The 115,343-nt window shown below is 59.2% G+C and carries 100 protein-coding genes and 1 tRNA gene (1 of these 101 running past the window's edge); 56 read left to right on the forward strand and 45 right to left on the reverse strand.

Annotation, left to right across the window (positions count from 1 at the left end; all coding sequences use genetic code 11):
* Positions 1-157 precede the first annotated feature (157 nt).
* Entirely contained in the window at positions 158-1,357 is a 1,200-nt protein-coding gene (gene tyrS, locus CKW38_RS10420) for a tyrosine--tRNA ligase (RefSeq protein ID WP_007918909.1), read from the reverse strand.
* 212 nt (positions 1,358-1,569) lie between these two features.
* On the opposite strand from tyrS, the gene CKW38_RS10425 reads away from it, so the two are divergent.
* Together CKW38_RS10425 and CKW38_RS10430 are read left to right on the forward strand one after the other, a co-directional pair.
* Positions 1,570-2,988 carry a peptidoglycan DD-metalloendopeptidase family protein gene (locus CKW38_RS10425; protein ID WP_095112694.1) on the forward strand — a complete coding sequence of 473 codons (1,419 nt, stop codon included), beginning with the start codon at positions 1,570-1,572 and terminating at the stop codon, positions 2,986-2,988.
* A gap of 3 nt (positions 2,989-2,991) precedes the next feature.
* The gene (locus tag CKW38_RS10430; protein ID WP_095112695.1) at positions 2,992-4,083 is read left to right on the forward strand and encodes an anhydro-N-acetylmuramic acid kinase; all 1,092 of its coding nucleotides are present in this window, start codon (positions 2,992-2,994) and stop codon (positions 4,081-4,083) included.
* A gap of 73 nt (positions 4,084-4,156) precedes the next feature.
* Here CKW38_RS10430 and erpA read toward each other — a convergent pair whose 3' ends face one another.
* The gene (gene erpA, locus CKW38_RS10435; protein WP_007918905.1) at positions 4,157-4,507 is read right to left on the reverse strand and encodes an iron-sulfur cluster insertion protein ErpA; all 351 of its coding nucleotides are present in this window, start codon (positions 4,505-4,507) and stop codon (positions 4,157-4,159) included.
* 168 nt (positions 4,508-4,675) lie between these two features.
* Complete coding sequence (gene argC, locus CKW38_RS10440) at positions 4,676-5,710, reverse strand: N-acetyl-gamma-glutamyl-phosphate reductase (RefSeq protein WP_007918900.1); 1,035 nt, start codon at positions 5,708-5,710, stop codon at positions 4,676-4,678.
* Between the two features lie 133 nt (positions 5,711-5,843).
* Between argC and hemJ the strand changes: the two genes are divergently transcribed.
* The 6 genes from hemJ to coq7 all read left to right on the forward strand — a co-directional run bounded on the left by hemJ (position 5,844) and on the right by coq7 (position 10,421).
* Positions 5,844-6,272 carry a protoporphyrinogen oxidase HemJ gene (gene hemJ / locus CKW38_RS10445; protein WP_007918898.1) on the forward strand — a complete coding sequence of 143 codons (429 nt, stop codon included), beginning with the start codon at positions 5,844-5,846 and terminating at the stop codon, positions 6,270-6,272.
* Between the two features lie 33 nt (positions 6,273-6,305).
* Positions 6,306-7,274: a nitronate monooxygenase family protein gene (locus CKW38_RS10450; RefSeq protein WP_095112696.1), complete on the forward strand. Its 969-nt coding sequence runs from the start codon at positions 6,306-6,308 to the stop codon at positions 7,272-7,274.
* 78 nt (positions 7,275-7,352) lie between these two features.
* Positions 7,353-8,303, forward strand: a complete 951-nt coding sequence (locus CKW38_RS10455; protein ID WP_007918894.1) for a DUF805 domain-containing protein — start codon at positions 7,353-7,355, stop codon at positions 8,301-8,303.
* Positions 8,304-8,364: 61 nt separating this feature from the next.
* Positions 8,365-9,153, forward strand: a complete 789-nt coding sequence (locus CKW38_RS10460) for an SDR family oxidoreductase (RefSeq protein WP_095112697.1) — start codon at positions 8,365-8,367, stop codon at positions 9,151-9,153.
* A gap of 81 nt (positions 9,154-9,234) precedes the next feature.
* Positions 9,235-9,573, forward strand: coding sequence for a histidine triad nucleotide-binding protein (locus tag CKW38_RS10465; RefSeq protein WP_003228789.1), 339 nt, complete (start codon positions 9,235-9,237; stop codon positions 9,571-9,573).
* A 200-nt stretch (positions 9,574-9,773) separates the two neighbouring features.
* Positions 9,774-10,421 (forward strand): 2-polyprenyl-3-methyl-6-methoxy-1,4-benzoquinone monooxygenase, encoded by a 648-nt coding sequence (gene coq7, locus CKW38_RS10470; protein ID WP_008077993.1) that lies wholly within the window; start codon positions 9,774-9,776, stop codon positions 10,419-10,421.
* 110 nt (positions 10,422-10,531) lie between these two features.
* Here coq7 and speD read toward each other — a convergent pair whose 3' ends face one another.
* On the reverse strand, positions 10,532-11,326 hold the full coding sequence (gene speD, locus CKW38_RS10475; RefSeq protein WP_007918883.1) for an adenosylmethionine decarboxylase: 795 nt from the start codon (positions 11,324-11,326) through the stop codon (positions 10,532-10,534).
* 237 nt (positions 11,327-11,563) lie between these two features.
* On the reverse strand, positions 11,564-11,986 hold the full coding sequence (locus CKW38_RS10480) for an OsmC family protein (protein WP_003228794.1): 423 nt from the start codon (positions 11,984-11,986) through the stop codon (positions 11,564-11,566).
* Positions 11,987-12,222: 236 nt separating this feature from the next.
* On the opposite strand from CKW38_RS10480, the gene crp reads away from it, so the two are divergent.
* Positions 12,223-12,867: a cAMP-activated global transcriptional regulator CRP gene (crp, locus tag CKW38_RS10485; RefSeq protein ID WP_095112698.1), complete on the forward strand. Its 645-nt coding sequence runs from the start codon at positions 12,223-12,225 to the stop codon at positions 12,865-12,867.
* 9 nt (positions 12,868-12,876) lie between these two features.
* On the opposite strand, the gene CKW38_RS10490 is transcribed toward crp, so the two are convergent.
* The 4 genes from CKW38_RS10490 to CKW38_RS10505 form a co-directional block, all read right to left on the reverse strand.
* The gene (locus CKW38_RS10490) at positions 12,877-13,578 is read right to left on the reverse strand and encodes a lipoate--protein ligase family protein (protein ID WP_095112699.1); all 702 of its coding nucleotides are present in this window, start codon (positions 13,576-13,578) and stop codon (positions 12,877-12,879) included.
* A 135-nt stretch (positions 13,579-13,713) separates the two neighbouring features.
* Positions 13,714-14,550, reverse strand: coding sequence for an indole-3-glycerol phosphate synthase TrpC (trpC, locus tag CKW38_RS10495; protein ID WP_095112700.1), 837 nt, complete (start codon positions 14,548-14,550; stop codon positions 13,714-13,716).
* A complete protein-coding gene (gene trpD, locus CKW38_RS10500; protein WP_007918805.1) occupies positions 14,547-15,596 on the reverse strand; it encodes an anthranilate phosphoribosyltransferase in 1,050 nt (349 codons plus the stop codon). Before trpD ends, trpC begins: the two co-directional genes overlap by 4 nt.
* 9 nt (positions 15,597-15,605) lie before the next feature.
* Entirely contained in the window at positions 15,606-16,199 is a 594-nt protein-coding gene (locus CKW38_RS10505; protein WP_007918806.1) for an aminodeoxychorismate/anthranilate synthase component II, read from the reverse strand.
* Between the two features lie 408 nt (positions 16,200-16,607).
* Between CKW38_RS10505 and estP the strand changes: the two genes are divergently transcribed.
* Entirely contained in the window at positions 16,608-18,515 is a 1,908-nt protein-coding gene (estP, locus tag CKW38_RS10510; protein WP_095112701.1) for an esterase EstP, read from the forward strand.
* Positions 18,516-18,687: 172 nt separating this feature from the next.
* On the opposite strand, the gene trpE is transcribed toward estP, so the two are convergent.
* The 10 genes from trpE to CKW38_RS10560 all read right to left on the reverse strand — a co-directional run bounded on the left by trpE (position 18,688) and on the right by CKW38_RS10560 (position 31,252).
* Entirely contained in the window at positions 18,688-20,169 is a 1,482-nt protein-coding gene (trpE, locus tag CKW38_RS10515) for an anthranilate synthase component I (RefSeq protein WP_095112702.1), read from the reverse strand.
* A gap of 71 nt (positions 20,170-20,240) precedes the next feature.
* On the reverse strand, positions 20,241-21,059 hold the full coding sequence (locus CKW38_RS10520; RefSeq protein ID WP_095112703.1) for a phosphoglycolate phosphatase: 819 nt from the start codon (positions 21,057-21,059) through the stop codon (positions 20,241-20,243).
* The gene (gene rpe / locus CKW38_RS10525; protein WP_007918813.1) at positions 21,056-21,730 is read right to left on the reverse strand and encodes a ribulose-phosphate 3-epimerase; all 675 of its coding nucleotides are present in this window, start codon (positions 21,728-21,730) and stop codon (positions 21,056-21,058) included. Before rpe ends, CKW38_RS10520 begins: the two co-directional genes overlap by 4 nt.
* Before the next feature lie 114 nt (positions 21,731-21,844).
* A complete protein-coding gene (locus tag CKW38_RS10530) occupies positions 21,845-22,993 on the reverse strand; it encodes an iron-containing alcohol dehydrogenase (protein ID WP_095112704.1) in 1,149 nt (382 codons plus the stop codon).
* Between the two features lie 294 nt (positions 22,994-23,287).
* Positions 23,288-24,112 carry an ABC transporter permease gene (locus CKW38_RS10535; protein ID WP_007910157.1) on the reverse strand — a complete coding sequence of 275 codons (825 nt, stop codon included), beginning with the start codon at positions 24,110-24,112 and terminating at the stop codon, positions 23,288-23,290.
* 12 nt (positions 24,113-24,124) lie between these two features.
* Positions 24,125-25,372 carry an ABC transporter permease gene (locus CKW38_RS10540; RefSeq protein WP_095112705.1) on the reverse strand — a complete coding sequence of 416 codons (1,248 nt, stop codon included), beginning with the start codon at positions 25,370-25,372 and terminating at the stop codon, positions 24,125-24,127.
* Between the two features lie 200 nt (positions 25,373-25,572).
* On the reverse strand, positions 25,573-26,616 hold the full coding sequence (locus tag CKW38_RS10545; RefSeq protein WP_038363355.1) for an ABC transporter substrate-binding protein: 1,044 nt from the start codon (positions 26,614-26,616) through the stop codon (positions 25,573-25,575).
* Positions 26,617-26,664: 48 nt separating this feature from the next.
* Positions 26,665-27,789: an ABC transporter ATP-binding protein gene (locus CKW38_RS10550; protein ID WP_007910151.1), complete on the reverse strand. Its 1,125-nt coding sequence runs from the start codon at positions 27,787-27,789 to the stop codon at positions 26,665-26,667.
* A 352-nt stretch (positions 27,790-28,141) separates the two neighbouring features.
* Positions 28,142-28,771, reverse strand: coding sequence for a response regulator transcription factor (locus CKW38_RS10555; protein ID WP_007910149.1), 630 nt, complete (start codon positions 28,769-28,771; stop codon positions 28,142-28,144).
* Positions 28,772-28,855: 84 nt separating this feature from the next.
* Entirely contained in the window at positions 28,856-31,252 is a 2,397-nt protein-coding gene (locus CKW38_RS10560) for a PAS domain S-box protein (RefSeq protein WP_095112706.1), read from the reverse strand.
* A gap of 73 nt (positions 31,253-31,325) precedes the next feature.
* On the opposite strand from CKW38_RS10560, the gene CKW38_RS10565 reads away from it, so the two are divergent.
* Positions 31,326-32,315 (forward strand): alpha/beta hydrolase family protein, encoded by a 990-nt coding sequence (locus CKW38_RS10565; protein ID WP_095112707.1) that lies wholly within the window; start codon positions 31,326-31,328, stop codon positions 32,313-32,315.
* A gap of 122 nt (positions 32,316-32,437) precedes the next feature.
* Here the strand turns inward: CKW38_RS10565 and CKW38_RS10570 are convergent, their stop codons facing one another.
* The 3 genes from CKW38_RS10570 to CKW38_RS10580 are packed head-to-tail and all read right to left on the reverse strand — an operon-like array spanning position 32,438 to position 34,894.
* A complete protein-coding gene (locus CKW38_RS10570) occupies positions 32,438-33,205 on the reverse strand; it encodes a TerB family tellurite resistance protein (protein WP_007910140.1) in 768 nt (255 codons plus the stop codon).
* Position 33,206: 1 nt separating this feature from the next.
* On the reverse strand, positions 33,207-33,878 hold the full coding sequence (gene murU / locus CKW38_RS10575; RefSeq protein ID WP_007910138.1) for an N-acetylmuramate alpha-1-phosphate uridylyltransferase MurU: 672 nt from the start codon (positions 33,876-33,878) through the stop codon (positions 33,207-33,209).
* Entirely contained in the window at positions 33,875-34,894 is a 1,020-nt protein-coding gene (locus CKW38_RS10580; RefSeq protein ID WP_095112708.1) for an aminoglycoside phosphotransferase family protein, read from the reverse strand. The genes murU and CKW38_RS10580 overlap by 4 nt, the downstream gene beginning before the upstream one ends.
* Positions 34,895-35,024: 130 nt before the next feature.
* Here CKW38_RS10580 and CKW38_RS10585 point away from each other — a divergent pair, with 130 nt between their 5' ends.
* The 11 genes from CKW38_RS10585 (at position 35,025) to CKW38_RS10635 (ending at position 49,139) form a co-directional block, all read left to right on the forward strand.
* A complete protein-coding gene (locus CKW38_RS10585; RefSeq protein WP_095112709.1) occupies positions 35,025-37,844 on the forward strand; it encodes an LPS-assembly protein LptD in 2,820 nt (939 codons plus the stop codon).
* A complete protein-coding gene (gene surA / locus CKW38_RS10590; protein WP_045121567.1) occupies positions 37,825-39,141 on the forward strand; it encodes a peptidylprolyl isomerase SurA in 1,317 nt (438 codons plus the stop codon). Before CKW38_RS10585 ends, surA begins: the two co-directional genes overlap by 20 nt.
* Positions 39,138-40,127 (forward strand): 4-hydroxythreonine-4-phosphate dehydrogenase PdxA, encoded by a 990-nt coding sequence (pdxA, locus tag CKW38_RS10595; protein ID WP_007910129.1) that lies wholly within the window; start codon positions 39,138-39,140, stop codon positions 40,125-40,127. The genes surA and pdxA overlap by 4 nt, the downstream gene beginning before the upstream one ends.
* Complete coding sequence (gene rsmA / locus CKW38_RS10600; RefSeq protein ID WP_095112710.1) at positions 40,124-40,942, forward strand: 16S rRNA (adenine(1518)-N(6)/adenine(1519)-N(6))-dimethyltransferase RsmA; 819 nt, start codon at positions 40,124-40,126, stop codon at positions 40,940-40,942. The genes pdxA and rsmA overlap by 4 nt, the downstream gene beginning before the upstream one ends.
* A 113-nt stretch (positions 40,943-41,055) precedes the next feature.
* Positions 41,056-41,436 (forward strand): Co2+/Mg2+ efflux protein ApaG, encoded by a 381-nt coding sequence (apaG, locus tag CKW38_RS10605; RefSeq protein ID WP_007910127.1) that lies wholly within the window; start codon positions 41,056-41,058, stop codon positions 41,434-41,436.
* Positions 41,436-42,317: a symmetrical bis(5'-nucleosyl)-tetraphosphatase gene (locus CKW38_RS10610; RefSeq protein ID WP_007910125.1), complete on the forward strand. Its 882-nt coding sequence runs from the start codon at positions 41,436-41,438 to the stop codon at positions 42,315-42,317. The genes apaG and CKW38_RS10610 overlap by 1 nt, the downstream gene beginning before the upstream one ends.
* A gap of 33 nt (positions 42,318-42,350) precedes the next feature.
* On the forward strand, positions 42,351-42,680 hold the full coding sequence (gene glpE / locus CKW38_RS10615) for a thiosulfate sulfurtransferase GlpE (RefSeq protein ID WP_016983139.1): 330 nt from the start codon (positions 42,351-42,353) through the stop codon (positions 42,678-42,680).
* Positions 42,681-42,977: 297 nt separating this feature from the next.
* Positions 42,978-44,900, forward strand: coding sequence for a PrkA family serine protein kinase (locus CKW38_RS10620; protein WP_007910115.1), 1,923 nt, complete (start codon positions 42,978-42,980; stop codon positions 44,898-44,900).
* A 121-nt stretch (positions 44,901-45,021) separates the two neighbouring features.
* Positions 45,022-46,293 (forward strand): YeaH/YhbH family protein, encoded by a 1,272-nt coding sequence (locus CKW38_RS10625; RefSeq protein WP_007910114.1) that lies wholly within the window; start codon positions 45,022-45,024, stop codon positions 46,291-46,293.
* Positions 46,290-47,852: a SpoVR family protein gene (locus CKW38_RS10630; protein WP_007910113.1), complete on the forward strand. Its 1,563-nt coding sequence runs from the start codon at positions 46,290-46,292 to the stop codon at positions 47,850-47,852. The genes CKW38_RS10625 and CKW38_RS10630 overlap by 4 nt, the downstream gene beginning before the upstream one ends.
* A 63-nt stretch (positions 47,853-47,915) precedes the next feature.
* Positions 47,916-49,139: a multifunctional CCA addition/repair protein gene (locus CKW38_RS10635; protein WP_095112711.1), complete on the forward strand. Its 1,224-nt coding sequence runs from the start codon at positions 47,916-47,918 to the stop codon at positions 49,137-49,139.
* A gap of 89 nt (positions 49,140-49,228) precedes the next feature.
* Here CKW38_RS10635 and folK read toward each other — a convergent pair whose 3' ends face one another.
* Positions 49,229-49,744, reverse strand: coding sequence for a 2-amino-4-hydroxy-6-hydroxymethyldihydropteridine diphosphokinase (gene folK, locus CKW38_RS10640; RefSeq protein WP_007910111.1), 516 nt, complete (start codon positions 49,742-49,744; stop codon positions 49,229-49,231).
* Complete coding sequence (gene folB / locus CKW38_RS10645) at positions 49,735-50,091, reverse strand: dihydroneopterin aldolase (protein ID WP_007910104.1); 357 nt, start codon at positions 50,089-50,091, stop codon at positions 49,735-49,737. The genes folK and folB overlap by 10 nt, the downstream gene beginning before the upstream one ends.
* A 74-nt stretch (positions 50,092-50,165) precedes the next feature.
* Here folB and plsY point away from each other — a divergent pair, with 74 nt between their 5' ends.
* Positions 50,166-50,735: a glycerol-3-phosphate 1-O-acyltransferase PlsY gene (plsY, locus tag CKW38_RS10650; protein ID WP_007910103.1), complete on the forward strand. Its 570-nt coding sequence runs from the start codon at positions 50,166-50,168 to the stop codon at positions 50,733-50,735.
* Between the two features lie 23 nt (positions 50,736-50,758).
* Here plsY and tsaD read toward each other — a convergent pair whose 3' ends face one another.
* Positions 50,759-51,784, reverse strand: coding sequence for a tRNA (adenosine(37)-N6)-threonylcarbamoyltransferase complex transferase subunit TsaD (gene tsaD / locus CKW38_RS10655; RefSeq protein ID WP_007910097.1), 1,026 nt, complete (start codon positions 51,782-51,784; stop codon positions 50,759-50,761).
* A gap of 199 nt (positions 51,785-51,983) precedes the next feature.
* Between tsaD and rpsU the strand changes: the two genes are divergently transcribed.
* The 17 genes from rpsU to CKW38_RS10740 all read left to right on the forward strand — a co-directional run bounded on the left by rpsU (position 51,984) and on the right by CKW38_RS10740 (position 74,143).
* Positions 51,984-52,199, forward strand: coding sequence for a 30S ribosomal protein S21 (rpsU, locus tag CKW38_RS10660; protein ID WP_002551877.1), 216 nt, complete (start codon positions 51,984-51,986; stop codon positions 52,197-52,199).
* Between the two features lie 485 nt (positions 52,200-52,684).
* Positions 52,685-54,649, forward strand: a complete 1,965-nt coding sequence (dnaG, locus tag CKW38_RS10665) for a DNA primase (protein WP_095112712.1) — start codon at positions 52,685-52,687, stop codon at positions 54,647-54,649.
* 67 nt (positions 54,650-54,716) lie between these two features.
* Positions 54,717-56,561: an RNA polymerase sigma factor RpoD gene (gene rpoD / locus CKW38_RS10670; protein ID WP_095112713.1), complete on the forward strand. Its 1,845-nt coding sequence runs from the start codon at positions 54,717-54,719 to the stop codon at positions 56,559-56,561.
* Positions 56,562-56,687: 126 nt separating this feature from the next.
* Positions 56,688-60,434 carry a bifunctional diguanylate cyclase/phosphodiesterase gene (locus CKW38_RS10675; protein WP_095112714.1) on the forward strand — a complete coding sequence of 1,249 codons (3,747 nt, stop codon included), beginning with the start codon at positions 56,688-56,690 and terminating at the stop codon, positions 60,432-60,434.
* A gap of 15 nt (positions 60,435-60,449) precedes the next feature.
* Positions 60,450-60,526 (forward strand) — tRNA-Ile (locus CKW38_RS10680).
* Positions 60,515-61,807: an acyltransferase gene (locus CKW38_RS10685; RefSeq protein ID WP_256588362.1), complete on the forward strand. Its 1,293-nt coding sequence runs from the start codon at positions 60,515-60,517 to the stop codon at positions 61,805-61,807. Before CKW38_RS10680 ends, CKW38_RS10685 begins: the two co-directional genes overlap by 12 nt.
* 176 nt (positions 61,808-61,983) lie before the next feature.
* Positions 61,984-63,078 carry a pyridoxal phosphate-dependent aminotransferase gene (locus tag CKW38_RS10690; RefSeq protein WP_007910087.1) on the forward strand — a complete coding sequence of 365 codons (1,095 nt, stop codon included), beginning with the start codon at positions 61,984-61,986 and terminating at the stop codon, positions 63,076-63,078.
* Between the two features lie 145 nt (positions 63,079-63,223).
* Positions 63,224-63,685 (forward strand): Lrp/AsnC family transcriptional regulator, encoded by a 462-nt coding sequence (locus CKW38_RS10695; RefSeq protein ID WP_007910086.1) that lies wholly within the window; start codon positions 63,224-63,226, stop codon positions 63,683-63,685.
* A 223-nt stretch (positions 63,686-63,908) separates the two neighbouring features.
* Positions 63,909-65,591, forward strand: a complete 1,683-nt coding sequence (locus CKW38_RS10700) for an NAD(P)/FAD-dependent oxidoreductase (RefSeq protein ID WP_007910083.1) — start codon at positions 63,909-63,911, stop codon at positions 65,589-65,591.
* A gap of 12 nt (positions 65,592-65,603) precedes the next feature.
* Positions 65,604-66,398 (forward strand): carbon-nitrogen hydrolase family protein, encoded by a 795-nt coding sequence (locus tag CKW38_RS10705; protein WP_007910081.1) that lies wholly within the window; start codon positions 65,604-65,606, stop codon positions 66,396-66,398.
* A 38-nt stretch (positions 66,399-66,436) separates the two neighbouring features.
* A complete protein-coding gene (gene pqqF / locus CKW38_RS10710) occupies positions 66,437-68,851 on the forward strand; it encodes a pyrroloquinoline quinone biosynthesis protein PqqF (RefSeq protein ID WP_095112715.1) in 2,415 nt (804 codons plus the stop codon).
* Between the two features lie 156 nt (positions 68,852-69,007).
* On the forward strand, positions 69,008-69,082 hold the full coding sequence (gene pqqA, locus CKW38_RS10715) for a pyrroloquinoline quinone precursor peptide PqqA (protein ID WP_003422658.1): 75 nt from the start codon (positions 69,008-69,010) through the stop codon (positions 69,080-69,082).
* A gap of 81 nt (positions 69,083-69,163) precedes the next feature.
* Positions 69,164-70,075, forward strand: a complete 912-nt coding sequence (pqqB, locus tag CKW38_RS10720; protein WP_095112716.1) for a pyrroloquinoline quinone biosynthesis protein PqqB — start codon at positions 69,164-69,166, stop codon at positions 70,073-70,075.
* A 134-nt stretch (positions 70,076-70,209) separates the two neighbouring features.
* The gene (gene pqqC, locus CKW38_RS10725) at positions 70,210-70,962 is read left to right on the forward strand and encodes a pyrroloquinoline-quinone synthase PqqC (RefSeq protein ID WP_007949605.1); all 753 of its coding nucleotides are present in this window, start codon (positions 70,210-70,212) and stop codon (positions 70,960-70,962) included.
* Positions 70,959-71,234 (forward strand): pyrroloquinoline quinone biosynthesis peptide chaperone PqqD, encoded by a 276-nt coding sequence (gene pqqD, locus CKW38_RS10730; RefSeq protein ID WP_007910068.1) that lies wholly within the window; start codon positions 70,959-70,961, stop codon positions 71,232-71,234. Before pqqC ends, pqqD begins: the two co-directional genes overlap by 4 nt.
* The gene (gene pqqE, locus CKW38_RS10735) at positions 71,206-72,366 is read left to right on the forward strand and encodes a pyrroloquinoline quinone biosynthesis protein PqqE (protein ID WP_077574783.1); all 1,161 of its coding nucleotides are present in this window, start codon (positions 71,206-71,208) and stop codon (positions 72,364-72,366) included. Before pqqD ends, pqqE begins: the two co-directional genes overlap by 29 nt.
* Positions 72,332-74,143 (forward strand): S9 family peptidase, encoded by a 1,812-nt coding sequence (locus tag CKW38_RS10740; RefSeq protein WP_095112717.1) that lies wholly within the window; start codon positions 72,332-72,334, stop codon positions 74,141-74,143. Before pqqE ends, CKW38_RS10740 begins: the two co-directional genes overlap by 35 nt.
* A 111-nt stretch (positions 74,144-74,254) precedes the next feature.
* On the opposite strand, the gene CKW38_RS10745 is transcribed toward CKW38_RS10740, so the two are convergent.
* From CKW38_RS10745 to CKW38_RS10760, 4 genes are all read right to left on the reverse strand, one after another.
* The gene (locus CKW38_RS10745) at positions 74,255-74,413 is read right to left on the reverse strand and encodes a YqaE/Pmp3 family membrane protein (RefSeq protein WP_003228885.1); all 159 of its coding nucleotides are present in this window, start codon (positions 74,411-74,413) and stop codon (positions 74,255-74,257) included.
* A 109-nt stretch (positions 74,414-74,522) separates the two neighbouring features.
* Complete coding sequence (locus CKW38_RS10750) at positions 74,523-74,843, reverse strand: DNA-binding transcriptional regulator (RefSeq protein WP_007910062.1); 321 nt, start codon at positions 74,841-74,843, stop codon at positions 74,523-74,525.
* Positions 74,836-75,192 (reverse strand): type II toxin-antitoxin system RelE/ParE family toxin, encoded by a 357-nt coding sequence (locus tag CKW38_RS10755; protein WP_095112718.1) that lies wholly within the window; start codon positions 75,190-75,192, stop codon positions 74,836-74,838. Before CKW38_RS10755 ends, CKW38_RS10750 begins: the two co-directional genes overlap by 8 nt.
* Positions 75,193-75,445: 253 nt before the next feature.
* Positions 75,446-76,729 carry an aspartate aminotransferase family protein gene (locus CKW38_RS10760; RefSeq protein ID WP_095112719.1) on the reverse strand — a complete coding sequence of 428 codons (1,284 nt, stop codon included), beginning with the start codon at positions 76,727-76,729 and terminating at the stop codon, positions 75,446-75,448.
* 169 nt (positions 76,730-76,898) lie between these two features.
* Here CKW38_RS10760 and CKW38_RS10765 point away from each other — a divergent pair, with 169 nt between their 5' ends.
* The gene (locus CKW38_RS10765; RefSeq protein WP_007910057.1) at positions 76,899-77,813 is read left to right on the forward strand and encodes a LysR family transcriptional regulator; all 915 of its coding nucleotides are present in this window, start codon (positions 76,899-76,901) and stop codon (positions 77,811-77,813) included.
* Positions 77,814-78,040: 227 nt separating this feature from the next.
* Here CKW38_RS10765 and CKW38_RS10770 read toward each other — a convergent pair whose 3' ends face one another.
* The 10 genes from CKW38_RS10770 to bioB all read right to left on the reverse strand — a co-directional run bounded on the left by CKW38_RS10770 (position 78,041) and on the right by bioB (position 90,437).
* Positions 78,041-79,819, reverse strand: coding sequence for an acyl-CoA dehydrogenase C-terminal domain-containing protein (locus CKW38_RS10770; protein ID WP_095112720.1), 1,779 nt, complete (start codon positions 79,817-79,819; stop codon positions 78,041-78,043).
* Between the two features lie 196 nt (positions 79,820-80,015).
* Complete coding sequence (locus CKW38_RS10775; RefSeq protein ID WP_095112721.1) at positions 80,016-81,812, reverse strand: acyl-CoA dehydrogenase C-terminal domain-containing protein; 1,797 nt, start codon at positions 81,810-81,812, stop codon at positions 80,016-80,018.
* A 90-nt stretch (positions 81,813-81,902) separates the two neighbouring features.
* Entirely contained in the window at positions 81,903-83,192 is a 1,290-nt protein-coding gene (locus CKW38_RS10780; RefSeq protein WP_007910051.1) for a GGDEF domain-containing protein, read from the reverse strand.
* Positions 83,193-83,384: 192 nt separating this feature from the next.
* Positions 83,385-85,190, reverse strand: a complete 1,806-nt coding sequence (locus CKW38_RS10785) for a phenylacyl-CoA dehydrogenase (protein WP_095112722.1) — start codon at positions 85,188-85,190, stop codon at positions 83,385-83,387.
* Between the two features lie 275 nt (positions 85,191-85,465).
* Positions 85,466-85,762, reverse strand: a complete 297-nt coding sequence (locus CKW38_RS10790; protein ID WP_007910046.1) for a hypothetical protein — start codon at positions 85,760-85,762, stop codon at positions 85,466-85,468.
* 107 nt (positions 85,763-85,869) lie between these two features.
* Positions 85,870-86,550: a dethiobiotin synthase gene (bioD, locus tag CKW38_RS10795; RefSeq protein WP_007910044.1), complete on the reverse strand. Its 681-nt coding sequence runs from the start codon at positions 86,548-86,550 to the stop codon at positions 85,870-85,872.
* Positions 86,547-87,356: a malonyl-ACP O-methyltransferase BioC gene (gene bioC, locus CKW38_RS10800; protein ID WP_095112723.1), complete on the reverse strand. Its 810-nt coding sequence runs from the start codon at positions 87,354-87,356 to the stop codon at positions 86,547-86,549. The genes bioD and bioC overlap by 4 nt, the downstream gene beginning before the upstream one ends.
* The gene (locus tag CKW38_RS10805; protein ID WP_095112724.1) at positions 87,349-88,080 is read right to left on the reverse strand and encodes an alpha/beta fold hydrolase; all 732 of its coding nucleotides are present in this window, start codon (positions 88,078-88,080) and stop codon (positions 87,349-87,351) included. The genes bioC and CKW38_RS10805 overlap by 8 nt, the downstream gene beginning before the upstream one ends.
* Positions 88,073-89,251: an 8-amino-7-oxononanoate synthase gene (bioF, locus tag CKW38_RS10810; RefSeq protein ID WP_095112725.1), complete on the reverse strand. Its 1,179-nt coding sequence runs from the start codon at positions 89,249-89,251 to the stop codon at positions 88,073-88,075. Before bioF ends, CKW38_RS10805 begins: the two co-directional genes overlap by 8 nt.
* A 130-nt stretch (positions 89,252-89,381) precedes the next feature.
* Positions 89,382-90,437, reverse strand: coding sequence for a biotin synthase BioB (gene bioB, locus CKW38_RS10815; RefSeq protein WP_095112726.1), 1,056 nt, complete (start codon positions 90,435-90,437; stop codon positions 89,382-89,384).
* Positions 90,438-90,528: 91 nt separating this feature from the next.
* Between bioB and CKW38_RS10820 the strand changes: the two genes are divergently transcribed.
* The 5 genes from CKW38_RS10820 (at position 90,529) to rarD (ending at position 96,382) form a co-directional block, all read left to right on the forward strand.
* On the forward strand, positions 90,529-91,263 hold the full coding sequence (locus CKW38_RS10820; protein WP_095112727.1) for a ComF family protein: 735 nt from the start codon (positions 90,529-90,531) through the stop codon (positions 91,261-91,263).
* A gap of 189 nt (positions 91,264-91,452) precedes the next feature.
* Positions 91,453-92,217, forward strand: a complete 765-nt coding sequence (locus CKW38_RS10825; protein WP_095112728.1) for a TOBE domain-containing protein — start codon at positions 91,453-91,455, stop codon at positions 92,215-92,217.
* Between the two features lie 70 nt (positions 92,218-92,287).
* Complete coding sequence (locus tag CKW38_RS10830) at positions 92,288-94,189, forward strand: PhoX family phosphatase (protein ID WP_007910026.1); 1,902 nt, start codon at positions 92,288-92,290, stop codon at positions 94,187-94,189.
* Between the two features lie 170 nt (positions 94,190-94,359).
* A complete protein-coding gene (locus CKW38_RS10835; protein ID WP_007910023.1) occupies positions 94,360-95,334 on the forward strand; it encodes a serine/threonine protein kinase in 975 nt (324 codons plus the stop codon).
* A gap of 160 nt (positions 95,335-95,494) precedes the next feature.
* On the forward strand, positions 95,495-96,382 hold the full coding sequence (gene rarD, locus CKW38_RS10840; RefSeq protein ID WP_007910020.1) for an EamA family transporter RarD: 888 nt from the start codon (positions 95,495-95,497) through the stop codon (positions 96,380-96,382).
* A 223-nt stretch (positions 96,383-96,605) separates the two neighbouring features.
* Here rarD and CKW38_RS10845 read toward each other — a convergent pair whose 3' ends face one another.
* Positions 96,606-97,124: a glycine cleavage system protein R gene (locus tag CKW38_RS10845; protein ID WP_007910018.1), complete on the reverse strand. Its 519-nt coding sequence runs from the start codon at positions 97,122-97,124 to the stop codon at positions 96,606-96,608.
* 505 nt (positions 97,125-97,629) lie between these two features.
* Between CKW38_RS10845 and CKW38_RS10850 the strand changes: the two genes are divergently transcribed.
* Positions 97,630-99,807: a malate synthase G gene (locus tag CKW38_RS10850; RefSeq protein WP_095112729.1), complete on the forward strand. Its 2,178-nt coding sequence runs from the start codon at positions 97,630-97,632 to the stop codon at positions 99,805-99,807.
* Positions 99,808-100,087: 280 nt separating this feature from the next.
* On the opposite strand, the gene CKW38_RS10855 is transcribed toward CKW38_RS10850, so the two are convergent.
* A complete protein-coding gene (locus CKW38_RS10855; RefSeq protein WP_095112730.1) occupies positions 100,088-100,534 on the reverse strand; it encodes a response regulator in 447 nt (148 codons plus the stop codon).
* 257 nt (positions 100,535-100,791) lie between these two features.
* Between CKW38_RS10855 and CKW38_RS10860 the strand changes: the two genes are divergently transcribed.
* From CKW38_RS10860 to CKW38_RS10895, 8 genes are all read left to right on the forward strand, one after another.
* Positions 100,792-102,726 (forward strand): putative nucleotidyltransferase substrate binding domain-containing protein, encoded by a 1,935-nt coding sequence (locus CKW38_RS10860; RefSeq protein WP_305887118.1) that lies wholly within the window; start codon positions 100,792-100,794, stop codon positions 102,724-102,726.
* Positions 102,723-103,430 carry a PolC-type DNA polymerase III gene (locus CKW38_RS10865; RefSeq protein ID WP_095112732.1) on the forward strand — a complete coding sequence of 236 codons (708 nt, stop codon included), beginning with the start codon at positions 102,723-102,725 and terminating at the stop codon, positions 103,428-103,430. The genes CKW38_RS10860 and CKW38_RS10865 overlap by 4 nt, the downstream gene beginning before the upstream one ends.
* A 337-nt stretch (positions 103,431-103,767) precedes the next feature.
* Complete coding sequence (locus tag CKW38_RS10870; protein WP_256588363.1) at positions 103,768-104,244, forward strand: RNA polymerase sigma factor; 477 nt, start codon at positions 103,768-103,770, stop codon at positions 104,242-104,244.
* Positions 104,241-105,215, forward strand: a complete 975-nt coding sequence (locus CKW38_RS10875; protein ID WP_007910012.1) for a FecR domain-containing protein — start codon at positions 104,241-104,243, stop codon at positions 105,213-105,215. The genes CKW38_RS10870 and CKW38_RS10875 overlap by 4 nt, the downstream gene beginning before the upstream one ends.
* Before the next feature lie 231 nt (positions 105,216-105,446).
* The gene (locus CKW38_RS10880) at positions 105,447-107,873 is read left to right on the forward strand and encodes a TonB-dependent siderophore receptor (RefSeq protein ID WP_095112734.1); all 2,427 of its coding nucleotides are present in this window, start codon (positions 105,447-105,449) and stop codon (positions 107,871-107,873) included.
* Positions 107,874-107,947: 74 nt separating this feature from the next.
* Positions 107,948-109,078, forward strand: a complete 1,131-nt coding sequence (locus tag CKW38_RS10885; RefSeq protein WP_095112859.1) for a PepSY domain-containing protein — start codon at positions 107,948-107,950, stop codon at positions 109,076-109,078.
* Complete coding sequence (locus tag CKW38_RS10890) at positions 109,075-109,254, forward strand: hypothetical protein (RefSeq protein ID WP_007910007.1); 180 nt, start codon at positions 109,075-109,077, stop codon at positions 109,252-109,254. Before CKW38_RS10885 ends, CKW38_RS10890 begins: the two co-directional genes overlap by 4 nt.
* A 209-nt stretch (positions 109,255-109,463) precedes the next feature.
* Entirely contained in the window at positions 109,464-110,093 is a 630-nt protein-coding gene (locus CKW38_RS10895; protein ID WP_095112735.1) for a glutathione S-transferase, read from the forward strand.
* Between the two features lie 208 nt (positions 110,094-110,301).
* On the opposite strand, the gene creD is transcribed toward CKW38_RS10895, so the two are convergent.
* From creD to CKW38_RS10920, 4 genes are all read right to left on the reverse strand, one after another.
* Complete coding sequence (gene creD, locus CKW38_RS10905) at positions 110,302-111,672, reverse strand: cell envelope integrity protein CreD (RefSeq protein WP_095112737.1); 1,371 nt, start codon at positions 111,670-111,672, stop codon at positions 110,302-110,304.
* Between the two features lie 169 nt (positions 111,673-111,841).
* A complete protein-coding gene (gene creC / locus CKW38_RS10910) occupies positions 111,842-113,260 on the reverse strand; it encodes a two-component system sensor histidine kinase CreC (protein WP_095112738.1) in 1,419 nt (472 codons plus the stop codon).
* Positions 113,260-113,940, reverse strand: coding sequence for a two-component system response regulator CreB (gene creB / locus CKW38_RS10915; RefSeq protein ID WP_042704954.1), 681 nt, complete (start codon positions 113,938-113,940; stop codon positions 113,260-113,262). Before creB ends, creC begins: the two co-directional genes overlap by 1 nt.
* Before the next feature lie 68 nt (positions 113,941-114,008).
* Positions 114,009-114,512 (reverse strand): ATP-dependent zinc protease, encoded by a 504-nt coding sequence (locus CKW38_RS10920; RefSeq protein WP_008078089.1) that lies wholly within the window; start codon positions 114,510-114,512, stop codon positions 114,009-114,011.
* A 307-nt stretch (positions 114,513-114,819) separates the two neighbouring features.
* Between CKW38_RS10920 and CKW38_RS10925 the strand changes: the two genes are divergently transcribed.
* Positions 114,820-115,343, forward strand: the 5' portion of a protein-coding gene (locus CKW38_RS10925; protein ID WP_095112739.1) for an acyltransferase. It continues 364 nt past the right edge of the window; 524 of the gene's 888 nt are visible here — the first part of the coding sequence; the start codon lies at positions 114,820-114,822; its stop codon lies off the right edge, out of view.

The following is a 115,343-nucleotide window of genomic DNA, read 5'->3' on the forward strand; positions in this document are numbered from 1 at the left end:
TCTTTTTCAACTTCCTTTCGGCTTCGATGAACTGAAGCAACTCACTGCCGAAACCTACATAACTCATTGAATCTCAAGGAGTTTTCCGTTTCGACTGCGCCGGAAGTGGGGCGAATTATAGACATCTAAAATTCGCCGTCAACACTTATTTTCAGAATCACTCAGATTTCAGAGTGATGCGTGCAAATGCCTTCTTGCCTGCCTGGCAAACGTGGGTCGCGCCCAGTACATATATAAAGGAGCGATCAACCACTTCACCATCAATGCGCACCCCACCAGACGCCAGCAGATCGCGCGCCGCCGCCGAGTTCTTCACCAGGCCTGCCTTATTAAGGACAGCCGCGATCGGCATATCTTCAGTAGAAGCCAGTTCGACCTCCGGCAGATCATCCGGCAACTCACCATCCTTCATACGGTTACCCGCCGCACGATGAGCGTTGGCCGCTGCCTCTTCACCATGGAAGCGCGCAACGATCTCTTCAGCCAGCTTGATTTTGACGTCGCGCGGATTGGCGCCCGCTTCTACATCGGCACGTAACGCATTGATCTCATCCATCGAGCGGAAGCTGAGCAGCTCGAAGTAACGCCACATCAACGCATCCGGAATCGAAACCAGCTTGCTGTACATGACGCCCGGCGCTTCCTGAATGCCGACGTAGTTGCCCAATGACTTGGACATCTTCTTCACGCCATCCAGCCCCTCAAGCAGCGGCATGGTCAGAATGCATTGAGCCTCTTGACCATAACCGCGCTGCAGCTCGCGCCCCATCAGCAAGTTGAACTTCTGATCAGTGCCACCCAACTCCACATCCGCGCGCAGGGCCACCGAGTCGTAACCCTGAACCAGCGGATAGAGAAACTCGTGAATCGCGATTGGCTGGTTAGTCGTGTAGCGCTTGTCGAAGTCATCACGCTCAAGCATGCGCGCGACGGTGTACTGTGAAGTCAGACGAATGAAGTCCGCCGGCCCCATCTGATCCATCCAGGTGGAGTTGAATGCAACTTCAGTTTTCGCCGGATCAAGAATCTTGAACACCTGAGTCTTGTAGGTCTCGGCGTTTTCCAGAACCTGCTCACGAGTCAGCGGAGGACGAGTGGCGCTCTTGCCGCTCGGATCACCGATCATCCCGGTGAAGTCACCTATAAGGAAGATTACCTGATGCCCCAGCTCCTGGAACTGGCGCAGCTTATTAATAAGCACGGTATGACCCAGGTGCAGATCCGGAGCGGTCGGGTCAAAACCAGCCTTGATCCGCAGCGGCTGGCCGCGCTTGAGCTTCTCGATCAGCTCGGACTCGACCAACAGTTCTTCCGCACCACGTTTAATCAGCGCTAGCTGCTCTTCAACCGACTTCATAACAGACCCGCAAGGCTCAGATTCAAAGGGAACCAACCATACAAGATCGCGCACCAATTACAAGTTTTGCCCGGCGCACGGACACCAATCCACAGACGTGCTGTCTGTAGACTTGCTTCAGAGATGATTTGGTTATATTTTATACAGTTATTTCATCTTCATCATGTCATTCATCTTTTCCAATTCATCATTTTTCAAAGTCAAAATTACCTATGACCACAGAACCGTCTAAAGCGCCTCCGCTTTACCCGAAGACCCACCTGCTCGCCGCAAGTGGAATCGCCGCCCTTCTCAGCCTGGCTCTCCTGGTATTTCCTTCCAGTGATGTAGAAGCCAAAAAGACGACCCTGAGCCTTGAACTGGAAAGTCCTGCTGAACAACTGACACAAGATCAAGACGCAGCTGATGCGACTCAAGCCACAAATGAGCCAGTAACTTCGCCGTTTGCTCAAATCGAAAACAGTAACGAAAACACCCCGCAAACCGCCGAAGCAGCACCTGCGCCAGCCGCCGAAAAGCCAAAGTCACCTGGCCACCGTGAAGTCATCGTTGCCAAGGGCGATACGCTGTCGACCCTGTTCGAAAAGGTCGGCCTGCCTGCCGCCTCCGTTCACGAAGTCCTGGCCAGCGACAAGCAAGCCAAACAATTCAGCCAGCTTAAACACGGCCAAAAACTCGAATTCGAATTGAACCCTGAAGGACAGCTGACCAGCTTGCACAGCAAGGTCAGCGACGTCGAAACCATTACCCTGACCAAGAATGACAAGGGTTATGCCTTCAACCGGGTTACCGCAAAACCAACCGTTCGTACCGCTTACGTGCACGGCGTCATCAATAGCTCACTCTCGCAATCAGCGGCCCGTGCCGGCCTCTCGCACAGCCTGACCATGGATATGGCCAGTGTCTTCGGCTACGACGTCGACTTCGCTCAGGACATCCGTCAGGGTGACGAATTCGACGTGATCTACGAGCAGAAAGTGGTCAACGGCAAAGCCGTCGGCACTGGCCCCATCCTGTCCGCACGCTTCACCAACCGCGGCAAGACTTACACCGCCGTGCGTTACACCAACAAGCAAGGCAACAGCAGCTACTACACCGCTGATGGCAACAGCATGCGCAAGGCGTTCATCCGTACGCCGGTGGACTTCGCCCGCATCAGCTCGAAGTTCTCCATGGGCCGCAAGCACCCGATCCTCAACAAGATCCGCGCCCACAAAGGTGTCGACTACGCAGCGCCACGCGGCACGCCGATCAAGGCTGCCGGCGACGGTAAAGTACTGCTGGCCGGCCGCCGTGGCGGTTACGGCAACACCGTGATCATTCAGCACGGCAACACTTACCGTACCCTCTACGGCCACATGCAAGGCTTCGCCAAAGGCGTGAAAACCGGCGGTACCGTCAAGCAAGGCCAAGTGATCGGTTACATCGGCACTACCGGCCTGTCCACCGGCCCGCACTTGCATTACGAATTCCAGGTCAATGGCGTTCACGTCGATCCACTGGGCCAGAAACTGCCAATGGCCGATCCGATCGCCAAAGCCGAACGCGCTCGCTTCCTCGCACAGAGCCAACCGCTCATGGCACGCATGGATCAAGAGAAGGCCACCATGCTGGCTTCGAGCAAGCGTTAAGTCATGGCCCTGTATATCGGCGTAATGTCCGGAACCAGCCTCGACGGTCTGGACATTGCCCTGATCGAACAGTCCTCGGCGATCAACTTGATCGCCACGCACTACATTCCCATGCCTGAATCCCTGCGCGCCGAGCTGCTCGGCTTGTGCGCCAGCGGCCCTGACGAAATCGCCCGCTCGGCGATTGCCCAACAGAACTGGGTGACGCTCGCTGCGCAGGGCATTCACACCCTCCTCGCTCAGCAACAACTCAAACCCCAAGACATTCGAGCGATTGGCAGCCACGGCCAGACCATTCGCCACGAACCGGCGCGCGGCTTCACCGTGCAGATCGGCAACCCGGCCCTGCTGACCGAACTGACCGATATCACTGTCGTCAGCGACTTCCGCAGCCGCGATGTCGCAGCTGGCGGCCAAGGTGCTCCGTTGGTTCCTGCATTCCATGAAGCTTTGTTCAAAGAGCGTACCGGCAATCAGGCCGTCTTGAATGTCGGCGGTTTCAGCAATTTGAGTCTGATAGAGCCGACCAAGCCTGTAGCCGGTTTCGACTGCGGCCCTGGGAATGTGCTGATGGACGCCTGGATTCAGCAGCAGCGTGGTGAAAACTATGATCGTAATGGCGAATGGGCAAAAACCGGTACGGTAGAACCGATGTTGCTGGAAGCACTGCTCAGCGATCCGTTCTTTATTACCAAGGGCCCAAAAAGTACCGGCCGCGAAGTATTCAACCTGCCATGGCTGGAGCAACATCTGTCACGGCTCCCAGCCTTCGCTGCGGAAAACGTGCAGGCCACGTTGCTTGAGCTGACTGCGCTGACCATCGTCGAGTCGCTGCACAGCGCTCAATCCGACACCCAAGAGTTGTTGGTCTGCGGCGGCGGCGCACACAACAGCACACTGATGAAACGCTTGGCCGAACTGCTACCCAACACGACGGTAGCCAGCACCCAGACTCACGGCGTTGATCCGGACTGGGTAGAAGCGATGGCTTTCGCATGGCTGGCCCATTGCTGCCTCGAAGGGATCGCCGCCAACCGCCCAAGCGTCACCGGCGCACGCGGTCTGCGGATACTCGGCGCCATCTATCCAGCCTGATCAACTCGCACACAGCAAAACGCCGCAGAACCGTAAGGCTCTGCGGCGTTTTGTTGTCTGTAACGAAGAGCGATCAGATCGAGAACGAAGACCCGCAACCACAGGTTGTGGTGGCATTCGGGTTCTTGATCACGAAGCGCGAACCTTCCAGACCTTCCTGGTAATCCACTTCAGCACCGGCCAGGTACTGGAAGCTCATCGGATCAACCACCAGACTCACGCCTTCGCGCTCAACGATCGTGTCGTCATCGGCCACGTCTTCATCGAAGGTGAAACCATATTGAAACCCTGAACAACCGCCGCCCGTAACGAATACGCGCAGCTTCAAGCGATCATTCCCCTCTTCATCGACCAGGCTCTTCACCTTGTGCGCAGCACCTTGAGTGAATTGCAAAGCCGTGGGGGTGAAGGATTCGACGCTCATGCTGACTATCTCCCGGCGTTACGCCGCCATAATGCGTGATGACGCGCATTATCCGCTTGTCCTAGAAAATCGGTCAACTATTGTTACGGTATATCAATAAAGCCGACGAGCTGTTCACAATGCAAAAAGGCCCGCTTGACGGGCCTTTTCGCTGTGCGGCTTAAAGTGTTACGGCAGCATACCGGCGTGGGACAGGCCGAAACGCTCGTCCAGCCCGAACAGAATGTTCATGTTCTGCACCGCCTGACCCGACGCGCCTTTGACCAGGTTGTCGATCACCGACAGTACGACCACAAGATCGCCATCCTGCGGACGGTGAACGGCGATACGGCAAACGTTGGCACCACGCACACTACGGGTTTCCGGATGGCTGCCGGCAGGCATTACATCGACGAACGGTTCGTTGGCATAACGCTTTTCGAACAGCGCCTGCAGATCCACCGAGCGATCAACCACGGTCGCGTAGAGCGTCGAGTGAATGCCACGGATCATCGGGGTCAGGTGCGGAACGAAGGTCAGGCCAACGTCCTTACTCGCTGCGCGACGCAGACCTTGGCGAATTTCCGGCAAGTGACGGTGACCCTTTACCGCATAGGCCTTCATGCTTTCCGACGTCTCGGAGTACAACGAGCCTACAGCCGCACCACGACCGGCACCACTGACACCGGATTTGCAGTCGGCGATCAGACGCGAAGTATCGGCCAGTCCAGCTTCAAGCAGCGGTAGGAAACCCAGCTGCGTCGCGGTTGGATAGCAACCTGGCACAGCGATCAGGCGAGCTTTCTTGATCTGCTCGCGATTGACTTCCGGCAGGCCATAAACCGCCTCGTCCAGCAATTCAGGCGCGCCGTGCGGCTGGCCGTACCATTTGGCCCACTCTTCAGCGTCTTGCAGACGGAAGTCTGCCGACAGGTCGATGACCTTGGTGCCCGCCGCCAGCAATTCACCGGCCAATGCGTGAGCCACACCGTGCGGCGTGGCGAAGAACACCACGTCGCAAGCGCCGAGGGTCTTGATGTCCGGCACGCTGAAGGCCAGGCCGTCGTAGTGACCGCGCAGGTTCGGGTACATGTCAGCCACGGCCAGCCCGGCCTCGGATCGGGAAGTGATCACAACCACTTCTGCTTGCGGATGCTGCGCCAACAGACGCAGCAGTTCGACACCGGTGTACCCCGTGCCGCCGACAATACCGACCTTGACCATAACCTGCCCTCAAAGAACCCACTGGAAAGCCGTCGATAATAGGGGCCGCGCACGCCTGCGACAACCGTCAAGGTGACGTGCGGACGCTCAAGCCTCTACTATCCGGCTTACCGTGAATTAGGAATAACTAAAAATGCTCTATCTGTGGGTAAAAGCGTTTCACATTGTCAGCGTCGTTTGCTGGTTTGCCGGGCTGTTCTACTTGCCGCGTCTGTTCGTGTATCACGCGCAAAGCGAAGACACGATCAGCAAAGAGCGCTTCAGTGTCATGGAGCGCAAGCTGTATCGCGGCATCATGGGCCCGGCGATGATCGCCACGCTGATCTTCGGCGGCTGGCTGATCTATCTGAACCCGAGCCTCTTCAGCATGGGCGGCTGGATTCACGCCAAGCTGACCCTTGTCGTCTTGCTGATCGGCTACCACCACATGTGCGGCGCGCAGGTAAAACGTTTTGCCCGTGGCGAGAACACCCGCAGCCATGTCTTTTATCGCTGGTTCAATGAAGTACCGGTTCTGATATTGCTGGCTATCGTAATTCTGGTCGTGGTCAAGCCGTTCTAACTTCAACAACTACAGATCTTTGGGGTATCCATAATGTCGCTGCCCGCTTTGCTCGAACAACGTCTGCGTCTGCCCGTGGTGGCCGCGCCGATGTTTCTGATTTCCAACCCGGAACTGGTACTCGCCTGCTGCCGTAATGGCGTCGTTGGCAGCTTCCCGGCGCTGAACCAGCGTGAAAGTAGCGGGTTCAAGGCCTGGCTGGAACAGATCGAAGCGGGACTGGCGACACTGGAGAGTCCGGCCCCCTATGCAGTGAACCTTATCGTGCACAACAGCAACCCGCGCTTGCAGGCGGACCTGAATATCTGCGTCGAACATAAAGTGCCGATCGTCATCACCAGCCTCGGCGCGGTAAAGGAATTGGTCGATGCGGTACACAGCTACGGCGGTCTGGTCTTCCATGACGTCACCACTCGCCGGCATGCAGAGAAAGCGGCCGAGGCCGGTGTCGACGGCTTGATCGCCGTTGCTGCGGGCGCCGGGGGCCATGCCGGGACCTGGAGCCCATTCGCGCTGATCGCGGAGATCCGCCAGTTCTTCGATAAAACCCTGTTGCTTGCAGGATGTCTTAACCACGGTCATGAGATTCTCGCCGCGCAACTGCTCGGCGCGGATTTGGCCTACTTCGGTACGCGATTTATCGGCACCACCGAAAGTCATGCGCCTGACGCCTACAAGGAGATGCTGCTGACAGCCAAGGCTGCAGACATCATCCATACTCCAGCGGTGTCGGGGGTACCGGCGAGTTTTATGCGCCAGAGTCTGGAGGCGGCCGGCTTCGATATGGCGGCTCTGCAAGGCAAAGGCGAAGTGAATTTTGGTGACAAGCTCAAGCCGATCAGTGATGAAGCCAAAGCCTGGAAAACCGTGTGGTCTGCCGGTCAAGGCGTAGGGCAGATCGATGATCTGCCGAGCGTGGATGATTTGATCGCACGACTGGATGCCGAGTATCGCCAGGCACAGGAACGCGCGGCACAATTGCCGAAACGCTGGCCACGCTAAGAAAAACCAGGCCGGCCCCAATGGACTGGCCTTACACTGCTGACCTTTCAATTCATTCGCGACAAGGATGCCTCGGCCATGAGCGAACCCCGTTACAAGATCGTGTTCGACGGTGCTCTACAGCCCGGTGTCGATATCACCACTGCCAAACTCAATCTGGCGGATCTGTTCAAAAGCGATGTGACCGCGATTGAGCGCCTTTTTAACGGCAGCGTCGTCGCACTCAAGCGCGAACTCTCCCACAGTGATGCTCAAACGTACCTGCAGGCACTGAACAAAACCGGGATTGCTGCGCGAATCGAAACGGAAACAGCCATTGAGCTGAATCTGGCCGATGTCCATGAGCAGGCTCAGGTTGTTGCCGAACCTGACTCGCCTTACGCGGCACCTCGCGCCAACGTCGGTGAAAATCTGCCGGAGTTCGCCACGCTCAAGCCGTTCAGCGTCGAAGGGCGGATCGGACGCCTGCGTTTTCTGGCCTGGACAATGGTGCTGAGTCTGGTGACATTGCCCATTGTCGGCGTGTTCGCCCTGTTGGCTCTGGGGCTGGTCAGCGGTGATTCCACTACCGGCCTGATCATCGGCGGGATCTTCGCGTTTTTCCTGTTTATCGCTTTCCTGATTGTCAGCATTCTGTTCAGCGTTCAGCGTCTGCACGATATCGGCTGGTCGGGCTGGCTCTGGCTATTGAACCTTGTACCCTTTGTGGGCAGCTTCTTCCCGCTGGTGATCATGGTCGTACCGGGCAACACCGGCGCCAATCGCTATGGCCCTCCCCCTCCGGCAAACAGTACCGCAGTAAAAGTGCTGTGCTCCCTGTGGATCGTGTTCTTCGCGCTGATTTTTGCAGGTGGAATGCTGGGCGGGATCTCGGCGATCCAGCAGGAATACGAAAGCAATCTGGAAAGCAGCTACGAAAGTGGCTCGGTGACCACCGATGAAGTCGAAGTAGAAGTCGAATCACCCGTGGATTCCGCCGACGAAGCAGCCGAAGCGGCGCAGGCCCCTGTAGACTCTGCGAAAGAATGAACAGCGCTCCCCGCCGTGACACCCGCGTCGCTGGCGCGGAGCTGTTGCGATGGAGAATTGCATGACCCGTTACGCACTGATCACCGGCGCTTCCAGCGGCATTGGCTTGGCCATGGCCGAAGCGCTGGCCCGGCGCGGCCGCAGCCTGATTCTGGTGGCCCGACAGCGTGATCAGCTGGAAAGCATTGCGTTCGAATTGACCCAGCGTTTTGGCGTCGAGGTGCTGTTCCGCGCCTGCGATCTGGGCGAGCCGCTGCGCTTGTCCGGTTTCTTGCTGGAGCTGGAAGAAGGCGACCGGCAGATCGACTTGCTGGTGAACTGTGCAGGCATTGGCACCTGCGGCCCGTTTCTCGCGCAGGACTGGATGACCGAGCAGGACCTGATCGAAGTGAACATCCTCGCCCTCACCCGCCTGTGCCACGCGATCGGCAACAGCATGGCGCTGCAGGGTGGCGGGCAGATTCTCAACGTTGCTTCGGTGGCCGCGTTCAATCCCGGCCCGTGGATGAGCACTTATTACGCCAGCAAAGCCTATGTTCTGCACTTCTCCGAAGCCTTGCGAGTAGAACTCAAGCAAAGTGCTGTGAAGGTTTCGGTGCTTTGCCCCGGCCCGACGCGCACGGCATTTTTCCGCACGGCGCAACTCAACAGCGACAAAATCAAAGACAGCAAATTGCTGATGAGCCCGGAGGAAGTTGCGCTGTACACCGTGCGCGCCCTCGACAAGAACCGGGCGATCATCATCCCGGGGCGCCGCAACCGCTGGTTCGCCTTTTTGCCGCGACTCGGTTCGCGCTGGCTCAATCGCACCATTGTCGGCATGGTCAACAAGGCTTACTGCCCGCGCTGAAATGCCCTACAGGTAAAACACTGGGCGGGATAAGCCGCCCTGCGTACACTCAGACCAGCCCAAACAACGGAGAAAACAGCAGTGGATACTCTGTTCACCAAGATCATCAACCGGGAGATCCCGGCCAAGATCATTTACGAAGACGACCAGGTTCTGGCGTTTCACGACATCGCCCCTCAGGCACCGGTGCATTTCCTGGTGATCCCGAAGAAACCGGTGCGCACCCTCAATGACCTGACCGAAGACGACAAGGCACTGGCCGGGCATATTCTGTTCACTGCACAGCGTCTGGCGCTGGAGCTGGGTTGCGAAGAAGGTTTCCGCGTGGTGATGAACTGCAACGAGAAGGGTGGCCAGACGGTCTACCACATTCATATGCACGTCCTCGGTCAGCGTCAGATGAACTGGCCACCGGGCTAATATCCAGCAAACCTGTGTAGGAGCTGCCGAAGGCTGCGATCTTTTGATCTTCGAGTATCAAAAACAAGATCAAAAGATCGCAGCCTTCGGCGGCTCCTACATAAAGCAAAAAGCACATCCAGTGTGACTGATGACCCAGCGCAAACCTTCCCCGGCCGATTCGGTTAAACTGGCCGTCGAGATTCTTCCCGGAGGTCAGCATGACTACCCAACGTCACTACTCGCCAATTGACCGTCTTCTGCTGCAAGCCGATGCTGCGATGCGAACCCTGCTGCCCTTCAGCGGCCAGCCGTACCGTCCGTCGCCCGCGATTCTGCAGCCGGATACGCAGATGAGCGATGAAGACACCCGCCACGTCGCCGGCCTGATGCGTATTAATCACACCGGTGAAGTCTGCGCCCAGGCGCTGTATCAGGGGCAGGCGCTGACCGCCAAGCTGCCACAGGTGCGCGAGGCCATGGAGCACGCCGCCGAAGAAGAAATTGATCATCTGGTCTGGTGCGAACAGCGTATTCATCAGTTGGGCAGCCATACCAGTGTGCTCAATCCGTTGTTTTACGGGATGTCGTTCGGGATTGGTGCGGTGGCCGGGTTGATCAGCGACAAGGTCAGCCTCGGTTTTGTTGCGGCGACCGAACATCAGGTGTGCAAGCACTTGAATGAACACCTGGAGCAATTGCCGGCAGAGGACGAGAAGTCCCGGGCGATTCTGGAACAGATGCGCATTGATGAAGAACATCATGCCGAAAGTGCTTTGGAGGCTGGAGGTTTCCGTTTTCCGGCGCCGGTGAAATTCGGGATGAGTATTCTGGCCAAGGTGATGACCAAGAGTACTTATCGGATCTGAGAACGGTATTGCTGCAGAGGGCCCCTTCGCGAGCAGGCTCGCTCCCACAGGGGTTCGTGCCAGGAATGAAAAAGGCGACCGAAAGGTCGCCTTTTTTGTGCCCGGGAATCTTAGGTCGGCATGTTGCGCGCGTAGAAGATTTCGAGCATTTCGTGTTTCACCCGGTCGGTCACCTGAGCGCGTTGCTCCGCAGACAGGTTGCTGGTGGCGTCGCCAAACAGGTAGTTATCCAGTTCGAAGTTCTTCAGCAGCATTTTGGTGTGGAACAGGTTTTCCTGGTACACGTTCACGTCGGTCATCTGGTACGCGTCGCGAGTGTCTTCGGACAAGTAGTTCTGGATCGAATTGATCTCGTGGTCGATGAAGTGCTTGTTGCCTTCAACGTCACGGGTGAAGCCGCGCACACGGTAATCCACAGTCACGATGTCCGAATCGAACTGGTGAATGAGGAAATTGAGCGCTTTCAGCGGTGAAATGACACCACAAGTCGACACATCGATGTCCACACGGAAAGTTGCAATACCGTCGTCCGGATGGATTTCCGGGTAGGTGTGCACCGTGATATGACTCTTGTCGAGGTGGGCCAGGATAATTTCGGGCAACGGGCCCGGCGATTCTTCGATCTGGCTTTCAGTCGGGGTTACCGGCTCTTCAGAAATCAGAATCGTGACGCTGGCGCCCTGAGGTTCATAGTCCTGACTGGCAATATTCAGGATGTTGGCACCAATGATCTCGACAACTTCTGTGAGAATCTGCGTCAGGCGTTTCGCGTTGTACTCTTGATTGATGTACTCAACGTAAGCCTGCTGGTCTTGCGGGGTTTCCGCGTAGCAGATGTCATAGATGTTGAAGCTCAAGGTCTTTGTCAGGTTATTGAACCCGTGGAGCTTGAGTTTGCTTTTCACCGTTAAAAACTCTCTATGTATGCGGCCCGGCCGCGTGATCAAGCATGCCCGTCAAGTGCGAACAACGCACCTGCGTAGGACGGTTAACACCTCTTCGCGATGGCGATTTTGGTTATCTGTTCAGGCGGCTGATCCGTCGGCTGACCGATCACTGCCCTGAAAAAAGTGGCGCATTATGCAGACGTCAGCGAGGGATCGCCAGAGTCTGCACTGCTTTTATGATAGTTGAATGTCGGTTCAACCGAGTTCGACGATTTCGTAATCGTGAGTGATTGCCACGCCAGCGGCGCCGAGCATGATCGAGGCCGAGCAATACTTCTCGGCGGACAGCTCGATCGCGCGTTTGACCTGGGCTTCTTTCAGACCACGACCCTTGACCACGAAATGCATGTGGATCTTGGTGAACACCTTCGGATCTTCGGTCGCGCGCTCTGCTTCGAGAAAGGCTTCGCAGCTTTCAACAGCCTGGCGGGACTTCTTCAGAATGCTGACCACGTCGAAGTTACTGCAACCGCCCACGCCCAGCAGGAGCATTTCCATCGGGCGAACACCCAGATTACGACCACCGGCGTCCGGCGGACCGTCCATCACCACGACATGACCGCTACCGGATTCGCCGAGGAACATGGCTTCGCCAGCCCATTGGATGCGTGCCTTCATCGCCCAGACTCCACTGTAAAAAAAGGGTCGCCAGCTTAGCACAGGGCTTTGCCCGGACAGCGAGCCACGTTCCTAGGACAGATGCTTCTGCCCTGTAGGTAATTTCTCGAATTTGCGACGAAGTGTCTGTTAAGCTGGCGCCAATTCGCTGGCGCCCATGCCGGCTGTGTAGCGACCGCCTTCAGCGCCTCATAAAAAAATCAAACATCACCGTGCAGTCTTTTCGGGATACAACCATGGTTGCTATTACCCCCACACCCAAAATCAAGAACCTCGACAAGCTGTTGATGCATTGTCAGCGCCGTCGCCATGCGGCCAAAAGCAATATCATCTGTGCGGGCGATCGCTCGGACACGCTGTACTTCATCATCAAGGGCTCGGTGACAATCCTGATCGAGGATGACGACGGCCGCGAGATGATCATCGCTTACCTTAATGCCGGGGATTTCTTTGGCGAATTGGGCCTGTTCGAGCAGGCGGGACAGGAACAGGAACGCAGCGCCTGGGTGCGGGCCAAGGTTGAATGCGAAACTGCAGAAATCAGCTACGCCAAGTTCCGCGAATTGTCGCAGCAAGACCCGGACATTCTTTACGCGCTTAGCGGACAAATCGCACAACGCCTGCGCAACACCACGCGCAAGGTTGGCGACTTGGCGTTCTTCGACGTGACCGGTCGTGTAGCCCGCTGCCTATTGGAGTTGTGCAAGCAGCCGGACGCGATGACGCACCCGGACGGCATGCAGATCAAGGTGACCCGTCAGGAAATCGGCCGGATTGTCGGTTGTTCGCGGGAGATGGTCGGTCGCGTGCTCAAGGATCTTGAGGAACGCAACCTGGTCGATGTGAAAGGCAAGACCATGGTGGTCTACGGTACGCGGTAAGCCCGAATATCAGGCGCTGTAGATCTGCGCCAGCATCAGACGAAACAACTCATCGAGACGCGCCAAGGCCTGTGGCGCGTTGAATTTCTCATGCAGGGCAATGTGGCTTCCAGCCCGCACCCGTTGCTCCAGGCCGCATGCTTCGTTGAAGCGATTGACCGCCGCAACCATCGACTCGCGCTCGTTATCCATCAGCATCGCACCGTGTACCAGACCGACCGGACGCTGTCCGCCCTGGCTTTGGCGCCAGCGCTGGGCCGTGCCGACCATTTTGCGGCCATCGAGGTTGACGTTGAAGCGACCGTCGCAGAATGCGCCATCGATTTCGCCCAATGATGATGCGCCACCCAACTCGTCGAGCAACTGGCAGATCGGATCGCAGAGACGGTGGTAGCCGGTTTCGATGCGGTTCAGATCGCCTTCGCTGCGCGGTGGCGCATAGACGAGTGCGATATTGATTGTGGCGGCCGATTGCGGGACGGGCTCGCCGCCAGTTTCGCGCAAGAGCACCGGCCAGCCAGCGGCGGCAGAGACGTCGCAGGCACGGTCGAAACCGGGAAGACGATTGAGGCGGCGCGGCATGACCAGGGCGCGATCGCTGGGTTGCCAGAACAGCAGGCCGAACTCTGAGTCGCCGGCGCAGACCGAGGCCAGCAAATCCTGTTCGGCTTGCAGGCCGGCTTCGATGGTCAGGGGGGTTGGCAGCGACATGGAAGGCTCCGGCAGATCTGGAATCTTTGGGGATTTCTAGTACCTCATCGCGAGCAGGCTCACTCCTACAATTGGAACGCGTTCCCCTGTAGGAGTGAGCCTGCTCGCGATGGCGTCGACTCGGTCTGGAGCGAATCAGTCGAGGGTCGAACCGCTGATGGAAGTGCCACGCTCCGGGAAGAACAGTCGCTGCAGTTCAGTGCCCGGATTTTCCGCGCGCATGAACGCTTCACCGACGAGGAACGAATAGACGTCGCTGATTTCCATCAATTCGACATCGGCGCGATTGAGAATACCGCTCTCGGTAATGACCAGACGATCGCGCGGAATGCGCGGCAGCAGGTCGAGGGTGGTTTCCAGGCTGACGTCGAAGGTGTGCAGATTGCGGTTGTTGACCCCGACCAGTGGTGTGTCGAGGGTTTTCAACGCGCGCTCCAGCTCATCGCCATCGTGTACTTCGACCAGCACATCGAGACCGACGCTTTTGGCGACGGCGGCCAGCTCGGCCATTTTCACGTCATCCAGTGCGGAGACGATCAACAGCACACAGTCGGCGCCCAGCGCACGGGCTTCAACGATCTGGTAAGGATCAATCATGAAGTCCTTGCGGATCACCGGCAGGCTGCACGCGGCACGAGCCTGTTGCAGGTACGCATCGGCGCCCTGGAAGTAATCGATATCGGTCAGTACGGAAAGACAGGTCGCCCCACCCTTCTCGTAGCTTTTGGCGATGTCGGCCGGAACGAAGTTCTCGCGAATCACGCCTTTGCTCGGCGAGGCCTTTTTGATTTCGGCAATCACCGCAGGCTGCTTCTTCTTCGCCTGCGCCAGCAATGCCTGGGCGAAACCACGGGGTGCATCGGCCGCCTTGGCCAGACTTTCCAGCTCGCTCAGGCTGACGCGAGCGCTACGCTCGGCGACTTCCTGGACTTTACGCGCCAGAATGTTTTCCAGAACCGTCGGTACACTCATCCCTCATTCTCCACTCTGAATACCGCGGTAAAGGCACCCAGCTCCTCAAGTTTTTCCCGAGCGAGACCGGTGTGCAAGGCGTCGTGCGCAAGCTCGACGCCCTGTTTCAAACTACTCGCCACGTCGGCGGCGTACAGCGCGGCACCGGCGTTGAGCACAATCATTTCGGCGGCTTTCTGACCGTTTTCGGTCTTGCGCTTGCCGAGAGCATCGCGGATCAGTGCCAGCGAAGCCTCCGGGCCTTCGACCGACAGACCGTGCAGGCTCTGGCTCTTCATGCCGAGATCTTCTGGCTCGACCCAATACTCGGTGATTTCGTTGTTCTTCAGTTCCGCCACAAAGGTTGGTGCGGCGAGACTGAACTCGTCCAGGCCGTCCTTCGAATGCACCACCAGCACATGCTTGCTGCCCAAGCGTTGCAAGACTTCGGCCAATGGCCGGCACAGTGCCTGGGTGAACACGCCCACCACCTGATGTTTCACCCCGGCCGGATTCGTAAGCGGGCCGAGCATGTTGAACAGCGTACGCAGGCCGAGATCGCGGCGCGGGCCGGCGGCGTACTTCATGGCTTTGTGATGGGTCTGGGCGAACATGAAACCGATACCGACGTTGTCGATGCAACGCGCTACCTGAACCGGCGTCAGGTTCAGATAGATGCCGGCAGCTTCCAGCAAGTCGGCGCTGCCACTCTTGCCCGAGACTGCGCGGTTGCCGTGCTTGGCGACAGTGCAACCGGCAGCGGCAACAACAAACGAAGAAGCCGTCGACACGTTGAAGATATTGGCACCGTCACCGCCGGTACCGACCACATCGACCACGCCGTCGAGGGTCTTCAGTTCAACCTGATCGGCCAGCTCACGCATCACCGACACCGCGCCAACGATCTCGTCGATGCTCTCGCTCTTCATGCGCATGGCCATCATGAACGCGCCTATCTGCGCGTCAGTGCATTGGCCGGTCATGATTTCGCGCATCACATCGCGCATCTCATCGGTGCTGAGGTCGAGGTGATCGACGATACGGCTCAGGGCTGTCTTGATATTCATGGGAAGTCCTTAGCGCGTGCCGCCGGTTTGTTTGAGGAAGTTGGCAAACAGTTCATGACCCTGCTCGGTCAGGATCGACTCGGGGTGGAACTGTACGCCCTCAATGTTCAGGGTCTTGTGACGCAGGCCCATGATTTCGTCGACCGAACCGTCATCGTGCTGGGTCCATGCGGTCAGTTCCAGGCAATCGGGCAACGTGTCGTGCTTGACGATCAGCGAGTGGTAACGGGTGACCGTCAGCGGATGGTTCAGGCCAGCGAAAACGCCCTTGTCCTCGTGGAATACCGGACTAGTCTTACCGTGCATTACCTGACGCGCGCGCACTACATCGCCGCCAAAAGCCTGGCCGATGGACTGGTGACCCAGGCAGACGCCGAGGATTGGCAGTTTGCCGGCAAAGTGCTTGATGGCTTCGATGGAGATACCGGCCTCGGTCGGCGTGCACGGGCCTGGGGACACCACGATGCGCTCAGGCTTGAGTGCTTCGATTTCGGCGACGGTCAATTCGTCGTTGCGCACGACTTTGACGTCGGCACCCAATTCGCCAAGGTATTGCACAACGTTGTAAGTAAAGGAGTCGTAGTTGTCGATCATCAGCAACATGGCGTTTCGAACCTCTTGAATTCTGATTTGAAAACAGCCTTCAGATCACTTGCCCGCAGGGCGCTGCACGATGTCGGACGCAGATAGACGCGTCGGCACAGCGGCATTTCAAACAGGCAAGGAAGGCAAAGCGATACAGATCCGGCGGGGCCGGCAGAAAAGATTCAGGCGCGCCAACGCCAGCGGGCGTGTGCCTTGATGACTTGATCCAGAAGTTTGCTGGTGATCAACACGGGGAAGGTCTCGTTCATACGTTCCGGCACAGTAACTTAGCTGGGCGGGGCGTGCAATATGGCCGGGGCTTTGGGGAATAAATCCAGGGGAGGATTCGCGACCGATGGCAAAACGCCGGGAGTTTTTGGTACTGTCGTTTCGTTCACCTACAACAATAAATAAACGGACTTGCTCATGATCAAACAGACGTTGTTTGTACCGCTGGCCGGCTGCCTGCTCGCACTGGCCTGCGCCCAGGCCAACGCAGCGCCCAATCCTTATTCCAGTTTCATTGTGTTTGGCGACAGCCTCAATGATGCCGGCACCTTCACCGACACTGGCGGACCGGCCGGCTCCACCGAGCGTTACACCAACCGGACCGGGCCGGTGTATCAGGATGGCAGCGGGGAACTGTATTCATTGAACTCCACGCAGTTGCTCGGCGGACGCCTTGGCTTTTCGCCAGACCAGACAGCCTCTTCCAGCTCCGCCGTGCGCGCCGAAAACGGCCAGCCGGACGGCAACAACTGGGCGGTTGGCGGTTATCGCACCGACCAGATCCTCGACTCGATCACGACGCAATCCGCCACCGGTGAACGCACCCGTGCCGGTTACCTGCCCTCAAACGGCTTCCGCGCCGACCCGAATGCGCTGTATTACATTTCCGGCGGCGGTAACGACTTCCTGCAAGGACGAATTCTCAGCCTGCCGCAAGCCAACGCCGCCGCCGATCGGCTGGCCGACAGCGTGCAAACCCTGCAAACCGCCGGTGCCAAATACGTGATGGTCTGGCTGTTGCCTGATGTTGGCCTGACGCCAGCGATCAACGGTACGCCACTGCAAACCTTCAGCAGTCAACTCGCCACCCAGTTCAACAGTCAGTTGGTCACACGCCTGCAAGGCATCAACGCCGAAATCATTCCGCTGAACATTCCGGTACTGCTCTCGGAAGTGTTCGCCGATCCTGGGCGCTTTGGCCTCGCGACCGATCAGAACCTGACCGCGACCTGCTTCAGCGGCAATAGCTGCACCGAGAACGCCCGTTACGGGATCAACAGCGCGACACCCGATCCGAGCAAGCTGATCTACAACGACGGCGTGCATCCAACCGAGGCCGGACAAAAACTGATCTCCGATTACGCCTACTCCCTGCTCGCCGCGCCGTGGGAACTGACGCTGCTACCAGAAATGGCCCACGCCACAGTGCGCGCGCATCAGGATGAACTGCGCAACCAATGGCAGGCGGATTGGGAGAATTGGCAAGCGGTCGGTCAATGGCGCGCCATTGTCTCGGCGGGCGGCCAGCATCTGGATGTCGACAGCCAAAGCAGCGGCGCCAGCGCTGATGGCAGCGGATACAACCTCAACGTCGGTGGCAGCTATCGCTTGAGTGAAGCCTGGCGCGTCGGTGTGGCGGGCGGTTTCTACCGGCAGAATCTGGAGGCCGGTCATAACGATTCGGACTACAAACTCAACAGCTACATGGCCACGGCATTTGCCCAGTACCAGCAAAACCGCTGGTGGGCTGACGCGGCGTTGACCGGTGGCAAACTCGACTACGACAACCTCAAGCGCAAGTTTGATCTGGGCGCCAGCGAAGGTGCGGAGAAAGGCGACACTGACGGCAGCCTCTGGGCCTTCAGCGCGCGTGTCGGTTACGACATTGCCCAGCCGGGCAGCGAGTGGCACCTGTCGCCATTCGTCAGCGCCGATTACGCCAGCGTTGATGTCGATGGCTACTCCGAGAAGAGCAATCGCGCCACGGCGCTGACCTTCGATGATCAGGCCCGCGACTCGAAACGCCTGGGGCTGGGCTTGCAGGGCAAGTACAACATTACTCCGCAAACCCAGGTGTTCGGCGAATACGCCCACGAGCGTGAATACGAAGATGACGTACAAAAGGTCAACATCGCGCTCAATACCTTGCCGGCCAACGACTTCACACTTGAGGGCTATACGCCGCAAAGTCATTTGAACCGCTTGAGTCTGGGTGTGAGCCACAAACTCACGGCGGATCTGGCGCTGCGTGGCGGTTATTCGTTGCGCAAGGATGATGATTTTACCCAGCAGGGCGTTAACGTCGGGGTAGTGCTGGACTTTTAAACCCCTGGCACAAAAAAAGCGGCGCCCTCGCAGGCGCCGCTTTTTTATTGCCAGACACAAAGCAAATGTAGGAGTGAGCCTGCTCGCGATTGCGGATTAACATTCAACAGATTTGTTGACTGACCCACCGCTATCGCGAGCAGGCTCACTCCTACAAGGGTTTTGTGTGGACTCAGGCTTCCGGGGTTTGCTCGGCCAGGGCGACGGCGCGGAACATCGCACGGCGTTTGTTCAGGGTTTCTTCCCATTCCAGCGCCGGCACCGAGTCGGCAACGATGCCGCCACCGGCCTGCACGTGCAGCTCGCCGTTCTTGATCACTGCCGTGCGAATCGCGATTGCAGTGTCCATGTTGCCGTTCCAGGCGAAATAACCGACCGCGCCACCGTACACGCCACGCTTGACCGGCTCCAGTTCGTCGATGATTTCCATCGCGCGAATCTTCGGCGCACCCGACAAGGTGCCCGCCGGCAGAATCGCCCGCAGTGCGTCCATCGCCGTCAACCCGGCCTTCAACTGGCCGGTAACGTTGGAGACGATGTGCATCACATTGGAATAACGTTCGATGACCATTTTCTCGGTGAGCTTCACCGAGCCGATTTCCGAAACACGACCGGTATCGTTACGGCCCAGATCGATCAGCATCAAGTGCTCGGCGATCTCTTTGTCGTCCGACAGCAGATCTTCTTCCAGCGCCACATCGGCTTCTTCGGTGGCGCCACGTGGGCGAGTACCGGCAATCGGGCGCACGGTGATCAGATTGTCTTCAACCCGCACCAGCACTTCCGGCGAACTGCCAACGACGTGGAAGTCGCCGAAATTGAAGAAGTACATGTAAGGCGTCGGGTTGAAGCAACGCAGGGCGCGGTACAGATCGATGGGTGCAGCCTTGAAGTCGATCGACATGCGTTGCGACGGCACGACCTGCATGCAGTCACCGGCCAGGATGTATTCCTTGATGGTGTCGACGGCTTTTTCGTAATCGTCCTGAGTGAAACTGGAACGGAATACCGGATCAGCCGCCTGCTGCTTGCTGAAATCCAGGCCACGGCGCGGGGTGATCGGCTGACGCAGTTTTTCCAGCAATGCCTGCAATTGCGCCTGACCTTGTTCGAAGGCATCCGCCTGCGCAGGGTCGGCCAGGACGATCGCGTGCATCTTGCCGGCGAGGTTATCGAACACCACGACCGCGTCGGAGACCATCAGCAGAATGTCCGGCACACCCAGCGGATCCGGGTTCGGGCATTTGCCCAAGCGCTTCTCGACATAACGTACGCAGTCATAACCGAAGTAACCGACCAGACCACCGTTGAAACGCGGCAGACCGGCGATGGTCGGCACGTTGTAGCGCGCTTTGAAGGTTTCAACGAAGGCCAGCGGGTCTTCAACATCGTGGCTTTCGGTTTCAACGCCATCAACGGTGATGCTGACGTGATGGTCGTGAACCCGCAGCACGGTGCGGCACGGCAGGCCGATGATCGAGTAACGGCCCCACTTCTCGCCGCCCTGCACCGATTCAAGCAGGTAGGAGTTGGGCTGGTCGGCCAGTTTCAGGTAGATCGACAGCGGCGTGTCGAAGTCGGCCAGGGTTTCGCAGGCCAACGGAATGCGGTTGTAGCCGTCAGCGGCCAAGCGCAGGAATTCTTCGCGGATCATAAGGTGCCTCGTGGTGTGAGGGGCAAATCAGTCAGGTATGCAAACGCGCCGGCAGGCCGGCCAGGAACAAGTCAGGCGCGCCAACGCCAGCGGGCCAGGGCCTTGATGACTTTCATCCAGAGTTTGCGAGTGACCACCACGATGGCGTTTCCAGAATGGGATTGAGCAGCGTCGGGCAACGTTATCTCAGCGGCCGAACCGAGGCAACCGGGAATTAGCTTGCGCAGATCGTCGATCACCAGCGCCGGCGATTCTTCGGCAATCGGTCGGCCATGGTTGTAGCCGTAACTCAACGCCACGCATTTGACCCCCGCCGCTTTCGCTGCCAGTACATCGCTGCGCGAGTCACCGACGAACAACGATTGCGAGGCCGGGATGTTGGCCATTTTCATTACAAAAAACAGCGCGGCTGGATCCGGTTTCTTCTGCGGCAAGGTATCGCCGCCAATGATCCACTTGAAGTAGCGGCCGATTTTCATCTGATCCAGCAACGGCGCGACGAAGCGCTCCGGCTTGTTGGTGATCAGCGCCATGGCCACGCCCTGCTTGTGCAGCCATTTGAGGGTGTCGCGCACGCCGGGATAGACCACGGTCAGCTCATGGCTGGCGCCGTAGGCTTGCATGAACACTTCCAGTGCATGCTCGGCCTCAACGTCATCCACCGCCGAATGATCGATGCCACCGGCCAAGGCGCGGCGCACCAGGACCGGCGCGCCGTTGCCCACCCACTCGCGCACCGATTCGATGCCCGCAGGTTGGCGGCCAAGTGAGAGCAGCATGGTGTCCACCGCCGCTGCCAGGTCTGGAACCGAGTCGATCAGTGTGCCATCCAGATCGAACATCACCAGCCGTGGCAGTTTCCCCGGGAACAGCTGCTCAAACCCGCTCATGGGCGCGCCAGCGCCAGTTCGGAGCGCATCTTGTCGATGACTTCCTGATAGTTCGGCGCATTGAAGATCGCCGAGCCGGCAACAAAGGTGTCAGCGCCCGCAGCGGCGATTTCGCGGATGTTGTTGACGTTGACGCCGCCGTCGATTTCCAGACGGATATCACGGCCCGAGGCATCGATGATCGCCCGCGCTTCGCGCAGTTTGTCGAGGGTGCCAGGAATGAACTTCTGCCCGCCGAAGCCTGGGTTGACGCTCATCAGCAAGACCATATCGACCTTGTCGATCACGTACTTGAGCACGTCCAGCGGCGTCGCCGGGTTGAACACCAGACCGGATTTGCAGCCGCCTTCACGGATCAGTTGCAGCGAACGATCAACGTGCAGCGTGGCTTCCGGGTGGAAGGTGATGTAGGTGGCGCCGGCTTCGATGAAGTCGCCAACGATACGATCCACCGGGCTGACCATCAGGTGCGCATCGATCGGCGCGGTGACGCCGTACTTGCGCAATGCCGCGCAGACCATCGGACCGATGGTCAGGTTTGGCACGTAGTGGTTGTCCATGACGTCGAAGTGGACGAAGTCGGCGCCAGCGGCAAGAACGTTGTCTACTTCCTCGCCGAGGCGGGCGAAGTCGGCGGAGAGAATCGACGGAGCAATTACGAAGGGCTGCATGACGCACCTTTTCTGAGCTAAATCACGATGGCGCGCATTGTATACCTCAAGTTTCCAAGCGCGCACCGTGACCGCGATGATTGGGTTGTGCCATGACGGAGGACGGGCGCTGACTCAATACGCCGCGCGGTAGATCTTCTCGATGTCCACAGCGCTGAGTTTGCGCGGATTGTTGCGCATCAGCCGCTCAATGCCCGCCGCTTCCACGGCCATCGCCGGGATTGCCTCTTCCGGGACACCGAAACTGCGCAGCCCGGCCGGAATTTCCACGGCTGCGCACAGATCGCTCATTGCCTGCACGGCTTTATCCGCTGCTTCGGCGGCACTCAGATGAGCAGTCTTCACCCCCATGGCTTCGGCAATATCCTGCATGCGTTCGACGCAGGCCATCTTGTTCCAGGTCATGACATACGGCAGCAGCAAGGCATTGCTGACGCCATGGGCAATGTTGAAACGCCCGCCCAGCGGATACGCCAGCGCATGCACCGCGCCGACCCCGGCATTGCCGAACGCCATGCCGGCCATCAGGCTGGCGGTGGCCATGTCTTCGCGGGCTTGCAGGTTGGTGCCGTTGGCGTAGGCCTTGGGCAACGCGTTGGCGATCAGCTTGATGGCGCCGATGGCCAGCGAGTCGGTGATCGGCGAGGCATTCACCGACAGATAGGATTCGATGGCGTGCACCAGCGCGTCGACACCACTGGCGGCGGTGACGCTGCGCGGGCAGGTCAGGGTCATCTGCGGGCTGACCAGCGCCACGTCCGGTAATAGAAAGTCGCTGACGATGCCTTTCTTCAACTGCGCGACTTTGTCCGAGAGGATCGCGACGTTGGTAACTTCGGAACCGGTGCCGGCGGTGGTCGGGATGGCGATCAGCGGCGGGCCTTTGCGCGGCACCTGGTCGACGCCGAACAGGTCCTCCAGCGCGCCGTGGTAACCGGCGTAGGCGGCGACGCTTTTGGCGATGTCGATGGCACTGCCACCACCGAGACCGATCAAGCCGTCATGCCCGCCCTCACGGTAAACGCGCATGCAGTCTTCGACTATGGCAATTTCCGGGTCTGGCAAAACGCGGTCGAAAATCTCGTAGTCGCGCCCACCGAGTTGCACCAGCGCCAGCTCTACCGTGCCGGATTTGACCAAGGCTGCGTCGGTGACGATCAGCGGGTTGTCGATGTCGAGGCGTGTGAGTTCGGCGGCCAGTTGCTCGATGGCAGCGGCGCCGGTGATCAGTTTGTGAGCGATTTTGAACTGGGACAGACTCATCGTGCGCAGCCTCTTATAGATGTGGGAGCTGGGCACAAGATTAGCTGGGGAATTGGGGTTGTCTGCTATTCATCTGGTGAATGACCCCTCGCAGGCGAGAGCAAGAGCAAGAGCCCCTCACCCTAGCCCTCTCCCCGAGGGAGAGGGGACTGACCGCGTTGTACTCTCGAAGTACACCGACCTGAAATACCGAGTCGAGCTCAGGCCTCGAAAGCCATGAAGATCTGCTCCCTTTCCCCCTCGCCCCCCTGGGGGAGAGGGCTGGGGTGAGGGGGTAAGCTTTTGATCTGGCCCTTAAACCTGAGCAGTCCGCAGTTTTTCGCTACGACCACGCAGCCATTCCAGGGTCAGCAACAAGATGACCGAGAAAGCAATCAGCAACGTAGCAGCAGCCGCAATCGTCGGGCTGAGGTTCTCGCGAATCCCGCTGAACATTTGCCGAGGCAACGTCGCCTGCTCAGGTCCCGCAAGAAACAGCGTCACCACCACCTCATCAAACGACGTCGCAAAGGCAAACAGCGCCCCGGAAATCACCCCCGGCGCAATCAGCGGCAAGGTCACCCGACGGAACGCGGTCAAGGGCGATGCACCGAGACTCGCCGCCGCCCGCACCAGATTGTGATTAAACCCCTGCAACGTCGCCGACACCGTGATGATCACAAACGGCACACCCAACACCGCGTGCACCACGATCAGCGAGAAGAAGCTGTTACCCAAACCCAGCGGCGCAAAAAACAGATAACTCGCCACACCAATGATCACCACCGGCACCACCATCGGCGAAATCACCAGCGCCATCACCAGCGCTTTACCGGGGAAGTCACCGCGAGTAAGACCGATCGCCGCCAGCGTACCGAAGACCATCGCCAGTACCGTCGCCGCCGGGGCAACAATGATGCTGTTCTTCAGTGCGCGCATCCATTCCGCCGAGGCGAAGAAGTCGTGATACCACTGCAGCGAGAAACCCTGCAGCGGATAGACCAGAAAACTCCCCGAGTTGAACGACAGCGGAATGATCACCAGCACCGGCAGAATCAGGAACAACAGAATCAAGCCGCAGAGAATCCGCAGGCTGTAGAACCACACCCGTTCGATGGGCGACATGTAAGGACTCAGCATTTCGAATTCCCCTTAGCTCAGGCGCAGGCGACTGGCGCCGACCAGCCAGCTGTAAATCAGATAAAGCACTACAGTCGCCAGCAGCAACAGCCCGCCCAGCGCGGTGGCCATGCCCCAGTTGATGCTGGTGTTGGTGTAGAAGGCGACGAAGTAGCTGACCATTTGATCGTTCGGGCTGCCGAGCAGCGCCGGGGTGATGTAGTAGCCGATGGCGAGGATGAACACCAACAGGCAACCGGCGCCAACACCGGCGTAGGTCTGCGGGAAGTACACCCGCCAGAAACTGGCGAACGGGTGGCAGCCGAGGGAAATGGCGGCACGCATGTAGGTAGGCGAGATGCCTTTCATCACGCTGTAGATCGGCAGAATCATGAACGGCAGCAGGATGTGCACCATCGAGATGTACACACCGGTGCGGTTGAACACCAGTTCCAGCGGTTTATCGATGATGCCCATGGCCATCAGGCCGCTGTTGATCAACCCGCCGGATTGCAGGAGCACGATCCACGCGGCGACGCGCACCAGGATCGAGGTCCAGAACGGCAGCAGCACCAGAATCATCAGCAGGTTGCTTTGCCGCGATGGCAGGTTCGCCAACAGGTAGGCCAGTGGATACGCGAGCACCAGACAGATCACGGTGATGACCAGACCCATCCAGAACGTGCGGGCGAAGATGTCGAGGTAGATCGCCTGATCCGGCGTGGCCGGGGCGATTTCGCCGAGGTCGTCGATGCGGTGATCGACTGCCGCCAGCAGGTAATACGGGGTGATGTTGCTGGTGTTGCGTTTGACCGCTTGCCAGTAGGCCGGGTCGCCCCAACGTTCGTCGAGTGCTTCCAGCGCTTCTTTATAAGAGGCCGGTTCGCTGGCGAACGGCAGCGCCCGGGCGGTTTTGGTCAACAGGCTGCGATAGCCGGCCAACTCCATGTTCAAGCGCTTGGACAGATCGCCCAGCGTCTGGTTTTTGCGCGCTTCGGCGAGGTCTTCGCCGGCGGCTTTGTAGACCGGTTCAGCGGGCAGGCCGCGGCCGTCCCAACTGGCGATGGCCGCCACGGTGCGCGGCATGCCGCCGACCACTTCGGGGTTGCCGACGCTTTTGTAGAGCAGCGCCACGATCGGCACCAGAAACACCAGCAACAGAAACAGAAACAGCGGCGCAATCAGCGCTTGAGCCTTCCAGCGGTTGACCCGCTCGGCGCGCTTGAGCTTCTGCTTCAAGGTGGGGCTGTTGCCCTCGTTCAGGGGAACGGCGATGGCCATGACGTACTCCGCAAATCTTTGATCGTTACAGAGGTGGTGAATACCACCTCGAACTTTTGCTACTGATCGTTCCCACGCTCTGCGTGGGAATGAATCCAGTGACGCTCTGCGTCACACGGGGACGCGGAGCGTCCCGGGCGGCGTTCCCACGCAGAGCGTGGGAACGATCATCCGGAAAGCCGTCGGCCCGTATGCTCGGGTTACTTCGCAGCCCAGGAGTTGAAGCGCTGCTCCAGTTGCTCGCCGTTGTCAGCCCAGAAGCTGACGTCGATCTGCACCTGGTTGGCGATGTTTTCCGGGGTGGTCGGCATGTCTTTGAGGACGTCCTTGGCCAGCAGCGGTACGGCTTGGGTGTTAGCCGGGCCATAGGCGATGTTTTCCGAGTAGGTCTTCTGCTGCTGCGGCTGTACCGAGAAGGCGATGAACTTCTTCGCCGCTTCCGCGCGTTTGGCGTCCAGACCTTTCGGGATGGCCCAGGCGTCGAAGTCGTAGATGCCGCCGTTCCACACCACTTTCAGGTTGGATTCCTTCTGCACCGCCGCGATGCGACCGTTGTAAGCCGAGCTCATCACCACGTCACCGGAAGCGAGGTATTGCGGCGGTTGTGCGCCGGCTTCCCACCACTGAATGCTTGGCTTCAGCTCATCAAGCTTCTTGAACGCGCGATCCTGGCCGCCCTTGCTCGCCAACTCTTTGTAGACGTCTTTCGGCGCCACACCATCGGCCATCAGCGCGAATTCGAGGGTGTACTTGGCGCCTTTGCGCAGGCCACGCTTGCCCGGGAATTTCTTGGTGTCCCAGAAATCCGCCCAACTGGTCGGCGCGGTTTTCAGTTTGTCGGCGTTGTAAGCCAGTACGGTCGACCAAACGAAGAAGCCCACGCCGCACGGCTGAATCGCGCCTTTGACGTAATCTTCAGTCTTGCCGAACAGCGCCGGGTCGAGTTGTTCGAACATGTCTTCGTCGCAGCCACGGGACAGCTCTGGCGATTCAACTTCGACCAAGTCCCACGACACGCTCTTGGTGTCGACCATGGCTTTGACCTTGGCCATTTCGCCGTTGTACTCGCCAGCGACGATCTTGCCGTTGCCCGCCGCTTCCCACGGTGCATAGAAGGCTTTGACTTGCGCGGCCTTGTTCGCCCCGCCAAACGACACCACGGTCAAATCCGGGCCGGCGGCCATCGCGCTGGCCGCACCCATCAGGCCCAGGGTCAGGGCGGTGAACTTCAGGGATCTCAACATTTATTGTTCTCTCCACGTGCAGGGTTGGTGTTGGTATTGCCGGGGCGATCAGTTCGCCTCTAGAAGAGGATCGAGTGCGCGTACGTGCTCGACCTGCCAGCCAAGCGGAACCACGTCACCGACCGCGAGCGCTGGATCGAGCTCGGCAATCGGCTGTTTCACGAAGAAGTCGGTCTTGCCGCAGACTTCCAGGCGCACCCGGACGTGGTCGCCCAGATAGATGAATTCCGCCACCCTCCCTGAGAAGCGGTTAACGCATTGATCACTGGAACCGTTGAGACTGATGCGCTCCGGACGGATCGACAAAGTCACCGGTTCACCGGTCTGGCCGACGTTGACCGCCAGCGCCTCGACCTTTTCGCCACGGCCCAACTCGACCACGCAACGCTCGCCGTTCTGGCTCAACAGGCGACCGTTAAGGCGGTTGTTTTCACCGATGAAGTTGGCAACAAAGGTATTTTTCGGTTCTTCGTAAAGTGTGCGCGGCGGGGCGATCTGCTGGATTTCGCCCTGATGGAATACCGCAACGCGATCGGACATGGTCAGCGCTTCGCCCTGATCGTGGGTCACGTAGACCACGGTTACGCCGAGGCGCTGGTGCAGGTGTTTGATTTCCATCTGCATGTGTTCACGCAGTTGCTTGTCGAGGGCGCCGAGGGGTTCGTCCATCAGCACCAGTTGCGGTTCGAACACCAGCGCGCGGGCCAGCGCCACACGCTGCTGCTGACCACCGGACAACTGCGCCGGGTAGCGCGAGGCAAACGCATCGAGCTGGACCATGCTGAGGACTTTCTTGACCTTGTCGTTGACGTCGCTTTTATTCAGGCCACGCACGCTCAGCGGGAACGCGAGGTTTTCGGCGACGGTCATGTGCGGGAACAGCGCGTAGTTCTGGAACACCATGCCGATGTCACGCTTGTGTGGCGGCACGTTGTTGATCGAACGCCCGGCCAGCAGGATCTCGCCAGCGGTCGGCGTTTCGAAACCGGCGAGCATCATCAGGCTGGTGGTCTTGCCGGAACCGGACGGCCCGAGCAGGGTCAGAAATTCGCCTTTGCGAATGTCCAGGTTGAGGTCTTTGACGATCAGGTTCTCGCCGTCGTAGCTCTTCTGCACTCCACGAAAGCTGACCAGCACATCACTGGCCCCTGCGTTTGTATCGACCTGGCTCATACCCACACCTTTGTTGTTGATGACTGCTTGTGGGTTAAGCCTAGTGGCTGCTGACAGCCACGCAAATCGGGGCGCAGGAGAGAATCGCCTCAGCCGGATGGAAGGTTGGGGGTAGGGATTGCCCTACAAGGATGGCGCTAATGGATAAGGCAGTGGCGAGGGTTGAGCTGCAAGCTGCAAGAACAAGCAAAAGCGCCTGTCGCTCATGGATATGTCCATAATCCCGAAGGCTGCGCAGCCCCCCTGTAGGAGTGAGCCTGCTCGCGATGGCGTCTGCTCAGTCAACACTGCAGTGACAGATCTACCGCTATCGCGAGCAGGCTCACTCCTACAATTTTGATCACGGTGACTGTTAGAGGAGTTTGTGTTCCATCGCGTATTTGACCAGTTCGGCCAGCGAGGTGATGTTGAGCTTCTGCATCAGCCGCGCCTTGTGGGTGCTGATGGTTTTGCTGCTCAGCGCCAGTTGCTGGGCGATGTCGTTGACGTTGGCGCCCTGGGCCAGGCGTTCGAACACCGAGAACTCGCGTTCGGACAGCAACGAATGCAGGGGCCGTGCATCGGTCAGGCCGACTTCAAACACCATGCGATCCGCCAGATCCGGATCAATGTATCGCCCACCCGCCGCGACTTTACGAATGGCGGTGAGCAACAGCGCCGGGTCACTGTCCTTGGTCGCATACCCGGCGGCGCCGACCTTCAGCGCCCGCGCAGCCATCTGCGCTTCGTCGTGCATAGATAGCACCAGGATCGCCGGTGGATTGTTCAGCGCGCGGATTCGCGGGATCGCCTCCAGGCCATTGACACCGGGCATGGAGATGTCCAGCAGCACCACTTCGCATGGCACGCTGCGCAGGGCCTCAAGCAATTGCTCGCCATTGCTCGCCTCGCCCACTACTTGCAGATCCTTGGCCAGGCCGATCAATTGCTTGATGCCTTCACGGACGATGGTGTGGTCTTCGGCTACCAGTACACGGATCACGTTTTTCTCCAGATTTCAGGTACACAGCAATCCCTGTGGGAGGGAGCCTGCTCGCGAAAGCGTCAGCCCAAACACCACATATCTTCAAACCTCACTCACCGGCACCCAAACATTCAGACTGGTGCCCTCCCCCGGCTCACTCTCCAGCACCAACCGCCCGCCCATGATCAGCACCCGCTCACGCATGCCGACCAGGCCAAACGAAGTCGGTCGACCGCTGGCGGGAACAAATCCTACGCCATCATCACTGACCGTCAGACATAACTCATCGCCTTCCAGCGCCAACGTCAGTTCCACAGTATGCGCCTGAGCATGGCGCATCACATTGGTCAGCGCCTCCTGCAAGATCCGGAACAAGCCAATTGCCTTGGCATCACTGAGTACCGGCAGATTATCCGGTACCTGCACCAGACACGGGATCTGCGTGCGCGCCTCGAAGCGCCGCGCCTGCCACTCGATCGCCGAGGCAATCCCGGCATCGAGAATCGGCGGTCGCAGCGCCGTGGCCACGTCGCGCACCAACTGGAACAACTGAGCGATCAGGCGTTTCATGCTGTTCAACCGCTCGTTCAACCCCGGATCGAGTTGCGCGTAGGCTAACTCGCACATCGATGTTTCCAGCTTCAGCACGGTCAACATCTGCCCCAGTTCATCGTGAACCTCGCGGGCAATGCGCGCCTTCTCTTCTTCACGCACGCTCTCAAGGTGCGCCGACAGTTCGCGCAGTTGCTCACGGGAGGCCGCCAACTCCAGCTCGATACGCTTGCTCTCGGTGATGTCCCAGACGATGCCGTCCCAGACATAGGCGCCATCCTCCAGTTGCCGGGTGATCGCCTTGATCTCGGCCCAGCGCTGCTGGCCTTGACGCGTGAGGATCCGGCCCTGCCACGACCAGTCACTGTCGGTGTCCAGCGCCTGATCCTGAGTGCGGTGATAACTCGCCTTATCGTCGGGATGCACCAGGCTGCGCAGACCCATGTCGCGATGGGCTATGGTGGCCGGGGCGTAACCGACCAGGCTTTCGCTGCCCTCGCTGATGTAGGCAAAGTCGATCTGCCCGGTCACCGGCGCGCGCTCCAGACGAAACACCAATCCCGGCACGTTGGCGGCGATGCCTTGCAGACGCGCCTCGCTTTCCTGCAACGCGGCGAGGGCGCGACGGCGCTCGGTGACGTCGGTGAGGTACACCACCAGGTATTCACTGTCGCGAAAGCGCAGGAAACTCAGCGAGACATCCGCCGGCAAAATACTGCCGTCAGCCCGCACGCAACTGGTTTCGAAACTCAGCGGACCTTCTTCACTGGCCCGCGCGCGCTTCCACAGATTGAGCCAGCGGTCCATGTGCAGACCCGGTTCGAAGTCGATCAATGGCCGTTCGATCAGTCCGCCCGAGGGATAACCGAGCATAATTTCCGCCGCGCGATTGGCGTAGCGCACATGGCTGTCCCAGTTGACCCAAAGGATGCCGACGGTGCTTTGGTCGATGGAGAACTGCGTCAACCGCAGCGCTTCTTCGTTGGCCGCGCGCAAGGCGATGTCTTCCCGGGCGGCCAGCAATCGCTGTTCGAGGCTGTGCTGTTGGCGACGCTGCCAGAACACGATCGCGACACAACTGAGCAGCATCACTGCAAACAACAAGCTGAGGTTTTGCCAGAACCCCGGCGACTCCGAGAGTCGCGGATATTTCGGTTGCAGCCACTGGTTGTGTAACTGCTCCAGATCCTTGGCCGGGATGGCACGCAGCGCACTTTGAATGATGCCGGCCAACTCTGGCCAATCGCGGCGCGAGCCGACGCGCAGCAGTTGTGGCAGGCCGATATCGCCGACCACCACCAGCCCGGCGAACTCAGGCTCTACCGACAAGCGCCCGAGTTGCGCCTCATCGACCACGGCGTAGGCGGCCTGCTGACTCAACAGCAACTGCAAGGCCTGACGCTCCAGTGGTACACCTTGCAGATTCAGATGGGGGTAGTTGCCGCGCAGGTAATCAGCCGTGCTGCTGGGCATGCGCACGGCGACGCGGATCTGGCTGTCGAGCTTCTCCAGATCGACCACACCACTGGCCTTCTGGTCGCTGACCACCAGTTGCGGCACGCGCATGTACGGATCAGAGAACTGCCACAGACGCAGGGCACTCGGGGTCTGGCTCAGGCCCGGAGCGATATCGATCTCGCCCTCGCGCATGGCGGCGTCCAATTGCGCGAGATCCTGAAAATTGCGCCAGCTCAGTTCGACATTGAGCACCTTGGCCAGCAACTTCATCAGCTCGACGTTGGCCCCCGACAGCCGTTGCAAGCGCCGGTCGTATTGCGCATACGGGGCTTGCAACACCAGGCCGACGCGCAATTCATTGTGTTGCGCCAGCCATTGCTGCTGGCTCGCCGACAACTGTGCGAGATGAGAAGGCGGCGCAGGCGCCGCCCAGCCCATCAAGGGAAACCACAAACAGCCGATAACCCACAGGCAGCAAAATCGCTTCATTGAAGTCTCATACACTGACAAATTCTGACCAACCCATTAGGCTGCCGGGATACTTTCTGGCCTGGAATAACCGATGCCCTCTGTCTACCGCCTGGCAATGCCAGCATTGTGCCTGTCGCTGCTCCTGCCTTGTGCGTTTTCCGTCGAAGCCGCCGATCCGGCACCCGCCGCCACAGCGGAAAAACCGGCCGAAGAAAAACCGGCCGAACGCCAGCCACTGCTTGAGCGTAGTCAGGAAGAGGCCGCCGCACTGGAACGTAAAGTCCCGGCGCAAGAACAGCAACAGTTGCAGGCCGGTACCGACACCTTCCTCGCCCTGTGGAAACCGGCCAACACTGCCGAACCGAAAGGCGCAGTGATCATCGTCCCCGGCACCGGCGAAACCGCTGACTGGCCGCAGGCAATCGGCCCGTTGCGGCGCAAACTGCCGGATGCAAAATGGAGCAGCCTGAGTATTACGCTGCCCGACTTGCAAAGCGACGCCTTTGCACCGCGCGTGGTCGAGGCACCCGCTGTGCCGAAAGCCCCGGAGTCCGGCAGCAAGGACTCCACCACCGCGCAGCCGATCGAGCAAGCCGCTGGCGGTGAAGCAGAAGTGGCGGATCAGGTGGTCGCCGAAACCACTGAAGAGCAATCCAAAGCTGACGCCGAACGCATCTTCGCGCGCATCGACGCCGCGATTGCTTACGCCGAGCAGCAGAGCGCACGCAGCATTGTCGTGCTTGGGCACGGCACTGGCGCCTATTGGGCCGCGCGATACCTGAGCGAGAAACAAACGGCGCAGGTAGAAAAGTTCGTCATGGTCGATGCGCAGATGCCAGCCAAGGCCAAACCGCCACTGGCCGAAGTGACGCCGACGCTGAAGCTGCCGACCGCCGATATTTTCTATATGGACAAGCCGCTGGATCGCAACGCCGCGCTGGAGCGCATGCAGGCGAGCAAGCGCTTGAAGACCTCGGCGTTCAGCCAGGTCGCGCTCAAGGCTTTGCCGGATAACAAGGCTGAACAGGAACAGTTGTTCCGCCGGGTGCGTGGCTGGCTGAACCCGCAGAACACGGACTGACAGAAAGACCGAGTCGCCCCCTTCGCGAGCAGGCTCGCTCCCACATGGATCTGCGTACACAGTCCATGGTGGGAGCGAGCCTGCTCGCGAAGAGGCCAGCGCAGTCGCTACACACCTAACGGTTAGCGAAAATCCCGCCGCTCACGAATCAACGTGTAGGCGTTGTGCAGCTCACGGGTTTTTTCGGTGGCTTCACGCACCTGCACTGGCGTCGCACCCGACCCGGCAATCTTGTCCGGATGATGACGACTGAGCAGGCGCCGATAGGCGCGCTTGATCTGCGCCGGTTCACTGGACGCCGACACGCCCAATAAACGCATCGCCTCCTGATAACTCACAGCAGCGCTGACGATCGGTCGTTTGCCCGGCTCGTAATCATTGGCCAGTGCCTGCACCTGATGCGTCGTCCAGCCCAGCCACTTGCCCCATTGCGCCAGCAGTTCACGCTCACTGACACCCGCGCGACCATCGGCCCAGACCATCCGCCAACAGGCGCGCAACACACCTTCGGCGGCATGCGGCTGCGCACTCAGGCGCCGTAGATAACCGCGCAGATTGTCGCTGCCGGACTTGCCGCGATTGAACGCGGCAATCGCCCGACGCGTAGCCGGCTCGCTCATTTCCAGCGCACGCATTTCGTTACGCGCCTGCTGGATATGCCCGTCAGTGACCCGACCGTCACTTTTGGCCAGACGCCCGAGCAGCACAAACAACAATTCGTCATTGCGCAACATCGGCCGACCGCCGAGTTTTTCGCGCAAATGCCCCCAGCTCTGCAAGTGCAGGCGCCGATCCAGCGCCTGTCCCAACAATGCCCCAAGCATGGCCCCCGGAATGCTGGCAATCGCAAAACCCGCTCCGGCTCCAATCAGAGTCCCTGGCCACAACATGTCAGCGACTCGCTTCTATCAATGCTTCAGCTTCGGCCAGACGCTCGTGCGTGCCGACGTCCACCCAGTGACCTTTCAGACGTTCGCCCGTGACTTCGCCAGCCGCCATGGCGTTACGCAACAGCGGCGCCAGTTTGAAGGCACCGTCGGTACAGCCGTCGAACAGTTGCGGATGCAATACGGCGATGCCGCTGTAAGTCAGGGTCGCAGCGTCCGGCTGACCGTCGTGCACTTCGCCGTCGACCAGTGTGAAATCACCGCGCGGGTGGTGCGCCGGATTGTCCGCCAGTACCAGATGCGCGAGCCCGTTGATCGGCTGGTGCAGGACGCTGAAGTCGTAATCGGTCCAGATATCACCGTTCACCACCAGAAACGCATCATCGCCGAGCAACGGCAGCGCACGGAAAATCCCGCCGCCGGTTTCCAGTGGCTCACCTTCCGGCGAATACTGAATGCTCACGCCAAATTGCGAGCCGTCGCCCAGATAATCTTCGATCTGCTGACCGAGCCAGGCGTGATTGATCACGATCTCGTTGAACCCTGCGGCAGCGAGAGCCCGCAGGTGATATTCGATCAGTGGGACACCGCCGGCACGCACCAGTGGTTTCGGCGTAGTCAGGGTCAGCGGGCGCATGCGCTCGCCTTTGCCTGCCGCCAGAATCATTGCCTTCATGCTGTTGCTCCACCCCGCAGGCTGGTGAACAGCGCTTGCAGTTCTGCCAATTCAGGACGACGCGCAATCACCGCCTCTATATAAGAGAAGAAGCGCGGTACGTCGGCCAGATAACGCGGCTTGCCATCACGATGACAAATGCGCGCGAAGATGCCGATGACCTTCAGGTGGCGCTGTACGCCCATCAGGTCACTGGCGCGCAGGAAGTCTTCGAAGTCCGGCTGCACCGGGATATTCAGTGCCGAGGCTTGCTGCCAGTAGCTTTCCAGCCAGCCGCGCACACGCTCTTCAGGCCAGCTGAGAAAGGCATCCTTGAACAGACAGGTCACGTCGTAGGTCACCGGGCCGTAGACCGCATCCTGGAAATCCAGCACACCGGGGTTCGGCTCGCTGAGCATCAGGTTGCGCGGCATGTAGTCGCGGTGCACCAGCACTTTGGGCTGCGCGAGTGCGCTGTCGATCAGCAGATCGCTGACCTGCTGCCACTGCTGTTGCTGGGTCGCGTCGAATTCGACACCGAGTTCACGCTTTACGTACCAGTCGGGGAACAGTTCCAGCTCTCGGCGCAGCAAGGCAACGTCGTAGCTCGGCAACGGTGCGACCATCGGCAATTGCTGAAAAGCCAGCAGCGCTTGCAGGGCATCACTGAATAATGCGTCGGCATTTTCGCCATCGATCACGTCGAGATAGGTCTTGTTACCCAGGTCATTGAGCAAAAGAAATCCACGCTCAAGGTCCTCGGCATAAATTTTCGGCACATTTATTCCGGATTTCGCCAGCAAAAAAGCGATATCCACGAACGGTTTGCAGTTTTCCTGGGGCGGCGGCGCGTCCATCACGACGAAGCTGCGACCCTCGCCTTCCCAGCGGAAGTAGCGGCGGAAACTCGCGTCGCTGCTGGCCGCGGTCAACGTGGCCGGGGGCACGGTGCCCCAGCCCTGATCTGCAAACAGGATTGCCAACTGCTCATCGAGCCAAACTTTCAGGTGTTGCAAGCGTACATCTTGGTCAGGCATTGCAAGGGTCTCCGACGGCGCTAGCCGTCAAGCGGGTCATGCTTTATTATCCAGCATCTTTTTCAGACCATCGAGAGGCGTGCGGCCCACACCGCGGGCAGATGGCACGCAGGAAGCCCGGACTAATAAGATGGCATTGAAATCCCCCGCGTTTCGTAAAAAATTTCCGTTGTTGGTAACCGGCAGTCTGCTGGCTATGCAACCTCTGGCCAGTCAATTCGTTGTTGCCGCCGAGCAGTATGACTGCTCCGTCTCGGCTTCGGGTGGTTGGGCCTGTGCGCCCAAATCAACCGCTGCTGCGTTGCCGCCGCGCCCAGTGCATGACGGCAGTGCCGTCAGTGCCGCTGGCGAAGCGCCAACCGAGAACGGTTCGACCAGCGACACTGGCCCTAAAACCGTACTGGTTACCGAAGCCAAGGGCCGCGGTCTGAAATCCCGTAGCGAAGACTTCAGTCACCTCGACTGGGTTCCGCGCGAGAAGCTCACCGCCGCCCAATTGGCCGAGACCGGGCCTTACTGCTCTGGTGCCTATATCGAACCGATTCGTCCTGGCATGAATGACAAGACGAATAAAAGCGATGCACCGACCTTTATCGGCGCAAAAGCCTCGCGCTATAACACCGATGATCAAGTCGGTACGCTGGCCGGCGATGTCGTCCTGCGTCAGGGCAGCATGCAGGTCGAATCCGACGAGGCCAGCCTGTATCAGGCCGAGAGCCGCGCCGAACTCAATGGCGATGTACGCATCCGCGACAACGGTGCGCTGATCGTCGGCGACCACGCCGACGTGCAGCTCGACACCGGTGAAGCGAAAGTCGACAACGCCGAATACGTGATGCACAAATCGCGTATCCGCGGTAATGCGCTGTACGCCAAACGTGCCGAGAACGCGATCATTCGCTTGAAGGACGGCACGTACACCACGTGCGAACCGAACAGCAATGCCTGGCAGCTCAAGGGCAACAACATCACCTTGAACCCGGCCACCGGTTTCGGTACCGCGACCAACGTGACGTTGCGCGTTAAAGACATTCCGATTCTGTACACGCCGTACATCTATTTCCCGATCGACGACCGTCGTCAGTCGGGCTTCCTGCCGCCGACCATCGGCAGCGGCACCGATACCGGCTTCATGCTGGTTACACCGTACTACTTCAACCTGGCGCCGAACTACGACGCCACGTTGTACCCGCGCTACATGAGCAAGCGCGGCATGCTGGTGGAAGGCGAATTCCGTTACCTGACCAAGTCGAGTGAAGGTCAGTTCGGTGCCGCGTATCTGAACGATGACGATACCGAGCGCAGCAAGCAGACCGACTACGAAAAAACCCGCTACATGTACAACTGGCAGCACAAGGGCGGTCTCGACTCCCGTGTGTTCACTGAAGTCGACTACACCAAGATCAGCGATCCGTATTACTTCCAGGATCTGCAGACCGATCAGATTGGCGTGAAGTCCAGCGACTTCGTGAACCAGCAAGGTTCGATCAGCTATCGGGGTGACAGCTACACCGCTCGCTTGAATGCCCAGCAGTACCAATTGGCGACCGTTGCGAGCATCACACCGTATGGCCGTCTGCCGCAGATTACCTTCAATGGTCAGCTGCCATATCATCCGCAAGGCCTGGACTTCGATTACGAGACCGAGCTTGTTCGGTTTGATCGTGATCTGAAAACCGGCAACTTCCTCGACGAAAACGGCGGTCCGATCAATGCGGACGGAACCATCGGTACCCCGCGCCTTGATACCAACGTCGCAGGCCTGGCTCGCGCCAACGGCGATCGTTTGAACCTGAAACCGGGTGTCAGCCTGCCGATGAACTGGACCTATGGCTTCCTGAAGCCATCGCTCAAGTATCAGTACACCCAGTACGATCTGGATCTCGACGGACAAGGTAAAGACGACCTGGTGACTAACCGCAACGGCGCTTCGGCGCTGGGTGAGAAGTACAGCAGCTCGCAAAACCGTGGCGTCCCGATCGCCAGTATCGACAGCGGCCTGTACTTCGACCGCAACACGTCGTTCTTCGGCAAGAACTATCGCCAGACCCTGGAACCGCGCCTGTTCTATCTCTATGTACCCGAGAAAGACCAGAACGATATCCCGGTGTTCGACACCAGCGAATACACCTTCAACTATGCGTCGCTGTTCCGTGATAACCGCTTCGCAGGCTCCGACCGTGTCGGCGACGAGAACAAACTGTCGCTGGGCGTGACCAGCCGCTGGATCGAAGACGACGGGTTCGAGCGTCAACGCATCAGTGTCGGCCAGGCCCTGTACTTCAAGGATCGTGAAGTTCAACTGCCAGGTATCGACGCGAAAACCCGCGACGACGCGCACTCCAATGTGTCTCCGTATGCGCTTGAATACGAATACCGCTGGAACCGCGACTGGCGCACCACTGCCGACTACAACTGGGATCCGGACAGCCGCAGCCCGCGTTCCGGCAGTGCGATGTTCCACTATCAGCCTGAAGACAACCCGAACAAGGTTATCAATGCCGGCTATCGCTATCGCAACGACCAGATCCGCTACGACCAGACAACGGGCAAGTGGCAGATGGGTGGCGACTACGGCACACCTGGCACAGCTGGCTATGTGAAGGACTACTACAAGATCCAGCAGCATGACTTCTCGGTCATCTGGCCGATCGTTCCGCAGTGGAACGCGATCAGCCGCTGGCAGTACGACTACAACCGCAACCGTACCCTGGAAGCCTTCGGTGGTTTCGAGTACGACAACTGCTGCTGGAAGTTGCGCCTGATCAACCGTTACTGGGTTTCCTATGACGAGTTCAGCCAGGATGCTCCGCAAAACGAAAAAGGCGACCATGGCGTCTTCCTCCAAATTGTTCTGAAGGGACTCGGCGGCCTCACCGGCGCCAAGGTAGAGAGCTTCCTCGACAAAGGCATTCAAGGTTATCGTGAACGTGAAGACCAAGCTTTCTGATTGTCTGCGCCCGCTGATGCTGGGCGCGCTGTTCCTGGGTACTGCGGCTAACGCCGCAGTTCAATCCATCGACAAAGTGGTAGCGATCGTCGACAACGACGTGGTCATGCAGAGCCAACTGGACCAACGTGTCCACGAAGTTCAACAGACCATCGCCAAGCGTGGCGGTGGCCTGCCGCCTCCTGGCGTACTGGATCAACAGGTGCTCGAGCGCCTGATCGTCGAAAACCTGCAACTGCAGATCGGCGAACGCTCTGGCATCCGCATCACTGACGAAGAGCTGAACCAGGCGGTCGGCACCATTGCTCAGCGCAACAACATGACTGTTGAGCAGTTCCGCTCCGCCCTGGCTCGCGACGGTCTGAACTATGACGACGCCCGTGAGCAGATCAAGCGCGAGATGGTCATCAGCCGTGTGCGTCAGCGTCGCGTGGCAGAACGCATTCAGGTTTCCGAACAGGAAGTGAAAAACTTCCTCGCCTCCGACCTGGGCAAAATGCAACTGTCCGAAGAACTGCACCTGGCCAACATCCTGATCCCGACGCCGGAAAGCGCCAACTCTGAAGCCATTCAAAGTGCAGCCCGTCAGGCCATGGAGGTTTACCAGCAGCTCAAGCAAGGCGCTGACTTCGGCCAGATGGCCGTTGCCAAATCCGGCAGCGACAACGCGCTGGAAGGCGGCGACATGGGCTGGCGTAAAGCCGCGCAACTGCCACCGCCGTTCGACCGCGAGTTGAGCAGCATGGCCGTCGGCGACATCACTCAACCTGCCCGCACACCGGGTGGCTTCATCATCCTCAAGCTGCTGGCAAAACGCGGTGGCGAAGCGCAGATGCGCGATGAAGTGCATGTACGTCACATTCTGGTCAAGCCGAGCCCGATTCGCGATGAAGCGAAGACCAAGGCGCTGGTTCAATCCTTGTACGAGCGCATTCTGGCCGGCGAAGATTTCGCCACTCTGGCCAAAAGTTACTCCGAAGACCCAGGCTCGGCGCTTAACGGCGGCGACCTGAACTGGATCGACCCGAACGCACTGGTTCCGGAATTCCGCGAAGTGATGGCCAAGACCCCACAAGGTCAGCTGTCCAAGCCGTTCCAGACCCAATATGGCTGGCACGTTCTCGAAGTCCTTGGCCGTCGCGCCACCGACAGCACCGAACAGGCCCGTGAGCAGCAAGCCATGACCGTACTGCGTAACCGCAAATACGACGAAGAGCTGCAAACCTGGCTGCGTCAGATCCGTGACGAAGCGTACGTAGAGATCAAACTCCCTGGTGCAGACCAGGCAGCGCAGTGAAACCCCAGCGTTTCGCGCTGACACCCGGCGAACCAGCCGGCATCGGTCCCGACCTGTGCCTGCTGCTCGCCTCGCAAGCCCAGCCACATCCCCTGATTGCCATCACCAGCCGCGACTTGCTCCTTGAGCGGGCCGCGCAGCTGGGGCTGGCTGTCACTTTGCTGGATGTTGCGCCTGATCACTGGCCGGACGCTCCGGCGCCCGCCAACAGCCTGTATGTCTGGGATACGCCGCTCAGCGCCCCCGTGGTTGCCGGGCAACTGGACAAGGCCAACGCTGCGTTCGTCCTCGAAACCCTGACCCGCGCCGGCAACGGTTGCCTCAACGGCGACTTCGCCGGGATGATCACCGCCCCAGTGCACAAGGGCGTGATCAACGAGTCAGGCATCGCCTTTTCCGGGCACACGGAATTCCTCGCCGACCTGACTCATACCGCACAAGTGGTGATGATGCTCGCCACGCGTGGTTTGCGCGTGGCACTGGTCACCACTCACCTGCCCCTGCGCGAGATTGCCGACGCGATCACACCAGAACGGCTGGAGCGCGTGACGCGGATTCTGTACAGCGACCTGCAACACAAATTCGGCATCGCCCAGCCACGCATCCTGGTCTGCGGGCTCAACCCGCACGCCGGTGAAGGCGGCCACCTGGGCCATGAAGAAATCGACATCATTGAACCGACATTAGAGCGCCTGCGCGGCGAGGGCATGGACCTTCGTGGCCCGCTGCCTGCCGACACTCTGTTTACCCCCAAATATCTGGAGCACTGCGACGCAGTGCTGGCGATGTACCATGACCAGGGCCTGCCTGTGCTCAAGTACAAAGGCTTCGGCGCTGCCGTCAACGTGACCCTGGGTCTGCCGATCATCCGCACGTCGGTCGACCACGGCACCGCCCTGGATCTGGCCGGCAGCGGCAAGATCGACACCGGCAGCCTGCAAGTCGCCCTGGAAACCGCCTACCAGATGGCCGAGACCCGTTTATGACCGAGCAATACCAACACAAGGCGCGCAAACGCTTTGGCCAGAACTTTCTGCACGATGCCGGCGTTATTGACCGCATCCTGCGCTCCATCAGCGCCAAGTCTGAAGATCGCCTGCTGGAAATCGGCCCGGGCCAGGGCGCATTGACCGCCGGCCTGCTCAGTTCCGGCGCGCAACTCGACGTGGTGGAACTGGACAAGGACCTGATCCCGATCCTCAACCAGCAGTTTGCCGGCAAGAGCAATTTCAACCTGCATCAGGGCGATGCGCTGAAGTTCGACTTCAACACGCTCAAAGCGGCGCCGAACAGCCTGCGAGTGGTCGGCAACCTGCCGTACAACATTTCCACGCCGCTGATTTTTCACCTGCTGAACAACGCCGGCATCATTCGCGACATGCACTTCATGCTGCAGAAAGAAGTGGTCGAGCGTCTGGCCGCGGGCCCGGGTGGCGGTGACTGGGGTCGCCTGTCGATCATGGTTCAGTACCACTGCCGTGTAGAGCACCTGTTCAACGTTGGCCCGGGCGCGTTCAACCCACCGCCGAAAGTCGACTCGGCGATCGTCCGTCTGGTGCCTCACGCCGTACTGCCGCACCCGGCCAAGGATCACAAGCTGCTGGAGCGCGTGGTGCGCGAAGCGTTCAACCAACGCCGCAAAACCTTGCGCAACACCCTCAAGCAATTGCTCAGCAACGCTGAAATCGAAGCCGCCGGCGTCGATGGCAGCCTGCGTCCGGAGCAACTGGATCTGGCCGCGTTCGTACGCCTCGCCGACCAGCTCGCCATTCAGGTTCCGGCCTCCCCCGCCGCTGACTGATAAACGATGAACGCTATCGGGCAGGACGCCACTCTGGTTTACTGCCCGATACTTGCCTAGACTGACTCCCCATCAGCTACGCCCCGCGTTCCGCTTCGTTTAAGGCCTCTTGCATGTCCGATTCCCGTTACCAGGTCGATGTCAGCGTCGTTACCCGCTATCTGGCAGACCAATCGCAACCCGAGCACGACCGCTTCGCCTTCGCCTACACCATCACCGTGCAGAACAATGGCGAGCAACCCGCACGCCTGATGTCGCGGCATTGGGTAATCACCGACGGTGACGGCCATGTCGAAGAAGTGCGCGGTGCAGGCGTGGTCGGTCAGCAACCGTTGATTGATGCCGGCCAGAGCCACACTTACAGCAGCGGCACAGTGATGACCACCAAGGTCGGCACCATGCAGGGCACCTACGAAATGGTTGCCGACGATGGCAAACATTTCGACGCCATCATCAAACCTTTCCGTCTGGCGGTGCCCGGAGCCTTGCACTGATGACGACGTATGCCGTCGGCGACCTGCAAGGCTGCCTCGAACCGCTCAAGTGCCTGCTCAAGCAAGTGGCATTCGACCCGACACTCGATCGTCTGTGGCTGGTCGGCGATCTGGTCAACCGTGGCCCACAATCGCTGGAAACCCTGCGCTTTCTATATGGCATGCGCGAGTCGCTGGTCTGCGTTCTGGGCAATCACGACCTGCACCTGCTGGCTGCGGCTAGAAACATCGAGCGCCTGAAGAAGTCCGATACCCTGCGCGAGATTCTCGAAGCGCCGGACAGCGCCGAACTGCTGGAGTGGGTGCGGCAACAAAAGCTCATGCACTACGACGAGCAGCGCGATGTCGCCATGGTCCACGCTGGCATTCCACCCCAGTGGTCGCTGCGCCGGGCCTTGAAGTGCGCAGACGAAGTCGAGACCGCCCTGCGTGACGACAACATGTTGCCTGCCTACCTCGACGGCATGTACGGCAACGAGCCGGCGAAGTGGGACAACGACCTCAAGGGCGTAGCCCGTCTGCGCGTCATCACCAACTATTTCACGCGGATGCGCTTCTGCACCGCCGAAGGCAAGCTCGACCTCAAGAGCAAGGAAGGCCTGGACACCGCCCCGCCCGGCTACAAACCGTGGTTCCAGCACCGGGACCGCAAGACCAAAGGCTTGCGCATCATCTTCGGCCACTGGGCGGCACTCGAGGGCAATATCCATGAACCGGGTATTTCGGCGCTGGATACCGGTTGTGTCTGGGGCGGCAGCCTGACCCTGATGAACGTCGACAGCGGTGAACGCCTGTCGTGCAAATGCGATGAACATGGCGGCCTCGCCCCGACCGTCGCACCACTTATCTCCGAAACTTCGCCAGTCAGCGTCCCGCGTTAGACTGCGCTTTCAGCCGAGCAACAGGAACCCGCCATGAGCGAATTCAAACGAATCCCCCCGGAACAGGCCCAGGCCCTGCGTGAACAAGGTGCTGTCGTGGTCGACGTGCGCGACCCGGCGACTTTTGCCGCCCTGCACATCAGCGGCTCGAAGCATCTGGACAATCATTCGCTGCACGCCTTTATTCAAGGCGCCGACCTTGATGCACCGACCGTGGTCGTCTGCTATCACGGCAATTCCAGCCAGGGCGCAGCGGCGTACCTGATCAGCCAAGGCTTCTCCGACGTCTACAGCATGGACGGTGGCTTTGAGTTGTGGCGTACGACTTATCCTGCGGAAACGGCCCAAGGCACCGCCGAATAATTTTTTTGTCACGCGCAGGCCCCGGCTGCCGTGGGCCTGCGCGGGCAGACGAACGGTCTTGCCACAACTAATTACGTATCTCGCCTTTACCTCCCGAATTCCCAACTATCCTTAAGCCCAGGCCATCCAAATCAGGGGAGAGCCGGTACACCGGCGCACGGGTCATCGGGAGTGACTTTCACGATTGTCGATCGTGAAAGTGTTCTGGGGGGTAAACAATCAGCTGCTACTGCGGCTGCTTGCCAGCATCGACTGAGTGATCCGGCGTCGGCTCCACGTATCGAGCGAGGTGACGTCATGAGTATCTTTAGCCACTTCCAACAACGCTTCGAGTCCACACGCCAGGAAGAACTCTCGCTGCAAGAGTACCTGGAGCTGTGCAAGAAAGACCGTAGCGCCTACGTTTCCGCTGCCGAGCGTCTATTGCTGGCCATCGGCGAACCGGAACTGCTCGACACCTCGACCAATTCGAGGCTGTCACGCATCTTCTCCAACAAGGTGATCCGCCGCTATCCGGCCTTTGAAGACTTCCACGGGATGGAAGAATGCATCGACCAGATCGTCTCGTATTTCCGCCATGCCGCCCAAGGCCTGGAAGAGAAGAAACAAATCCTCTATCTGCTCGGCCCTGTCGGCGGTGGTAAATCGTCGCTGGCCGAGAAGCTGAAACAACTGATTGAAAAAGTGCCCTTCTATGCGATCAAGGGCTCGCCGGTATTCGAATCGCCACTGGGTCTGTTCAACGCCACCGAAGATGGCGCGATCCTCGAGGAAGACTTCGGCATTCCACGGCGCTACCTGAACACCATCATGTCGCCATGGGCCACCAAACGCCTGGCCGAGTTCGGCGGCGATATCAGCCAGTTCCGCGTGGTCAAGCTTTACCCGTCGATCCTTAACCAGATCGCCGTGGCGAAGACCGAACCAGGCGACGAGAACAACCAGGACATTTCCGCGCTGGTCGGCAAAGTCGACATCCGCAAACTCGAGGAATACCCACAGAACGACGCCGACGCTTACAGCTATTCCGGTGCGCTGTGCCGGGCCAACCAGGGCCTGATGGAATTCGTCGAAATGTTCAAGGCACCGATCAAGGTGCTCCATCCGTTGCTGACCGCGACTCAGGAAGGCAACTACAACAGTACCGAAGGTCTCGGCGCGATTCCGTTCACCGGGATCCTGCTCGCCCACTCCAACGAATCGGAATGGCACACCTTCCGCAACAACAAGAACAACGAAGCCTTCATCGACCGGATCTACATCGTCAAAGTGCCGTACTGCCTGCGCGTCAGTGACGAGGTGAAGATCTACGACAAATTGCTGTTCAACAGCTCCCTGGCCAAGGCGCATTGCGCGCCGGACACCTTGAAAATGCTCGCGCAGTTCACTGTGCTGTCACGCCTCAAGGAGCCGGAAAACTCTAACATCTATTCGAAAATGCGCGTCTACGACGGCGAAAACCTCAAGGACACCGATCCGAAAGCCAAGTCGATTCAGGAATACCGCGATTCGGCAGGTGTCGATGAAGGCATGAACGGTCTGTCGACCCGCTTCGCCTTCAAGATCCTGTCCAAGGTGTTCAACTTCGATCCGCATGAAATCGCCGCCAACCCGGTGCACCTGCTCTACGTACTTGAGCAACAGATCGAACAGGAACAATTCCAGGCCGAAACCCGCGAGCGCTATCTGCGCTATCTGAAGGAATACCTGGCACCGCGTTATATCGAATTCATCGGCAAGGAGATCCAGACCGCGTACCTCGAGTCTTACAGCGAGTACGGCCAGAACATCTTCGACCGCTACGTGCTCTACGCGGACTTCTGGATTCAGGATCAGGAATACCGCGATCCGGAAACCGGCGAGATCCTCAACCGCGTCGCCCTGAACGAAGAACTGGAGAAAATCGAAAAACCGGCCGGCATCAGCAATCCGAAGGATTTCCGCAATGAAATCGTCAACTTCGTCCTGCGCGCCCGGGCCAACAACAACGGCAAGAACCCGACCTGGCTCAGTTACGAAAAACTGCGGGTGGTCATCGAGAAGAAAATGTTCTCGAACACCGAAGACCTGCTGCCAGTCATCAGCTTCAACGCCAAGGCCAGCAAAGAGGATCAGCAAAAGCACAACGACTTCGTTACACGCATGGTCGAACGTGGCTATACCGACAAACAGGTACGACTGCTGTCCGAATGGTACCTACGGGTCCGGAAGTCGCAGTGAAGCAGCTGCAAGCTTCTAGCTACAAGCTGCAAGAACAAAGCGCGTAACCCACTGATGCCCGGGAACCTGCTTTTACTTGCAGCTTGAAGCTCACAACTTGAAGCTGCCCGGAGGGCTTCCTATGAGTTATGTGATCGACCGACGTCTCAATGGCAAGAACAAGAGCACGGTGAACCGCCAGCGTTTTCTGCGGCGTTACCGTGACCACATCAAGAAGGCTGTCGAAGAGGCGGTCAGCCGGCGCTCCATTACCGATATGGAGCACGGCGAACAGATCAGCATTCCCGGTCGCGACATCGACGAACCGGTGCTTCACCATGGTCGCGGCGGCAAGCAGACCGTGGTTCATCCTGGCAACAAGGAATTCACTGCCGGCGAACACATCGCTCGGCCACCGGGCGGTGGCGGCGGACGTGGTCCGGGCAAGGCCGGAAACTCCGGCGAGGGCATGGACGAGTTTGTCTTCCAGATCACTCAGGAAGAATTCCTCGAATTCATGTTCGAAGACCTCGAACTGCCGAACCTGGTCAAACGCAACCTCAGCGGCACCGACACCTTTAAAACCGTGCGCGCCGGGATCAGCAACGAAGGCAACCCGTCACGCATCAACATCATCCGCACCTTGCGCTCGGCGCACGCACGGCGTATCGCTCTATCCGGCAGCAGCCGGGCGAAACTGCGCGAAGTCAAAGAAGAACTTGAACGGCTGAGACGCGAAGAGCCGGACAACTTCGGCGATATTCAGGAACTCGAGGCGGAAATCGAAAAACTCAGCGCGCGCATTCATCGCGTACCGTTTCTCGATACATTCGACTTGAAGTACAACCTGCTGATCAAACAGCCCAACCCCAGCTCTAAAGCGGTGATGTTCTGCCTGATGGACGTCTCCGGCTCCATGACCCAGGCGACCAAGGACATTGCCAAACGCTTTTTCATCCTGTTGTACCTGTTCCTGAAACGGAACTACGACAAGATCGACGTGGTGTTCATCCGCCATCACACCAGTGCCCGGGAAGTCGATGAAGAGGAGTTTTTCTACTCACGAGAAACCGGCGGTACCATCGTTTCCAGCGCCCTGAAGCTGATGCAGGAGATCATGGCCGAGCGCTATCCGAGCAATGAATGGAACATCTACGCGGCGCAGGCTTCCGACGGCGACAACTGGAACGATGATTCGCCGATCTGCCGTGACATTCTGATCAACCAGATCATGCCGTTTGTGCAGTACTACACTTACGTGGAGATCACCCCGCGCGAACATCAGGCCTTGTGGTACGAGTACGAACGCATCGCCGAAGCTTTCTCTGACACTTTTGCCCAGCAGCAACTGGTCTCGGCCGGGGATATCTATCCGGTCTTCCGTGAACTCTTCCAGCGCAGGTTAGTGACATGACCGCCAAAGAGCAGAAGCGCCAACCCATTTCCACCGGCTCCGAATGGACGTTCGAGCTGATCCAGACCTACGACCGCGAAATTGCCCGGATCGCGGCCCGCTATGCGCTGGATACCTACCCCAACCAGATCGAAGTGATCACCGCCGAGCAGATGATGGACGCGTACGCCTCGGTGGGCATGCCGCTGGGCTATCACCACTGGTCTTACGGTAAACATTTTCTCAGCACCGAAAAATCCTACAGCCGTGGGCAAATGGGCCTGGCCTACGAAATCGTGATCAACTCCGACCCTTGCATTGCCTATCTGATGGAGGAAAACACCATCTGCATGCAGGCGCTGGTGGTAGCGCACGCGTGCTATGGCCACAACAGCTTTTTCAAGGGCAACTACCTGTTTCGCACCTGGACCGACGCGAGTTCGATCATCGATTACCTGGTGTTCGCCAAGCAGTACATCATGCAGTGCGAAGAGCGCCATGGCATCGATGCGGTGGAAGACCTGCTCGACTCCTGCCACGCTTTGATGAACTACGGCGTCGATCGCTACAAACGTCCATATCCAATTTCCGCCGAAGAGGAGCGCCGGCGGCAGAAAGATCGCGAAGAACACCTGCAGAAACAGATCAACGATCTGTGGCGCACCATTCCCAAAGGCGCAGACAAGTACAGCGACAGGGACAACGCGCGTTTCCCGGCCGAGCCGCAGGAAAACATCCTGTATTTCATCGAGAAACATGCGCCGTTGCTGGAGCCGTGGCAGCGTGAAATCGTGCGGATCGTGCGCAAGATCGCTCAGTATTTCTATCCACAACGTCAGACCCAGGTGATGAACGAAGGCTGGGCGACGTTCTGGCACTACACGCTGATGAACGACCTCTACGATGAAGGGCTGGTCACCGATGGCTTCATGATGGAGTTCCTGACGTCGCATACCAGCGTGGTGTTTCAACCGGGTTTCGACAGCCCCTACTACAACGGGATCAACCCCTACGCGCTGGGCTTCGCGATGTATCGGGACATCCGGCGCATGTGTGAAGAACCTACCGAAGAAGATCGTCACTGGTTCCCGGAAATTGCCGGGAGCGACTGGCTGTCGACCATCAAATTCGCCATGAGCAGCTTCAAGGATGAGAGTTTCATCCTGCAGTATCTGTCGCCAAAGGTGATCCGTGACCTGAAACTGTTCAGCATCATGGATGACGATCAGAAGGACGACTTGTTGGTACCTGCGATTCATGACGAACCCGGCTACCGGATCATTCGCGAAACCCTTGCTGCGCAGTACAACCTCGGCAATCGTGAGCCGAACGTGCAGATCTACAGCATCGATCGACGCGGTGATCGCTCACTGACCTTGCGTCACCAACAGCACGACCGCAAACCATTGGGTGACTCCACCGAAGAAGTGCTCAAACACTTGCATCGCCTGTGGGGCTTCGACATTCATCTGGAAACCCTGCAAGGCGACCAGATCATGAAAACCCATCACGTTCCACCACGCAGCGAACACAGCGAAGGGGATTACGGTCGACTCGATCTGGCCGTCATTCATCTTTGATCCGCTTCCGGCCTCCGAAAGTCCGACGCAAGGGTTATCCTGTCGGGCTAACGGAGGTTTTTTATGCAGATTTTCAAGGTTGGCGGCGCAGTACGTGATCGCTTGCTGGGCAAACCGGTTACTGACATCGATTGGGTGGTGGTCGGCGCTACCACGGAAGAAATGCTCGCCCAGGGATACCGCCCGGTCGGCGCAGATTTTCCGGTGTTTCTTCACCCAAAAAGCGGCGAGGAATATGCCCTCGCCCGCACTGAACGCAAGAGCGGGCGTGGCTATGGCGGCTTCACCTTTCACGCCAGCCCTGAAGTGACGCTCGAAGAAGACCTGATTCGCCGTGACCTGACCATCAATGCCATGGCCGAGGACGATCAGCACAATCTGACTGATCCGTACCATGGCCAGCGCGATCTTCAAGCCCGAATTCTGCGCCATGTATCTCCGGCGTTCGCCGAGGATCCCCTCCGTGTCTTGCGCGTAGCCCGATTCGCTGCGCGTTATGCCGGACTCGGTTTCACCGTGGCACCCGAAACGCTCGAACTGATGCGACAGCTCAGCGAATCCGGAGAACTGGAGGCGCTGACCGCCGAACGCAGCTGGAAAGAAATCTCCCGTGCACTGTTGGAAGAACAGCCGCAGGTGTTCATTCAGGTGCTTCGCGACTGTGGCGCGTTGAAGGTATTGATGCCGGAAGTCGACGCACTTTTTGGTGTGCCACAGCCGGAAGCGCATCACCCGGAAATCGATACCGGCCTGCACACGCTGAGCGTTTTGGAGCAATCGGCGCTGCACAAACAACCGCTGACGGTTCGTTGGGCTTGCCTCTTGCACGACCTTGGCAAAGGCTTGACCCCGGAAGATCAATGGCCACGACATATCGCCCATGAGCACACGGGGTTGAAGCTGATCAAAGCGGTCAACGAGCGCTTCAAGGCGCCGAAGGATTGCCAGGAATTGGCGTTGCTGGTTGGCAAGTACCACACCCACGGGCACCGCGCCCTGGAGCTGAAGGCTTCGACGTTACTGGAGTTGTTGCAGAGTTTTGACGTGTATCGCCGGCCGCAGCGCTTTGAAGAATTTATCGCCGCATGCGAAATGGACGCCCGAGGCCGTAAAGGGCTGGAGCAGAGAAGTTACCCACAGGCGGATTACTTGCGCGGTGCGGCAAAGGCAGCGCGGGAAGTTGCGGTGCAACCGTTGCTGGAGAAGGGATTCAAAGGGCCGGAACTGGGCGAAGCGCTCAAGCGTGAACGGCTAAAAGCGCTGAAAGCCTACAAAGAGAACGCTTGAAGCAAGATCAAAAAATCGCAGCCTGCAGCAGCTCCTACACGGGATTATGTTTCTCCTGTAGGAGCTGCCGCAGGCTGCGATCTTTTGCTTTAAAGGTTCTCAGGCGTGAGTTGCTCACCCCGCCATTCGAACGCCACCGGCGCCAGCACCTGATCAATCTGCGCCTCAGCCCACAACGTGGCGAAGCTTTTTCCCACACCGGGATGCACGCGATCCGGTGCAATCAGCGACAACGGCCACAGCACAAACGCGTTTTTCAGAATCTCGGCCCGCGGCAAAACCAGACCGTCGAAATTCCCCACCAGATCGCCATACAGCAGCACGTCGATATCCAGCGGCAACCCCTTGCGATCCGGCGCGTAACGGCCATTATCCGCCTCGATGAATTTCAAGCGTCGGTCCAGCTCCATCAACGGCAGATCGGTATACGCCGACACCACGAAGTTGAAGAACGGCCCGCTCTTGATCCCCACAGGTGCGCTCTCGAACACCGCCGAACAGCGGATATCCACCAGAAACGTCGCCAAAGCATCGAGCCCGGCGCGCAAATGGGTTTCGCGCTCGATATTGCTACCGAGCCCGAGGTAGACCTGAGTCAGCGACATCCGCGCTCGATCTCCACACCCACGCCACCTTTGGCAGCCGGTACGGCGCCTGGCTTGGTCAACTTCAGACGAACCCAAGTAATCTTGAATTCATTCATCAGCACCTCGACAAGGCGCTCGGCGAACGTTTCGACCAGCTGGAACTGCGCCTGCTCGGCAAACGCCTGAATTCGGCTGGACACGCTGGCGTAGTCAAGCGCCAGGGTCAGGTCATCACCGGCGGCGGCCGGGCGATTGTCCCAGGCGAAGCTCAGATCAAGTCGCAGGCACTGTCGGATGCCGCGCTCCCAGTCGTAGGCACCGATCACGGTGTCGACTTCCAGGCCCTCGATAAACACTCTGTCCAAGCACTTCTCTCCGCTGCACGACAAGGGCGCAATGCGCCGTTAGAATCAGGGCGTCCTCGCCCGGAATAGTTAGCATGTTTTGGTTACTGGCGACTTTCGCCTACCTGCTCGGCTCGCTGTCCTTCGCCATTTTGCTCAGCCGCCTGACCGGAAATCCGGATCCGCGAATGAGTGGCTCGGGCAATGCCGGTGCCACCAACATGCTGCGCCTGGCCGGCCGCAAACTCGCGATCCTGACCCTGCTGGGTGATTTGTGCAAAGGCCTGGTGCCGGTGCTGATCGCCTCGGCTGCAGGCCTTTCGCTGCAGGATCAGGCATGGATCGGCGTGTGCGCCGTGATCGGTCACCTGTTCCCGCTGTACTTTCGCTTTCGTGGCGGCAAGGGCGTCGCCACCGCCGCCGGCATGCTGCTCGGCCTGTATCCCCCCGCCGCGCTGCTGGCAGTATGCACCTGGTTGCTGACGTTTTACCTGACCCGCACCAGTTCGCTCGCAGCGCTGATCGCCACGCCTTTGACCCTGCCGTTGTTGGCCTGGCAGGAGCCGGAGGCGTTGTTGCCGATGAGCGCATTGACCTTGCTGATCGTCTGGCGCCACCGCGGCAATTTACGCGACCTGTTTGCCGGGCGCGAACGGCATTTTTAAATGGCGCCCGTGAGCGCCTCTCATCACAGCGGCGACAATTGCTCCATCGGCCAGCGCGCCTGCACGCTGATCGCCAGACTTTCCTGCTGACCGGCCTGCAAGCGCTGGCAACCGGCGAACGCGATCATTGCGCCATTGTCGGTGCAGAACTCCGGGCGGGCGTAAAACACATCGCCCTTCATGTCGCCGAGCATCTTCTCCAGCGAAACACGCAAGGCCTTGTTGGCACTGACGCCGCCAGCGATCACCAGACGCTTCATGCCCGCCTGTTTCAGGGCTCGCTTGCACTTGATGGTCAAAGTCTCCACCACGGCCTGCTGGAACGCCAGCGCGATGTCGCAACGCGCTTGCTCGTTGTCGTCTCCGGCGCTGACGCACTGCTGCCAGGCGTTGAGTGCAGAGGTTTTCAGGCCACTGAAGCTGAATTGCAGACCCGGGCGATCACACATCGGACGCGGAAAGGTGAAACGTCCGGCGACGCCCTTCTCCGCCAACTTGGCGATTTCCGGTCCGCCCGGATAATTGAGGCCCATCATCTTTGCAGTCTTGTCGAACGCTTCGCCAGCGGCATCGTCGAGCGTCTCGCCAAGCAGGCTGTATTGACCGATGCCATCGACCTGAACCAGTTGCGTGTGACCTCCGGAGACCAACAAAGCGACGAACGGGAACTCCGGCGGTTTTGGCTCCAGCATCGGCGCCAGCAAATGCCCTTCCATGTGGTGCACGCCGAGTGCCGGAATGCCCCAGGCAAAGGCCAGCGCCTGAGCGCAGGAAGCACCGACCAGCAACGCGCCAACCAGCCCGGGACCCGCGGTATAGGCGATCGCATCGATCTCGGTCGGCACACAGTCAGCCTCGGCCAACACCTGACGAATCAAGGGCAGCATGCGTTTGACATGGTCACGCGAGGCGAGCTCCGGCACCACGCCGCCATAGGCGCGGTGCAGGTCGATCTGGCTGAACAATGCATCGGCCAGCAAGCCGCGTTCACTGTCATATAATGCGACGCCGGTTTCGTCGCAGGAGGTTTCTAATCCCAGTACTAGCATGGGTTTGCGCCTTGTTTAGGCTGAATTCGAAGGCGCGCATAATAGTCGCCGCGTGATGCCCCGACCAGCGGTTTTCGATCAGAGGCTTTGCATTCCGAGCGATGAGGGGTTAACATCCGCAACCCTTAAAAACCGACGTCTTCAAGTGCTCTTTTGCCGCGAGGATGTTGACCCCGGTAATGAATGAAGGTAGCTCTGGATGCCAGCCGTCAAAGTTAAAGAGAACGAACCCTTCGACGTAGCTCTGCGTCGTTTCAAGCGCTCCTGCGAAAAAGCCGGTGTACTGGCTGAAGTTCGTAGCCGCGAATTTTACGAGAAGCCAACTTCTGAGCGTAAGCGCAAAGCAGCAGCCGCTGTTAAGCGTCACGCCAAGAAAGTTCAGCGCGAACAGCGCCGCGCCGTTCGTCTGTACTAATACACAGACGTTCGTAGCAAGCTTCTTGCCTAAGCCCGGCTCTCAGCCGGGCTAATGGCATTTGCGTAAAACGCTTGATGCTTCACCGTCGAAGCCGCACACGCGACCGAGACAAATCTGCTTCACGCGTCAGACCTGGCTCTTTTGCCAGCGGTGCACGTCTTTTCTGACGAGCCTTTCAAGGCTACTGACGAGCACACCCACTGATTCCTCTCACGACGATCAGCCCAAGGCACCTGCATGCGTGCCCGCTTTATTGAGCTATCCGAGGCCCTTAACCGGCCGTCAGCGGATTCAGCGCAACACTTTCAAATAGTCGAAGGCTGATGAGTACTAACGTCAGTGGATTTTCGGCAGATACAATTCCCGACAGCGATTACGCAGACGACACCGGTCGAGCCGCATATTTTGCGCGCTTCAAACAATGACCCGCGTCCGCCAGCCTTACGCATCGGACTTTTTACAGCGCAGACGACGAGAACGCCATGGCCGGGCTGATTCCCCAGAGCTTCATTGACGACCTGCTGAACCGCACCGACATTGTCGACGTGGTCAGTTCGCGCGTGCAATTGAAGAAGGCCGGCAAGAACTACACCGCCTGTTGCCCGTTCCACAAAGAGAAAACCCCGTCTTTCAGCGTCAGCCCCGACAAGCAGTTCTACTATTGCTTCGGCTGCGGTGCCGGCGGTAACGCCCTCGGCTTTCTCATGGATCACGACAACCTGGATTTCCCCCAGGCCGTTGAAGATCTGGCGAAAGCCGCCGGCATGGAAATCCCCCGCGAAGAAAGCGGTCGCCCGCACAAACCGCGCCAGCCGACCGATTCGCCGTTGTATCCGCTGCTCAGCGCTGCCGCCGATTTTTATCGTCAGGCGCTCAAGAGTCATCCTTCGCGCAAAGCCGCAGTGGATTACCTCAAGGGCCGCGGACTGACTGGCGAGATCGCCCGGGATTTCGGGCTCGGCTTTGCGCCGCCCGGCTGGGACAACCTGTTCAAGCACTTGAGCAGCGACACCCTGCAGCAGAAGGCCATGATCGACGCCGGCCTGCTGATCGAGAACGCTGAAACCGGCAAACGCTATGACCGCTTCCGCGATCGCGTGATGTTCCCGATCCGCGATACCCGTGGGCGCATCATCGCTTTCGGCGGCCGCGTACTCGGCGACGACAAGCCGAAATACCTGAACTCACCGGAAACCCCGGTTTTCCATAAAGGCCAGGAACTCTACGGCCTCTATGAAGCACGCAAGAACAACCGCAACCTCGACGAAATCATCGTCGTCGAAGGCTATATGGACGTCATTGCTCTCGCCCAGCAGGGGTTGAAAAATGCCGTCGCGACGCTGGGCACTGCGACCAGCGAAGAACACTTGAAGCGCCTGTTCCGGGTAGTGCCGAACGTACTCTTCTGCTTCGACGGTGACCAAGCCGGCCGCAACGCTGCGTGGCGCGCCTTGGAAGCAACGCTATCGAGCCTGCAAGACGGGCGCCGGGCGCGCTTTTTGTTTCTGCCCGAAGGCGAAGACCCGGACACCCTGGTGCGCGCCGAAGGCACTGACGCGTTCAAGGCACGGATCAATCAGCATGCTCAACCGCTGGCGGACTATTTTTTCCAGCAACTGACTGAAGAAGCCGATCCGCGTTCGCTCGAAGGCAAGGCCCATATGGCCACCCTTGCCGCACCGTTGATCGACAAAGTGCCGGGCGCCAACCTGCGCATCCTGATGCGTCAACGCCTGACCGAAATTACCGGCCTGAGCAGTGAAACCGTCAGCCAACTCGCACAAAGTGCGCCGCAGGAAGCGCCGCCCGCCTACGATCCGGGCATCGATTACGACGCAATGCCGGACTACAGCGACTACCATCAGCCGCAGGCACAGGACATGTATGTGCCGCAGCAGGAGTGGACGCCGAAGAAACCCGGCGCTGGCGGCAAAAAGTGGGACAAGAAGCCCTGGGACAAAAACGGCAAGCGTGGCGGTGATCGCGATCAGCAACGCCCGCGCACGCCGATTGGCGTCGAGTCGCCGACCCTGACCGCCCTGCGCACACTGCTCCATCACCCGCAATTGGCCGAGCGCGTCGAAGATGCCGGGCACATAGCGGACGAGAATCAGACCAACGCCCAGTTACTTGTGGCGCTGCTCGAAGCTGTACAGAAGAATCCCAAGCTAAACTCATTTCAGTTGATCGCGCGATGGCACGGCACTGAACAGGGACGCTTGCTCAAGGCACTGGCAGAAAAGGAATGGCTGATTGACGGAGATAACCTTGAACAACAGTTTTTCGACACCATTACTAGCTTGTCAGCCCGCCAACGCGAGCGAAATCTGGAACAGTTGCTCAGGAAAGCGCGTCAAAGCGAACTGAGCGTTGAAGAGAAAAATCAACTGCGCGACCTTTTAAGTCGCAATGTTTCCGCATCAAACCCGACCTCAACTGGCGCGTGAGGTCATAGCTCAGGTATAATCCTCGGCTTGTTTTTTGCCCGCCAAGACCTTCAGTGGATAGGGTGTTATGTCCGGAAAAGCGCAACAGCAGTCTCGTATTATTGAGTTGATCAAACTGGGTCGTGAGCAGAAGTATCTGACTTACGCCGAGGTCAACGACCACCTGCCCGAGGATATTTCAGATCCAGAGCAGGTGGAAGACATCATCCGCATGATTAACGACATGGGGATCCCCGTACACGAGAGTGCTCCGGATGCGGACGCCCTTATGTTGGCCGACGCCGATACCGACGAGGCCGCTGCGGAAGAAGCAGCGGCTGCGTTGGCCGCGGTGGAGACCGATATCGGTCGCACCACTGACCCAGTGCGCATGTACATGCGTGAAATGGGTACGGTCGAGCTTCTGACTCGTGAAGGCGAAATCGAAATCGCCAAGCGTATCGAAGAGGGCATCCGTGAAGTGATGAGCGCAATCGCGCACTTCCCTGGCACGGTTGACCACATTCTCTCCGAGTACACTCGCGTCACCACCGAAGGTGGTCGCCTGTCCGACGTCCTGAGCGGTTATATCGACCCGGACGACGGCATTGCGCCGCCTGCCGAGGTGCCGCCGCCGGTCGAAGCGAAAGCGGCGAAGGCCGACGACGAAACCGATGACGATGAAGCCGAATCTTCCGATGACGAAGAAGAAGCCGAAAGCGGTCCGGATCCGGTCATCGCTGCCCAGCGCTTTGGCGCCGTGGCTGACCAGATGGAAATCACCCGCAAGGCGCTGAAAAAGCACGGTCGCAACAACAAGGCAGCGATTGCCGAGTTGCTGGCACTGGCCGAGCTGTTCATGCCGATCAAACTGGTACCGAAGCAATTCGAAGGCCTGGTCGAGCGTGTTCGTGGTGCCCTGGATCGTCTGCGTCAGCAAGAGCGCGCGATCATGCAACTGTGCGTACGTGATGCACGTATGCCACGCGCTGATTTCCTGCGTCAGTTCCCCGGCAACGAAGTCGACGAAAGCTGGTCCGACACCCTGGCCAAAGGCAAGAGCAAGTACGCCGAAGCCATCGGTCGCGTGCAGCCGGATATCATTCGTTGCCAGCAGAAACTGATCGCGCTGGAAACCGAAACCGGTCTGACCATCGCAGAAATCAAGGACATCAACCGTCGCATGTCGATCGGTGAGGCCAAGGCCCGCCGCGCGAAGAAAGAGATGGTTGAAGCCAACCTGCGTCTGGTGATCTCGATCGCCAAGAAGTACACCAACCGCGGCCTGCAATTCCTCGATCTGATCCAGGAAGGCAACATCGGTCTGATGAAAGCGGTGGACAAGTTCGAATACCGTCGTGGTTACAAGTTCTCGACTTATGCCACCTGGTGGATCCGTCAGGCGATCACTCGCTCGATCGCCGACCAGGCCCGCACCATCCGTATTCCGGTGCACATGATCGAGACGATCAACAAGCTCAACCGCATTTCCCGGCAGATGTTGCAGGAAATGGGTCGCGAACCGACCCCGGAAGAGCTGGGCGAACGCATGGAAATGCCTGAGGACAAGATCCGTAAGGTATTGAAGATCGCTAAAGAGCCGATCTCCATGGAAACCCCGATCGGTGATGACGAAGATTCCCATCTGGGTGACTTCATCGAAGACTCGACGATGCAGTCGCCAATCGATGTCGCCACTGTTGAGAGCCTGAAAGAAGCGACTCGCGAAGTGCTGTCCGGCCTCACTGCCCGTGAAGCCAAAGTACTGCGCATGCGTTTCGGTATCGACATGAACACCGACCATACACTCGAAGAAGTGGGCAAACAGTTTGACGTAACGCGTGAGCGGATCCGTCAGATCGAAGCCAAGGCGCTGCGCAAGCTGCGCCACCCGACGCGAAGCGAGCATCTGCGCTCCTTCCTCGACGAGTGATACCAGAACCCCCGGCCCAGGCCGGGGGTTTTGTTTATATGGCAGATTAAATCCTTCGCAACGCCCCTCCCCCGCATACCCCGTCTACACTCGAAACAATCATCCCCGAGCCATAACGAGAGCGTTATGCCCAGATTGGCGTCCGTGCTTTTTTTGCTGTCACTGATGATCTGGACCGCAACGGCTGACGCGCTGACTCTGACCGATGAAGAACGTAGCTGGCTGGCGGCTCACCCGGACTTGCGCCTGGGTGTCGATGCGTCGTGGCCGCCCTTTGAATTTCGCGATGACCAGAACCGTTATCAGGGCCTGGCGGCGGACTATATCGACGTGATTCGCCAACGCTTGGCGATCAAATTGACGCCCATCGAACCGGTGAGCTGGACGGTGGTGCTCGAACAGGTCAAATCGGGCAAGATCGACCTCCTGCCCGGCATCATGTCCACCCCGGAGCGCCAGACCTACCTGTCGTTCACCCGCCCTTATCTTGATTTCCCGATTGTCATCCTTGCCCATATCGGCGGCGCGCAACCACGCAAGCTCGACGACCTGTACGGTTTGAAGATCGCCGTAGTGGAGAACTACGCGCCCCACGAACTGCTGCGCACTCACCACCCCGATCTGAATCTGGTCGCCATGCCCAATGTCAGCTCGGCATTGCAGGCGCTGGCGACCGACGAAGTGGACGCCGTTGTCGGTGACCTCGCGTCCAGCGTCTGGAGCCTGCGCCAGCTCAAGCTCGACGGCCTGTACGTCAGCGGCGAAACCCCATATCGCTACCAACTGGCGATGGCCGTACCCCGCGACAACAAGGTATTGGTGGGGATTCTCGACAAAGTCCTCGCGGACATGAGCCCTGATGAAATCAGCAGCATTCAGGAGCATTGGGTCGGCAACGTCCTTGATCATCGGACATTCTGGTCGGACCTGCTGATCTACGGCTTGCCCGGGCTGTTGCTGCTGGTGACGATCCTCGCCGTGGTGATCCGCATCAACCGACGCCTGAGCTCGGAAATCGCCCGACGCATCGACCTCGAACAGGAACTGCGCAGCAGCGAGTATCACTACCGCGGCCTGGTCGAGAGCCTGTCGGCCATCGCCTGGGAAGCGCGGATGAGCGACTTCACCTACAGCTATGTCTCGCCCCACGCCGAAGACTTGCTCGGCTATCCACAATCGCACTGGCTGATCCCCGGTTTCTGGCACAACATCATTCACCCGGCCGATCTGACCCGTACGCAGAGTTACTGCAAAGAAGCACTGCGCGAGGGTCGCGATCACATCGTCGATTATCGCGTGATCACCGCGGATGGCCGCTGTTTGTGGGTACGCGACATCGTCAGTCTGATCGAACATGGTCACGAGCCGGTGATGCGTGGTTTGATGATCGACATCAGCGAAATCAAGCGCACAGAAGAGGCGCTGCGGCTCTCGGAGCAAAAATTCGCTTCGGTCTTCCAGCAGTGCCCGGACATCCTGGTCATTGCACGGCTGTCCGATGGTTGCCTGCTGGAGGTCAATGAGGCATTTGAAGAACAGATCGGGCTGAAAGCCGAGGAAGTGCTTGGGCAAACGGCCACCGACCTGAATATCTGGGGAATTCCCGGCGTCGGTCCGGGACTGCTGCAACGTTTGCAGGCGGGCAGTATTCGCAATCTGGAGATGCCTTTTCGCCGCAACAACGGCCAACTGTTCACTGGTCTGATTTCCGCCGAACCCTTCGATCTGGACACAACGCCAGCCCTGGTCGTCGTCGTGCGTGATATCACTCAGCTCAAGGAAACCCAGCAGCAACTGCAAACCTCCGAAGAGAAGTTCGCCAAAGCCTTCCATGCCTCGCCGGATGGTTTGTTGTTGTCACGCCAGAGCGATGGCCTGCTGCTGGAGGTCAACGAAGGTTTCAGCCGCATCACCGGTTTCAATAGCGCCATGTCGGTGGATCGCTCGGCGCTGGATTTGGGCATCTGGGTGAACCTCAACGAGCGCAAACAGATGCTCGACCTGTTGCATCGCGATGGCTTCGTGCGTGACTTCACCTGCCATATCCGGCGCAGTGACGGGCAGATTCGCCTCTGCGAAGTGTCCAGCCGTCCGCTGCCGATCGGTGAAGAAGACTGCATGCTGACCATCGCCCGCGACATCACCGAGCGCCATCTGATGCAGGAAAAACTGCAACAGGCCGCCACCGTGTTCGAAAGCACCGCCGAGGGCGTGCTGATCACCGACACCCAACAGCACATCAGCGCAGTCAACCGCGCCTTCACCGAAATCACCGGCTACAGCGAAAGCGAAGCGCTCGGGCATACACCGCGCCTGCTTGCCTCCGGCCTGCACGACAGCGCGTTCTACGCGGCAATGTGGCACCAATTGACCGACGAAGGACACTGGCAAGGCGAGATCTCCAACCGGCGCAAGAACGGCGAGTTGTACCCGAGCTGGCTGACCATCAGTGCCGTACGCAATCGCGACAAGTTCATTACTCACTTTGTCGCGGTGTTTGCCGACATTTCCAGCCTCAAGCATGCACAAGCCAAGCTCGACTATCAGGCGCACCACGACCCACTTACCGGTCTGCCGAACCGCACGCTGTTCGAAAACCGTTTGTTGATGGCGTTGAACAGTCAGCAGGAAAACGGCGGACAGGGTGCCGTGCTGTTTCTCGATCTCGACCGTTTCAAACATATCAACGACAGCCTCGGCCATCCGGTCGGCGACCTGCTGCTCAAGGGCATCGCCGTGCGCCTGAAAGAGCAACTGCGCGACATCGATACCGTGGCGCGCCTGGGCGGCGACGAATTCATCATTCTGTTACCCGGCCTGCAACAGGCCAGCGACGCGGATAACATCGCCACCAAACTGCTCAACTGCTTCGGTGCACCGTTCCAGGCGGGCGAGCATGAGTTTTTCATCAGCGCCAGCATCGGCACCAGTCTCTATCCTCGGGACGGCAACGACGTCGCCACACTGGTGAAAAACGCCGACGCGGCGATGTACCGCTCCAAGGCCAAGGGCCGCAATCGTGTCGAAAGCTACACCCGCGACCTCACGGCCCAGGCCAGCGAGCGCATAGCGCTGGAACACGAATTGCGCCGCGCCATTGAGCGTGACGAACTGTTCCTCTACTACCAACCGAAAATAAGCCTCGATGACCATCGTCTGGTCGGTGCCGAAGCGTTGATCCGTTGGCGTCACCCGACTTTCGGCGAAGTACCGCCAGAGCACTTCATTCCGCTGGCCGAAGAAAACGGCATGATCCTGCAGATCGGTGATTGGGTGCTCGAGACCGCGTGCCGGCAAATGTTCGAATGGAATCAGATCTACGACAGCCTCGGCCCGCTGTCGGTGAACCTCGCCGGCGCACAGCTGCGTCAGCCGAATCTGCTCGGACGCATCGAACAACTGCTCAAGGACAACCGCCTCCAGCCAGACTTACTGCAACTGGAAATTACCGAGAATTTCATCATGAGTCAGGCCGAAGAGGCGCTGGCGGTGTTGCACCAGCTCAAACACCTCGGCGTGCAACTGGCGATCGATGACTTTGGCACCGGATATTCTTCGCTCAGTTACCTCAAACGCCTGCCGCTGGACATCCTCAAGATCGACCAGTCATTCGTTCGCGGACTGCCCGACGACCCCCACGATGCGGCGATTGTCCGGGCCATCATCGCACTCGGGCGGAGCATGCAATTCACGGTCATCGCCGAGGGCGTGGAAACCCAGGCACAACAACAATTTCTCGCCGCCGAAGGCTGCGAACAGATCCAGGGCTACATCGTCAGCCTGCCGCTACCACCGGAAGAATTCGCGGCAACGTTTCTTCGTGTAACCGTATCGGATTATTCGGATAGCACAGCCGAGAAACCGTCGCTATAATCCGCGACCTACTGAGGGCCTATAGCTCAGTTGGTTAGAGCAGAGGACTCATAATCCTTTGGTCCACGGTTCAAGTCCGTGTGGGCCCACCAAACCTGAAAGCCGCGCAAATGCGCGGCTTTCGCGTTTCTGGCGCGAGAGCGGGCCAAGTGTCGAAGCAAAACGGCATCCGCTTCACTCAACACCCGCCGCAACGTTGCAATTTTTTGAAATCGATTGCCGTATGGCAAATGGCAGTTTCCGCGCTTCGCCCTTGCGTCAAAGATGCGTTACTTTCAAACTGCCAACACAGGATGTCTAGCCAGTTCGAAGGACGAAATCAGGTGCATAAACTTACCTCGCTACAAGCTGCTAGAGGCCTGGCGGCTCTTCTGGTTGTTGCGTTCCATTCTATTTTTATCAATACAAAATACCTACAGAGTGAGTTGATCATTCCCGAGCTGTTTGTATTCGGACAAACAGGCGTCGACCTGTTCTTCGCACTCAGTGGCTTCGTAATGATCATCGCCTTTCGCAAAAAATTTGGGCTGCGCGGCGAGACATTAAACTTTCTCAAGGGCCGCTTTCTTCGAATCTACCCGACCTACTGGGTTTATTTTCTGGCAGTCCTATTGGTCTTCATCATCAGGCCAGAACTGGTAAACAACTCTCAGAGCGGCCATTCAAATATCCTTTCGTCCTTTCTATTACTACCTGAAGAGTCAGCTCCCCTGGTGATGGTTGCGTGGTCACTCACGCATGAAATATGGTTTTACCTGGTCTTCGCCTTAATATTGAAGCTGCCAGTACAGTACGTTTCGGCTGCCTTGCTCGTGTGGTTGCTTGCAATTATCACCCACGAATTTTCAATCGAATTCATACTCGGCGCGCTGTCGGGCGTCGCTTATCTGAAGCTTGCGCAACGCGGCCTGAAAAGGATACCCCCCGTGTTACTCGCAGCGGTGGGGATGAGCAGTCTGCTCTACGCGTTTTTCGATAAAACAGTGGGCAATGCTGATGTTATTCAGGCGATATCACTGAAAAGGGCATTCCTGGTCGGCGGTGGTTACGCTCTATTGTTATTGGCTTGTGCCTTGCAAGAAGTCATAAGCAAAAAACACGCTCCCCGCCTGCTAGCATTTATCGGCGACATTTCCTATTCAATGTATCTGTCGCACATCCTCACATTAAGTGTCTGCGGTCGTATTTGGAGCATGCTCGGTTACTCCAACGGTGGGCTGTGGAGCGCCATACTTTTCTGGACCATTTCTTATAGTGCGGTCATTCTCGTTTCATTCATCAGTTACCAACTTGTCGAGCGCCGCGTAATGCAGGTATCTCGTCGAGCCAGAAGGCCTTTGCCACGATCACTAGAAAACGCAAATACCCTCTGAAGAGTGCAGATGGCAAACGCCTTGTATCCAGAAAACTGCATAGATCTATTTCAGGGCTGAGTGTGCCATCGCTTTTCACAGTGCCTCAACGGTAAATCAACCATTAACCATTTCGTTACTTCATTAAAGGGGCCACACAGCAGTGGCGCATCTGATGATCCGAAAAGGGAGTTCTCATGGTTGATGTCACTCGACGCTCATTCGTTGGATTTGCCGCGACGCTGCCACTGCTGGCGCACAATCCTTGGGCTCAGGCTCAAATTGAAACAGCCTCTGTAGCGGCAACTTCTGACGAGGTGCTGATCAACTTCAACGAAAGCCCTTGGGGACCCTCGACGGCTGCTCGACAAGCGATGCAGGAAGGTATCGCCCTGTCGGGACGTTATCCCTACAAGATCCAGTACCGGCTCAATGCACTGTTTGCCCGCCAGCAAGGCATTCCCGAAGATTTCGTGCAGACCTACAGCGGCTCCAAGCAGGCCCTGCAGCACGCCGTGCATGCCTTCACGCAACAGGGAAGTCTGGTGGTTGCCGCACCGTCCTATGAAGATCCCGTCCAGGCTGCGCGCGGTAGAAATGTCGCTGTCCACGAAGTACCGCTGAACGCTGAGCATGCTCACGACCTGCCGCGCATGCTGGCTGCCGATCATCAGCCGGGGTTGATCTACATCTGCAATCCGAATAATCCGACCGGCACCCTCACTGCCCGCAGCGATATTGAACGCGCGTTGAAGGACAAACCCAAAGGCTCGATTCTGTTGGTGGATGAGGCTTACATCGATTTCTCGCAGGCCATCACCTGCATCCCACTGGTCAAGGATCACCCCGACCTGCTGGTGCTGCGTACCTTTTCGAAAATCTACGGCATGGCGGGTGCAAGGCTCGGCATCGCAGTAGGTAACCCTGCGCTGTTGGAACAATTGGAAGTGTTCGGCAACTACAACGTCCCGGCCGCTTCGTCTTTGCTGGGAGCAATCGCCAGCCTTGAGGACGCTTCGTTGCTGGCGCAAAGGAAACAGAACAACACGCGTCTGCGAGAGGAAACCATCGCCTGGCTGAGTGCGCGAGGCTTTCGTTGCACAGCGTCCCAGGCCAATTGCTTCATGATTGATGTCAGACGCCCTGCGGCTGCCGTGGTAAAGGCATTGGCCGAGCGCCACGTTCATGTCGGTCGCGTATGGAAAGAATGGCCGACCTGGGTTCGAGTGAGTGTCGGCACGGACGATGACATGCGCCGATTCCGGGAGGCATTTGCCAAGGTACTGGCGTAAGAAACACGGGCTCGAATCAACGGTCAGGTTTCAGCAGGACAATAGCGTCGACATGCGGATGAAACCCAATCATCGCCTGCAAGCGTCCCGGCAATTGAGCCTGTAACATGCGCCAACCACCGATCCGCGCCAATGGAGCCGCCCCTTGCCAGACATCCGCCCGCCCGTGCTTGATGAAATCGATCGTCAGTTGATCGCTGCCCTGCAGATCAATGCTCGTGAGAGCGTGGCCATGCTTGCCCGGCAATTGGGCATTGCGCGCACCACCGTGACGTCGCGTCTGGCGCGCCTGGAAAAAGCCAAAGTGATCACCGGCTATGGCGTACGCCTGGGTCAGCGGGTGGTCGATGGCGGGTTGCAGGCGTATGTCGGGATCAAGGTGCAGCCGCGCTCAGGCAAAGAGGTGTTGCGCCGGTTGAGTGCGATGGCACAGGTGCAGCAACTGTGTGCCGTGAGTGGCGAGTTTGATTATGTGGCGTGGTTGCGTACGGACTCGCCGGAGCAACTGGATCAGTTACTCGATCAGATTGGCAGCGTGGACGGGGTGGAGAAGACCACGACTTCGATCATTTTGAGTAGCAAGATTGATCGGGGGCAGCCGGTTTAAGATTTTGATCGGGCTTCTCGGGTGGATTTCAGAGCTTCTTCGCGAGCAGGCTCTCTCGCAAATTTTGGTCGGTGTGTAGCCACTGCTCGTCATATTGATCGCTAATCTGGCAAAACGACGACACTTTGCGTCTTATTAACGTGTTCTACGCTCCCTAGAATGGCTGGCATCTTTTCCTATACTCAGACGCGCATCCCGCGTCGGGTCGCCAGCAAGGTCAGCCATGAACAAGAACAATCGCCATCCTGCAGACGGTAAGAAACCAGTCACCATTTTCGGCCCGGACTTTCCGTTCGCGTTTGACGACTGGATCGAACACCCGGCCGGTCTCGGCACTATTCCTGAACACCATCATGGCGCTGAAGTGGCGATCGTCGGCGCAGGCATCGCCGGCCTGGTGGCCGCTTACGAGTTGATGAAGCTCGGCCTGAAACCGGTGGTTTACGAAGCATCAAAACTCGGTGGCCGTCTGCGTTCGCAGGCCTTCAACGGCACTGACGGCATCGTCGCTGAACTGGGCGGCATGCGCTTCCCGGTATCGTCCACCGCGTTCTATCACTACGTCGACAAGCTCGGCCTCGAAACCAAACCTTTCCCGAACCCGCTGACGCCAGCCTCTGGCAGCACGGTGATCGACCTGGAAGGCAAAACCCATTACGCACAGAAGCTGGCGGATCTTCCTGCACTGTTCCAGGAAGTGGCTGACGCCTGGGCGGATGCACTGGAGGCCGGTTCGCAGTTCGCCGATATCCAGCAAGCCATTCGCGACCGCGATGTGCCGCGCCTGAAAGAGCTGTGGAACACGCTGGTGCCGCTGTGGGACGACCGCACCTTCTATGACTTTGTCGCCACCTCCGAGGCCTTCGCCAAACTGTCGTTCCATCACCGCGAAGTGTTCGGTCAGGTCGGATTCGGCACCGGCGGCTGGGATTCGGACTTTCCTAACTCGATGCTGGAAATCTTCCGCGTGGTGATGACCAACTGCGACGATCATCAGCATCTGGTGGTCGGCGGCGTCGAACAAGTACCGCAGGGCATCTGGCGGCATGTGCCGGAACGTTGCGTGCATTGGCCTGAAGGTACCAGCCTGAAATCCCTGCACCGTGGTGCGCCGCGCTCCGGCGTGAAGAAAATTGCCCACGCGGCGGATGGTCGTTTCGCGGTCACCGACAATAATGGCGACACCCGCGAATACGCCGCCGTGCTGACCACTTGTCAGAGCTGGCTGTTGACCACCCAGATCGAATGCGACGAAAGCCTGTTCTCGCAGAAAATGTGGATGGCCCTCGACCGCACCCGCTACATGCAATCGTCGAAGACTTTCGTGATGGTCGACCGGCCGTTCTGGAAGGACAAGGACCCGGAAACCGGCCGCGACCTGATGAGCATGACCCTCACCGATCGCCTGACCCGTGGCACTTACCTGTTCGACAATGGCGACGACAAACCGGGCGTGATCTGCCTGTCTTATTCGTGGATGAGCGACGCGCTGAAGATGCTGCCGCATCCGGTGGAAAAACGCGTTGAGCTTGCGTTGAATGCGTTGAAAAAGATCTACCCGAAAGTCGACATCGCTGCGCGGATCATCGGCGATCCGATCACCGTGTCGTGGGAAGCCGACCCGCATTTCCTCGGTGCGTTCAAAGGCGCCCTGCCCGGCCACTATCGCTACAACCAGCGCATGTACGCGCACTTCATACAGGACGAAATGCCAGCCGAGCAGCGCGGGATTTTTATCGCTGGCGACGATGTTTCGTGGACGCCGGCATGGGTCGAAGGCGCAGTGCAGACGTCGCTCAACGCGGTGTGGGGGATCATGAAGCATTTCGGCGGTTCGACACATAAAGCGAACCCGGGCCCGGGTGATGTGTTCAAAGACATCGGCCCTATCGCCCTGCCCGAGTAAGAGGAATTCCTGATGCGTGTAGCCCTTTACCAATGTCCACCGCTGCCACTGGAGCCCGCCGCCAACCTGCAACGCCTGCATCAACTGGCGATGGAGGCCAAGGGTGCCGACCTGTTGGTGCTGCCGGAGATGTTCATGACCGGCTACAACATCGGCGCCGAAGCGGTCAGCACCTTGGCCGAGGTCTATAACGGAGAATGGGCGCAGCAGATCGGCCGGATCGCCAAGGCTGCGGGTCTGGCGATTGCTTACGGTTATCCGGAGCGCACCGCCGACGGGCAGATTTACAACGCGGTGCAGTTGATCGATTCGAGCGGTGAGCGCCTGTGCAATTACCGCAAGACGCATCTGTTCGGTGATCTGGATCGCTCGATGTTCAGCCCCGGCAATGATGATTTTCCCATCGTCGAACTCAACGGCTGGAAGCTCGGTTTCCTGATTTGTTACGACCTGGAGTTTCCGGAAAACACCCGACGTCTGGCGCTCGCCGGCGCCGAATTGATTCTGGTGCCGACGGCGAACATGATCCCGTTTGATTTTGTCGCTGACGTCACCGTGCGTTCACGCGCCTTCGAAAACCAATGCTACGTGGCTTACGCCAACTACTGCGGCCACGAAGGTGACATCCATTACTGCGGGCAAAGCAGCATCGCCGCACCGGATGGCAGCCGCATCGCTCAGGCCGGACTCGACGAAGCGCTGATCATCGGCAAGCTCGATCGACAGTTGATGCTCGACTCCCGCGCCGCCAATCGCTACCTCAGCGACCGTCGCCCCGAACTTTACGACGCGCTCAACCAGCGCTAATCCGCTAGCATTGGCACTTCACTGTTCTGGAAGTGCCCATGCCTGCGCCGACTCACCCCCGCCTCCACTCTGAAACCCTGGCCAACGGCTTGCGCGTGACCCTGCGTCATGTGCCCGGGCTGAAGCGCAGTGCCGCTGCATTGCGCGTGGCTGTCGGTAGCCATGATGTGCCGCTGGCATGGCCGGGACTGGCGCACTTTCTTGAACACTTGCTGTTTCTCGGCACCGAGCGTTTTCCTGCCGGCGATGGGCTGATGGCCTACGTACAGCGTCACGGTGGTCAAGTGAATGCCAGCACGCGCGAACGTACTACTGACTTTTTCTTTGAATTGCCGACGCGCTCATTCAGCGACGGGCTGGAGCGTCTGTCAGACATGCTCGCTCAGCCGCGTATGAATCTGGACGATCAGTTGCGGGAACGGGAAGTGTTGCAGGCAGAATTTGTCGCATGGACGCAGGATTCTGCGGCGCAGCAGCAGTTTTCCTTGTACGAAGGTTTACCGGCAGATCATCCGTTGCGCGGATTTCATGCGGGGAATCGCGACAGCCTGCCAGTCGAACAATCTGCGTTTCAACAGGCGTTGAAAGCCTTCCACCAGCAGTTTTATCGGACTGGGCAGATGACGCTGAGTCTGGTCGGACCGCAGAGTCTTGAGGAACTGAAAGCACTGGCTGAACAATTTGCAGCGAATTTGCCAGCTGGGGATAAAGTTGCGCAGGCGGCATCCATACCGCTGGCGGTAAAAAGTTATCAACAGGTGGCTGAGCGACGCGGCAACCTGATGTTTGCGTTCGATGCCTTGCCTGAGTCGTCTGGCGAGGCTTTGGCATTCCTTTGCCATTGGTTGAACAGCGCTCAACCCGGAGGCTTGCTGGCGCATTTGCAGCAGCAGAATCTGGCTGATGGATTAAAAGCTGCGCCGGTCTATCAGTTTCCCAGCCAAGCGTTGCTGCATCTGGAGTTCACCGCAGCGTCCGAATCGTTAAACGCCATTGCCGAGCGGGTGCTGGATTGGATGAGTTTCTTTGCTCAACAAGATTGGGCGCCACTGCAAAAAGAATACGCGGCGCTGCTTCAGCGTCAGCAACAAGTCAGCGGCGCGCTGCAACTGGCGCGGCTCGATAGTGAAGCGTTGGAAGTCGGGTTGTCTGATTCCGGCGTTAAAGCCCTTACACAGATTCTCAGCGAAATCGGCACTGTGGATAACTTCAGCGATCACTGGAGCCTGCCTGCTGCCAATCCTTTTCTGAGAGCCAGCGAACCCTTGGCCAACGCCGGGCTGATTCGCGGCCAGACCAGTGCCCACCGAGGGCTGCGCACGTTCGCTCAGGATCGTTCGCGCGGCCGTCGTGAACGCTCGCCGATGCAGTTCAGTCAGGCGTTGCCGGACAACACGGATGAAGGCGCAGTTTATCTGCGCTGGCAGGTGGAAGTTGCAGCCAGCGCTGATCTGCAATCGAGGTTGCAGCGTAGTCTTCGGCAAACGCAGCAAGACGCCCGAGAAGCCGGCGTCGACCTGTCTTTCAGCGCCTCTGGCAATCAATGGCTGCTGAAGCTCACCGGGCTGCAAGAGCCAATGCCCAGCGTCCTTGAACATGCGCTGAAATCTCTGACGCAAGTTGACCCCGATTCGCCGCGCAGTGAACCGCAAGCGCCGTTGAACCCCATCCGCCAACTGTTGAAAACGTTGCCGGAACAGACGCTGGAATCAGCCAAAACCGGCGACGACGCCCAACACCTGTGGACAACTTCACGCTGGGACGGCCTCGCCCTGGGCCTGAATCAACAGACTCAATCTGCCATGGGCCTGGCCCTGAGCCGGATTCCCGGGATTGCGGACAATCAGTTGCCAGCGCCGACGACGATCACCGCGCAAAAACACTGGCGACACATCGATACCGCCTCCAGCGAATACGCCTTGCTGCTGTTCTGCCCGACTGCCAACCGCAGCCTCGCCGACGAAGCCGCGTGGCGGCTGTTGGCGCAGTTGTGCCAGACACCTTTCTACCAGCGCCTGCGGGTCGAATTGCAATTGGGTTATGCAGTTTTCAGCGCACTGCGCCAGATTCACGGCCAGACGGCCATGCTGTTCGGCGTGCAATCCCCGAACACCCCACCCGTGGAACTGCTCGGCCACATTCGGCAGTTCTTCGAAAGCCTGCCAATGCTGGTCGAAAAGAATGATGAGTCGAGCTTCGAGCAACAACGCCAGAGCCTCGCTGATCAATTCGACGACGCCAACCTGTCCAGCAAAGACGCCGCCGAACTGCTTTGGCAGGCCAGGCTTGCAGGTCACTCGTCGGATTATCTTGAGCAATTGATCGCCGCCATCGGCCAACTGGATCGCCAGACATTGCTCAGCGCTGCGCAGCGCTTGAGCAACGCCGAAGGCGGCTGGCTCTGCCTCGCCAGCGATCCGGCACCCGAGACCTCATGGCAAGCAGCAAATTGATCATTACCAAGGCTGCAAGGAGCTTTCTCAAAGATTCACGGGCATTTACCCGGAAATTTTGAGTAACATAGCAGCCTAACTATTTGGAACATCTTTGCGCTGCCGTGGACTATAACTATGGACAGCGCTATCCCACCCACCCTGAGGAGACACACCATGTCCTGGACAAAACCGGCTTACACCGACCTGCGTATCGGCTTCGAAGTCACCATGTACTTCGCCAGCCGCTGAGTTCTGCTTACGTAGAATTGCAGTGCAACGCCTCGGCTCGCCGAGGCGTTTTATTTTCCGCGTTGAAATGATGGAGTGTTCATGTTCGTCCAGATTCTGGGTTCGGCCGCTGGCGGCGGTTTTCCGCAGTGGAACTGCAACTGCGTCAACTGTGCAGGTTTTCGCGACGGCAGCCTGAATGCCAAGGCCCGCACCCAATCGTCCATCGCGATTTCCGACGACGGCGTGAACTGGGTGCTGTGCAACGCCTCGCCGGATATCCGCGCGCAACTGCAGAGCTTCGCCCCGATGCAACCGGGCCGGGCCCTGCGCGACACCGGCATCAGCGCGATCATTCTGATGGACAGCCAGATCGACCACACCACCGGCCTGCTCAGCCTGCGCGAAGGCTGCCCGCATCAGGTCTGGTGCACGGACATGGTTCATGAAGATCTGAGCACCGGTTTTCCGCTGTTCAAGATGCTCACCCACTGGAACGGTGGGCTGGACTGGAACCGCATCGAACTTGACCAAAGTTTCACCGTGGCGGCGTGCCCGAGCCTGCGCTTCACTCCGCTGCCGTTGCGCAGCGCGGCGCCGCCGTATTCGCCACACCGCTTCGATCCGCATCCGGGCGATAACATCGGTTTGATCGTTGAAGACCTGAACACCGGCGGCAAGCTGTTCTACGCGCCGGGGCTGGGCAAGGTCGACGCACCGTTACTGGAGATCATGGCGGGCAGTGATTGCCTGTTGGTCGACGGCACGATGTGGGATGACGATGAAATGCAGCGCCGTGGCGTCGGCACGCGCACCGGTCGCGAGATGGGTCACCTGGCACAGAACGGGCCGGGCGGCATGCTCGAAGTGCTGGAACAACTGCCAGAGCAGCGCAAGGTGCTTATCCACATCAACAACACCAATCCGATTCTCGATGAGGATTCGCCGGAGCGTGCCGAGTTGGCGCGGCGTGATGTTGAAGTGGCGTATGACGGCATGAGTATTGTGCTGTAGCGGATGGCCCCATCGCTGGCAAGCCAGCTCCCACAAGGTTCTGTGGTGTACACAAAACCTGTGGGAGCTGGCTTGCCAGCGATGACGTCCTGACAGACACCACAGAATCCAACGGTTGTTCCCGGAGAACAGACATGACTGACACGCCAATGTCCCCCACCGAATTCGAAGCGGCCCTGCGCGCCAAAGGCGCCTACTACCACATCCACCACCCCTACCACGTGGCGATGTACCAAGGCCGAGCAACTCGCGAACAGATTCAGGGCTGGGTCGCCAACCGCTTCTACTATCAGGTGAACATCCCCCTGAAGGACGCGGCGATCCTCGCCAACTGCCCCGATCGGGAAATCCGCCGCGAATGGATTCAGCGCCTGCTCGACCACGACGGCGCTCCCGGTGAAGACGGCGGTATCGAAGCCTGGCTGCGCCTCGGTCAAGCGGTCGGTCTCGATCCGGATCAACTGCGCTCCCAAGAACTGGTATTGCCCGGCGTACGCTTTGCCGTCGACGCCTACGTCAACTTCGCCCGCCGCGCCAGTTGGCAGGAAGCCGCCAGCAGCTCGTTGACCGAACTGTTTGCACCGCAGATCCACCAGTCGCGCCTCGACAGCTGGCCGCAGCATTACCCGTGGATCGACCCGGCCGGTTACGAATACTTCCGCACCCGCCTCGGTCAGGCACGGCGTGATGTCGAGCACGGTCTGGCAATCACGCTTGAGCACTACAAGACGCGTGAAGGCCAGGAGCGCATGCTGGAAATTCTCCAGTTCAAACTGGACATTCTTTGGAGCATGCTCGATGCCATGAGCATGGCCTACGAACTGAACCGCCCGCCGTATCACAGCGTCACCGAACAACGCGTCTGGCATAAAGGAATCACCTTATGAGTTTCGACCGCAGCAAAGTCCCGACCTGGCGTCCCGGTTACCGCTTCCAGTACGAACCGGCGCAGAAAGGTCACGTGCTGCTCTACCCCGAAGGCATGATCAAACTCAACGACAGCGCCGCGCTGATCGGTGGGCTGATCGACGGTGAACGCGATGTCGCGGCGATCATCGCCAAACTCGACGAGCAGTTCCCCGGCGTGCCCGAGCTCGGTGATGACATCGAGCAATTCATGGAGGTTGCCCGTGCGCAGCACTGGATCGAACTTGCCTGATCTGCCGGCCAAGCCTGAAATCGGCCTGCCGCTGTGGCTGCTCGCCGAGCTGACCTACCGCTGTCCGCTGCAATGCCCGTACTGCTCGAATCCGCTGGATTTCGCCGAGCAGGGCAAAGAGCTGAGCACAGAACAATGGATCAAGGTGTTCCGCGAGGCGCGGGAGATGGGCGCGGCGCAACTGGGTTTTTCCGGCGGCGAGCCACTGGTGCGTCAGGATCTCGCCGAGCTGATTCATGAAGCGCGGCAGTTGGGTTTCTACACCAATCTGATCACCTCCGGCATCGGCCTGACCGAGCAGAAAATCAGCGACTTCAAGAAGGCCGGCCTCGATCACATCCAGATCAGTTTTCAGGCCAGCGACGAGCAAGTGAACAACCTGCTGGCCGGTTCGAAAAAGGCTTTCGCGCAGAAGCTGGAAATGGCCCGCGCAGTGAAGGCCCACGGCTATCCGATGGTGCTGAACTTCGTCACCCATCGGCACAACATCGACAAGATCGACCGCATCATCGAACTGTGCATAGCGCTCGAAGCCGACTTTGTCGAACTCGCCACCTGCCAGTTTTACGGTTGGGCGCAGCTCAATCGTGTCGGCCTGTTGCCGACCAAGGAACAACTGGTGCGCGCCGAACGCATCACCAACGAATACCGCGCCAAGCTGGAAGCCGAAGGGCATCCGTGCAAACTGATTTTCGTCACCCCGGATTACTACGAAGAACGCCCGAAAGCCTGCATGAACGGCTGGGGCAGTATCTTTCTGACGGTCACCCCGGACGGCACCGCGCTGCCCTGCCACGGCGCCCGACAGATGCCGGTGCAGTTTCCCAATGTGCGCGATCACAGCATGCAACACATCTGGTACGACTCGTTCGGCTTCAACCGCTTCCGTGGTTACGACTGGATGCCCGAGCCGTGCCGCTCTTGTGACGAGAAAGAAAAAGACTTCGGCGGCTGCCGCTGCCAGGCGTTCATGCTCACCGGCGATGCGAGCAATGCCGACCCGGTGTGCAGCAAGTCCGAACATCACGGTGTGATTCTCAAGGCCCGCGAAGAAGCCGAGACCGCCACCCAAACCATCGAACAACTGGCCTTCCGCAATGAACGAAACTCGCGCCTCATCGCCAAGGGCTGAGCCTTTCAGCGCCTCGCAAGCCGTCGCTGCCGGTATGGACTTCGCCGAGTTGCAGCTCGGCGCCAACGGGTTGTTCTGGAATGAATATCGACCGGAGGATGCCGCGTGCCGGATCTGGCATTGGCGCGATGGCATGGCGAATTGTCTTACGCCAGACGGTTTCAGCGTGCGCAGTCGGGTGTACGAATATGGCGGTGGTGCGTTTTGTCTGACGCCGAACGGGGTGGTTTTCGTTGCTGAGGCGGATCAGCAGTTGTATCGGCAGAGGCTGGATGGTTCGCCAGAGGCGCTGACGTCGGGTGAGTGCCGTTATGGCGATGTGCAATTCGCCTTCGGCCAGGTTCTGGCGGTTGAAGAACAGCAAGATCAGCATCGGCTGGTAGCGATTGGTCTGGCTGACGGTGCGCGGCATTTGCTGGCTGAGGGCGCGGATTTCTATGCTGCGCCGATCATCAGCCCGGATGGCCAACGTTTGGCCTGGATCGAGTGGAGTCGTCCGCATCAGCCGTGGACCTCGACTCGGTTGATGGTCGCTGAACGCAGGACCGACGGCGCATTCAGTTCGCCGCGATGTGTTGCCGGCACCGAGTTTGAAGAGTCCATCCAACAACCGCGATTCGATGCCGACAATCGCCTTTATTGCCTGACCGATCGTGGTGGATTCTGGCAGCCATGGGCTGAGACTTCCGACGGTTTGGCGCCATTACCCGCTGCGCAAGCCGATCACGCTCCGGCGCCTTGGCAATTGGGCGGCTGCACTTGGTTGCCTGTTGAAGATTCGGTTTTAGCCAGTTGGAGTGAAGGCGGTTTTGGCCGTCTGACATTAGGCGATGACGACTTCACCGGTGACTACAGTCGTTTCCGGCATTTGGCTTTGGATGCGCAATTTATCTACTGCATCGCCGCCTCGCCGATCAGTCCTTCGGCGGTCATCGCCATTGATCGAACCACGCGCGAAGTGAAGGTGTTGGCCGGTGGCGTAGCGCCCCTGCCTGCCGAACGCATCAGTCGCCCGCAAACCCTGCGTTACCCGAGTGGATCGGGTGAGGCTCACGGTTTTTTCTACCCTGCCATGAGCGGTGAGACGAAACCGCCGTTGGTAGTATTCATCCACGGTGGCCCGACGTCAGCCTGCTATCCGATGCTCGACCCGCGCATTCAATACTGGACGCACCGCGGCTTCGCCGTCGCCGATCTCAACTATCGCGGCAGCAGTGGATATGGCCGGGAATATCGACAGGCACTGCATCTGAGCTGGGGCGAGGTGGATGTCGAGGATGCTTGTGCGGCGGTGAGTTATCTCGCCGAACAGGGTTTGATCGACGGTGAACGCGCATTCATTCGAGGTGGCAGCGCAGGCGGCTACACCACGTTATGTGCGCTGGCGTTCAAACACGTCTTCCGCGCCGGAGCGAGTTTGTACGGCGTTAGCGACCCGGTTGCATTGGCTCGGGCAACGCACAAATTCGAGGGTGATTATCTGGACTGGCTGATCGGCGATCCCGAGCAAGACGCCGAACGCTACGCCGCCCGCACGCCGTTGTTGCACGCAAACAACATCCGCGTACCGGTGATCTTCTTTCAAGGTGAACTGGACGCCGTCGTTGTCCCGCAACAGACCCGCGACATGGTCACGGCGCTGGAGCAAAACGGCGTCCCGGTCGAAGCGCATTACTACCCCGACGAACGCCACGGCTTCCGCCGCGCCGCCAATCAGGCGCATGCGCTGGAGCAGGAGTGGAAGTTCTATCGGCGGGTGATGGGATTTACAGACTGAAACCCTCTTCCTGTAGGAGCTGCGGCACGCTGCGATCTTTTGATCCTGATCCTCGAATTAAAATCAAAAGATCGCAGCGTGGCGCAGCTCCTACAGGTTTATGCCGCTGACTCAGCGCTTGGCGATGATATACACCGCATGCACGATCCCCGGAATATACCCGCACAACGTCAGCAGAATGTTCAACCAGAACGCCCCGCCAAATCCGACCTGCAGAAACACGCCCAGTGGTGGCAACAGAATAGCGATGATGATGCGAATGAAATCCATGGGGCAGCTCCTGTATGGGGGTTGGCTCATTTGAGCCATACAAGCTAATCGACCCGCGCCGTTCGTCAGGGTTCAGTGCTAATCACAGTGTCGGTATCAAACTGATAGCTCAGCTAAGAATTTGCAGTCCGTGCTTCTGCACGATGCTCAGTAACTTCAGCGCCATTCCGCTGGGGTGTTTGTCTCCCGACTCCCATTGTTTGACTGTCGACGCGCTAGTGTTCAAGTAGCGAGCGAATACCGGCTGGCTGACGTTATTGCGTTCGCGCAGAGCCTTGATCTGTTCCGCCGGGATCGCTTCAGGAACCGTTGCCAGACACGACTCATCAAACTCCCGCATTGTTGCCTTGCTGATTGCTCCGACAGCCAGTAGAGCGCTGGCTGATTCGTGTATCGATTCAAAAACTTCACTTTTGAATTTCTTACTCATGAAATATCTCCACAAACTCCTTCATTGCCAACAAATCCCGGATCTGCTCCTCGGTCAGTTGAGCATAGGTTTTGGCTAACTTTCGTAAATCCTTCAATTCGGATGTTGTGATGTTGCTCTGATCTTTCTTGGCGAACAGCACTTGATAGATCCAGTAACGCCCGCCCTTAGCCAAAACAATCGAACGATGACGGTTGGCGTTCAACCGCTTCTTCCAGACGCCACCACCAAGATCGTCAGCCTGACCTTCAAGCATCTCGCAAAATGCTTCCCGGAGCTCCGCGTCGCTGATCCAAGCCTTGCCGGCTCGTATCGCAAAACCCTTGGTTTTGAACAGCCTGAATGACATCGGTATCCCTTCCAAAAAACATACCACCCAGTGGTATAGATTACAAAGCCATCCGTCTCGAAAATATCGATCGGTCTGCCCCCGCATTCCCTGCAGGGACTTTCTAAAAAACCATTCGCACAACGAACTCTCAAGCACTAAACGCCAACTGCAAAACCCGGCCACAAAAAAAACGCCCCACGCCAAAAGAATCAGGCGTGGGGCGTGCGTTATACCGCGAGACGGTTCTGGAAATCGGGTGGGAAACTTCAGCTCAGACGGCAATCCCTTTGCGGCATTGCAGTTGCGCGGTGCGCACTCGCGAGAAGGAGCGGCCTAGGCGCAGGAGCATTTCATCGATGTTGGTTTTGCTGACGGTGAGGGCCGGGGTGAAACGCAGGCAGTTGGCTTGCGGCGCATTGAGCAGCAGGCCTTCGTGCAGGGCGGCGTGGACCACGGCCTCTGCGGAATCGTCTGACAGGGTCAGTCCGAAGAAGAGGCCTTGACCGCGCAGTTCGCCGTGGTAATAGCGGTGTGCCAATCGGACCAGGCCTTCGCGCAGGTACTGGCCGTTGTCGTTGACCTGCTGGAGGAAACTGCGGTCGTGCACGCTGTCGAGCACTACCAGACCGGCCGCCGTCATCAATGCATTGCCGTGATGGGTGCCGCCCAGTTCGCCGGCCTCGAAACAGCACGCTTTGCCCCGCGCCAGCAGCGCCGCCAATGGCACACCGCCGCCAAGTCCTTTGCCGAGCACGACGATATCGGCGCGCACGCCGTAGGACTGTTCCGCGAGCAGAGTGCCGCAGCGGCCGATACCGGTTTGCACTTCGTCGAGGATCAAGAGAATGCCCAGTTCACGACAGAGTCGTTCGACACCCTTGAGGTAATGTTCAGTGGCCGGAATAACGCCGGCATCGCTTTGAATCGGCTCCAGCATGATCGCGACGGTTTGCGCATCGACCGCGGCGTGCAGGGCCGGCAAGTCGTTGAACGGCACCAGATCAAACCCCGGCAGCAACGGCGCAAAACGGTTGTGCAGGTTGCAGCTGTCGGAGGCGGAAATCGTCGCCAGACTGCGACCGTGACAACCCTGCTTCGCGACAATGATCCGCGAGGCGCCGCCGCGATGCAGCTGCCCCCATTTGCGCGCGAGTTTGATCGCCGCTTCACAGGCTTCGCTGCCGCTGTTGAGCAGGTAGGCCTGATCGCTGGAGGTAGCGGCGCACAGACGCTCGGCAAGGCTGAGCATGCCTCGATTGTGCAGATTGAAGCCGGGATTGATCAGCGCCTGCGCCTGACTGCTGATGGCTTTGACCAGCGCCGACGGGCTGTGGCCGAGGCTGTTGGCGCCGCCGGCCTGAGAAAAGTCGAGATACGCGCGGTCGTTACTGCCCCACAGCCACGACCCCTGACCACGGACAAACACCTGTTGCGGCCGTTCGACGCTAGGCATCAGGCGCTCGGCGCTGAGACTTTCGCTGATGTCTGAAGGGTTGGCCTCGAAAGCGAGGTCATCAAGACTCGGCGTCTGGCGCCGCAAACTGAACAGATTCATTGAAAAAACCCTCGTTCGAGGTTTTTTGAACTGCCTATGCAAACACTGTCGAAGCGATCGCTATTCATCGCGCTTTCTGGCCCTGTAAGCCTTGTGAATGCGGTTAGACTAGGCTTACTGACGGCTTCGGGCCATTTCGATTTACCAGCATTTTCGATAAGCATTACTTATGGATTTCAAACAACTGCGTTATTTCGTCGCGGTCTACGAAGAAGGTCATGTTGGCCGCGCCGCCGAGCGCCTGTCGATCTCGCAACCGGCGCTGTCGCAGCAGATCCGCCAGCTCGAACAGAACCTCGACGTCACCTTGTTCGAGCGCAGCAGCAAGCGCCTGCTGCCGACCCTCGCCGCGCACACGTTGTACAACCATGCGTTGCCGCTGCTCGATGGCTTGCAACGGGCGCGCGAGGCGCTGGGCAACTTCAAGGGCCAGGCCTTGCGCACGCTGGCGATCGGCGTGCTGCAAACGGTGCACACCAGTCTGGTCCCGCAAATGCTTGAGCGGGTGCGCAAGGCACAGCCACATCTGGTGGTGCAGATCTATGAATTGACCGGACTTGAGATCGAACGGCGGCTGCTCAACGGTTCTTTGGACATCGGCATCAGTTACCTGCCGCCGCGCCAACCGGGCCTGCACGGTGTGATGCTTTACGAAGATGAGCTGACGCTGGTCATCCCGGCGGATCATCCATTGCGTGAATTCAAGAAAGTCTCGATGCGTCAGGCTGCCGAATTGCCGATGTTGCTGCTGGGCGAAGAGTTCCAGATCCGCCAGATATGGCAGGCGCAACTGACCGCCCTCGGGCGCCGTCCGCAGGTACAAGCCGAGTTGAACAATATGGTGGGTATTCTCGACAGCCTTCCACACACCAAACTGGCGACAGTGCTGCCGGGGCGTTCGCAGAAGGAATACGACGATCAGGATCTGTTGTGGAAACCGCTGAGCGAACCGCGCGTGCCGCTGAAGGTTGGCCTGGTGTGTCGCGATGTGCAGCGCCAGCAGGCCTCTTTGGCGCTGTTGCGGACGTTGCTGGAAGAAGTGATGGAGCGAGAAGTAAAGCCGCCGCTCGATCCTTTGGTCTGAGCACTTTTCTTCAGGCAAAAGAAAACCCCGCCGAAGCGGGGCTTTGCAGACTGTTTCCCTGACATCCATTTCACTCCGCCACCCTGGCAGAATCCTACGTGTCCGTGTTGTTGCTTTGCGCTTCCTGCGCGACGTCCATGAAATGTAGATTAGCTGTGGATCCAATCTTCGCCTATGGGAGAACAGCAGCACGTCATGTAAGAGAATGCTTACATGACGTCATCGCATCAGAATTGCGCTGCATCCAGCAGGAACAGCGACTCGCTACCGGCCTTTACTGACGCACTCAACGAGTGAATCCGCGGGAGCAAGCGGGCGAAATAGAAGCGCGCAGTGCCCAGTTTGCTGGCATAGAAATCGTCTTGCACTTCTTTGCCCAGCGAAGCTTTGGCCATCAATGCCCACATGTAGGCATACGCCGTGTATCCGAATGCTTGCAAATATTCGACCGAAGCCGCGCCAATTTCGTTCGGGTTGTTTTTTGCCCGATCCAGCAACCACGAGGTCAGCTCGTCGAGCGTGTCGACGGCATCGTTCAGCGGTTTGGTGAATTCGCCCAGATCGGCACTGGCTGTCGCGGTGAAATGGCGGATCTCGTCGGCGAACAGCTTGTAGAACGCGCCGCCACTGCCGACGATCTTACGACCGACCAGGTCCAGCGCCTGAATGCCGTTGGTGCCTTCGTAGATCTGAGTGATACGCACGTCGCGCACCAGTTGCTCCTGGCCCCATTCGCGGATGTAGCCGTGGCCGCCGAAAATCTGCTGGCCGTGCACGGTGGTTTCCAGACCCAGGTCGGTGAGGAATGCCTTGGCTACCGGCGTCAGCAACGCGACCAGATCTTCTGCACGCTTGCGGGTGGTGGCGTCTTCGCTGAACTTGGCGGTGTCGAGTTGCATCGCCACGTAGGTGGAGAACGCACGGCCGCCTTCGTTCGAGGCTTTCATGGTCAGCAGCATGCGCCGCACATCCGGGTGGACGATGATCGGGTCAGCGACTTTGTCTTTGTTCTGCGCGCCGGTCGGCGAACGGCTTTGCAGACGGTCGCGGGCGTATTCAACGGCGTTCTGATACGAACGCTCGCCGGTGGCCAGGCCTTGGATGCCGACGCCGAGGCGCTCGTAGTTCATCATGGTGAACATCGCGGCCAGGCCTTTGTTCGGCTCGCCAACCAGATAACCCACGGCTTCGTCGAAGTTCATCACGCAGGTCGCGGACGCCTGAATGCCCATCTTGTGTTCGATCGAACCGCAGTTCGCCGGATTGCGTGCGCCCAGACTGCCGTCGGCATTGACCATGAACTTCGGCACCAGGAACAGCGAAATGCCTTTCGGACCCGCCGGGGCGTCCGGCAGTTTCGCCAACACCAGATGAATGATGTTTTCGGTGAGATCGTGTTCGCCACCGGTAATGAAGATTTTGGTGCCGCTGACTTTGTAGGAACCGTCGGCCTGAGGCTCGGCTTTTGTCCGAATAATCCCCAGGTCGGTGCCGGCGTGCGGCTCGGTCAGGCACATGGAGCCGGCCCAGACGCCGGCATACATGTTCGGCAGGTACGCGGCTTTCAGCTCTTCGCTGGCATGGGCGTTGATCGAAAGGCAGGCGCCAGCGGTCAGCATCGGGTACAGACCGAACGACAGGCTGGCGGAGTTGACCATTTCTTCAACCTGCGCCGATACGGCTTTGGGCATGCCCATGCCGCCGTATTGCGGATCGCCACCGACGCCAACCCAGCCGCCCTCGGCGTAAGTCTGATAAGCCTGTGGAAAACCGGCTGGAGTGGTGACGGCGCCGTCGGCCCAGTGACAGCCTTCTTCGTCAGCGGCACGGCTCAGCGGCGCGATGCTTTTGCTGGTGACCTTGCCGGCCTCTTCGAGAATGGCTTCAACGGTTTCGGCGTCGACAGTCTCAGCCAGCGCCGGCAGTTCGGCCCAGAGTTTGGCGACTTCGAACACTTCATTGAGGACGAAGCGCATATCGCGCAGCGGCGCTTTGTAGTCAGCCATGGCAAACCTCGCAAGATCTAAACAGGTGATTCGTGGAATGATGTTTTCTGAGCCCGAGTGTACCTCAACAACTTTTGCGACACATAGGGTCAACCGGTGACTGATTTGTTATTTTTAGTCACCACAAAAAATCGCAGCCTCGACAACGCCCGATTCCCTGTAGGAACTGCCGAAGGCTGCGATCTTTTTATCTTCTCTAAAGTGCAAACAACTCCGCAGACAGTTTCATCAGGCAATCACTCCCCGCCTCGATCGCCGCCCGATGCGCCGCCGTACGCGGCAACAAACGCTTGAAGTAGAACTCGCACGTCGCCAATTTCCCGCGCAGGTAATCCGCCTCACCCTCGCCCGCCTCCAGCTGCGCCTGCGCCACCAACGCCATGCGCAACCACAGATAACCGAGAATGATGTAACCGCTGTACATCAGGTAATCCACCGACGCCGCGCCCACTTCATCCGCGTTCTTCATGGCCGCCATGCCGACCTTCATGGTCAGGTCGCCCCACTGCTGGTTCAGCTCATTGAGCTGCGCAACGAAACTGCCCAGCTGCGGGTGCTCAGCGTTGGCCGCGCAGAACTTATGGACGATTTTGGTGAAACCGCGCAGCAACTTACCCTGACTGCCCAACACCTTGCGCCCGAGCAGGTCCAGCGCCTGAATACCGTTGGTGCCCTCGTAGATCGGCGCGATCCGACAGTCGCGAACCAACTGTTCCATGCCCCATTCACGAATGAAGCCGTGGCCACCGAATACCTGCATGCCGTGGTTGGTCACTTCCAGGCCGGTGTCGGTCATGAACGCTTTGCAGATCGGCGTGAGGAACGCCAACAAATCCTCGGCCTCCTGCCGTGCTTCGGCATCAGTGCTCAGATGCGCGACATCGAGCAACTGCGCGGTGAAGTAGGTCAGCGCCCGATTGCCTTCGTTAAAGGCTTTCATGGTCAACAACATGCGCCGCACGTCCGGGTGGACGATGATCGGGTCGGCGGCTTTGTCCGGGGCTTTGGCGCCCGTCAGTGAACGCATCTGCAAGCGGTCGTTGGCGTATTTGATGGCGCCCTGGAAACTCGCTTCACCCAAACACAAACCCTGCATCCCGGTGCCGAGCCGTGCGTGGTTCATCATGGTGAACATGCAGTTCAGGCCCTTGTTCGGCTCGCCGATCAGGTAACCCTTGGCGCCGTCGAAGTTGAGCACGCAAGTGGCCGAGGCCTTGATGCCCATCTTGTGTTCGATCGAACCGCAGGACACGCCGTTGCGCTCGCCTGCCTCACCCGCCGCATTCGGCAAGAATTTCGGCACGATAAACAGCGAAATCCCTTTGGTCCCGGCCGGCGCATCCGGCAACTTGGCCAACACCAGATGGATGATGTTATCGCTCATGTCGTGCTCGCCGGCGGAGATGAAAATCTTGCTGCCGGTGACCGCATAACTGCCGTCAGCCTGAGGCACGGCGCGGGTCTTGATGATGCCCAGGTCGGTGCCGCAGTGGGCTTCGGTCAGGCACATGGTGCCGGTCCACTGGCCGGCGGTGAGTTTGCTCAGGTAGGTGTCTTTTTGCTCAGCGCTGCCGTGAGCGTGGATCGCCGACATCGCGCCGTGGGTCAAGCCCGGGTACATGCCCCAAGAGGTATTGCTGGAGCCGACCATTTCGCTGATCACCAGCCCCAGCGAACTCGGCAAGCCCTGCCCGCCATAAGTCGGATCCGCCGCCAGACCGTGCCAGCCGCCCTCGACATATTGTGCGAAGGCTTGCTTGAAGCCTGTAGGCGTTGTCACCACACCGTTGTCGAAATGGCAGCCCTCTTCGTCACCGCTGCGATTGAGCGGCGCCAGAACGTTCTCGCAGAACTTCGCGCCTTCTTCAAGGATCGCGTTGATCATGTCCGGGCTGGCGTCGTGGGCGCCGAGGGCGGCGTAGTTGCTGTGAAAGTCGAAGACGTGGTCGATCAGAAAGCGCATGTCGCGCAGGGGAGCTTTGTACTCAGGCATGGTGGCTTCTCCGTCAGCAGTTTTCTCCAACCTACTGCCGGCCCCCACACCCCACAATCACTGTGCAGACGCTGAATGCGCCGTCATCACTCAACCTGCGGCAGCGTCCATGCGCACCGCGCCACGGCGGTTTTGTCCGTAGGCCATCACGCAATTACGCCCCGCGCCTTTAGCGGCGTAGAGTGCCTCGTCGGCAGACTTGAGCACTTGTTCCGGGTTGCGTTGCTCCACTCGTTCAGCGACGCCGATGCTCACCGTCACCGACACACTGGAGGCACCCGAGCCGGCGCGGCGCTGACGACCTTGCTGATCATCCTGCGGGCGGTTTTCCTGATTGCGCAGCTGAATGTTGTAGGACGCAATCGACTCGCGGATCACCTCAAGGTGCGGCATACACTCCTCAAGGGTTTTGCCTGCAAACACCAAGGCGAATTCCTCACCGCCATAGCGATACGCCCTACCGCCACCGCTGATTTTCGACAGTTTGCTGGCGACTAATCGCAGCACCTGGTCACCGACATCGTGGCCGTGGGTGTCGTTGAATTTTTTGAAGTGATCGACGTCACTCATCGCCAATACGTAGTTGCGACCAAGGCGTTGCATGCGTTCGTTGAGCGCGCGACGGCCCGGCAGACCGGTGAGTTCGTCGCGGAAGGCCATTTGATAAGCCTCGTGCGCAACCGCTGCGGCGATCATCAACATCACTTGGCTGCACATGATGTTCAGGGTGAACGGCAGGATGAAGGTTTTCGGCAGCATCCAGAACACGCCGAGCAGGCCAACCAATTGCGCCGCATGCAGCGGACGCGGATTGCGCCAGTATTGCCAGGCCAGTAGCAGGAACGCCGAAATAAACACCGGATAGGACAGCTGAATCAGACTCATCCACGCGCCGTGCAGCGCCGGCCAACGGATCTCCGACAGCCAGATCAGCAGCGCCTGGGGATAACTTTGTTCAAGTCCCAGCGCCACGCTGCCGAAGGCCAGCAAAACGGCGAAGCGCGCGACCATGTCCTGAAACAGATGCGTGCGCTCCTGCCACGCCGCAAACAGCCCAAACAACAACGGCAGCAATAAACAGACGAGATGGAAGACCACCGCAGCGTCTTCGCGGACCTTGCCGTTGTCGCGGTAATAGTCGGTCTGGGTGTCGAGCAAAAAGTAGGCGATGTACACCGTGAGCATCAGAAACAGTTCGCGCTGACGCCGGTAAACCGCGCAATAAGCGCCGCCCAGCAACAGCACCAAAGTCGGCAACACGTTGAACAGCGACGTGAAGAACACGCTGAGGTCTTTGACGTACGCAGCCGCCAACCCCGCAAGTAACAACAGCAGTGAAGGTAGGAAATGGCTGAAACGTACAGCGGAAGAACGCGGCAAGGGTAAAGCTCCGACCCGTCATATCAAAGAGATGGCATTGTGCCTGCAAAGTGCGGCCAAGCCCACACAATGTGACCCAGATCACACACTGTCTCTTTAACGGCCGGAAGCCCGACTATCTGAGCGATTCACTAACAAAAAAACCGCCGCCCCCTAACAGGAGCAGCGGTTTTCAAAAGACCGCGCTAAGACTTAGTAGCCCAGTGCGAAGTCTTCTTCTTTCATGTCCATCAGGTTGTTGGCGCCCGACAGCATGGTGGCCACGTGGGTACGGGTACGCGGCAGAATGCGCTGGAAGTAGAAGCGCGCGGTTTGCAGCTTGGCGGTGTAGAACGCCGCGTCGCCGGTGCCTTCGGCCAGCTTTTCAGCAGCCAGACGCGCCATGTCGGCCCAGAAGTAAGCCAGGCAGGCATAACCGGAGTACATCAGGTAGTCCACGGAAGCCGCACCGACTTCTTCGCGATCTTTCATGGCGGCCATACCGACCTTCATGGTCAGCTCGCCCCATTCCTTGTTGATCGCGGCCAGCGGTGCGACGAATTCTGCAACGGCTTCGTTGCCTTCGTTGTTCTGGCAGAACTTGTGGACGATCTTGGTGAAGCCTTTCAGGGCTTCGCCTTGAGTCATCAGCACTTTACGGCCCAGCAGGTCGAGTGCCTGGATACCGGTGGTGCCTTCGTACAGCATCGAAATGCGGCTGTCGCGAACGTTCTGCTCCATGCCCCACTCGGCGATGAAGCCGTGGCCGCCGTAGATCTGTACGCCGTGGTTAGCGGATTCGAAACCGACTTCGGTCATGAACGCTTTGGCGATCGGAGTCATGAAGGCCAGCAGTGCGTCAGCTTTCTTTTTCTCTTCTTCATCGACGCCGTATTTGACGATGTCGACCTGTTTGGCGGTGAAGTACACCATCGCACGGTTGCCTTCGGCGAACGCCTTCATGGTCAACAGCATGCGGCGTACATCCGGGTGCACGATGATCGGGTCAGCAGCTTTGTCCGGCGCTTTCGGGCCAGTCAGGGAGCGCATTTGCAGACGATCGCGAGCGTATTTCAAACCGCCCTGGAAACCGATTTCGGCGTGGGCCAAACCTTGCAGCGCGGTACCCAGTCGTGCGGTGTTCATAAAGGTGAACATGCAGTTCAGGCCTTTGTTCGCCGGGCCAATCAGGTAACCGGTGGCGCCGTCGAAGTTCATCACGCAGGTAGCGTTGCCGTGGATGCCCATCTTGTGTTCCAGCGAACCGCAGCTCACTGCGTTGCGTGCACCGACGGTGCCATCAGCATTCGGCATGAATTTCGGAACGATGAACAACGAGATGCCTTTGGTGCCAGCCGGTGCGTCCGGCAGGCGGGCCAGTACGATATGGACGATGTTGTCGGCCATATCGTGTTCACCGGCCGAGATGAAGATCTTGGTGCCGGAAACTTTGTAGGAGCCGTCGGCCTGAGGTTCGGCCTTGGTGCGCAGCATGCCCAGGTCGGTGCCGCAGTGCGGTTCGGTCAGGCACATGGTGCCGGTCCATTCGCCGGAAACCAGTTTGGTCAGATAGGCTTCTTGCTGCTCTGGAGTGCCGTGCTCGGAGATGGTGTTCATCGCGCCGTGCGACAGGCCTGGGTACATGCCCCACGACCAGTTGGCTTCGCCAACCATTTCGCTCACGGCCAGACCCAGCGACTCCGGCAGGCCTTGGCCGCCGTGCTCAACGTCGTGAGCCAGGCTTGGCCAGCCGCCTTCGACGAATTGCTTGTAAGCCTCTTTGAAGCCAGTCGGGGTTTTCACGCCGGACTCGCTCCAGGTGCAACCTTCGAGGTCGCCCACGCGGTTCAGCGGTGCCAGTACCTGCTCACAAAACTTGGCGCCTTCTTCGAGAATGGCGTCAACCATGTCCGGAGTTGCGTCTGCGCAAGCCGGAAGGCTCTGATAGTGCGCTTCGTAGCCGAGCAGTTCGTCACGAACGAAGCGAATATCACGCAAGGGGGCCTTGTAGTCAGGCATAGCGATAAACCTCTGCTGATGTAACCGGGAATGAACGACCGTGTTGATTTGTTGTGACGGTCAAACAGTTGTTTGAAACATACGTTTACGCCGAAATCTTGTCAAGCATCGATCTTTTGCCGTTCGTCATCAGAATTTTCAAACGCAGGGCACAGCAAACCGCCATGAGCTCGCACGAGTCACGGGTGCTGAAAAAAGATTAGTTGAGGGAGAAGGACTTACCATGAAAAACGCCGCGACAGGTCGCGGCGTTCAGCGTGCAGAAGACAGAAAAATCAGGCGAAGGTGTCGATGATCGTACCGAGCACTTCGTCGGAGGCTTTGGCGACCTTCACACCCAGCTCCGCTTGGATCTTGCCCTGAGACATCTCGACCATATTGCTGGCCAGATCCGATTGCTGGGCACGATCGACACCGCGTAGACGGTCAACCTGCACTTCGGAAGACTGGCTGGTCACCGAGCGTTCAATCGTATTATTGGCAATCTGGCTGGCCGCCTGATCGACGCGGTTCTGCCCGCTCTGAATCGAGCTCAGACCTGCGTAAAAAGCTGTGTTACCGGAGATTTCCATAACGGTTCTCATCCTTGGGAAGGATCAATGGCGCCATTGAAGCAGAGGCGTCAGAAAAACACCCGTCAAAAACACTAATGGCACAGTGCCTGCCCATAGAGAAAAGCTTAGTCGAGCAGATCCAGTTGCAAATGATCGGCCACCGCCTCTGCACTCAAGGCCTTGAGTTTCGGCACGCGCCCCAGGCACGGCGCCGGAATCCGCTCGGCCAACGTCGCGAGGTTTTCTTCCAGCCGCGAAGTCTTCGCATCGATGATATTCGCCACCCACCCGGCCAACTGCAGCCCATCACGGGCAATCGCTTCCGCCGTCAGCAAGGCATGACTGATGCAACCCAGCCGCACGCCTACCACCAGGATCACCGGCAGTTTCAAGGCAATCGCCAGATCCGACAAATTATCCTGATCCGCCAGCGGCACTCGCCAGCCGCCCGCGCCTTCGATCAAGGTGAAATCGGCATTCATTGCCAGAATCTCACGCATCGGCGCCAGCAACGATTGCACGGTCAACGCTACACCGGCCTCGCGCGCTGCCAGATGCGGAGCAATCGCCGGCTCGAACGCTACCGGATTGACCTGTTGATAAGTCAGCGGCAGCGAACATTCGGCCAACAGCGCCAACGCATCGGAATTGCGCAACCCCTTGGGCGTCACTTCGCACCCGGACGCCACCGGTTTGCCCGCCGCCGTACTCAAGCCCGCCGAACGAGCTGCATGCAGCAACCCGGCGGCAACGGTGGTCTTGCCGACATCGGTATCCGTTCCGGTGATGAAATAGGCTGCGCTCATACGGGTTTCTCCAACACGGCGTAGACCACCTGATAAGTCGCCGGCAACCCCGACGCCTCACGGAACTGCTCGTAAGCTTCAACCAAACCGAGAATCCGCGCCCGCCCGGTCAAACCGCCCGGCCGCCCCGGGTTCAGATTGTGCGCGCCCAAGGATTTCAATTCATGGGTCAGGCTGCGCACATCCGGGTAATGCAGCACGTGTGGTTGATTCTCCAGACTCAGCGTGCGCAAGCCACTGGCCGCACACAATTGCTGATAACGGGCGAACTCGCGGAAGCGGTTGACGTGCACCAGCCCGTCGACTTGCCGCCAGCTGTCGCGCAACTCAAACAGCGTCCCTACACAAAGACTAGCAAACGCAAAAATCCCACCCGGTTTCAGCACGCGAAAAGCTTCGCTGAGCACTGCATCGAAATCCGCACACCACTGCACCGCGAGGCTTGAGAAAATCAGGTCGCAGGTCGACTCCTGCAGCGGCAGCCGCTCCGCGTCGCCAGCAATGAAATGCTCGGCACCGCCCAGTGGCCGCGCATGCTCAAGCATGCCTTCGGCGATATCCAGCGCCAGACCATGGCCTTCAACAAAACGCGAGGCCAGCGCCCGGGTGAAATACCCCGTGCCGCAGCCCAGATCCAGCCAGCGCGCTGGTACGAAATCCACCGGCAAGCGCTGCAGCAATTGTGTACCGACATCACGTTGCAACTCGGCGACGCTGTCGTAACTGGCCGCCGCGCGAGAAAAAGAGGCTGCGACCTGACGCTTGTCAGGCAAGCCGCCAGGCAGCACAAGAGACAAATCAGTCATCACCGCACTCGTGTAGAAAAGCCTGGATAGCGCCCGCCAGTCCGTGGGGGTCTTCCAGAAGAAACGCATGACAGGCCTGTTCGATCAGACCTATTTCGATATCCGGCAACAGGGCGAACAACGCCCCCGCCGCTTCCGCCGGGACCAGGGCATCCTGTCCCGCGAACAGATGAAATTGCGGGCCGCGAAATGCTTGCAGGGCTTCGCGTGTGTCCATCTGCGCGAGCAATTCCAGTCCCGCCATCAATGCAGTCGGCGCAGTGTGCGGTGCGCCGCCCAACATCAATCGCGACAGGCCGCGCGGATCCTGCGCCCCCTGAGCACAGAGCAGCGAAAAACGTTTGAGGGTCATCCGCGGATCGGCCTGGCAACCGGCGAGAAACACATCGAACGTTTCGCCCGGCATCGCGTTCGGCCATTGTTCATGGGCGATAAAAGAAGGATTGCTCGCCAGCGTCAGCAACCCGCAGCAACGCTCGCCGCGGCGCGCCGCCAGTTCGGACGCAAGCATGCCGCCCAGCGACCAGCCACCGAGCCAGACGTCTTGAGGAATGTTTTCATCGAGTTCCTCGAGCCAGTCTTGCAGATCGCTGGAATCCAGCTCCGGCAGCGGCTCGATGTCGACTTTCAGATGTTCGTCGAGCCCCTGCAACGCCGCAGCCAGAGGCTCCATCGGCGACACACCGAGGCCCCAACCGGGCAGCAGAATCAGGCGATCACGCATGGCTTGGCTCCGACGACAGTTGGGCAAAGCAATCGGCCAGTCCCTCTAACAATAGCTGCACCTGCGCCTCGCTGTGGGCAGCGGTCAGGGTCACGCGCAAGCGAGCGCTGCCGGCGGGCACGGTCGGTGGGCGGATCGCCGTGACCATCAGGCCGCGCTCGCGCAACATCTGCGACAGCCGCACGGCGCGCCCGGCATCGCCAATCATGATCGGCTGAATCGGCGTGAAGCTGTCCATCAACTCCAGGCCAATCTGCTCGGCGCCATGGCGGAACTGACGGATCAGCGTTTGTAGATGTTCTCGACGCCAATGCTCAGTGCGCAGTAGCTCCAGACTTTTCAGCGTTGCGCAGGCCAGCGCCGGTGGCTGACTGGTGGTGTAGATATACGGACGGGCGAACTGGATCAGGCTTTCGATCAGCTCTTCGCTGCCCGCGACGAACGCGCCAGCGGTGCCGAACGCTTTACCGAGGGTGCCGACCAGCACCGGCACGTCCTCCTGACTCAAACCGAAATGCTCGACAATCCCGCCGCCATTTGCACCCAGCGGCCCGAAACCGTGAGCGTCATCGACCATCAGCCACGCGCCTTTGGCCTTGGCTTCGCGGGCCAATGCCGGCAGATCAGCGAGGTCGCCGTCCATGCTGAACACGCCATCGGTGACGACCAACGTATTGCCGGTGGCTTTCTCCAGACGTTTGGCCAGGCTCACCGCGTCGTTGTGCAGATAGCGATTGAAACGCGCGCCGGACAACAGACCCGCATCCAGTAACGAGGCGTGATTGAGCCGATCCTCCAGCACCGTATCGCCCTGCCCGACCAGCGCCGTGACGGCGCCGAGATTGGCCATGTAGCCGGTGGTGAACAACAGCGCACGCGGACGCCCGGTGAGATCGGCCAACGCTTCTTCCAGTGCGTGATGCGGGCCGCTGTGGCCGATCACCAGATGCGAGGCGCCACCACCGACACCCCAACGTTCAGCGCCGGCGCGCCAGGCTTCGATCACTTGCGGGTGATTGGCCAGACCGAGGTAATCGTTATTGCAGAACGCGAGTAGCGGTTTGCCGTCGACCACCACTTGCGGCCCCTGCGGGGACTCGAGCAGCGGTCGCTGGCGATAGAGGTTTTCGGCACGACGGGCAGCAAGGCGTGCGGCGAGATCGAAAGACATGCAGGCCTCACATCTGAAAAATGACTGTGTAGGAGCTGCCGAAGGCTGCGATCTTTTGATGTTGTTTTTTAAAAGACAAGATCAAAAGATCGCAGCCTTCGGCAGCTCCTACATGGAATCCGTATGGCGATCAGACGGCGGCGTTGTAGAACTGCTCGCTGCTCTTCTGCTCCACCAGCGCCTGCTCGATCGCCGCCTGGTGCACCTCATCGGCATGCTCTTCACGCGCTTCCGGCTGAATGCCCAGACGCGCAAACAGTTGCATGTCCTTGTCCGCCTGCGGGTTGGCGGTGGTCAGCAACTTGTCGCCGTAGAAAATCGAGTTGGCCCCAGCAAAGAATGCGAGGGCCTGCATCTGCTCGTTCATCGCTTCGCGGCCGGCGGACAGGCGCACGTGGGATTGCGGCATGAGGATGCGCGCCACGGCGAGCATGCGGATGAAGTCGAACGGGTCGACGTCTTCGGCGTTTTCCAGTGGCGTACCGGCGACTTTCACCAGCATGTTGATCGGCACCGATTCCGGATGCTCCGGCAGGTTGGCCAACTGGATCAGCAGATTGGCGCGGTCATCCAGCGATTCACCCATACCGAGGATGCCGCCGGAGCAGATCTTCATTCCCGACTCACGCACGTAAGCCAGGGTCTGCAGACGCTCGCTGTAAGTACGGGTGGTGATGATGCTGCCGTAGAACTCGGGCGACGTGTCGAGGTTGTGGTTGTAGTAATCGAGACCGGCCTTGGCCAGTGCTTCGGTCTGGTCCTGGTCGAGACGGCCAAGAGTCATGCAGGTTTCCAGGCCCATGGCCTTTACGCCTTCAACCATTTTCAGCACGTATGGCATGTCTTTGGCCGACGGATGCTTCCACGCCGCGCCCATGCAAAAACGTGTCGAGCCGATTGCCTTGGCGCGTGCTGCCTCTTCGAGGACCTTCTGCACTTCCATCAGCTTTTCTTTTTCCAGGCCGGTGTTGTAGTGACCGGACTGCGGGCAGTACTTGCAGTCTTCCGGGCAGGCGCCGGTCTTGATCGACAGCAGGGTCGAAACCTGAACGCGGTTGGCGTTGAAATGTGCGCGGTGCACCGTTTGCGCCTGGAACAGCAAGTCGTTGAATGGCTGTACGAAGAGTGCTTTGACTTCGGCCAGAGACCAGTCGTGACGCAGGGTGGCGGTGGTGCTCGCGCTCATGGGTAGTTCCTTGGTTATGCTTGGCTGGCGGCTGCGGGAATGGAATACCCACAGGCGCGACACGGATGTTCGGCATATTTAAGGAAGAGTCATGCGCTGTCAACCACGATACGAAGGACCGGTTTACATCTGTTTAAATAATGTACAAACCTGCCTGCTTTGCGATGAGCCGGCAGAAGCAGAAATGCCAATTTGCGTGGCTTGCGAAACTGATCTGCCCTGGCTCGGCGACCACTGCCAGACCTGCGCCTTGCCACTCCTCGCCGCGGGCCTGACCTGCGGCGAGTGCCTGCTAGAGCCGCCGGCGTTCGAACTGGTGGTGGTGCCGTGGCAGTATGGCTTCCCCGTCGACAGTTTGATTACGCGCTTTAAACACAACGCAAAATGGCCGTTTGGCCACCTGCTCGCCGACGTTCTCGGGCAATACCTGCAACATCGCTTCGATGAGGGTTTGCCACGGCCTGATGCGTTGTTGCCGGTACCGCTGGCGAATAAACGCCTGCGTCAACGCGGGTTCAACCAGGCAGCTATGTTGGCGCGGTGGTTGAGTGAGTCGCTGGATCTGCCGTGTGAAGAAACGGTTCTGCGCCGAGTCAAGGACACCGATGCCCAGCAGTCGCTCGACGCCAAATCGCGTAAACGTAATCTGCGCAATGCCTTCGACCTCATGCCGGATGCGCAGGTAAAAAACCGACATCTCGCGCTGGTTGATGACGTATTGACCACCGGCGCTACCGCACAGGCTCTCGCCCGGTTGCTGATGAACGCTGGCGCCGCGCGGGTCGATGTCTATTGCCTGGCGCGCACGCCAAAGCCTGGAAGCTGAAGTCGACACAATCCCCCTGTGGGAATGAGCCTGCTCGCGATAGCGTCATCATTGCCAACATTTATGCTGACTGATCCACCGCCATCGCGAGCAGGCTCACTCCTACAATGGATTTGGGTTCGGCTTGACTCTCGCGTTGCGAGCGGCCAACTTCCACGTCCACCGCCACAGCAAAAAAGCACCCCATCCATGTCCATGCCGTCCCTGTTGTCCCAGCACATCGTCCGCCGTCCGCAGCGCATCGCCCTGCTGCAACACATCGCCGAACAGGGCTCGATCACCCGCGCCGCAAAAAGCGCCGGCCTGAGTTACAAAGCGGCGTGGGATGCCATCGATGAGCTGAACAATCTGGCGCAAAAACCATTGGTCGAGCGTGCCGTCGGTGGCAAGGGTGGCGGCGGCGCGAAACTGTCCAGCGAAGGCGAGCGCGTTTTGCGCCTGTATCAGAAGCTGCAAGCCTTGCAGGCCCAAGTGCTGGAAGCGGCGGAAGATGCCAGCGATCTGGATCTGCTCGGTCGTTTGATGCTCAGAACCAGCGCGCGCAACCAGTTGCACGGCAAAGTCGTGGCGATCGAAGCGCAGGGCCGCAATGACCTGATCCGCCTCGAACTGGCCGAAGGTCTGTGCCTCGACGCGCAGATCACCCACGACAGCACCGTGCATCTGGAACTACAAACCGGTACCGAAGTGGTGGCGCTGATCAAGGCCGGCTGGCTGGAATTGCTCGGCACCGAGCAATCTGCAACGTCTGGTCACAATCTTCTGAAGGGCACTATCGAAGCGATTCTCGACGCCGAGGACGGCCCCAGCGAAGTACGGATTACCCTGCCCAACGGCCATACCCTCTGCGCCTTGGCTGAGCCGCTCGATTTGCGCACGCGCGGGCTGACCGTCGAGCAACCGGTGCAGGTGCAGTTTTCGCCGTCCAATGTGCTGATCGGCACGCCGCTGTAATCAGGCGCTGCAACGAAAGCGTCATCGACGCTCATTAAGGTAGCTGCCAAAACCAAGCAGGGAGCCTGATGTGAGCCTATTAGAAGAAAACCAATCCACTGATCTGGAAAAGATGGTCGGCCTCAGCCGTCGTGGTTTCATCGGCGCCGGTGCGCTGTGCGGCGCGGCGATGTTCCTCGGTGGCAGTCTGTTGAGCCGCAGCGCGCTGGCCACCGGCGTCAGCGCCGGCAACAGCCGCCTGCTCGGTTTCGAGAGCATTCCCGCTGCGACCACCGATGTCATCACGCTGCCCAAAGGCTACAAGTCTTCGGTGCTGATCAGTTGGGGCCAGCCATTGCAGAAAAATGGCCCGGCCTTCGACCCGAGCGGCAACGGCACCGCAGCCGCACAGGAAGTGCAGTTCGGCGACAACAACGACGGCATGAGCCTGTTCGCCTTCCCCGACGACCGCAATCGCGCGTTGATGGCGATCAACAACGAATACACCAACTACCGCTACCTCTACCCGCACGGCGGCATGCCGCAATCGGCCGAAGACGTGCGCAAGGCACTGGCCTGCGAAGGCGTGTCGGTGATCGAAGTGCAGCGCAAGAACGGTCAGTGGCAGTTCGTTCAAGGCTCGCGTTACAACCGCCGCATTCACGGCAACTCGCCGCTGCGCATCAGCGGCCCGGCGGCCGGTCATGACCTGATGAAAACCGCGGCCGACAAGCACGGCAAGAAAGTCCTCGGCACGTTCCAGAACTGCGCCAACGGTAAAACGCCGTGGGGCACTTACCTGACCTGCGAAGAAAACTTCACCGACTGCTTCGGCAGCAGCAACGCCCAGCAGCAGTTCGACCCGGCGCAAAAGCGCTACGGCGTCTCGGTCGCCAGCCGCGAGATCAACTGGCACCCGTACGATCCGCGCTTCGACATGGCGAAAAACCCCAACGAACTCAACCGTCACGGCTGGGTGGTCGAGATCGATCCGTTCGATCCGCAATCGACTCCGGTCAAACGCACGGCACTGGGCCGCTTCAAACATGAAAACGCCGCCCTGGCCGAGACCGACGACGGTCGCGCCGTGGTGTACATGGGCGACGACGAGCGTGGCGAATTCATCTACAAATTCGTCAGCCGCGACCGCATCAACCACCGCAACGCCAAGGCCAACCGCGACATCCTCGACCACGGCACCTTGTACGTAGCGAAATTCGACAACGGCGACAGCAACCCCGATCACCCGAAAGGCCAGGGCCAGTGGATCGAGCTGACCCACGGCAAAAACGGCATCGACGCCAGCAGCGGTTTCGCCGATCAGGCTGAAGTGCTGATCCATGCGCGCCTTGCCGCCAGCGTGGTTGGCGCAACGCGCATGGACCGTCCGGAATGGATCGTCGTCAGCCCGAAGGACGGCCAGGTCTATTGCACCCTGACCAACAACGCCAAGCGCGGCGAGGACGGGCAACCGGTGGGCGGACCGAACCCGCGCGAGAAGAACGTCTACGGGCAGATCCTGCGCTGGCGCACCGACCGCGACGATCACGCGTCGAAGTCGTTTGCCTGGGATCTGTTTGTGGTCGCCGGCAATCCGGGCGTACATGCCGGAACGCCGAAGGGTGGCTCGAAGAACATCACCCCGCAGAACATGTTCAACAGCCCGGATGGCTTGGGCTTCGACAAGGCCGGACGCTTGTGGATTCTCACCGATGGCGACTCCAGTAACGCTGGGGACTTTGCCGGGATGGGCAATAACCAGATGCTTTGCGCCGATCCGAAGACCGGTGAAATTCGTCGGTTCATGGTCGGGCCGATTGGTTGTGAAGTGACGGGCATCAGCTTCTCGCCGGATCAGAAAACCCTGTTTGTCGGGATTCAGCATCCGGGGGAGAACGGTGGTTCGACCTTCCCTGAGCATTTGCCGAATGGCAAGCCGCGGTCTTCGGTGATGGCGATTACTCGCGAGGATGGTGGAATCGTCGGCGCCTGACAGGCCCTCATCGCGAGCAGGCTCACTTCTACATTTGGAATGCGTGCGTTCCCCTGTGGGAGTGAGCCTGCTCGCGATGGCGTCAGCACAGACACCAACCAACTCCCCCGCTGCCATCTGCGCTACCATGCTGGGCCGGACGCGGCAGCCTGCTGCGCGCAGGAGTCAGCATGGCCCACCCGTTTGAAACCCTCACCCCCGACCTCGTGCTTGATGCCGTTGAAAGCATCGGCTTCCTCAGTGATGCACGCATTCTGGCGCTCAACAGCTACGAAAACCGCGTCTATCAGGTCGGCATCGAAGACTCCGAACCGCTGATCGCCAAGTTCTATCGCCCGCAGCGCTGGACCAACGAAGCCATCCTCGAAGAACACAAGTTCACCTTCGAGCTGGCCGACGTCGACATTCCGGTCGTGGCGCCGCTGATCCATAACGGCGAAACCCTGCACGAGCATGCCGGTTTCCGCTTCACCCTGTTCCCGCGGCGCGGCGGCCGTGCGCCGGAGCCGGGCAATCTTGATCAGCTGTATCGCCTCGGCCAGTTGCTCGGGCGCATTCACGCGGTCGGCGCGACCAAGCCGTTCGAACACCGTGAAGCCCTCGCCGTGCAGAACTTCGGCCACGCCTCACTGAACACCTTGCTGGAAGGCAACTTCATTCCGAAAAGCCTGCTGCCGGCCTACGAGTCCGTCGCCCGCGACCTGCTTAAACGCGTGGAAGATGCCTACGCCAACACGCCACACCAGAACATCCGCATGCACGGCGACTGCCACCCCGGCAACATGATGTGCCGCGACGAAATGTTCCACATCGTCGACCTCGACGACTGCCGCATGGGCCCGGCGGTACAGGACATCTGGATGATGCTCGCCGGTGATCGCCAGGAATGCCTGGGGCAGTTGTCGGAGTTGATGGATGGCTACAACGAGTTTCACGACTTCGACCCGCGTGAGCTGGCGCTGATCGAACCGCTGCGCGCCTTGCGTCTGATGCACTACAGCGCCTGGCTCGCGCGGCGCTGGGATGACCCGGCGTTCCCGCACAGCTTTCCGTGGTTCGGCACCGAGCGTTATTGGGGTGATCAGGTCCTGGCGTTGCGTGAGCAGCTATCAGCGCTTAACGAAGAACCTTTGAAGTTGTTCTGAATTAAAGATCAAAAGATCGCAGCCTTCGGCAGCTCCTACATGGATCGCATTCCCCTGTAGGAGCTGCCGAAGGCTGCGATCTTTTCGCTTTCTGACACGACACATCTATACGACCTCCTTACAATCCCTCCTTTGTTAGCTGCCTAAGCAAGGATTCTGCATGCAAGCCGCCAACCCGCGTCGCGGGTACATTCTGGGCCTGAGTGCCTACATCATCTGGGGCCTGTTCCCGATCTACTTCAAAGCCATCGCCGAGGTTCCGGCGGTCGAGATCATCATCCATCGGGTGTTGTGGTCGGCGCTGTTTGGTGCGCTGTTGCTGATGGTGTGGAAACACCCGGGCTGGTTGCGCGAGTTGCTCGACAATCCCAAGCGACTGGCGATTCTGGCCTTGAGCGGAACGCTGATCGCGGCCAACTGGCTGACCTACGTGTGGTCGGTAAACAACGGGCGCATGCTTGAAGCGAGTCTCGGTTACTACATCAACCCGTTGGTAAACGTGCTCTTGGGCATGTTGATTCTTGGCGAACGCTTGCGCCGGATGCAGTGGATCGCGGTCGGTCTGGCAGCGGTCGGCGTGGCGCAACAGGTGTGGCAGGTCGGCAGTCTGCCGTGGGTGTCGCTGGTGCTGGCGCTGACGTTCGGCTTCTACGGTCTGATCCGCAAACAGGCGCCAGTCAAAGCGTTGCCGGGGCTGGTGGTGGAAACCTGGATGCTGGTGCCGATCGCGATTGCCTGGCTGCTCTTCAACCAGACCGCGACCAGTGCGCAACCGGAGTTCTGGACCACGTCCCAAGCCTGGTGGCTGGTGGCGGCCGGTCCGGTGACATTGGTGCCGCTGGTGTGCTTCAACGCCGCCACGCGCCACTTGCCTTACACCACCATCGGCTTCCTGCAATACCTGGCGCCGACCCTGGTGCTGCTGCAAGCGGTGTTGCTGTTCGGTGAGCACTTGTCGTCGAGCACGTTAGTCGCGTTTATCTTCATTTGGGCCGGTCTGGCCGTTTACAGCGTCGATGCCGTGATCAGTTTGCGCCGGCGCAGCTGATCAAAAAACGCACAAACCCTCACAGGCCACGGTTCTCGTGGCCTGCATCGTTCCTTCCCAAGGTTATCCACAGCGTGATCCCCGCCGTTTGTGTGCAAGTCACTGAATGTTGGCGGTTTTTTGATCAACTCCAGTAAAGCCACGGCGGGCCTGGCGATGCGGGCAGTCTCTACAGGTTATCCACAGGCAGGTGCACGTTTAAACTGGATAACCCGGTCAGCGCTTAAACGTCTGTGCGTAACACCAGTTCGACCATCAGATCGTCGGCCAGGGTTTCCAGGCGCGACTGCAAGACGTCGAGCGACAAGGTCAGTGGCACTGCAAGAATCGCCTCAGCGTGGAACAGCGGTTCACTGCTCATCGGTGCCGGGCGCACTTCCGTCACCAGCCGCTCAAGGTTGACGCCTTGCTCGCTCAACAGCCGGGTGATGTCGCGCACGATGCCGGGACGATCATTGCCCACCAACTCCATGGCGATCGGTTTCCAGGTGCAAGACTGCTCGATACCACTCTCGGCAATCAATACGCGGATGCCATGCGTCGACAGTGCTTGTAGGGAATCGACTAATTCGTCGTAAGCCTCCGCTGGCACGCCCACCCGAAGAATGCCCGCAAACTGCCCGGCCATCCGCGACATGCGGCTTTCCAGCCAGTTACCGCCATGCTCGGCGATGCATTGGGCGATACGCTCGACCTGCCCGGGCTTGTCCGGGGCGAATACGGTGAGTACGAGATGGTCCATGGCGTCGCCCTCTTGTCATGACTTTTGTTATAGAAGGGGAAGTATAGGCAAGGGTCGAATTTGCGTTGAGGCGACCGACGCTTTCGCGAGCAGGCTCGCTCCCACATAAACCGGTGCCATAGCAGCCAAATACCATTTATGTGTACAACTTTTTATATTTAGCTGGAACAATCCAATGGTTTTTTGAGAACATCCCGTTCCGCGATGTGACCGCAATGCGACATGAGGTCGCAGAACGACGTAATTAGTCTGATTTTCACAAGCGCAACTCATCATGTAGTATGCCGCAGCGCGCACTACATAACGCTGGATCGATGTCTGCCCAAGGCCTGTTCGCAACCCTGAAAGCCCCGTCAGCAAGGCCCCCAAGCCGTTGATTGGTCCCAGCCCAGCCGCCCGCAATGGCATGTACTGGTCGGCAGGTTTGTGGTTTAAATGGCCAGAGGCTTCATTGTCAAAATTGAAGAGCTGAAAAGCGAAATAGCTGAGCAGAGTGAGGCAAGCAATGACTGAACACGTTCAAGTCGGTGGCCTGCAGGTCGCCAAAGTCCTGTTCGACTTCGTGAACAACGAAGCCATTCCCGGTACCGGCCTCACCGCCGACAAATTCTGGGAAGGTGCCGACAAGGTCATTCATGACCTGGCGCCGAAGAACAAAGCCCTACTCGCCAAACGCGATGACTTCCAGGCTCGTATCGATGCCTGGCATCAGGAACGCAACGGTCAGGCGCACGACGCCGTGGCCTATAAAGCCTTCCTGCAAGAAATCGGTTATCTGCTGCCAGAAGCGGCTGATTTCCAGGCAACGACACAAAACGTCGATGATGAAATCGCCCGCACCGCCGGCCCACAACTTGTTGTGCCGGTGATGAACGCCCGCTTCGCTCTCAATGCCTCGAACGCCCGCTGGGGTTCGCTGTATGACGCCCTCTACGGCACCGACGCGATCAGCGAAGACGGTGGCGCGGAAAAAGGCAAAGGCTACAACAAGGTGCGTGGCGACAAAGTCATCGCCTTCGCCCGTGCGTTCCTCGACGAAGCTGCGCCATTGGCGGCTGGCTCCCACGTTGATTCGACCGCCTACAAAATCGCTGACGGCAAACTGCTGGTCACCCTCAAGGGCGGCAGCAACACTGGCCTGCGCGATGACGCTCAGCTGATCGGTTTCCAGGGCGACGCCAACGCGCCAATCGCCATCTTGCTGAAACACAACGGTCTGCACTTCGAAATCCAGGTCGACGCTACTACCCCGGTTGGCCAGACCGACCCGGCCGGCGTCAAAGACATCCTGATGGAAGCGGCCCTGACCACCATCATGGACTGCGAAGACTCCGTGGCCGCCGTCGATGCTGACGACAAAGTGGTGATCTACCGCAACTGGCTCGGCCTGATGAAGGGCGACCTGTCGGAGTCCGTGTCCAAGGGCGGTCAGACCTTCACCCGCACCATGAACCCGGATCGCACCTACACCGCGCCGAATGGCGGTGAAGTGACGTTGCACGGTCGTTCGCTGCTGTTCGTGCGTAACGTCGGTCACCTGATGACCATCGACGCGATCCTCGACAAAGACGGCAACGAAGTGCCGGAAGGCATCCTCGACGGTCTGGTCACTTGCCTCGCGGCGATGCACAACCTCAACGGCAACACCTCGCGTCGCAACACCCGCACCGGTTCCGTGTACATCGTTAAACCGAAGATGCACGGCCCGGAAGAAGCAGCGTTCACCAACGAGCTGTTCGGCCGCATCGAAGACGTGCTGGGCCTGAAGCGCAATACGCTGAAAGTCGGGATCATGGACGAGGAACGCCGTACCACGGTCAACCTCAAGGCCTGCATCAAAGCGGCCAGCGAGCGCGTTGTGTTCATCAACACCGGATTCCTCGACCGTACCGGCGACGAAATCCACACCTCCATGGAAGCCGGCCCGGTTGTGCGCAAGGCCGACATGAAGACTGAGAAGTGGATCGGCGCCTATGAAAACTGGAACGTCGATATTGGTCTGAGCACCGGCCTGCAAGGTCGTGCGCAAATCGGTAAAGGCATGTGGGCCATGCCCGACCTGATGGCCGCGATGCTCGAGCAGAAAATCGCGCACCCGCTGGCCGGCGCCAATACCGCTTGGGTACCGTCGCCAACGGCTGCTGCGCTGCACGCGCTGCATTATCACAAGGTCGACGTGTTCGCCCGTCAGGCCGAACTGGCCAAACGTGCTCGTGCTTCGGTGGACGACATCCTGACCATCCCGCTGGCGGTCAACCCGAACTGGACGCCAGAGCAAATCAAGAACGAACTGGACAACAATTCCCAGGGCATTCTCGGTTACGTGGTGCGTTGGATTGACCAGGGTGTTGGCTGCTCGAAAGTACCGGACATCAACGACGTCGGCCTGATGGAAGACCGTGCCACGCTGCGTATCTCCAGCCAGCACATCGCCAACTGGCTGCGCCACGGTGTGGTGACCGAAGTGCAAGTGATGGAAAGCCTCAAGCGCATGGCGCCGGTGGTGGATCGTCAGAACGCCAACGACCCGCTGTACCGTCCGCTGGCACCGAACTTCGACAGCAACATCGCCTTCCAGGCGGCGGTCGAACTGGTGGTTGAAGGTACCAAGCAGCCGAATGGCTACACCGAGCCGGTGCTGCACCGTCGTCGTCGCGAGTTCAAGAAGGCCAACGGCCTGTAACTTGCGCTGAATGCCGGACATGAAAAAGCCCTGATCGAGAGATCAGGGCTTTTTTGTTTGTGTGGTGTGGGCTGGTATTTGTGGAGGGCTTGAGATCCATCCCCCTCACCCCAGCCCTCTCCCCCAAGGGGTAGAGGGGGAAAGGGAGCAGATTGGGGAAGCTTCAAGTTCTGAGTTCGACTCGGTAATTTCAAGTCGGTGTACCTTGCACATTCACCGCGCTCAGTCCCCTCTCCCTCTGGGCGGTCCGACGTTTCGGGAGGGTTAGGGTGAGGGGCTCTCAGGGGTCGATACCCAATTCGTGTTTGACCAGAGCGAGCAACTTGCCCGTATCAATCGGCTTGAGCAAAAAATCCACCACGCTCAAATGCATCGCCGCAATCGCGTCTTTCACATCAGCATCGCCGGACACGATGATGATCGGCATCGCTGCCCTCACCGACTCACGCACCTGACGGATCAGCTCGAGGCCGTCGACATTGCCCATGCGCAGATCCGTGATCACCAGCCCGATCGAAGGCTTTTCTTCGAGCATCTTCAGCGCCGTCTCGCCACTGGCTGCGGTCATGCAACGAATGCCATCCAACGCGAGAATCTCCGACAACAGCTCCCGGGCGTCCTTGTCGTCATCAACGATCAATACACGCTGAGGTGGCAGGTCAGGTTCGAGCATGACTGCACTGAGCGCTTCTCGCTCGGCATCGCTCAAAATATCGTGGTCGGACATGGCGCTCTCTAAATATTCAAAACAGTCCCTTGGCAAGTGGTCAGACATCGCTGGGCAGAGCTTCAATGTGCACTTCGTCGGATTTTTTTCCAAGGGGGCAAACCAGGGAATTTCCGACTGTTTGCGTAGGGCATCTCCGAAACTGCGCCAATGGTGGCAAAACCTAGACTTACGTCCAATGGGCACCCCGCCCGCAGGGGTCGACCATGGCCAGAACGATCCGACAACAACAATTCGAAAAGACTGCGGTAATGGTTATGAGTAAAGCGGACGCCTTCACCCAGGCAGGGAAAGCCGCGGTATTGCAGAACATTCAGGGCACCCTGCAATTCCTTCAGCGCTTCCCGCCCTTCAATCAGATGGAACACGCCCACCTGGCTTATCTGGTGGAGCAATGTCAGCTGCGTTTCTACGGCCAGGGCGAGAGCATCATCAAACCCGCCGACGGCCCGGTCGAACATTTCTATATCGTCAAACAAGGTCGGGTGGTTGGCGAACGCCAGCACATCACCAAACCCGGCACCGAGACGACGTTTGAAATCACCACCGGCGAATGTTTTCCGTTGGCCGCACTGCTCGGTGAACGCGCGACGCGCACCGAACACCTGGCCGGCGAAGATACGTTCTGCCTGCAACTGAACAAACTGGCGTTCATCAAACTGTTCGCCCTGTCCAACGCCTTCCGTGATTTCGCCTTGCGCGGGGTCAGCAGCCTGCTTGATCAGGTCAATCAGCAAGTGCAGCAAAAAGCCGTGGAAACCCTCGGCACGCAGTACTCGCTGAACACCCGACTCGGCGAACTGGCGATGCGTCATCCAGTGACCTGCGGCCCGGACACGCCATTGCGCGAAGCGGTGAAGTTGATGCACGAGCAGCAGGTCGGCAGCATCGTTGCGGTGGATGAACACAAGGCGCCGTTGGGCATTTTCACCCTGCGCGATCTGCGTCATGTGGTGGCCGCCGGTATTGGCGATTTCGGCGAAGCCATCGAGCGCCACATGACACCTTCGCCCTTTTATCTTTCGCCGGATCACAGTGCGTTCGATGCGGCGATTGCCATGACCGAACGGCACATCGCGCATGTCTGCCTGGTCAAGGATCAGCGCCTGTGCGGCGTGGTCTCCGAGCGCGATCTGTTTTCCCTGCAACGGGTCGATCTGGTGCATCTGGCGCGGACGATTCGCAGCGCCCAGCGCGTCGAACAACTGGTGAGCCTGCGCGGCGAGATCGGCCAACTGGTCGAACGCATGCTCGCCCACGGTGCTTCTTCGACGCAGATCACCCACATCATCACCCTGCTCAACGACCACACCGTGTGCCGGGTGATCGAACTGACCCTCGCCGAAAAAGGCGATCCCGGCGTGCCGTTCAGTTGGCTGTGTTTCGGCAGCGAAGGTCGCCGCGAGCAGACGCTGCACACCGATCAGGACAACGGCATTCTGTTCGACGCGCGGGACGCAGCACATGCGGCAGAGATTCGCGGCAAGCTGCTGCCGATTGCCCAGCAGATCAACCAGAGTCTGGCGCTGTGCGGTTTCACCCTGTGCAAGGGCAACATCATGGCCGGCAACCCCGAACTGTGTCTGTCGCGGGCAGAATGGGCGCGGCGTTTTGCGGCGTTCATTCGCGAGGCGACGCCGGAAAATCTTCTTGGGTCGAGCATCTATTTCGATCTGCGCGTGGTCTGGGGCGATGAAAAAAGCTGCGAACAGTTGCGCCGGGGCATTCTTGACCAAGTCGGCGACAACCGTTTGTTCCAGCGCATGATGGCCGAGAACGCCCTGCGCAATCGTCCACCGGTGGGACGTTTCCGCGAGTTTGTGCTGGCGCGCAAGAATGGCGAGAAAGCCACGCTGGATCTGAAGGTGCAGGGGCTGACGCCATTCGTGGATGGCGCGCGACTGCTCGCGCTGGCTAACGGTATCGACGCCAACAACACCCTCGAACGCTTCCGTCAGTTGGTCGAGAAAGAAGTGATCGAACGGCTGGACGGCGCGGCGTATGAAGAGGCGTATCACTTCATTCAGCAAACGCGCATGCAGCAGCATCAGTTGCAGACCCGCGAGAATCTGCCCTATTCCAACCGCGTAGACCCCGACAGCCTCAATCACCTGGACCGGCGCATCCTGCGTGAATCCTTGCGTCAGGCGCAGCGCCTGCAAAGCAGCCTGACCTTGCGGTATCAGCTATGAGCCTGTTTTCGTGGCTGCGCCCGGCGAGTGCGGTGGTGCCGGTGGATTTCCAGCAGCGTCTGGCTCAGTTGCCAACGATTACACCGCTCAGCGAATGCACGTTGCGCGAACAACGTTGGGTCGTGCTGGATCTGGAAACCACCGGACTCAACCTGAGCAAGGATCGTGTGCTGTCGATTGGCGCGGTAGTGATCGAAGATGGCGCGATCGATTTCAGTCAGCAGTTCGAACGCACGTTGCAATGTCGCGAATTGAAGCTCAGCCCCAGCGTGTTGATTCACGGGTTGGGGCCGAATGCGATTGCGGCGGGCAGTGAGCCGGCCGAGGCGTTGCTCGAACTCATGGAATTTATCGGCGACAGCCCGGTATTGGCGTTTCATGCGCCGTTTGATCAGCACATGCTCGGGCGCGCGTTGAAGGAGCATCTGGGGCACAAGTTGCAGCAGGTGTTTCTTGATGTCGCCGACATTGCACCGCTGGTGTGTCCGCAGGCGCACATTCGTGAGGCCGGGCTGGATGAGTGGATCGACTGGTTCAAGCTTGAGGTGTTCGAGCGGCATAACGCGAGTGCCGATGCGCTGGCGACGGCGGAACTGGCGTTGATTCTGTTCAGCCGGGCGCGGGGGCAGCAGATTCACAGTCCGTTGAATTTGCAGCAGCGGTTGAGTCAGTGGAAGCGTAGGCAGCAGGCGCCTTCGTTTTAAATCAAAAGCCCCTCACCCCAGCCCTCTCCCGGAGGGAGAGGGCTGGGGTGAGGTGTCTCGGGCTTTTCATCGACCTGAAAGACCGAGTTGATTGTGGATTCACTGAAAATCGTTCAGGTCGGTGTATCTCCTGAGTATCCCCCAATCGGTCCCCTCTCCCCCCGGGAGAGGGCTAGGGTGAGGGGGTCTGCCTTTACATGCCCACCTGACCAGTGGCCAATTGCTAACCATTCCCACCTCTGCCACAATCGCGAACAATTCGCGTTAGTTAACATTTCCCAATCGGTGATGTCCGGTGTCGTCAGTCCCAAGCCCTCACAGTGAGCTCGTCGGTGCGATGTATCGCGACCATCGCGGTTGGCTGCTGGCCTGGCTGCGGCGCAATGTGGCGTGCCCAGAGCGTGCCGAGGATCTGAGTCAGGACACCTTTGTGCGCCTGCTCGGTCGCGACGAAATGCTGACACCGCGCGAGCCGCGGGCCTTTCTGGTGGCGATCGCCAAAGGCCTGCTGTTCGACTACTTCCGCCGCGCAGCGCTGGAACAGGCCTACCTCACCGAATTGATGCTGATCCCCGAAGGCGAACAACCGTCGGTGGAAGAACAGCAAATGATCCTCGAAGACCTCAAAGCCATCGACCGCTTGCTCGGCAAACTGTCGACCAAGGCCCGTGCCGCCTTCCTTTATAACCGTCTCGATGGCCTCAGCCATGCCGAGATCGCCGACAAGCTCGGCGTCTCGGTGCCGCGTGTGCGTCAGTATCTGGCGCAAGGCATTCGTCAGTGCTACATCGCCCTGTACGGTGAGCCGACATGAGTCCGGCCAGTTCCAGCCCCGTACCGGCGCATGTCCTGGACGCGGCGATTGCCTGGCAACTGACCCTCGACTCGAGCAGCCCGCTAGAGCGCGAGGAGTTTGCCAAATGGCATGCGGCCCATGAAGAACACGCCCGGGCGTGGCGACAACTGGGCATGCTCGATCAGCGTTTCAGCGTGGCTAAAGGCCCGGCACGCAGTGCCTTGCTACAGTCGCGCGAAGGCATTCGCCGGCGCGTGCGCAAGCTTGGCAGTGGGTTGGCCAGCGTTGTAGTGATTGTTGGTTTGGGGTTGTTCGCCAGTGAACGGTTTCTGCCGCTGGATTACTGGCTTGCCGATCAACGCACCGCGACTGGTGAACAGCGCACCGTGCGTCTGGCTGACGGCACGGTGCTGAATCTGAACACCCACAGTGCGGTGGATGTGCGGTTCGATGACAAGCGCCGATTGATCGTGTTGCAGGAAGGCGAAATTCTCGTCGAGACCGGTCATGGCGATGCGCGTCCCTTTATCGTCGAAACCCGCGAAGGCAGCATGCGCGCCTTGGGTACGCGGTTTCTGGTCAAGCGTGAAGACGAAGGCACGCGCCTGAGCGTGTTGCAGTCGGCGGTCGCGGCGCACCCGCAATCCAATCCTGAAGAGCAAATTCTCCATGAAGGCCAGCAAGTGCTGCTGCGCAGTGATGGATTGGGTTCGATCGTCGCGCTCAATCCCGGCGCGGATGCCTGGACCCGCGGCATGTTGGTGGTGGATAACGCGCGCCTTGGCGATCTGGTGCATGAACTGGGGCGTTATCGTCGTGGGCACCTGGGCGTGGCCCCGGAAGTGGCGGACCTGCGCATCACTGGCAGCTTTCCGCTGCATGACACCGATAAGGCCCTGAGCGCATTGCTGCCGACCCTGCCGGTGCAGATCGAGCGGCATACGCCGTATTGGGTCACTGTCGCGAAGGCCGATATCAAGCCTGAGTAATGCGGTGTCTGAGCGGCCGCCATCGCTGGCAAGCCAGCTCCCACAGGGAGCTGCGGTGAGCAGCAATTTTGTGAACAGCACTGAAACCTGTGGGAGCTGGCTTGCCAGCGATGAGGCCCCTACAGCCTCCACTTTCAGTTAATCGAAATTATTTTCATCCAGCCCTATCACTTTTCGCTTTTCATTCGGCACACAGGCAATTGAGAAATATTTCCATTCAGGAGCCGCCGTATGTCCCGTTCGCTAGACACCTTGTTGCGCCCCAGTCTGCTGGCCGTCGCTATCGCGCTCAGCGCGCCGCTGATCAGCAGTCCGTTGCTCGCCGCTGAACAAGCGTCCAGCGTGCGCGCCTACAATCTGCCGGCGGCGCCACTGTCGACCACCTTGAACCAGATCGCCAGCCAGGGCGGCATCGCGCTGTCGCTGAATCCGTCGCTGGCCGCAGGCAAGACCTCGGCACCGGTGAACGGCCAATACGACGCGGCCGGTGCCTTGCGCGCGGCCCTGCGTGGCACCGGTCTGCAACTGGAACAAAGCAGCACCGGCACCTACACCCTGGTTGCCGTGCCTGAAGGGACGTTGGCCCTGCCGGAAACATCGGTTATCGGTGTGGAAAACTTCGAAAGCGCCTGGGGACCGGTCGACGGCTACACCGCCACCCGCACCGCCGCTGGCAGCAAGACCGACACCGCACTGGTCGAAGCGCCGCGTTCGATCTCCGTCGCGACTCGCCAGCAAATGGACGACCGCAGCGTGCACAGTCTCGACGACGCTGTGCGCTACATGCCGGGCATCACCGCCAGCAGCTACGGCAGCGATACCCGCGCCGACTGGCTGCGTGTGCGCGGTTTCGAACCGACCCAGTTCCTCGATGGCCTGCCGCTGCCGAAAGGCGTGTACGCCAACCCGAAACAGGAAACCTGGAACCTCGATCGCCTCGCCCTGCTGCGCGGCCCGGCCTCCTCGGTTTACGGCCAGACCCCACCGGGCGGTCTGCTCGACATGGTCAGCCGTCGCCCAAGCGCCGAAGCCAGCAACGAAATCCAGTTGCAGTACGGCAGCGACAACCATCGCCAGATCAACTTCGCCAGCACCGGCAAGATCGATGACGCCGGCCAGTTTCTCTATGGCCTCAGCGGTGTGGTGCGCGACAGCGGCACGCAGGTCGATCACGTCGACAACAAGCGCTACAACATCGCACCGAGCCTGACCTGGAACATCGACGACGACACCAAGCTCACCCTGCTGAGCCAGTTCACCCGCGACGATACCGGCATCACCAGCCAGTTCCTGCCGGTGCAGGGCACCAAGATCAAGTCACCGTTCGGCGATATCTCCCACCACAAGAATCTGGGTGATCCGGACTGGGAATATTACGATCGCACCTACTACGCGCTGGGCTACGCCTTCGAACATCGTCTGAACGATGTCTGGCAGTTCAAGCAGAACCTGCGCTACACCAAGTCGGATCTGTCGTTCCAGTCGCTGACGCCGGGTTCCTACCCGTTCACCGAAGTTGATGATCAAGGCAACGTCGGGCGCACCAGCACCAGCGTCGAAGAAGACATCAGTCAGTTCGCCGTGGACAACAACTTCCAGGCCGACTTCGCCACCGGCGACATCCGCCACACCCTACTGCTGGGCCTGGATCATCAGCGCAGCAACACCAACTACACCTCGATCTTCGGCGACGGTTTGACCACCAACGTGATCACACCGATCTACGGCCAGCCAATCGTACGTCCAGCGCGCTCCACGGCGTTTTACGATTACGACCAGAAAACCTACCAGACCGGCCTGTACATCCAGGACCAGATGGCCCTCGACCAGTGGCGCCTGACCCTCGGCGGCCGTGAAGACTGGGTGCACACCAGCACAAAGTTCATCAACAAGGGCGATGCCACCAACACCCAGCGTGACAAGGCCTTCAGCGGCAACGCAGCGCTCAGTTATGTCTTCGACAACGGTTTCGTGCCGTACCTGTCGTACGCCGAATCCTTCCAGCCGACCACGGGCGCCGACGCCACCTCGACCGGTTCGCTCAAACCGACCGAAGGCAAGCAGTGGGAACTGGGCATCAAGTACCAGCCACCGGGCAGCAAAACCCTGCTGACCGCCGCCGTGTACGACCTCACCCAGAAGAACGTCTCGGTTAACACCTTCGTCAACAACGTGTCGATCACCAGTCAGACCGGCGAAGTGAAAGTCAAAGGCCTCGAGCTGGAAGCGGTTTCCGACGTCACCGACAACCTGAAAGTCATCGCTGCCTACACCCTGGCCAAATCCGAAGTGCAGAATGGCGTCGACAAGGGCAATCGCCTGCAACTGATGCCGAACCAGCAAGCGTCGCTGTGGACCGATTACACCTGGCACGCCGGCGTCCTCGACGGCTTCGGCATTGGCGGTGGCGTGCGTTACACCGGCAACACCTACGGCGACAAGGCCAACACCTGGCTGGGCAAAGCGGACGCCTACACCGTGTTCGACGCAAGTGTGCATTACGACCTCGGCCGTCTGGACAACAGCCTCAAAGGCGCGTCGCTGGCGGTCAACGCAACCAACCTGTTCGACAAGGAATACATTTCCACCTGCGACAGCTTCTACTGCTACTACGGCGACACGCGCAGTGTCGTCGCCAGCGCCACTTACAAGTGGTAAGCAACTGAGCTGAAACAGGCCCTGTGACCAGGCCGTCCTTCGTGGACGGCTTTGGTGTTTTTGAAGGTCATGAAATGAAAAGTAAAACAATTCGTCGCTGGTCGTTCATCCACACCTGGACCAGCCTGGTCTGTACCGTGTTTTTGCTGATGCTGGCCTTGACCGGTCTGCCGCTGATTTTCCATCACGAGATCGAACATCTGCTCGGCGATGCACCCGAAGTACGCGAGATGCCTGCCGACACGCCGCGGCTGAATCTGGCGCAGTTGGTCGAGGCCGCAGAAAAACATCGTTCCGACGAAGTCGTGCAGTACTTCGGTTTCGATGACGATGAGCCGAATGCCGTACTGACGATCATGGCGAAAACCGCCGGCACCGAGCCGAACTCCTCGCACACCTTCATGCTCGACGCACGTACCGGTGAAGCGCTGGAAACCCCATCGGCCAATGGCGGCTTGATGCTGTTTATCCTGCGCCTGCACGTCGACATGTTCGCCGGGCTGCCGGGCAAATTACTGCTGGCGTTCATGGGGCTGCTGTTTGTCGTGGCCATCGTGTCCGGAACGGTGCTGTACCTGCCGTTCATGCGCCGTTTGAAGTTCGGCACGGTGCGTCAGGACAAGTCGACACGGCTGCGCTGGCTCGACCTGCATAACCTGATTGGCGTGGTCACCCTGACCTGGGCGTTGGTGGTCGGCGTGACCGGTGTGATCAGCGCCTGCGCCGACCTGCTGATCGCCGCTTGGCGCAACGATGCACTGACTGCGCTGATCGAACCTTACCGCGAAGCGCCACCGCTGACCCACTTGGCGCCGGCCACGCGTTTGCTCGATATCGCTGCTGAAGTTGCGCCGGAGATGAAACCGGACTTCATTGCCTTTCCCGGCACACGCTTTTCCAGCGAACACCATTACTCGGTGTTCATGAAGGGCGGCACGCACCTGACCTCGCATCTGCTGACGCCGGTGCTGATCGATGCCACCACGCTGCAGGTCACCGCCGTGGCCGAACGGCCGTGGTACATGGACGCCATGGGCATGTCGCAGCCGTTGCACTTTGGTGATTACGGCGGCATGCCGATGAAAATCCTCTGGGCCACGCTCGATGTGTTGACGATCATTGTGCTCGGCAGTGGCGTTTATCTGTGGGTGGTGCGGCGCAAAGCGGCCAAACCCCTGCTGGAAACGGCGGAGGCGTCTGCATGAAGCCGCGTCAGTCGAATTTCTGGAAGGTGTTCAGCACGCCGATCGTGATTGCGTTGCTGAGTGCAGCGGGGTTGTTTGCGGCGTTGCTGGGGGATGGGATTTGGGATGTGTTGAGCTGGGTTGGGCTGGGTGTTCCGGCATTTCTGGCGATCAGGGGATTGTTGCTGCGCAGGTAGTTTTTGTGCTGTCGATGATGGCCTCATCGCTGGCAAGCCAGCTCCCACAAGGATCTCTGCTGGGCCTGAAATGTGTGTTCACTGCAAAAACCTGTGTGAGCTGGCTTGCCAGCGATGGCGGCCGGATGGGCGCCATAAATTCCCTCGCCAGCCATCGCGGTTCTGACTAGGCTAACCACCTGCTCTTCGACGATTACCGAGGTTTGCCAATGTCTGCCCCCAGCATGACCCTGTACCACAACACGCTCTCTCCGTTTGTGCGCAAAGTGATGGTGTTGCTGCACGAAACCGGCCAGCAGGATCGCGTCGCCTTGCAAGACTGTGTGCTCAGCCCGGTCAGCCCGAGTGCCGAGCTCAATGCCGATAACCCGCTGGGCAAGATTCCCGCCCTGCGTCTGGCCGACGGCAACGTCATCCATGACAGCCGGGTGATCCTCGAATACCTCGACCAGCAGCACGTCGGCAATCCGCTGATCCCCCGCGAAGGCGCGGCTCGCTGGCGGCGTCTGACCCTGGCATCGATGGCCGACGGGATCATGGATGCGTCGGTGATGGTGCGTTATGAAATGGTCCTGCGCGCGCCGGAAAAACATTGGGACGAATGGCTCGACGCTCAGCGCGACAAGATCCGCCGTGCCCTCGCGGTGTTGGAAAAAGATGCCATTGCCGAGCTGACCAGCCATTTCGATGTCGCGGCGATCAGCGTGGCGTGTGCGCTGGGTTATCTCGATCTGCGTTTCCCGGACCTGGGCTGGCGTGATGCCAACCCGCAACTGGCCAACTGGTACTTTGAGGTGAGTCAGCGACCGTCCATGATCGCCACGATGCCCAAGCCTTAAATCGGCGGCGCCTGTTCCGGCCTCTTCGCTGGCAAGCCAGCTCCCACAGGATTTGTGGTAGATCGGGGATTTATGTCATCACCGAACTCATTGTGGGAGCTGGCTTGCCAGCGATGGCACCCACTCGGTTCCACAGGCAAAAGCCCGATAATCCGCGTCATCAGTTCATCCTTCCAGCACTGATCCTCACGCAACCCCAGCGACCGGCTCATTGCATCGCCCCGACATCAAACTCCAACGGCTGCGCCGGTTTCTGCCCGATCCCGTACCAATCCAGTTTGCGCGTCAGCACCATGAACACACCGAGCAAACCGAACAGCAACAACGAGCCCATCAACAGCGCGTAATCCTCAGCGCTCAACAATCCATAGAGCAGGCCATACAACGCCGCCAGCCCCGCCGAAAAACTCAAGCCGTGACGCACACTGCGTAGCACGTGGCAGACATAAAACCCGATCAACAGCACGCAAGCACTGGCCGACAACAGATACGCCAGGGCAAAACCAATGTGCTCCGACAGCGACAGCAACAACAGATAAAAGAACGCCAGCGCCACACCGACCAGCGCGTATTGCACCGGGTGCACGGCCAGACTCTTGAGCACTTCGAACAGAAAGAAACCGGCGAACGTCAGGACGATGAACAGCAGCGCATATTTGATCGCCCGATCACTCTTCAGGTACTGATCCACCGGGTCGATGAAGCTCACACCGAAACTGCGACCATTGAACGCCTCGCAATCATTGCTGCTCACGCAACGGCTCATGGCGTCTTGCAGGTTGGTGGAGAAAAACGTGGTCTGCCAATCGGCGCTGAAACCCTGATCGTTGATCTCACGTTTGGCCGGCAGGAAATTGCCGATGAAACTTGGATGCGGCCAATTCGCAGTGAGGCTGACGCTGCTGCTCTTGCCCACCGGCAGCACCTGCAACGAACCGGTGCCTTGCAGGCGCAAATCAAAACCGAAGCTCAACTCGGTGCTTTTGCTGGTGTCGAGCAGCGGCAGCGTGACCCGTACGCCTTCACCGAGCCAACCGACTTGAGTCCCCGGAACAAAGTCCAGACGCTGGCCATCGAGTTCCAGTTTCAGCGCATTTTCGATGCCGCGAATGTCGCTGATGCCGACCGCGAGAAACGGTGCATCGAACTGGTAATCGCTGAAGTCTTCCTTAATGCCCAATTGCGCCGGCAATGAGAAATGGCCGTTGATGCGGTTGTCGGCGTGGAACAACCGCGCTTCATAAATGCCCCGTGCGCGCAGCTCGGTTTGCACCTGACCATCGAGTTCGAAACGCTCCGGCAGGAAGTACAAACGACCGCGCTCTTCGCTCGGCTCGTCGTAGCGCTGATTGGTCTTGTCGTTGGTTTTCCAGTTGTGAATCACTTTGCGATACGGCACCACCATCACCGGCCCGCTCAGTTGCTGGCTGTAGCTGGAACTGCGGGCGATGTCTTCGAGCACGCCGTCGCGCAACTGTTGGCGGTCGTCGATGACGCCGTCGATCATCAGCAACGGGATCAGCAACAGCAGGATCAGCACGGCGATGGCGCCGAGCTTTATCGTCAGATTCTTGTTCATGGGACTCTCCCTGTTTGGATGGGCAGAGTCTGCTGGTGCTGTATGAGGGGAATGTGGGGGGAATATGGAGATTGTGTGGAAAGATCAAAAGATCGCAGCCTTCGGCAGCTCCTACAGGTGTACGCAATCCAATGTAGGAGCTGCCGAAGGCTGCGATCTTTTGACGGTATCAAGGCAAGCGCAATATCACTTCAACACCGTTTTCGACATTGCGAATCTGCATCGCCCCACCATGCAACTTGACCACTTCTTCAACGAAGTTAAGCCCCAAACCCGTGCTTTTTCGCCCACTGTCCGGACGCGGCAACGAGTAGAAACGCTCGGTCAATCGCGGCAAGGCGTAGTCAGGAATCGGCGCCGTTTCATTGAACAATCGAAATTCGATCTGCTCGCCAACCCGCTCGGCACTGAAACGCAGCAGCCCCTGAATCGGCGTGAAATCCAGCGCATTCTCCAGCAGATTGCCCAGCGCCTGACGCAACAGAAACGGCTCGCCAATCAACAGCAGATCCGCTGCCATCGCCCGTTCGATGCGCAACTGTTTGCCTTCGATCCGCGCCGCTTGCCCCTGCAGCAATTGTTCAACCAGCGCCGCCAGCGGCACAGCGACCCGTTCTTCAAGGCCCTGACGTTGCTCCACCTGCGCCAGATTCAGTAACCGTTCGATCAACTGCTGCATCCGCGCACTTTCGCTGTCGATATTGCCGACAAAGCGCAGGCGCTGAACCGGCAACATATCCCCTTGCAGCAACTCCGCCGCGCCACGAATCGCCGCCAGCGGACTTTTCAGCTCATGGGTCAGCGTATGCACATAACGCTCGACGTAGGCCTTGCCTTCCAGTTGCGTGCGCATCTGTTCCACGGCCGTAGCCAGTTGTTCCAGTTCACCCCCCCGGTAATGCGGCACTTCCACCCGCCGGCCTTCGCTCACCGCTTGGGCATAACCGGTCAGACGGTGCAGCGCACGGCTCAGCCACCACGAGAGCAAAGCACCGAACAACAGACCGAGGCCGATCAGACCAGCACCGTAAAACAGCAAACGCCGCTCGGTGCGATCGACATAAGGCTGCAATGAGCTGTTGGGCTTGGCCACGGTGACCACACCGATGATCTTGCCGTTGTCGCGGATCGGCGCGCCGACGTGCATCACTGACGAACTGGCGTCATCCGGATCACTGCGGCTCGAACGTGCACCGTACTCACCGCGCAGGGTCAGATAGACGTCGTTCCAGCGCGAATAATCCTGACCGACCGCGACACCACTGGAATCGAGAACGACGATGCCCTTGGCATCAGTCACGTAGATGCGGTGGTTGACCTGATTTTTCGGTAAGCCCCAAATGGTCGCTTGCGGCTGGCGCTCGCCATAGGCGCGGAGCAGCTCGGGCCAGCGGTTCTCGCTGAGGGTGCCGGCCTTGAAATCATCGCGGAGGATTTCTGCCATCAGGTTGGCGGTATCGACCAGGGTTTCTTCGGTGGACTGGCGCACGCCGGGGCGGATTTCTTCCATCACCGTGTTAAGCACGAAATAACCGGTGAGGCCGATAAACAGCACGTACACCAGAAAGATCCGCAGCCCCAAAGACATCAGCTGTGCCCCGGGCTGTAGCTGTAACCGAGGCCGCGATGGGTCTGGATCGGCTCGGCGTCGGCACGCACCAGACGCAGTTTGGCGCGCACGCTTTTGATGTGGCTGTCGATGCTGCGCTCGTAACCGGCGTCGGCCGCCACGCCCAACGCATCGAGCAGTTGTTCGCGACTGAACACCCGCTCGGGTTGTTCGAGCAGGCACTGCAACAGGCGGAATTCGTGGCGGGTCAGGCTTAACGTCTGGCCGCGATAGCTGATTTGTACGCGCTCGGGATCGATGCGAAACAGCGCCGAAGAGGCTTCAATCACTGGACGCGGCGCCATGCGTTTGAGGATGGCCTTGACCCGCGCCGCCACCTCTCGAGGGCTGAACGGCTTGACCACGTAGTCGTCGGCGCCAATCTCCAGCCCCACCACGCGATCAATCTCGGCATCGCGGGCGCTGAGGAACAGCACCGGCACCTCGCTGAAACGCCGCAGCTGCTTGCAAGTCTCGAAACCGCTGATGTCCGGCAGGCCGATGTCGAGGATGATCAGATCGGCCGGGGTCTGCCGCTGATGCTCCAGCGCCGCCGCGCCGAGGCTCAGCCACGTCGTGCTAAAGCCCTCGCCTTGCAGGGCGAAAATCAGCGTGTCGGCAATCGCCGCTTCGTCTTCGACAATCAGGATATGAGGCATGGCGTCCGAGCCCATAGGTTAAGTGCGCGAACGGTGCCCCAAGCCTGACGTTACGTCAATGAGACCACTTAGCAGTCCGGCTTGTCGGCGGTGAAGCGCCGCGCCGGGTTTACCGCAGCGCCAAACTCGCGCAAGGCTTTGGCACCGATCAGCAGCGGATAGTTGAAGTTGCTGCGGTCGGTCAGGTTGACCTCGACGGTACGCTTGACGTTGCCCAGGCACAGCTCCAGATCGACCACCGGGCGCTTGGCGACTTCGGTGCTTTCGCCCTCGTCCTCTTCGTCCGAACGGCTCTTGATCTTGCTGATGCGCGCGACCTTGTGTTCGTAGACCTTGTTGCTGGCGTCCTTGGTGCCGAGGCGGAAACGCACCCAGTCGTCACCATCACGGGTGAAGGTTTCGATGTCCTTGGCCGACAGCGAGGCGGTCAGTGCGCCGGTGTCCATCTTGGCCTTGAGCACTTCACCGCCGATTTCCGGCAGCGCGATGTATTCGTAGCGCCCGTACAGAGTCGGCTCGGCGGCCATGACCGGCAGAGCGACGAGGGCAAACAGTGCAAGGAGGGATTTCACGTAAGGGGCTTCCTTGGAAAATGAGGGCGGCAGACGCGAGATTTTAGACACCCGGCGAGCAATTCGTTCGCCCGTGAGACCGCATCGCTGGCAAGCCAGCTCCCACAAGGATCTTCAATGAATGCAATTCTCGTGAACACCAGAGAAACCTGTGGGAGCTGGCTTGCCAGCGATGAGGCCAGCACATTCAATACAATATCTGGCACCAGCATACCGCCCCAAAAGTGAAACATTCGTCACCGCCGATTTGGCCTGCCGCGCGAAGCTGCTTATCATGGCGCGCCCATCCGTTTGCAAAGAGTTGCTTATGCGCCGCCTGCTCACCGGCTGTTTCGTCACCCTGCTGCTGTTGCTCAACACCCTGATCCTGATCGGGCCGTTGCTGGTGTTTGCCCTGCTCAAACTGGTCGCACCCGGCCGCTGGCGCGATTACGCGTCGGGCGCAGTGATGTGGATCGCCGAGACCTGGGCCGAGATCGACAAGCTGATTTTCCGCCTGTGCATCCCCACCCAATGGGACATTCGCGGCGGCGAGAATCTGCGCGGTGACACCTCTTATCTGGTAGTCAGCAACCACCAGTCGTGGGTCGATATTCCGGCGCTGATCCAGACCCTCAACCGACGCACGCCGTTCTTCAAATTCTTCCTCAAGAAAGAACTGATCTGGGTGCCGTTTCTGGGGCTGGCGTGGTGGGCGCTGGATTACCCGTTCATGAAGCGCTACACCAAAGCGTTTCTGGCGAAGCACCCGGAGCTGGCCGGCAAGGATCTGGAAATCACCAGACAGGCCTGCGAGCTGTTCAAGCGTCAGCCGGTGACCGTGGTGAATTA

It is taken from the genome of Pseudomonas sp. Irchel 3H7 (assembly GCF_900187605.1).
Lineage (GTDB): Bacteria > Pseudomonadota > Gammaproteobacteria > Pseudomonadales > Pseudomonadaceae > Aquipseudomonas.

What these genes read in the sequence shown, in the direction of transcription:
- tyrS (WP_007918909.1), bottom strand. Translation starts at nt 1,357, where the DNA reads ATGAAGTCGGTTGAAGAGCAGCTAGCGCTGATTAAACGTGGTGCGGAA.
- CKW38_RS10425 (WP_095112694.1), top strand. Translation starts at nt 1,570, where the DNA reads ATGACCACAGAACCGTCTAAAGCGCCTCCGCTTTACCCGAAGACCCAC.
- CKW38_RS10430 (WP_095112695.1), top strand. Translation starts at nt 2,992, where the DNA reads ATGGCCCTGTATATCGGCGTAATGTCCGGAACCAGCCTCGACGGTCTG.
- erpA (WP_007918905.1), bottom strand. Translation starts at nt 4,507, where the DNA reads ATGAGCGTCGAATCCTTCACCCCCACGGCTTTGCAATTCACTCAAGGT.
- argC (WP_007918900.1), bottom strand. Translation starts at nt 5,710, where the DNA reads ATGGTCAAGGTCGGTATTGTCGGCGGCACGGGGTACACCGGTGTCGAA.
- hemJ (WP_007918898.1), top strand. Translation starts at nt 5,844, where the DNA reads ATGCTCTATCTGTGGGTAAAAGCGTTTCACATTGTCAGCGTCGTTTGC.
- CKW38_RS10450 (WP_095112696.1), top strand. Translation starts at nt 6,306, where the DNA reads ATGTCGCTGCCCGCTTTGCTCGAACAACGTCTGCGTCTGCCCGTGGTG.
- CKW38_RS10455 (WP_007918894.1), top strand. Translation starts at nt 7,353, where the DNA reads ATGAGCGAACCCCGTTACAAGATCGTGTTCGACGGTGCTCTACAGCCC.
- CKW38_RS10460 (WP_095112697.1), top strand. Translation starts at nt 8,365, where the DNA reads ATGACCCGTTACGCACTGATCACCGGCGCTTCCAGCGGCATTGGCTTG.
- coq7 (WP_008077993.1), top strand. Translation starts at nt 9,774, where the DNA reads ATGACTACCCAACGTCACTACTCGCCAATTGACCGTCTTCTGCTGCAA.
- CKW38_RS10480 (WP_003228794.1), bottom strand. Translation starts at nt 11,986, where the DNA reads ATGAAGGCACGCATCCAATGGGCTGGCGAAGCCATGTTCCTCGGCGAA.
- crp (WP_095112698.1), top strand. Translation starts at nt 12,223, where the DNA reads ATGGTTGCTATTACCCCCACACCCAAAATCAAGAACCTCGACAAGCTG.
- CKW38_RS10490 (WP_095112699.1), bottom strand. Translation starts at nt 13,578, where the DNA reads ATGTCGCTGCCAACCCCCCTGACCATCGAAGCCGGCCTGCAAGCCGAA.
- trpC (WP_095112700.1), bottom strand. Translation starts at nt 14,550, where the DNA reads ATGAGTGTACCGACGGTTCTGGAAAACATTCTGGCGCGTAAAGTCCAG.
- trpD (WP_007918805.1), bottom strand. Translation starts at nt 15,596, where the DNA reads ATGAATATCAAGACAGCCCTGAGCCGTATCGTCGATCACCTCGACCTC.
- CKW38_RS10505 (WP_007918806.1), bottom strand. Translation starts at nt 16,199, where the DNA reads ATGTTGCTGATGATCGACAACTACGACTCCTTTACTTACAACGTTGTG.
- estP (WP_095112701.1), top strand. Translation starts at nt 16,608, where the DNA reads ATGATCAAACAGACGTTGTTTGTACCGCTGGCCGGCTGCCTGCTCGCA.
- trpE (WP_095112702.1), bottom strand. Translation starts at nt 20,169, where the DNA reads ATGATCCGCGAAGAATTCCTGCGCTTGGCCGCTGACGGCTACAACCGC.
- CKW38_RS10520 (WP_095112703.1), bottom strand. Translation starts at nt 21,059, where the DNA reads ATGAGCGGGTTTGAGCAGCTGTTCCCGGGGAAACTGCCACGGCTGGTG.
- rpe (WP_007918813.1), bottom strand. Translation starts at nt 21,730, where the DNA reads ATGCAGCCCTTCGTAATTGCTCCGTCGATTCTCTCCGCCGACTTCGCC.
- CKW38_RS10530 (WP_095112704.1), bottom strand. Translation starts at nt 22,993, where the DNA reads ATGAGTCTGTCCCAGTTCAAAATCGCTCACAAACTGATCACCGGCGCC.
- CKW38_RS10535 (WP_007910157.1), bottom strand. Translation starts at nt 24,112, where the DNA reads ATGCTGAGTCCTTACATGTCGCCCATCGAACGGGTGTGGTTCTACAGC.
- CKW38_RS10540 (WP_095112705.1), bottom strand. Translation starts at nt 25,372, where the DNA reads ATGGCCATCGCCGTTCCCCTGAACGAGGGCAACAGCCCCACCTTGAAG.
- CKW38_RS10545 (WP_038363355.1), bottom strand. Translation starts at nt 26,616, where the DNA reads ATGTTGAGATCCCTGAAGTTCACCGCCCTGACCCTGGGCCTGATGGGT.
- CKW38_RS10550 (WP_007910151.1), bottom strand. Translation starts at nt 27,789, where the DNA reads ATGAGCCAGGTCGATACAAACGCAGGGGCCAGTGATGTGCTGGTCAGC.
- CKW38_RS10560 (WP_095112706.1), bottom strand. Translation starts at nt 31,252, where the DNA reads ATGAAGCGATTTTGCTGCCTGTGGGTTATCGGCTGTTTGTGGTTTCCC.
- CKW38_RS10565 (WP_095112707.1), top strand. Translation starts at nt 31,326, where the DNA reads ATGCCCTCTGTCTACCGCCTGGCAATGCCAGCATTGTGCCTGTCGCTG.
- CKW38_RS10570 (WP_007910140.1), bottom strand. Translation starts at nt 33,205, where the DNA reads ATGTTGTGGCCAGGGACTCTGATTGGAGCCGGAGCGGGTTTTGCGATT.
- murU (WP_007910138.1), bottom strand. Translation starts at nt 33,878, where the DNA reads ATGAAGGCAATGATTCTGGCGGCAGGCAAAGGCGAGCGCATGCGCCCG.
- CKW38_RS10580 (WP_095112708.1), bottom strand. Translation starts at nt 34,894, where the DNA reads ATGCCTGACCAAGATGTACGCTTGCAACACCTGAAAGTTTGGCTCGAT.
- CKW38_RS10585 (WP_095112709.1), top strand. Translation starts at nt 35,025, where the DNA reads ATGGCATTGAAATCCCCCGCGTTTCGTAAAAAATTTCCGTTGTTGGTA.
- rsmA (WP_095112710.1), top strand. Translation starts at nt 40,124, where the DNA reads ATGACCGAGCAATACCAACACAAGGCGCGCAAACGCTTTGGCCAGAAC.
- apaG (WP_007910127.1), top strand. Translation starts at nt 41,056, where the DNA reads ATGTCCGATTCCCGTTACCAGGTCGATGTCAGCGTCGTTACCCGCTAT.
- CKW38_RS10610 (WP_007910125.1), top strand. Translation starts at nt 41,436, where the DNA reads ATGACGACGTATGCCGTCGGCGACCTGCAAGGCTGCCTCGAACCGCTC.
- glpE (WP_016983139.1), top strand. Translation starts at nt 42,351, where the DNA reads ATGAGCGAATTCAAACGAATCCCCCCGGAACAGGCCCAGGCCCTGCGT.
- CKW38_RS10620 (WP_007910115.1), top strand. Translation starts at nt 42,978, where the DNA reads ATGAGTATCTTTAGCCACTTCCAACAACGCTTCGAGTCCACACGCCAG.
- CKW38_RS10625 (WP_007910114.1), top strand. Translation starts at nt 45,022, where the DNA reads ATGAGTTATGTGATCGACCGACGTCTCAATGGCAAGAACAAGAGCACG.
- CKW38_RS10630 (WP_007910113.1), top strand. Translation starts at nt 46,290, where the DNA reads ATGACCGCCAAAGAGCAGAAGCGCCAACCCATTTCCACCGGCTCCGAA.
- CKW38_RS10635 (WP_095112711.1), top strand. Translation starts at nt 47,916, where the DNA reads ATGCAGATTTTCAAGGTTGGCGGCGCAGTACGTGATCGCTTGCTGGGC.
- folK (WP_007910111.1), bottom strand. Translation starts at nt 49,744, where the DNA reads ATGTCGCTGACTCAGGTCTACCTCGGGCTCGGTAGCAATATCGAGCGC.
- plsY (WP_007910103.1), top strand. Translation starts at nt 50,166, where the DNA reads ATGTTTTGGTTACTGGCGACTTTCGCCTACCTGCTCGGCTCGCTGTCC.
- tsaD (WP_007910097.1), bottom strand. Translation starts at nt 51,784, where the DNA reads ATGCTAGTACTGGGATTAGAAACCTCCTGCGACGAAACCGGCGTCGCA.
- rpsU (WP_002551877.1), top strand. Translation starts at nt 51,984, where the DNA reads ATGCCAGCCGTCAAAGTTAAAGAGAACGAACCCTTCGACGTAGCTCTG.
- dnaG (WP_095112712.1), top strand. Translation starts at nt 52,685, where the DNA reads ATGGCCGGGCTGATTCCCCAGAGCTTCATTGACGACCTGCTGAACCGC.
- rpoD (WP_095112713.1), top strand. Translation starts at nt 54,717, where the DNA reads ATGTCCGGAAAAGCGCAACAGCAGTCTCGTATTATTGAGTTGATCAAA.
- CKW38_RS10675 (WP_095112714.1), top strand. Translation starts at nt 56,688, where the DNA reads ATGCCCAGATTGGCGTCCGTGCTTTTTTTGCTGTCACTGATGATCTGG.
- CKW38_RS10690 (WP_007910087.1), top strand. Translation starts at nt 61,984, where the DNA reads ATGGTTGATGTCACTCGACGCTCATTCGTTGGATTTGCCGCGACGCTG.
- CKW38_RS10700 (WP_007910083.1), top strand. Translation starts at nt 63,909, where the DNA reads ATGAACAAGAACAATCGCCATCCTGCAGACGGTAAGAAACCAGTCACC.
- CKW38_RS10705 (WP_007910081.1), top strand. Translation starts at nt 65,604, where the DNA reads ATGCGTGTAGCCCTTTACCAATGTCCACCGCTGCCACTGGAGCCCGCC.
- pqqF (WP_095112715.1), top strand. Translation starts at nt 66,437, where the DNA reads ATGCCTGCGCCGACTCACCCCCGCCTCCACTCTGAAACCCTGGCCAAC.
- pqqB (WP_095112716.1), top strand. Translation starts at nt 69,164, where the DNA reads ATGTTCGTCCAGATTCTGGGTTCGGCCGCTGGCGGCGGTTTTCCGCAG.
- pqqC (WP_007949605.1), top strand. Translation starts at nt 70,210, where the DNA reads ATGACTGACACGCCAATGTCCCCCACCGAATTCGAAGCGGCCCTGCGC.
- pqqD (WP_007910068.1), top strand. Translation starts at nt 70,959, where the DNA reads ATGAGTTTCGACCGCAGCAAAGTCCCGACCTGGCGTCCCGGTTACCGC.
- CKW38_RS10740 (WP_095112717.1), top strand. Translation starts at nt 72,332, where the DNA reads ATGAACGAAACTCGCGCCTCATCGCCAAGGGCTGAGCCTTTCAGCGCC.
- CKW38_RS10745 (WP_003228885.1), bottom strand. Translation starts at nt 74,413, where the DNA reads ATGGATTTCATTCGCATCATCATCGCTATTCTGTTGCCACCACTGGGC.
- CKW38_RS10750 (WP_007910062.1), bottom strand. Translation starts at nt 74,843, where the DNA reads ATGAGTAAGAAATTCAAAAGTGAAGTTTTTGAATCGATACACGAATCA.
- CKW38_RS10755 (WP_095112718.1), bottom strand. Translation starts at nt 75,192, where the DNA reads ATGTCATTCAGGCTGTTCAAAACCAAGGGTTTTGCGATACGAGCCGGC.
- CKW38_RS10760 (WP_095112719.1), bottom strand. Translation starts at nt 76,729, where the DNA reads ATGAATCTGTTCAGTTTGCGGCGCCAGACGCCGAGTCTTGATGACCTC.
- CKW38_RS10765 (WP_007910057.1), top strand. Translation starts at nt 76,899, where the DNA reads ATGGATTTCAAACAACTGCGTTATTTCGTCGCGGTCTACGAAGAAGGT.
- CKW38_RS10770 (WP_095112720.1), bottom strand. Translation starts at nt 79,819, where the DNA reads ATGGCTGACTACAAAGCGCCGCTGCGCGATATGCGCTTCGTCCTCAAT.
- CKW38_RS10775 (WP_095112721.1), bottom strand. Translation starts at nt 81,812, where the DNA reads ATGCCTGAGTACAAAGCTCCCCTGCGCGACATGCGCTTTCTGATCGAC.
- CKW38_RS10785 (WP_095112722.1), bottom strand. Translation starts at nt 85,190, where the DNA reads ATGCCTGACTACAAGGCCCCCTTGCGTGATATTCGCTTCGTTCGTGAC.
- CKW38_RS10790 (WP_007910046.1), bottom strand. Translation starts at nt 85,762, where the DNA reads ATGGAAATCTCCGGTAACACAGCTTTTTACGCAGGTCTGAGCTCGATT.
- bioD (WP_007910044.1), bottom strand. Translation starts at nt 86,550, where the DNA reads ATGAGCGCAGCCTATTTCATCACCGGAACGGATACCGATGTCGGCAAG.
- bioC (WP_095112723.1), bottom strand. Translation starts at nt 87,356, where the DNA reads ATGACTGATTTGTCTCTTGTGCTGCCTGGCGGCTTGCCTGACAAGCGT.
- CKW38_RS10805 (WP_095112724.1), bottom strand. Translation starts at nt 88,080, where the DNA reads ATGCGTGATCGCCTGATTCTGCTGCCCGGTTGGGGCCTCGGTGTGTCG.
- bioF (WP_095112725.1), bottom strand. Translation starts at nt 89,251, where the DNA reads ATGTCTTTCGATCTCGCCGCACGCCTTGCTGCCCGTCGTGCCGAAAAC.
- bioB (WP_095112726.1), bottom strand. Translation starts at nt 90,437, where the DNA reads ATGAGCGCGAGCACCACCGCCACCCTGCGTCACGACTGGTCTCTGGCC.
- CKW38_RS10820 (WP_095112727.1), top strand. Translation starts at nt 90,529, where the DNA reads ATGCGCTGTCAACCACGATACGAAGGACCGGTTTACATCTGTTTAAAT.
- CKW38_RS10825 (WP_095112728.1), top strand. Translation starts at nt 91,453, where the DNA reads ATGTCCATGCCGTCCCTGTTGTCCCAGCACATCGTCCGCCGTCCGCAG.
- CKW38_RS10835 (WP_007910023.1), top strand. Translation starts at nt 94,360, where the DNA reads ATGGCCCACCCGTTTGAAACCCTCACCCCCGACCTCGTGCTTGATGCC.
- rarD (WP_007910020.1), top strand. Translation starts at nt 95,495, where the DNA reads ATGCAAGCCGCCAACCCGCGTCGCGGGTACATTCTGGGCCTGAGTGCC.
- CKW38_RS10845 (WP_007910018.1), bottom strand. Translation starts at nt 97,124, where the DNA reads ATGGACCATCTCGTACTCACCGTATTCGCCCCGGACAAGCCCGGGCAG.
- CKW38_RS10850 (WP_095112729.1), top strand. Translation starts at nt 97,630, where the DNA reads ATGACTGAACACGTTCAAGTCGGTGGCCTGCAGGTCGCCAAAGTCCTG.
- CKW38_RS10855 (WP_095112730.1), bottom strand. Translation starts at nt 100,534, where the DNA reads ATGTCCGACCACGATATTTTGAGCGATGCCGAGCGAGAAGCGCTCAGT.
- CKW38_RS10860 (WP_305887118.1), top strand. Translation starts at nt 100,792, where the DNA reads ATGAGTAAAGCGGACGCCTTCACCCAGGCAGGGAAAGCCGCGGTATTG.
- CKW38_RS10865 (WP_095112732.1), top strand. Translation starts at nt 102,723, where the DNA reads ATGAGCCTGTTTTCGTGGCTGCGCCCGGCGAGTGCGGTGGTGCCGGTG.
- CKW38_RS10870 (WP_256588363.1), top strand. Translation starts at nt 103,768, where the DNA reads ATGTATCGCGACCATCGCGGTTGGCTGCTGGCCTGGCTGCGGCGCAAT.
- CKW38_RS10875 (WP_007910012.1), top strand. Translation starts at nt 104,241, where the DNA reads ATGAGTCCGGCCAGTTCCAGCCCCGTACCGGCGCATGTCCTGGACGCG.
- CKW38_RS10880 (WP_095112734.1), top strand. Translation starts at nt 105,447, where the DNA reads ATGTCCCGTTCGCTAGACACCTTGTTGCGCCCCAGTCTGCTGGCCGTC.
- CKW38_RS10885 (WP_095112859.1), top strand. Translation starts at nt 107,948, where the DNA reads ATGAAAAGTAAAACAATTCGTCGCTGGTCGTTCATCCACACCTGGACC.
- CKW38_RS10890 (WP_007910007.1), top strand. Translation starts at nt 109,075, where the DNA reads ATGAAGCCGCGTCAGTCGAATTTCTGGAAGGTGTTCAGCACGCCGATC.
- CKW38_RS10895 (WP_095112735.1), top strand. Translation starts at nt 109,464, where the DNA reads ATGTCTGCCCCCAGCATGACCCTGTACCACAACACGCTCTCTCCGTTT.
- creD (WP_095112737.1), bottom strand. Translation starts at nt 111,672, where the DNA reads ATGAACAAGAATCTGACGATAAAGCTCGGCGCCATCGCCGTGCTGATC.
- creC (WP_095112738.1), bottom strand. Translation starts at nt 113,260, where the DNA reads ATGTCTTTGGGGCTGCGGATCTTTCTGGTGTACGTGCTGTTTATCGGC.
- creB (WP_042704954.1), bottom strand. Translation starts at nt 113,940, where the DNA reads ATGCCTCATATCCTGATTGTCGAAGACGAAGCGGCGATTGCCGACACG.